General features: G+C 53.3%; 82 protein-coding genes, 2 tRNA genes and 1 other RNA gene. 30 read left to right on the top strand and 55 right to left on the bottom strand.

What is annotated here, in order from left to right:
- Positions 1-284 precede the first annotated feature (284 nt).
- Positions 285-1847: a heparan-alpha-glucosaminide N-acetyltransferase domain-containing protein gene (locus HMPREF0577_RS05045; RefSeq protein ID WP_004012643.1), complete on the top strand. Its 1563-nt coding sequence runs from the start codon at positions 285-287 to the stop codon at positions 1845-1847.
- Between the two features lie 187 nt (positions 1848-2034).
- On the opposite strand, the gene HMPREF0577_RS05050 is transcribed toward HMPREF0577_RS05045, so the two are convergent.
- Complete coding sequence (locus tag HMPREF0577_RS05050; protein ID WP_004012644.1) at positions 2035-3315, bottom strand: AGE family epimerase/isomerase; 1281 nt, start codon at positions 3313-3315, stop codon at positions 2035-2037.
- 286 nt (positions 3316-3601) lie between these two features.
- Here HMPREF0577_RS05050 and trpB point away from each other — a divergent pair, with 286 nt between their 5' ends.
- Positions 3602-4831, top strand: a complete 1230-nt coding sequence (gene trpB / locus HMPREF0577_RS05055; protein WP_004012645.1) for a tryptophan synthase subunit beta — start codon at positions 3602-3604, stop codon at positions 4829-4831.
- Here trpB and HMPREF0577_RS11375 read toward each other — a convergent pair.
- The 4 genes from HMPREF0577_RS11375 to gatC all read right to left on the bottom strand — a co-directional run bounded on the left by HMPREF0577_RS11375 (position 4804) and on the right by gatC (position 9098).
- A complete protein-coding gene (locus HMPREF0577_RS11375) occupies positions 4804-4971 on the bottom strand; it encodes a hypothetical protein (protein WP_155812127.1) in 168 nt (55 codons plus the stop codon). The two genes, trpB and HMPREF0577_RS11375, sit on opposite strands and share 28 nt — an antisense overlap.
- Before the next feature lie 788 nt (positions 4972-5759).
- Positions 5760-7259 carry an Asp-tRNA(Asn)/Glu-tRNA(Gln) amidotransferase subunit GatB gene (gene gatB / locus HMPREF0577_RS05065; protein WP_004012649.1) on the bottom strand — a complete coding sequence of 500 codons (1500 nt, stop codon included), beginning with the start codon at positions 7257-7259 and terminating at the stop codon, positions 5760-5762.
- Positions 7256-8797: an Asp-tRNA(Asn)/Glu-tRNA(Gln) amidotransferase subunit GatA gene (gatA, locus tag HMPREF0577_RS05070; RefSeq protein WP_004012650.1), complete on the bottom strand. Its 1542-nt coding sequence runs from the start codon at positions 8795-8797 to the stop codon at positions 7256-7258. The genes gatB and gatA overlap by 4 nt, the downstream gene beginning before the upstream one ends.
- A 4-nt stretch (positions 8798-8801) precedes the next feature.
- Positions 8802-9098 (bottom strand): Asp-tRNA(Asn)/Glu-tRNA(Gln) amidotransferase subunit GatC, encoded by a 297-nt coding sequence (gene gatC / locus HMPREF0577_RS05075; RefSeq protein ID WP_004012651.1) that lies wholly within the window; start codon positions 9096-9098, stop codon positions 8802-8804.
- A 237-nt stretch (positions 9099-9335) separates the two neighbouring features.
- Between gatC and HMPREF0577_RS05080 the strand changes: the two genes are divergently transcribed.
- Positions 9336-10622: a phospholipase D-like domain-containing protein gene (locus HMPREF0577_RS05080; RefSeq protein ID WP_004012652.1), complete on the top strand. Its 1287-nt coding sequence runs from the start codon at positions 9336-9338 to the stop codon at positions 10620-10622.
- 80 nt (positions 10623-10702) lie between these two features.
- On the opposite strand, the gene HMPREF0577_RS05085 is transcribed toward HMPREF0577_RS05080, so the two are convergent.
- Positions 10703-11893, bottom strand: coding sequence for an ROK family protein (locus HMPREF0577_RS05085; RefSeq protein ID WP_004012653.1), 1191 nt, complete (start codon positions 11891-11893; stop codon positions 10703-10705).
- Between the two features lie 67 nt (positions 11894-11960).
- Here HMPREF0577_RS05085 and xylA point away from each other — a divergent pair, with 67 nt between their 5' ends.
- The 4 genes from xylA to nhaC all read left to right on the top strand — a co-directional run bounded on the left by xylA (position 11961) and on the right by nhaC (position 17443).
- Positions 11961-13139: a xylose isomerase gene (gene xylA, locus HMPREF0577_RS05090; RefSeq protein WP_004012654.1), complete on the top strand. Its 1179-nt coding sequence runs from the start codon at positions 11961-11963 to the stop codon at positions 13137-13139.
- Between the two features lie 128 nt (positions 13140-13267).
- A complete protein-coding gene (gene xylB, locus HMPREF0577_RS05095) occupies positions 13268-14647 on the top strand; it encodes a xylulokinase (protein ID WP_004012655.1) in 1380 nt (459 codons plus the stop codon).
- A 31-nt stretch (positions 14648-14678) separates the two neighbouring features.
- Complete coding sequence (locus HMPREF0577_RS10925) at positions 14679-15923, top strand: MalY/PatB family protein (RefSeq protein ID WP_231282732.1); 1245 nt, start codon at positions 14679-14681, stop codon at positions 15921-15923.
- Positions 15924-15925: 2 nt separating this feature from the next.
- Positions 15926-17443 carry a Na+/H+ antiporter NhaC gene (gene nhaC, locus HMPREF0577_RS05100; RefSeq protein WP_004014521.1) on the top strand — a complete coding sequence of 506 codons (1518 nt, stop codon included), beginning with the start codon at positions 15926-15928 and terminating at the stop codon, positions 17441-17443.
- Between the two features lie 263 nt (positions 17444-17706).
- On the opposite strand, the gene HMPREF0577_RS05105 is transcribed toward nhaC, so the two are convergent.
- The 7 genes from HMPREF0577_RS05105 to HMPREF0577_RS05135 form a co-directional block, all read right to left on the bottom strand.
- Positions 17707-18753 carry an aldose epimerase family protein gene (locus HMPREF0577_RS05105; protein ID WP_004012658.1) on the bottom strand — a complete coding sequence of 349 codons (1047 nt, stop codon included), beginning with the start codon at positions 18751-18753 and terminating at the stop codon, positions 17707-17709.
- A gap of 127 nt (positions 18754-18880) precedes the next feature.
- Complete coding sequence (locus HMPREF0577_RS05110) at positions 18881-20122, bottom strand: AGE family epimerase/isomerase (protein WP_004012659.1); 1242 nt, start codon at positions 20120-20122, stop codon at positions 18881-18883.
- A gap of 14 nt (positions 20123-20136) precedes the next feature.
- Positions 20137-21336 (bottom strand): ADP-dependent glucokinase/phosphofructokinase, encoded by a 1200-nt coding sequence (locus HMPREF0577_RS05115; RefSeq protein WP_004014519.1) that lies wholly within the window; start codon positions 21334-21336, stop codon positions 20137-20139.
- Positions 21337-21349: 13 nt separating this feature from the next.
- Positions 21350-22210, bottom strand: coding sequence for a ketose-bisphosphate aldolase (locus tag HMPREF0577_RS05120; RefSeq protein ID WP_004012661.1), 861 nt, complete (start codon positions 22208-22210; stop codon positions 21350-21352).
- A 35-nt stretch (positions 22211-22245) separates the two neighbouring features.
- Entirely contained in the window at positions 22246-23091 is an 846-nt protein-coding gene (locus HMPREF0577_RS05125) for a carbohydrate ABC transporter permease (protein ID WP_004012662.1), read from the bottom strand.
- Positions 23092-23094: 3 nt separating this feature from the next.
- Positions 23095-23994, bottom strand: a complete 900-nt coding sequence (locus tag HMPREF0577_RS05130) for a carbohydrate ABC transporter permease (RefSeq protein WP_231282729.1) — start codon at positions 23992-23994, stop codon at positions 23095-23097.
- Positions 23995-24065: 71 nt separating this feature from the next.
- Entirely contained in the window at positions 24066-25355 is a 1290-nt protein-coding gene (locus tag HMPREF0577_RS05135) for an ABC transporter substrate-binding protein (RefSeq protein ID WP_004012664.1), read from the bottom strand.
- A 165-nt stretch (positions 25356-25520) separates the two neighbouring features.
- Here HMPREF0577_RS05135 and HMPREF0577_RS05140 point away from each other — a divergent pair, with 165 nt between their 5' ends.
- Complete coding sequence (locus tag HMPREF0577_RS05140) at positions 25521-26321, top strand: DeoR/GlpR family DNA-binding transcription regulator (protein WP_004012665.1); 801 nt, start codon at positions 25521-25523, stop codon at positions 26319-26321.
- An 89-nt stretch (positions 26322-26410) separates the two neighbouring features.
- Here HMPREF0577_RS05140 and ligA read toward each other — a convergent pair whose 3' ends face one another.
- Positions 26411-29164: an NAD-dependent DNA ligase LigA gene (gene ligA, locus HMPREF0577_RS05145; protein ID WP_004012666.1), complete on the bottom strand. Its 2754-nt coding sequence runs from the start codon at positions 29162-29164 to the stop codon at positions 26411-26413.
- Between the two features lie 152 nt (positions 29165-29316).
- Here ligA and HMPREF0577_RS05150 point away from each other — a divergent pair, with 152 nt between their 5' ends.
- On the top strand, positions 29317-32691 hold the full coding sequence (locus HMPREF0577_RS05150; protein WP_004012667.1) for an FtsK/SpoIIIE domain-containing protein: 3375 nt from the start codon (positions 29317-29319) through the stop codon (positions 32689-32691).
- A 136-nt stretch (positions 32692-32827) separates the two neighbouring features.
- Positions 32828-33082: a WhiB family transcriptional regulator gene (locus tag HMPREF0577_RS05155; protein ID WP_004012668.1), complete on the top strand. Its 255-nt coding sequence runs from the start codon at positions 32828-32830 to the stop codon at positions 33080-33082.
- An 82-nt stretch (positions 33083-33164) separates the two neighbouring features.
- Here HMPREF0577_RS05155 and HMPREF0577_RS05160 read toward each other — a convergent pair whose 3' ends face one another.
- Complete coding sequence (locus HMPREF0577_RS05160) at positions 33165-34625, bottom strand: sensor histidine kinase (protein WP_004012669.1); 1461 nt, start codon at positions 34623-34625, stop codon at positions 33165-33167.
- 182 nt (positions 34626-34807) lie between these two features.
- Between HMPREF0577_RS05160 and HMPREF0577_RS05165 the strand changes: the two genes are divergently transcribed.
- The 3 genes from HMPREF0577_RS05165 (at position 34808) to HMPREF0577_RS05175 (ending at position 36853) form a co-directional block, all read left to right on the top strand.
- A complete protein-coding gene (locus HMPREF0577_RS05165) occupies positions 34808-35302 on the top strand; it encodes a DUF2505 domain-containing protein (RefSeq protein WP_004012670.1) in 495 nt (164 codons plus the stop codon).
- A gap of 50 nt (positions 35303-35352) precedes the next feature.
- Entirely contained in the window at positions 35353-36153 is an 801-nt protein-coding gene (locus HMPREF0577_RS05170; RefSeq protein ID WP_004012671.1) for a thymidylate synthase, read from the top strand.
- Positions 36154-36298: 145 nt separating this feature from the next.
- Complete coding sequence (locus HMPREF0577_RS05175) at positions 36299-36853, top strand: dihydrofolate reductase (protein WP_370444836.1); 555 nt, start codon at positions 36299-36301, stop codon at positions 36851-36853.
- A 55-nt stretch (positions 36854-36908) separates the two neighbouring features.
- Here the strand turns inward: HMPREF0577_RS05175 and HMPREF0577_RS05180 are convergent, their stop codons facing one another.
- The 13 genes from HMPREF0577_RS05180 to HMPREF0577_RS05245 all read right to left on the bottom strand — a co-directional run bounded on the left by HMPREF0577_RS05180 (position 36909) and on the right by HMPREF0577_RS05245 (position 55278).
- Positions 36909-38405 (bottom strand): succinic semialdehyde dehydrogenase, encoded by a 1497-nt coding sequence (locus tag HMPREF0577_RS05180; protein WP_231282727.1) that lies wholly within the window; start codon positions 38403-38405, stop codon positions 36909-36911.
- 119 nt (positions 38406-38524) lie between these two features.
- The gene (tyrS, locus tag HMPREF0577_RS05185) at positions 38525-39787 is read right to left on the bottom strand and encodes a tyrosine--tRNA ligase (RefSeq protein ID WP_004012674.1); all 1263 of its coding nucleotides are present in this window, start codon (positions 39785-39787) and stop codon (positions 38525-38527) included.
- 42 nt (positions 39788-39829) lie between these two features.
- Positions 39830-41815: an OPT family oligopeptide transporter gene (locus HMPREF0577_RS05190; protein WP_004012675.1), complete on the bottom strand. Its 1986-nt coding sequence runs from the start codon at positions 41813-41815 to the stop codon at positions 39830-39832.
- Between the two features lie 536 nt (positions 41816-42351).
- Positions 42352-42753, bottom strand: coding sequence for a (deoxy)nucleoside triphosphate pyrophosphohydrolase (locus tag HMPREF0577_RS05200; RefSeq protein ID WP_004012677.1), 402 nt, complete (start codon positions 42751-42753; stop codon positions 42352-42354).
- A 136-nt stretch (positions 42754-42889) separates the two neighbouring features.
- Positions 42890-44293 carry an argininosuccinate lyase gene (gene argH, locus HMPREF0577_RS05205; RefSeq protein ID WP_004012678.1) on the bottom strand — a complete coding sequence of 468 codons (1404 nt, stop codon included), beginning with the start codon at positions 44291-44293 and terminating at the stop codon, positions 42890-42892.
- A gap of 365 nt (positions 44294-44658) precedes the next feature.
- Positions 44659-45894 carry an argininosuccinate synthase gene (locus HMPREF0577_RS05210; protein ID WP_004012680.1) on the bottom strand — a complete coding sequence of 412 codons (1236 nt, stop codon included), beginning with the start codon at positions 45892-45894 and terminating at the stop codon, positions 44659-44661.
- A 100-nt stretch (positions 45895-45994) separates the two neighbouring features.
- Complete coding sequence (argR, locus tag HMPREF0577_RS05215; RefSeq protein ID WP_004012681.1) at positions 45995-46492, bottom strand: arginine repressor; 498 nt, start codon at positions 46490-46492, stop codon at positions 45995-45997.
- A complete protein-coding gene (locus HMPREF0577_RS05220) occupies positions 46485-47798 on the bottom strand; it encodes an acetylornithine transaminase (protein WP_004012683.1) in 1314 nt (437 codons plus the stop codon). The genes argR and HMPREF0577_RS05220 overlap by 8 nt, the downstream gene beginning before the upstream one ends.
- 159 nt (positions 47799-47957) lie before the next feature.
- Positions 47958-48440, bottom strand: coding sequence for a NifB/NifX family molybdenum-iron cluster-binding protein (locus HMPREF0577_RS05225; RefSeq protein ID WP_004012684.1), 483 nt, complete (start codon positions 48438-48440; stop codon positions 47958-47960).
- 34 nt (positions 48441-48474) lie between these two features.
- On the bottom strand, positions 48475-49596 hold the full coding sequence (locus HMPREF0577_RS05230; RefSeq protein WP_004012685.1) for a 6-phosphofructokinase: 1122 nt from the start codon (positions 49594-49596) through the stop codon (positions 48475-48477).
- A gap of 103 nt (positions 49597-49699) precedes the next feature.
- Positions 49700-52336, bottom strand: a complete 2637-nt coding sequence (gene pheT / locus HMPREF0577_RS05235) for a phenylalanine--tRNA ligase subunit beta (RefSeq protein ID WP_004012686.1) — start codon at positions 52334-52336, stop codon at positions 49700-49702.
- Positions 52337-52338: 2 nt separating this feature from the next.
- On the bottom strand, positions 52339-53418 hold the full coding sequence (pheS, locus tag HMPREF0577_RS05240) for a phenylalanine--tRNA ligase subunit alpha (RefSeq protein WP_004012687.1): 1080 nt from the start codon (positions 53416-53418) through the stop codon (positions 52339-52341).
- Between the two features lie 195 nt (positions 53419-53613).
- Positions 53614-55278, bottom strand: coding sequence for a C69 family dipeptidase (locus HMPREF0577_RS05245; protein WP_004012688.1), 1665 nt, complete (start codon positions 55276-55278; stop codon positions 53614-53616).
- Between the two features lie 136 nt (positions 55279-55414).
- Here HMPREF0577_RS05245 and panB point away from each other — a divergent pair, with 136 nt between their 5' ends.
- From panB to ppgK, 3 genes are all read left to right on the top strand, one after another.
- Positions 55415-56233 (top strand): 3-methyl-2-oxobutanoate hydroxymethyltransferase, encoded by an 819-nt coding sequence (panB, locus tag HMPREF0577_RS05250; RefSeq protein WP_036342498.1) that lies wholly within the window; start codon positions 55415-55417, stop codon positions 56231-56233.
- A 58-nt stretch (positions 56234-56291) separates the two neighbouring features.
- Complete coding sequence (map, locus tag HMPREF0577_RS05255) at positions 56292-57203, top strand: type I methionyl aminopeptidase (RefSeq protein WP_004012690.1); 912 nt, start codon at positions 56292-56294, stop codon at positions 57201-57203.
- Positions 57204-57277: 74 nt separating this feature from the next.
- Positions 57278-58021 (top strand): polyphosphate--glucose phosphotransferase, encoded by a 744-nt coding sequence (gene ppgK / locus HMPREF0577_RS05260; RefSeq protein ID WP_004012691.1) that lies wholly within the window; start codon positions 57278-57280, stop codon positions 58019-58021.
- Positions 58022-58139: 118 nt separating this feature from the next.
- Here ppgK and rnpB read toward each other — a convergent pair.
- The 6 genes from rnpB to HMPREF0577_RS05285 form a co-directional block, all read right to left on the bottom strand.
- Positions 58140-58519: RNase P RNA component class A (gene rnpB / locus HMPREF0577_RS10570), an RNA gene on the bottom strand.
- A 19-nt stretch (positions 58520-58538) separates the two neighbouring features.
- On the bottom strand, positions 58539-59261 hold the full coding sequence (locus HMPREF0577_RS05265) for a zinc ribbon domain-containing protein (RefSeq protein WP_004012692.1): 723 nt from the start codon (positions 59259-59261) through the stop codon (positions 58539-58541).
- A gap of 21 nt (positions 59262-59282) precedes the next feature.
- Positions 59283-60146, bottom strand: a complete 864-nt coding sequence (locus HMPREF0577_RS05270; protein WP_004012693.1) for a Nif3-like dinuclear metal center hexameric protein — start codon at positions 60144-60146, stop codon at positions 59283-59285.
- 140 nt (positions 60147-60286) lie between these two features.
- Positions 60287-60643, bottom strand: coding sequence for a hypothetical protein (locus HMPREF0577_RS05275; RefSeq protein ID WP_004012694.1), 357 nt, complete (start codon positions 60641-60643; stop codon positions 60287-60289).
- Positions 60644-61035: 392 nt separating this feature from the next.
- Positions 61036-62190, bottom strand: a complete 1155-nt coding sequence (locus tag HMPREF0577_RS05280; protein WP_004012695.1) for a sensor histidine kinase — start codon at positions 62188-62190, stop codon at positions 61036-61038.
- Positions 62187-62849 carry a response regulator transcription factor gene (locus HMPREF0577_RS05285; protein WP_004012696.1) on the bottom strand — a complete coding sequence of 221 codons (663 nt, stop codon included), beginning with the start codon at positions 62847-62849 and terminating at the stop codon, positions 62187-62189. The genes HMPREF0577_RS05280 and HMPREF0577_RS05285 overlap by 4 nt, the downstream gene beginning before the upstream one ends.
- Before the next feature lie 275 nt (positions 62850-63124).
- On the opposite strand from HMPREF0577_RS05285, the gene HMPREF0577_RS05290 reads away from it, so the two are divergent.
- The 3 genes from HMPREF0577_RS05290 (at position 63125) to HMPREF0577_RS05300 (ending at position 66985) form a co-directional block, all read left to right on the top strand.
- Complete coding sequence (locus tag HMPREF0577_RS05290; RefSeq protein WP_004014509.1) at positions 63125-63529, top strand: hypothetical protein; 405 nt, start codon at positions 63125-63127, stop codon at positions 63527-63529.
- A 1314-nt stretch (positions 63530-64843) separates the two neighbouring features.
- Complete coding sequence (locus tag HMPREF0577_RS05295; protein WP_004012698.1) at positions 64844-65218, top strand: hypothetical protein; 375 nt, start codon at positions 64844-64846, stop codon at positions 65216-65218.
- A gap of 108 nt (positions 65219-65326) precedes the next feature.
- Positions 65327-66985, top strand: coding sequence for a class I adenylate-forming enzyme family protein (locus HMPREF0577_RS05300; RefSeq protein WP_004012699.1), 1659 nt, complete (start codon positions 65327-65329; stop codon positions 66983-66985).
- Positions 66986-67021: 36 nt separating this feature from the next.
- Here HMPREF0577_RS05300 and lipA read toward each other — a convergent pair whose 3' ends face one another.
- The 12 genes from lipA to HMPREF0577_RS05360 form a co-directional block, all read right to left on the bottom strand.
- On the bottom strand, positions 67022-68086 hold the full coding sequence (lipA, locus tag HMPREF0577_RS05305) for a lipoyl synthase (RefSeq protein WP_050750035.1): 1065 nt from the start codon (positions 68084-68086) through the stop codon (positions 67022-67024).
- A gap of 116 nt (positions 68087-68202) precedes the next feature.
- On the bottom strand, positions 68203-68886 hold the full coding sequence (gene lipB, locus HMPREF0577_RS05310) for a lipoyl(octanoyl) transferase LipB (protein WP_004012701.1): 684 nt from the start codon (positions 68884-68886) through the stop codon (positions 68203-68205).
- 69 nt (positions 68887-68955) lie between these two features.
- On the bottom strand, positions 68956-70458 hold the full coding sequence (locus HMPREF0577_RS05315; protein WP_004012702.1) for a sensor histidine kinase: 1503 nt from the start codon (positions 70456-70458) through the stop codon (positions 68956-68958).
- On the bottom strand, positions 70446-71108 hold the full coding sequence (locus HMPREF0577_RS05320; RefSeq protein WP_004012703.1) for a response regulator transcription factor: 663 nt from the start codon (positions 71106-71108) through the stop codon (positions 70446-70448). Before HMPREF0577_RS05320 ends, HMPREF0577_RS05315 begins: the two co-directional genes overlap by 13 nt.
- Positions 71109-71171: 63 nt before the next feature.
- Complete coding sequence (locus HMPREF0577_RS05325; protein WP_004012704.1) at positions 71172-72017, bottom strand: ABC-2 family transporter permease; 846 nt, start codon at positions 72015-72017, stop codon at positions 71172-71174.
- Positions 72014-72814 carry a lantibiotic immunity ABC transporter MutE/EpiE family permease subunit gene (locus tag HMPREF0577_RS05330; protein ID WP_004012705.1) on the bottom strand — a complete coding sequence of 267 codons (801 nt, stop codon included), beginning with the start codon at positions 72812-72814 and terminating at the stop codon, positions 72014-72016. Before HMPREF0577_RS05330 ends, HMPREF0577_RS05325 begins: the two co-directional genes overlap by 4 nt.
- Positions 72811-73596: a lantibiotic protection ABC transporter ATP-binding protein gene (locus tag HMPREF0577_RS05335; protein ID WP_004012706.1), complete on the bottom strand. Its 786-nt coding sequence runs from the start codon at positions 73594-73596 to the stop codon at positions 72811-72813. The genes HMPREF0577_RS05330 and HMPREF0577_RS05335 overlap by 4 nt, the downstream gene beginning before the upstream one ends.
- Before the next feature lie 196 nt (positions 73597-73792).
- Positions 73793-75154 (bottom strand): FtsK/SpoIIIE domain-containing protein, encoded by a 1362-nt coding sequence (locus HMPREF0577_RS05340; RefSeq protein WP_169305147.1) that lies wholly within the window; start codon positions 75152-75154, stop codon positions 73793-73795.
- 41 nt (positions 75155-75195) lie between these two features.
- Positions 75196-75552 carry a hypothetical protein gene (locus HMPREF0577_RS05345; RefSeq protein ID WP_004012708.1) on the bottom strand — a complete coding sequence of 119 codons (357 nt, stop codon included), beginning with the start codon at positions 75550-75552 and terminating at the stop codon, positions 75196-75198.
- Positions 75553-75903: 351 nt separating this feature from the next.
- Positions 75904-76953, bottom strand: coding sequence for a P-loop NTPase family protein (locus HMPREF0577_RS05350; protein ID WP_004012709.1), 1050 nt, complete (start codon positions 76951-76953; stop codon positions 75904-75906).
- A 329-nt stretch (positions 76954-77282) separates the two neighbouring features.
- Complete coding sequence (locus HMPREF0577_RS05355) at positions 77283-78488, bottom strand: tyrosine-type recombinase/integrase (RefSeq protein ID WP_004012710.1); 1206 nt, start codon at positions 78486-78488, stop codon at positions 77283-77285.
- A 98-nt stretch (positions 78489-78586) separates the two neighbouring features.
- Positions 78587-78660, bottom strand: a tRNA-Val gene (locus tag HMPREF0577_RS05360).
- A gap of 208 nt (positions 78661-78868) precedes the next feature.
- Between HMPREF0577_RS05360 and HMPREF0577_RS11985 the strand changes: the two genes are divergently transcribed.
- Entirely contained in the window at positions 78869-78997 is a 129-nt protein-coding gene (locus HMPREF0577_RS11985; protein WP_004012711.1) for a hypothetical protein, read from the top strand.
- A complete protein-coding gene (locus HMPREF0577_RS05365; protein ID WP_004012712.1) occupies positions 78987-80249 on the top strand; it encodes a YibE/F family protein in 1263 nt (420 codons plus the stop codon). The genes HMPREF0577_RS11985 and HMPREF0577_RS05365 overlap by 11 nt, the downstream gene beginning before the upstream one ends.
- A 173-nt stretch (positions 80250-80422) precedes the next feature.
- Here HMPREF0577_RS05365 and HMPREF0577_RS05370 read toward each other — a convergent pair.
- A tRNA-Met gene (locus HMPREF0577_RS05370) sits at positions 80423-80499 on the bottom strand.
- A gap of 91 nt (positions 80500-80590) precedes the next feature.
- The gene (locus HMPREF0577_RS05375) at positions 80591-83818 is read right to left on the bottom strand and encodes a UPF0182 family membrane protein (protein ID WP_004012713.1); all 3228 of its coding nucleotides are present in this window, start codon (positions 83816-83818) and stop codon (positions 80591-80593) included.
- 242 nt (positions 83819-84060) lie between these two features.
- Between HMPREF0577_RS05375 and HMPREF0577_RS05380 the strand changes: the two genes are divergently transcribed.
- Positions 84061-84768 carry a hypothetical protein gene (locus tag HMPREF0577_RS05380; protein WP_004012714.1) on the top strand — a complete coding sequence of 236 codons (708 nt, stop codon included), beginning with the start codon at positions 84061-84063 and terminating at the stop codon, positions 84766-84768.
- Between the two features lie 12 nt (positions 84769-84780).
- Here the strand turns inward: HMPREF0577_RS05380 and HMPREF0577_RS05385 are convergent, their stop codons facing one another.
- Positions 84781-86490 carry an ATP-dependent helicase gene (locus tag HMPREF0577_RS05385; RefSeq protein ID WP_004012715.1) on the bottom strand — a complete coding sequence of 570 codons (1710 nt, stop codon included), beginning with the start codon at positions 86488-86490 and terminating at the stop codon, positions 84781-84783.
- On the opposite strand from HMPREF0577_RS05385, the gene HMPREF0577_RS05390 reads away from it, so the two are divergent.
- Positions 86479-87393: a hypothetical protein gene (locus tag HMPREF0577_RS05390; RefSeq protein ID WP_004012716.1), complete on the top strand. Its 915-nt coding sequence runs from the start codon at positions 86479-86481 to the stop codon at positions 87391-87393. The genes HMPREF0577_RS05385 and HMPREF0577_RS05390 overlap by 12 nt on opposite strands.
- A gap of 5 nt (positions 87394-87398) precedes the next feature.
- On the opposite strand, the gene HMPREF0577_RS05395 is transcribed toward HMPREF0577_RS05390, so the two are convergent.
- Positions 87399-88823 (bottom strand): zinc-dependent metalloprotease, encoded by a 1425-nt coding sequence (locus tag HMPREF0577_RS05395; protein WP_004012717.1) that lies wholly within the window; start codon positions 88821-88823, stop codon positions 87399-87401.
- 18 nt (positions 88824-88841) lie between these two features.
- Between HMPREF0577_RS05395 and HMPREF0577_RS05400 the strand changes: the two genes are divergently transcribed.
- From HMPREF0577_RS05400 to HMPREF0577_RS11560, 5 genes are all read left to right on the top strand, one after another.
- A complete protein-coding gene (locus HMPREF0577_RS05400) occupies positions 88842-90074 on the top strand; it encodes a YlbL family protein (protein WP_004012718.1) in 1233 nt (410 codons plus the stop codon).
- Positions 90075-90092: 18 nt separating this feature from the next.
- Positions 90093-90851, top strand: coding sequence for a ribonuclease PH (gene rph / locus HMPREF0577_RS05405; protein ID WP_004012719.1), 759 nt, complete (start codon positions 90093-90095; stop codon positions 90849-90851).
- Entirely contained in the window at positions 90848-91558 is a 711-nt protein-coding gene (rdgB, locus tag HMPREF0577_RS05410) for an RdgB/HAM1 family non-canonical purine NTP pyrophosphatase (RefSeq protein ID WP_004012720.1), read from the top strand. Before rph ends, rdgB begins: the two co-directional genes overlap by 4 nt.
- 172 nt (positions 91559-91730) lie before the next feature.
- Entirely contained in the window at positions 91731-92000 is a 270-nt protein-coding gene (locus HMPREF0577_RS05415; protein ID WP_004012721.1) for a hypothetical protein, read from the top strand.
- Between the two features lie 37 nt (positions 92001-92037).
- Positions 92038-92202 carry a hypothetical protein gene (locus tag HMPREF0577_RS11560; protein ID WP_004012722.1) on the top strand — a complete coding sequence of 55 codons (165 nt, stop codon included), beginning with the start codon at positions 92038-92040 and terminating at the stop codon, positions 92200-92202.
- Between the two features lie 185 nt (positions 92203-92387).
- Here the strand turns inward: HMPREF0577_RS11560 and murI are convergent, their stop codons facing one another.
- Genes murI through clpS form a run of 3 tightly spaced genes read right to left on the bottom strand, consistent with a single transcriptional unit; the run spans position 92388 to position 94458 of the window.
- Positions 92388-93269: a glutamate racemase gene (gene murI, locus HMPREF0577_RS05420; protein WP_004012723.1), complete on the bottom strand. Its 882-nt coding sequence runs from the start codon at positions 93267-93269 to the stop codon at positions 92388-92390.
- Entirely contained in the window at positions 93262-94149 is an 888-nt protein-coding gene (locus HMPREF0577_RS05425) for a DUF2017 family protein (protein ID WP_004012724.1), read from the bottom strand. Before HMPREF0577_RS05425 ends, murI begins: the two co-directional genes overlap by 8 nt.
- Before the next feature lie 9 nt (positions 94150-94158).
- Positions 94159-94458: an ATP-dependent Clp protease adapter ClpS gene (gene clpS, locus HMPREF0577_RS05430; protein ID WP_004012725.1), complete on the bottom strand. Its 300-nt coding sequence runs from the start codon at positions 94456-94458 to the stop codon at positions 94159-94161.
- 124 nt (positions 94459-94582) lie between these two features.
- Here clpS and HMPREF0577_RS05435 point away from each other — a divergent pair, with 124 nt between their 5' ends.
- Both HMPREF0577_RS05435 and HMPREF0577_RS05440 read left to right on the top strand, forming a co-directional pair.
- Complete coding sequence (locus tag HMPREF0577_RS05435; protein WP_004015093.1) at positions 94583-96184, top strand: amino acid permease; 1602 nt, start codon at positions 94583-94585, stop codon at positions 96182-96184.
- A 46-nt stretch (positions 96185-96230) separates the two neighbouring features.
- Positions 96231-97574: a nicotinate phosphoribosyltransferase gene (locus HMPREF0577_RS05440; RefSeq protein WP_004012727.1), complete on the top strand. Its 1344-nt coding sequence runs from the start codon at positions 96231-96233 to the stop codon at positions 97572-97574.
- A gap of 102 nt (positions 97575-97676) precedes the next feature.
- Here HMPREF0577_RS05440 and HMPREF0577_RS05445 read toward each other — a convergent pair whose 3' ends face one another.
- Complete coding sequence (locus HMPREF0577_RS05445) at positions 97677-97973, bottom strand: DUF3039 domain-containing protein (protein WP_036342505.1); 297 nt, start codon at positions 97971-97973, stop codon at positions 97677-97679.
- Positions 97974-98173: 200 nt separating this feature from the next.
- A complete protein-coding gene (locus HMPREF0577_RS05450; protein ID WP_004012729.1) occupies positions 98174-98455 on the bottom strand; it encodes an HU family DNA-binding protein in 282 nt (93 codons plus the stop codon).
- Between the last annotated feature and the right edge of the window lie 384 nt (positions 98456-98839).

Raw genomic sequence — 98839 nt, forward strand, 5'->3', positions numbered from 1 at the left:
CACCAATCCACCCCAGTATTTTACCGAGATTTCAACAATCGGGGCGTCACTCCCCTTCGGAATAACCCAAAAGAGCGCAACAGATAAAACAATACATGACCACCCCAAGGAACGCAAATTGAAGACCCCTTGTTTGCATCCCGGGCGTGTCGCGCCTTCTGTAAACCCCAAGTTTTCCTTGAGATTTCAAGACTTTCCACAGGTATGCTGAAAAATCAGGGTATTATCACCTTATTTTCCCAAAAAGACCACGTGGATGATTGGTTGCCCTCTAAACTAATCTCATGGTTGATGAACTTCCCGAGATTCCGCTGCGCAATTCCGAAGATGCTTCGATGCCCGGAAACACACCAATAGCTTCGTCTGAAGCCCCCCTCGCCACGATGTCAGCGAGCGCCCCCACTACAGTTCCAGTTGGTAGCGCAGCCACGAAAGCTGACCCATCAGTCAGGTCCACCGGCCTCCCCACGAAACCATCATTTTTCGAACGCTTACTGGGCGGTGCGCAACGCATCCCCGCTTTCGACTTGGCGCGCGGCCTAGCCATTGTCGGCATGTTCACGGCGCATATTCTGACCTTTGACTCTAACCTACCCCAGTCTGTTATTGGCATCAGCCACGGGCGCTCTGCCGCGCTCTTTGCCTTCCTCGCCGGGATATCCCTGGGCATCATTGCCGGTCGCGAACACCCGCCGAGCGGGGTAAAACTGTTGCAAACTCGAATGCGAGTTGTCACCCGCGCCTTGGTTTTGCTGCTAATCGTAGCGCTCCTAGCCATGTACAATCTGGGCATCATCCTGATTCTGGGATTTTATGCAGCGTGGTTCCTGGCATCTCTGCCTTTCCTGGGCTGGAATGGCCGCAAACTCCTGGTTCTTGGGGGTGGGCTCGTTCTTGTAGGCACTCCATTAGCCATGGTTATCAACCAAATTCTGATTGGCATCACCCTACAAACCACCTCGCAAGTGGACTCCGCCGCTTATATATACTTGCTCTCTGGCACCTACGGGGGTGCCGGGTTTCTGGGCTATATTTTCATCGGCCTCGCCCTGACTCGCTTGGGCTTCGCTTCCGACCCGAAAAAAGCGCGGAAACTGGCAAAGAAAGTCCTCGCAGTGGGCTGCCTCCTGTTCCTGGTAGGAGCCGGGGGTGCCACCTTGGCGGATTCCATTCGCACCGGACATTTTTCTTTGGCAATATTGGGAACCAATAACATGGCTTCGGATAATCCTGGCCACAATTCCAAACCGCCAGTGGAACCCGAGCCGACACCCACCCCCACCGTGTTTCCCCCCGAAACCGGATCCTTGGCCGGGAAATCAATCCCCTCAAACTGCTACTGCGATTTTTCTAAACCCAAATCCGATACCAACGACAGTGCCAAGAAACCCAGCGGGGGAATCCTCGGCGGTACTAGGCAAGGTGACATCACGGCTTGGATGAAGTTCTTCTCTGGCCTCTCTCTCAATGATTTCGACCTGGAGTTTTGGCGTCAAGCCTTCCTCGATGCCGCTCCACACTCCAATTCACTGTTAGAGACCCTAGGCAACCTTGGTTTTTCTATGATAGTCGTTAGTCTATTCCTCTTAGGGGGGCGTCCCCTGGCGATACTACTGTTCCCACTAGCTGCGATGGGCTCGATGGCGCTAAGTATCTATACCTTGCATGTATTTTGGGTCTCGGTCACTACGCTAGGTCAGTTACCGCTGGTGCCGTCCTTCCTGGTTATGTTGATGTGTTTCGCCGTGTTATCTTGCGTGTGGCGTTTCTGGTTGGGACGCGGGCCGCTGGAACGGCTGTTACATTGGGCCTCGCACCGGGCGGCGCGGGTGACCCCGGCTTCATGAGGTGCCAGGAAATATTCCCTGTTCCCCAAAATTCGCCCCGATAGAAATCGCTAAAGTCCCGGCGGGCACCTCATGAAGCCGGAAGAAAACAGACAAACAGCAACCAAAGCCCCAACCATGGCTAACACCTCATGAACAAGCAGACATAACGAGGCACGAAAACCAAGACACCAAACGGATTAACGCCTCATGAACGGGAACGGGAACGCAACGCGACGGCAAAACCCGGCGTGACCGGCAAATCCACCAGGAACATAGCCTGACCCGCGTGATAAATATCCGCCTTACCCGGCCAAGTCAAGGCTGCTGGATGGTTGTCTCGATCCAACTCGTGCCACCAGCGCCCCGGAGCCTCTATCAAGTACTCCTGAGCATAGACACTGAGTTTCTCGCACCACTGCGCTGCCGTTTGCGCCAAGATGTCCCCCTCGGGGAACTGGGCGGCCAAGCGAGAAATCGCCAAGCTCACTCCCAAGGCCTCGCAGACCACCCAGTGCATTCGCTGTGTTGACACCGGTTTACCCTCGAAATCAGTGGTGTAGGGAAACCCCGAAGCACCGTCCACACCCCAAGCTTCCAAGGCTGTCAGGTACACCGCCCCCGCTGCTTCTGGCACCCACCCCAAACCGAAATCCAAACCCGCCGCCTGTGCGGTCGCCCGCAACTGGAGAATCAGACGTGTCCACTCGAAACTGTGCCCCGGAGTCGCCCCCCACGGCCGGAACGAATCCGTGGGATTATCCCGATTATACCCAAAATCAACCCGCCAATCCGTGGTATAGTGCTCCGGGATACGCCAGGAGTTTTCCCGCGCGGACTGGTTGATAACTTTGCCTGCAATCGACGCGGCACGGCGCAAATATTCACTGTCCCCCGTGGCATCGAAAGCCGCCAGAGCGGACTCGAAAGTATGCATATTCGCATTCGCACCCCGGTATGCCTCGCAATCCGACCAGTCCCGAGCGTAGGTATCGCGCACCCGACCGGCAGCCTCTTCCCACCAGTAACAATCCTGGATTCGGCGGGCTTCCGCCAGGAGTGCGCGCGCCCCGGGAATCCCCGCAACAGCGGCAGAACTGGCGGCGATAATCACGAAAGCGTGGGCGTAGGCTTCTTTGCGTGGGGCGCGCTCCAAGTTGGGACGCGCGCAGCCGGCATCATCCAACTCGGTTTCAATCCAGGAAAACCAGCCGGCATATTCAGGGTCACGGAAATAATCGGTGATGGCGTGAATACCGTGAGCGGCCAAGTCGCGAGAGAGTTCCGGGCGAATTCCCGCCAAGGCAAAGAGAGAAAACATGTGGGTCATGCGGCAGTTAATCCACAACTGTGCTCCATATTCTGGAAGGATTTCCCCGTCGGAGCCAAGATAACCAAACCCAGCGGGGACTTTAGATAATGCGGCGAACTCGCACAACGCTGGGAGTTCACGGGCAGCTAGGTCAGGAAGTTTCAAGAATTCGGTCATAGCTAAATTCTAGCTGTAAATAACGTCGCCTGCGGCGAGAAAACATGCGATTAGTTTGTGTCAGTATTCGAGACAATAGTCACAAACTTAGGGTTTCCCTACCGGAAGCGTGTAGGCTTAAGTCTCGGCGTGTTACGGCGCTGGTGCGTCGCAACGGCGGTGTTTATGCGGTGCTTTCGATGCTGCTCATGAGGTGCCATTCATGATGTAGCCAATCACACCTTGCACCTCATGAACCCGCAACGCCACAACCAAGCGGAGCCCCGGCTGACCCCAAGGAGGAAACATGAATAAGTACCGTGATTTCGATAACTATCTGAAGGAATACCCCGACGAACGCGGATACTTCGGAAAATACGGTGGGAACTACCTCCAAGACCCCGAGTTGGTCAAAGCCTTCGAAGAATACGCCGAGGCTTATAACACCATCGCCCAATCCGCCCAGTTCATTGCGGAACTGCGTCGGATTCGCAAGGATTTCCAAGGCCGCCCCACCCCGGTGTATCACTGCCAACGGCTGAGCCAACAGCTCGGTCGTACCCAGATTTACTTGAAACGCGAAGATTTGAACCACACCGGGGCGCATAAACTCAACCACTGCATGGGCGAGGGGCTGCTGGCCAAGTACATGGGGAAAAAGAAGCTGATTGCCGAAACCGGGGCGGGACAGCACGGCGTAGCTCTGGCCACGGCGGCCGCGTATTTCGGCTTGGAATGTGATATTTACATGGGCGAGGTAGACATCGCCAAGCAAGCCCCCAATGTGGCGCGGATGAAAGTACTGGGGGCGCGGGTAATCCCCGTCAGTTTCGGATTAAAGACCCTGAAGGAAGCAGTGGATGCGGCATTCATGGCTTTCTCAAAGGAATACCACGAGGCGATTTACTGCATCGGCACCGCCGCCGGCCCGCATCCCTTCCCCGTGATGGTGCGGGATTTCCAGGAGGTAGTCGGCACCGAGGCACGTGCCCAGTTCCTGGAGCAAACTGGGCACCTACCCGACAAAGTCGTGGCCTGCGTGGGCGGCGGGTCGAACGCCATTGGCATGTTTGTACCATTTTTGGCCGACCCGGTAGAGATTTACGGGGTGGAACCCCTGGGGCGCGGCAAAGCTTTGGGCGACCACGCCGCCACGATTACCTTTGGCGGCGAAGGCGTGATGCACGGGTTCAACTCGATTATGTTGAGCGATGCTTCGGGACAGCCCGCGCCGGTGTATTCCAATGCTTCCGGGCTGGATTATCCTTCGGTGGGTCCGGAGCATTCTTTGCTGCACGACTTGGGGCGCGTGAACTATGTCACCGTGGATGACGAACAGGCCATCGAGGCACTGTTCCTCCTATCTCGCCTGGAGGGAATTATTCCGGCCATCGAAAGTTCGCACGCCTTGGCCTATGCGATTCGCGAGGCGCGCACCGGGAAAACCGGATCAATCCTGGTGAATCTGTCGGGGCGCGGCGACAAGGACCTGGATTTCGTTATTGAACACTACGGGACAGGTGAGAAATACGTATAGGTTGCGGTTCGCTTTGGTCTGTGGGCTGCTTCGAGCTCGGCTTCATGAGGTGCCAGCCGCAATGGCGGACGGTATTCCCAGGCTCGGTTGGCCACCGCTTCATGCAACACTAACCACACTTTGTCCGAACAAATGTGCATATTTTAAAGTTCCTTTACCTGCGTATTTATACCCACCAGCAGGATTTGGTGCAAAATTTACTCCACGTACACGCTCACTATGGTAGGTTTACGGGGACTAAGAAAGAAGGTGATACTTGAGACAATATAACAAATCATTATTTCTCCTAGCTACCATGTCCACAGCGATGTTGATTTCAGGGTGCACTGGTTCTACTAACGCGACTGACACCAGTCAGGATGAGCTAAGTAACAGTAGTAAGTAATAGAAAAACAGCCGGCAATACAAGTAAGGTTTTGTCGGTGGAAGCGCTAGAGGAGTTTCTCGAAAAGAATCACGAATCGGGACTCCTTAAAGTTATAGCAAAGGGTTCATTTGCTGGTGACAGGCATCTTAACCTGGAGGCTACATCTGGTAAATCGGGAAGTTACTCGATTACTTATACCTGTAAACAAAATAAGCCATCGAATATGTCGATATGGCTAAAGGCCGATAAATCTGACCACACAAGTCAGATGCGCAGGCTTATGGAGACTGAGGGCTGTCGACCGGGGTCGATAGAAACAGTTTCGCTTCCGATAAGCGAATTTCCGCAAGCCAATCAAGTTCTCTTCATAGCAGAACCTGACACCAAAATAACGACCCTAATTCACGAGACCAAATTGGATTAAACATTCCTATAATTTGCACAAATATACAGTGGTGGTGGGCATTTTTCTAAACGAAAAATGCCCACCACCATGTAGCGATAGAAATATCGCGTGGCTTGCTCCCAAACATTGCGAAGCGCTCAAATAAGAGCAAACCCCTAAAGGCCGAGCTCCTTCATGATGAGTTCTTTGACGGCCTTGGCGTCCGCCGAGCCGCGCGTAGCCTTCATTACTGGGCCGATTAGCGCCCCGATGGCCGCCATCTTGCCGCCCTTGATTTTCTCGACCACATCGGGGTTATCCGCCAGCGCCTGTTTCACGGCAGATTCCAGCGCCCCCGTATCGGAGACCACCTCCAGGCCACGAGCCTTGACAACTTCGGCCGGGTCACCCTCGCCAGCCAAAACACCCGCGATAACCTGTTTGGCCAGCTTGTCGTTAATCTTGCCATCCGCGATAAGGGTTTCCAGTTCCGCGACCTGGGCAGAGGTGACAGGCATCTCTTCCAGATCCTTTTCCTGTTCCTTGGCCAGACGGGCAATCTCGCCCATCCACCACTTGCGCGCTCCGGCGGGTTCGGCACCGGCCGCGACCGTTTGGTCAATCAAATCCAGAGCGCCCGCATTGACAATGTCACGCATCTCGATATCGGTGAAACCCCACTCCCCCTGCAAACGCTTACGCCGCGCGGCCGGCATTTCCGGTAGGCTCGCCCGGATTTCCTCCACCCACTCGCGGGAGGGCTGCAATGGTACCAAATCGGGTTCGGGGAAGTAACGGTAGTCTTCTGCATCAGACTTTTCACGTCCCGGCGAAGTCGTGCCATCCTCGGCGTGATAGTGGCGAGTTTCCTGAACAATCTTGCCACCAGCCGCAAGAATCGCCGCCTGGCGGCGCATCTCGTAGTGCACGGTTTTTTCGATGCCACGGAAAGAGTTCACATTCTTGGTTTCGGTACGTGTCCCCAAAGGAGCATCCTTGCCGGGACGAATCGACACGTTCACATCCGCGCGCACATTACCGTGCTCCATCCGCGCCTCGGACACGCCGATAGCGCGGAAAATATCGCGCAGGGTACGCACATAGGCAGCCGCGACCTCCGGGGCACGCTTCCCGGTGCCATAAATCGGTTTCGTCACGATTTCTACCAGCGGCACGCCCGCACGGTTGTAGTCCACCAGGGAGTGATCCGCACCCTGGATGCGGCCTTCATCCCCACCGATATGGGTGTTCTTGCCGGCATCTTCCTCCATGTGAGCCCGCTCGATTTCCACGCGGAAAACCTCGCCGTCTTCTAGTTCCACATCCAGATAGCCGTCATAGCAAATCGGTTCATCGTACTGGGAAATCTGGTAGGCCTTGGCGAGATCAGGATAGAAATAGTTCTTGCGGGCAAACCGGCAGTATTCCGCGATATTACAGTTCAAAGCCAAGCCGATGCGAATAGCGTATTCCACCGCTTTATGGTTCACCACCGGCAGACTGCCAGGCAGTCCCAGAGACACCGGGGTGATATGGGTATTAGGTTCACCCCCGAAAGTATTGGGCGCATAGTCGAACATCTTGGTTTCGGTACCAAGTTCCACGTGGACTTCCATGCCCAGAACCGGGTCGAATTGTTCGCAAACCTTGTCGTAGTTCATCAACTTGTCGCTCATTTAGCGGCCTCCTTTCCTGCGGTGGTGGTCCATCTTGCGGCCGGACACGGCGGCATCGGGGTGTCACTAGTCGCCAGTTGCGCTTCTACTAAGGCGGCCGCCGCATACATGGTTTTATCCCCCCGAGCGGGAGCCAGAATCTGGATTCCCACCGGCAGGCCATCCTCCGGAGCCACCCCGCCGGGTACGGAAATCGCGGGAATTCCCGCCATATTTGCCGGAATCGTGGCCACGTCATTGAGGTACATGGCCATCGGGTCGTCCAGTTTATCGCCGAACTTGAAAGCGGTGGTGGGAGCGGTGGGCGAAATCAGCACATCACACTGTTCAAAAGCCGCCGCCAGATTGCGTTGCACCAGGGTGCGCACCTTTTGGGCGCTGCCATAGTAGGCATCGAAATACCCGGCCGAAAGCACATGGGTGCCAAGGATAATGCGGCGTTTCACTTCCGGACCAAACCCGGCTTCCCGGGTGGCTGCCATCATGGTTTCCGCCGTTACCGGACCGGATTCGGGCAGCACTCGCAAGCCGTAGCGTACCCCGTCGAAACGCGCCAAGTTCGAAGACACCTCGGCCGGCATAATCAAATAATACGCCGCCAGGGAATACTCGAAGGACGGGCAATCCACTTCCACGATGCTCGCCCCGGCAGCGCGCAGGCGTTCTACTGCTTCATCAAAACGCTGGCGCACCCCGGCCTGGAAGCCCTCACCGCTGATTTGTTTGACCACACCCACACGAAGTTTAGTGGTATTGGGATTGGCCACAACCTCGGTTACGGCCGTCGATAAATCCGGCACCGGTTCATCTAGCGAGGTCGCGTCCAGGGGATCATGACCAGCAATAATTGTGTGCAGCGCCGCCGCATCCGACACGCACCTCGTGACCGGGCCAATTTGATCCAAAGACGAAGCCATCGCGACCAAGCCATAACGGGAAACCGCGCCGTAAGTGGGTTTTGACCCCACCGTACCGGTTACTGCACCCGGCTGGCGGATAGACCCGCCCGTGTCCGACCCCAAAGCCCAGGGTGCCAGGTATGCAGCCACCGCTGCCGCCGAGCCACCCCCGGAGCCACCGGGAATACGCTCTAAATCCCACGGGTTGCGGGTCAATCCGTAAGCCGAATGCTCGGTAGAGGAACCCATGGCAAATTCGTCCATATTGGTTTTACCCAACACCGGCAGGCCAGCCTCGCGCAGTTTCAACACCACCGTCGCGTCATAGGGCGGCAGCCAGCCTTCCAGAATCTTCGAACCACAGGTCGTGGGTCTGCCCCGCGTCACCAAATTGTCTTTAATCGCAATCGGCACCCCGGCGTAGGGCGGCAGTTCCTTGCCCGCTGCCCGGTCGGCATCGACCTGGCGGGCGGTTTCCAGGGCACCGGCTTCGTCCACAAACAGGAACGCATGAATCGTTCCATCCAGATTCTTGATTCGCTCCAAGAAAATCTTTACGAGTTCCTCGCTGGTGGTTTCCCCCGCGCGCAGTTTTTCTGCCAACTCGGTGGCACTTTGTAGATACAACTCGCTGGTCATAGCTTCACTCCTCCCCCAAGATTTGCGGAACCCCAAACATGCCGGCCTCCGGGTGCGGGGCTTGCGCCAAGGTTTCGTCGTGATCCAAAGTCGGCCCCACAATATCCTCGCGCCACACATTCGTCAGGGGAATCGGATGGGAGGTCGCCGGCACATCAGGGGTGGCAACCTCGGACACCTTTGCAACCGCATCGGAGATAACCCCCAAGTCGGCCGCGATTTTTGTTATTTCATCTTCGGTGAGCGCAATCCGAGCCAGGCTCGCAACGCGCCGCACTTCTTCTGCATCAATAGTGGACATGTTTCGAGTTTAGTTCAAAGCCGGCGATAAAGATAACACTCGGCAGGGTTTTGGCGAGTTTATGGCGCACTGCCGGGTTTTGCTTGGGTGTGGTGGAGGGTTACGTGTTCATGAGGTGCCACCCAAGAAACGATTTAAGCCGACATGGCGAACCACTGAGGAATTAATGTTGCGCCCAATCAGAGAAAACTTTCTTGCCGAGACTGTTAGTCTTGTTCTATGAGCGTTCGTAGTGGCATGTTTCGTGGACTCGCGAAATTTTTCACGCGACTGGCCGACAAAGCGGTGCAAGCCCCGGAGAGGTTGCCGCGAATCCTGGGACGAGTGGCTGCAGCTTTCTTAATCTTCGAGTTCATCGCCGGGTTTATCACTTTCATGATTGATACTCTGCGCGCCTGGCGTCCCGCGCCGGTGGCGGCCTTCCCCATAACGGAACTGCCCCCGGTGGATGTCCACGGCAACGACATGAAGGTTTACACTTCCGGGGCGGAACTCTACCAGGCGATGCTGGATGAAATTCGCCAAGCCCGGCGCAACGTATTCTTCGAGACCTTCATCTGGAAAAATGACGAAATCGGACGTTTATTCAAGGATGCTCTGATTGCAGCGGCGCGCCGTGGAGTGCATGTGTTTGTGATTTGGGATGCTTTCGGGAATCTGAGTGTCCCCCCGGCATTCACGGATTTCCCCCGACTGACACATCTGCATGTGATGCGTTTCGGCTTATTCCGCTCGTTTTTTCTGTCTTTCCATTCCACCGGACGTGACCACCGTAAACTCCTGGTGGTGGACAACCGGGTGGGTTTCATCGGGGGATACAATATCGGTTCGCTCTATGCTAATCAGTGGCGCGATACGCATCTGCGGATAGAGGGTGCGGCGACTTTGGAATTGGCTAATGCGTTCACGGATTTCTGGAACACGCACCTGTCACGCCGCCTGCCGTCGCTGCCGAAATACCCCGGCCAACAGTGGTCGCGACACATCGCGGCAGCGCGTAACGAGCCGAATCGGTGGTTGTTCCCAGTGCGAGGGTTGTACATCAATGCTTTGGGGCGAGCCCAGCGCAACGTGTGGATTACCCAAGCGTATTTCATCCCGGACAAGGATATTCTGGACGAACTGACCTCGGCGGCGAACCGGGGAGTGGACGTGAAAGTCTTGATTCCCGAGATTTCCAACCACATCGCCGCCGACTGGGTAGCGCGGTCATTTTATTCACCACTGCTAGAGGCTGGGGTCGAAATTTGGTTGTATCAAAACGCGATGGTGCACGCGAAAACTGCGACTGCGGACGGGGTGTGGACCACGATTGGTACCGCGAATATTGATCGCTTGTCGATGACCGGAAACTACGAAATTAACCTGGAGGTTTACTCGCCCGATTTGGCTGCCCAAATGGAACAGGTTTTTCGCAACGACCTGGGTAATGCCCGCCAGCTTACCCTGGCGGAATGGGAAGAACGCCCTTGGTTGACACGCGTTATCGAAGGCGTGCTGCGCCCCCTCGGTTCGGTGCTGTAGTTGCTGTTTGCCGCCCGTTTCCTTTTGTCGGTTTCATGAGGTGCCATCCCCGAATCCTTGCTTTCATCCCGGATGGCGCCTCATGAAGCCAAAGCCGCAAAAGCGGCCGGATTCTTTAGCACCTGGTTTAACACCGCAAACGCGGCACCAGTCGCACGCTTTCCCGAATCTAAACGAATCGGAATAATATTGAAAGACGACAAATCCCCCCACAAAACCCGAGTCCGCAGCTCTTCCATGGTTGGCTTTACCAGGTAATCCGCCAGTCTCCCCAGATGTCCACCGAAAACAATCGTAGAAATATCCAGCAAGTTCATAGCCGCACTAATAGCAACCCCCAAAGAAATCACCGCTTTACGGACAGTCTGCTCGCAGCGTTTATCCCCCAATTTCAGCTTGGAAAGCAGTTCCTCAATACTGGCAACTTGAGCGGCGGCACACATGGCGCGCTGTCCGGCGTATACTTCCAAACACCCAGTAGATCCGCACGCGCACGGCGCCCCAACCGCATCAACACAGACATGCCCTAGCTCCCCGGCCCAACCGTGTTTACCGGTTCTGACCACGCCTTCGGTAACATAGGCTGAACCAATCCCAACTTCCCCGGAAACATACAAGAAATCCTGCAGTTCAGAGGGCTGACCGGGGGAATTCTGGGACACCGTCAACGCCGCGCAATCGGCCTCGTTGAATACAGAAATCTTGCCAGAAAGCCCCGCCTGGCGCGCCAAACCCACCAAATCCACCGCAGGCCACCCCAAGTTGGGCGCCACCAATATATGCTCCGTTTGGGAATCTACCATACCTGGAACCGCGAAAGACGTACCCACCAGATTGACTTCAGCGTCCGTTTCCCCCAGGCATTCTTCAATCAACCCCATAGCCATGTCGACTGCACGCTGAGGTTCTACCCCGCGAAAATCATCGTAGATAAAGCGCTTAGCCAGCACATTTCCGGCCACGTCTATGACTTTTACCGCCAGAATAGCCACGTTAATCTCCACCCCAATGGCGGCTACTTTCCCAGAACTAGGTACCAGGAGTTTGCCCGGTCGTCCCCGCTTCCGCTGTTCCGGGGCTTCGCGTTCTTCAATCAGCCCCCAGGAAATCAGCTCATCGACCAAAGTCCCCGCTGTAGAACGAGCCGCTCCGATAGAGGCCGCGACCTGAGCGCGGTTAGGCGGAGTTTTGGATAACAGTATGGACTGCAGTGCCAGACCGATATTTATGGAACGCAAAGATTCCTGGTGAACCGTGTTTTGACGTGTCATACCTTGACAATATCGCAAAAATATGTTTTTGTTGTATGGTCGAATTATTTCTAGTAAAGGAGCTCATATGGTTCGCAACCCCACCAAAGCAGACAGATTTTCCTTCGGTATATGGACAGTTGGTTGGACAGGAACCGACCCTTTCGGCACGGATTCTCGTAGTTCGCTAGACCCTTGGGAATACGCGGATAAACTGGCGGAACTCGGCGCCTGGGGTATCACATTCCATGACAATGACGTATTCCCCTTCAATGCCAGCGAAACAGAAAGAAACCAACGAGTAAAACGGCTAAAGGATGCCGCCGACAAGGCCGGCTTGGTCATCGAAATGGTCACCACCAATACTTTCACTCACCCCGTGTTCAAAGATGGTGGATTAACCTCTAACGATCGAGCTGTGCGTCGTTTTGGACTGCGTAAAGTACTTAAAAACGTCGACTTAGCGGCCGAAATGGGCGCTACCACCTTCGTGATGTGGGGTGGTCGAGAAGGCGCGGAATACGATTCCTCGAAGGATCTCTACGCCGCCCACGCCCGATATGCGGAAGGCCTTGATACAGTGGCGGCCTATATCAAGCAGCAAGGCTACAATCTAAAGATTGGCTTGGAACCCAAGCCTAATGAACCCCGGGGAGATATTTTCCTGCCAACCATCGGCCATGCGCTCGCCCTGATTGCTACCCTGGACAACGGGGACGTTGTCGGATTGAACCCAGAGGTCGGCCACGAACAGATGGCGAACCTGAACTATACTCACGGCCTAGCTCTGGCGTTGCACTCCGGCAAACTAGTGCACATTGACCTCAATGGACAGAAAGGGTTGAAGTACGACCAGGACTTGGTGTTTGGTCACGGCGATTTACTCAGCGCTTTCTTCACTGTGGATTTGCTGGTAAACGGATTCCCGGCCTGCCCCGACGCGCCTCGATACACCGGACCGATACATTTCGATTACAAACCCAGCCGCACCGAAGGAATGCAAGGCGTGTGGGAATCCGCACAAGCCAATATGCGCAGCTATCTGGCCTTGGCAGAAAAAGCCAAAGCCTTCCGCGCCGACCCCGAGGTGCAGACACTCATGAAGGAAGCCTCGGTTTACGAACTGGGCGAACCAACTTTGGACAAAGACGAAAACATCGAGGACTTTCTGGCCAAGGATGAACCCTTCGATGTGGAAGCGAAAGCACATCGTGAATACCACTTTGTCAAGCTCTATCAGATGGCTATTGAACATCTAGTGAGCTGACGCGGTTTCGTGCGGGGGCAATAAGGTTGTCTTGCCCCCGCTCCCATTTCTTTTGAAAGATTCCTTTTATGTATTCCCGGCAACGCTCCTAAAATATTCCCCCGAATTCTCGCCCGAAAGGAATAAAAATGAGTCTGGTACTTGGCATTGATTCTTCCACGCAGTCAACGAAAGCGTTGCTGGTAGAGGCTGAAACAGGGAAGGTCGTCGCCCAGAAGCGTCATCCACACCCAGATGGCACCTCATGCAACCCGGCCGCGTGGCTGGAAGCCCTGCATAACACCTGTGACGAACTGCTGCCCCGCGCCGAGGCGGTGGCCGTGGCGGGACAGCAGCACGGCATGGTGGTGTTGGACGAAAACGACCGGGTAATCCGTGACGCATTGCTGTGGAATGACACCCGCTCGGCGGCGGCAGCTAAGGATTTAATCGCAGAACTGGGCGGTAAAACGGCTGCAGCACAGCGTACCGGCAGCGTGCATGTAGCTTCCATTACCTCTACCAAGTTGCGGTGGTTACGCGATGCGGAACCAGACAATGCGCGGCGGGTGCGTCGGGTGGTGCTGCCACATGATTATTTGTCTCACGAGCTGAATGCCGATAAGACTGTATGGTTCACGGATCGGGGGGATGCTTCCGGTACGGGGTATTTCTCGCCACGCAAAGATGCGTGGGATACGGATTTGTTGATACAAGCCTTGGGACATGAGGCGGCTGTTCCAGATTTACCCGTTTCTCCCAACCAGAACATGGGGAAAACAGAGACTGGAGCGGTGATAGCACCGGGAACCGGGGACAATATGGCAGCCGCTTTGGGCTTGGCTATGGGTGCCGGGGACGTTTCGTTGTCTGTGGGGACTTCCGGAGTGGCCGCGATGGTGTCCAGCCGCCCGACTTTTGACGCAACTGGTTCGGTGACTGGTTTTGCGGACGCGACTGGGAATTGGTTACCCTTGGCTTGCACCATCAATGCCGCGAAAATCCTGGATTTAGGGGCACGACTGTTGGGAGTTAACCACGAGGAGTTTTCCCAGTTGGCATTGGCCGCTCCCCCGGGTGCGAATGGGGTTACGTTGCTGCCTTACCTGGATGGGGAGCGCACTCCTAACCGGCCAGGTGCTTCCGGGATGTTTCGCGGTTTACGTTCCACGAGCACCCGAGAGGATTTGGCACGTGCTTTTGTAGAGGGGCTAGCCTGTTCCTTGGTTGACGCGGCCGGTTTCTTACGTGAAGCCACGGGGGAAACCGTGACCCGCTATCTGTTGATTGGTGGGGGCGCTAAGTCAAAGGCACTGCAACGGATTTTGCCCGGAGTCCTGGAATGTCCCGTGATATTACCACCGCCGGGGGAATACGTGGCTTTAGGCGCGGCAGCTCAGGCCGCCTGGGTGCTCTCCGGTTCCGAACAGCCACCCCGGTGGGAGCTTACCGGTACCGCCGTGCTGGAAGGCAAACCGTGCCCGCAAGTCCTGGATAAGTACCATCAACTAGCGGCCGATACCCATTAGCCAACTGCAATTATAACAGTAACGATGCGAAATGGCGCAGCAACCTGTAAAAACAGATTATAATACAGCTTTTCATAACAAGGAGGATATGAAAATGAGGATGTTTGATTTTGATAGAAATATCGACCGACGGGGATTTAACAGCGTAAGTTACGATTTTATAGCCCCTAAATATGGGCAAGAGGCAATCTCTCTTTCAATAGCAGAAATGGATTTTCAAACTTGTCCCGAGGTCTTAGAGGCTGTAACAAATAGCGCTAAACATGGAATATATTCTTACACAGATGTCCCAAATACATACGGAGAAGCATGTGCTAATTGGTTTAGCAATACACACAATTGGTTTTTTAACCCAGATAATGTTGTCTTCAGTCCTAGAATAATCGAACTAGTCGCAGGTATATTCAATCACGTTTTTCATAATCCTCGTTTCGCAACATTTTCACCGTTTTATGCTCCAATTGTAAACACCGCAGTTTCTTGCGGCGGCCAGTTATATACAATTCCGTTAAAAATTAATAACGATGGGTTATGGACTTACGACACCAAAGCCTTGGAGGAAGCATTTGAAGGAATAGATATATTCATATTAACAAACCCACATAACCCAACTGGTAGAGTTTGGTCTGAAGACGAATTAGCCAAAATAGCTAATTTAGCAGCACTTAACGATGTTCTAATAATATCAGACGATATCCACTGCGATATCCTTCGTGAAGGAGTGAAATGGCATCCAATTGGTATGTTGTGCTTAAGAGAAAAGATTAATAGCGCGGTAGTAAGCTGTGTATCACCTGCAAAAAGTTTCAATTTAGCAGGACTCGAAGCAGCAGCAGCTATCACCTCCGATGCGGAGCTGCGAAGGAAAATGCGAAAATCGCTACAATTATCTGGAATACACAATCCAAATTATTTTTCCATTCCTGCCGCTATATCTGCGTGGAATTCAGATGGAACGTGGATGAGAGCATTAAATAAGTATATAGACAGGAATTTAAAATTTGTTACCAATTTCCTTCAATCTAAAGCGCCATACATAAAATTTTATTTTCCCGAAGGGACATATCTGTTATGGTGCGACGCATCAAAAGTAATTTCATCCTCAATATCATATGAATATTTAGCTCAAAAGTCGCATGTGGTTATAAGCCCAGGAGATAACTTTGGAGCAGCATGGAAGGGCTATTTCAGAATAGGAGTAGCGATACCTCGCTCAAAATTGGAAGTCGCAATGATACGACTTCTCAGCCAATTACAAAATACACGAAAGGTATAGACATGTTTAGCAAGAATACAAGAAAAAAAGATGAATCAGATAAGAATAGGCAAAAAAAATCCCCTACTCTGGTAGAGGCTTTATTGCCGATACTAGCTCTTATCATTTTTATTGGAGGCGGTTACTTAGCATTTAAGTTACCCGTAGAACCGATGATACTTCTATCTGCGGTTGTAGCTTCTTTTGTAGCTTTAAGGCTTGGCTACAGTTGGGAAGAAATGATGGTGATGGTGTCGCAAAAAATGGCAAAAGCCTGGCCAGCGCTACTCATCCTTCTAATGGTAGGTTTTCTGATTGGAGCATGGATGGCAGGTGGATCAATTCCATTGATGATTTACTGGGGTTTGAAAATAATTAATCCCCAATATCTCGCTTTCATCGCACTTATAGTTACGGCTATAGTATCAACATGCACCGGAACTTCGTGGGGATCTGCGGGAACTATCGGAGTAGCATTTATGGGTGTCGCTATAGGGATGAATGCAAACCTCCCAATGGTAGCTGGTGCTGTAGTAGCAGGAGCCTATTTTGGCGATAAAATGTCTCCACTGTCCGACACAACTAATCTTGCATCTATGATTACCGGAGTGAACATTTTCACACATATTAAGAATATGCTATGGACTTCAGGCCCGGCCTTTGTACTTGCTATGGTTATTTACCTAGCGATTGGCTTAGTTACACCAACAGACGCTGAGGTTCCAGAAAAAGTGGGTACCATGTTGCAACAGCTTGAGGCCGCATTCAACCTTAATCTCATAGCAATAATTCCAATAATTGTAGTTATAGCTGGTGCTGCTATGCGCTTTCCTACTATACCTGTTATGTTCTTATCCTCAGTTCTAGCAATGGGTAATGCTTTATTTTTCCAAGGTCAGTCAATTCAAAATGTTGTTCAGTCAATAATCAACGGTTTCAAGCTTGACATGATTAGTCGACCGGCATGGTCTAAAATAGAGCCCATAGAAGATATTTCACGTCTTCTGGAACGGGGTGGCATGAACTCGATGTTAGGTACGTTACTGATTTGCTTTTGCGCTATATTATTTGCAGGTATTATGGCACTATCTGGTTCACTTGAATTTATAACTGAACGAATACTTGGAAACGTAAAGTCAAGATTTGGATTGATTGCATCAACAGTTTGCATTTGCTTAGGAACTACAGGAGTTACTTCCAATGGACAAATATCAATTATTATGCCAGGCGAAGTACTTCGCCCATCTTACATTCGACGCGGAATAGCACCAAAAGTACTCTCCAGAACTATCGAGGATTCTGTATCAGTCACAGAGTGCCTTATGCCATGGACAGCAGCAGGTGCCTACATGGCAGCGACACTTGGCATTTCTACATTTGCTTACCTTCCTTGGGCTGTATTTAACTGGTCCGGTATGGTCATAGCACTTATACTAGCAGCCACTGGTTTAGGGATAACGTATCTTACAAAGTCAGAACAACTTAAGCTCCTCAGCGCTGAGGGTTTGAATAAATCGGATATAATCACTGAAGGGAAGTAAATTTAAGATAACTTATTCACCATTATTACCCAAGAATTGCGGGTATCTAGTTTTAAGCTAGATACCCGCAATTCTTGTGAGTAAAAATATTGAATCTTTACATTTCATGTAAATATTAACACGTATGGTGTTTTGGGATGGTTGTCTCGGCGAAAACAATTGGCGTTTTTGTTAGACTAGAGTTCGCTAATCTCTTGCATAAAATGAAAATCGTGGACGTCAAATAGTTTGCGCAGTGATTGCAATGTTTCAATCGTAGCATCTCATAGCGAAGCTTCAACTTCAAAGCGCCATTCTATGCGCGCCTGCCACTGTTGCCCGGGGCGTAAGGTAATGTCAGGCCACGTTGGATGGTGCGGGGAGTCGGGATAATACTCTGGTTCTATAGCAATGGCATCTCCCTGGCGCAGCCATTGTCCACCGACTCGCTGCATAGTAGCATCCAAAGAATTCCCGGTATAAACTTGGACGGCAGGCAAATCTGACCAGATTTCTAAGGCTCGACCGCTGTCTGAGTACACCAAGCGAGCACAGCGGCGCAATCCGGAGCCACGAATGCAGAAACTGTGGTCAATGCCGTGTGCCAGCCCAATCTGAGGGTGGGAATCGCGCACTATAGACCCGAGCAATCGAGATTTCCGCAGGTCAAAGGGAGTTCCTGCCACCGAGGCGATTTCTCCCACCGGAATGGATTGCGCATCAATAGGCAGATACTGCTCGGCTTCCACTAACAACTCGTGGTTATCTATACTGCCACCACCAGCCAGATTCCAATAGACATGGTTAGTTAATGACAGTACTGTGGGCGCGGTGGTGGTGGCAGTGAGGTTCAAGCTGAGAGTGCTCCCCTCTACCCGATATATAGCCGTGACATCCACTTCCCCCGGAAAGCCTTGATCACCATCGGGACTGGTTAGGGCAAGGGTCAGCGCACCCGGGTCTTTGTGGGTTACCCGCCAGATGCGCGAACAGAATCCCCCAGATCCACCATGGAGAGTGTTGCCGTATTCATTAGTGGCCACTTGGAAATCTTGACCGTCAATCGAAAAGTGGCCGTTTTTAATACGATTAGCAACCCGACCTATAATTGCTCCGAAGTAATCATCTTTTCGATTTTCTACAGTGTCGAACCCTACCGCTACTTCACTCGATGAATCATTTCCGCAAAGACGCACACTGTTTAGTGCCGCCCCCCAATCCAGGATTTCCGCAGTCAGACCACCCTTTGCCCTTATCGTGTAAGCGTGTACCGCTTGCTCGTCCAGTCGCCCGAAGTAACGACTGGACACACATGATTCCTCAGCATTCATAGATAAAATTCTACCATCTCATAATCATTTTAAACAAAATATAACATCGCAAATTAGAAAGCACTCTAATTTTGCTAATAGTCATATCACAGGTGTCACCTCTCTAATTAACTAGATATGTGCTTTACTAACGCTCAAAGATACCTCGCACTGCTAGCGCGAATGTTGGAGAAGCGGGAAGTTTATCAATCAACATTGCTTGGAGAGTATGGTAAATATCCGGTTTCCCACTCCATGTTGAAAAGGCAGGCTTGTTTGATTCATCAAGTTCATGAACATACCTACCTGGCTGGTCGCGGCAATACGTTTCAAGAAAATTCATAGCCTCACGCTCAAGATGCTCCCATTTCAAATGGTTTACTGTATCTAATTTTTGAGCTACACATGCTGCTACTACAGCCTCACAAGCTACCCAGTACATACGGCTGTGATTTACTGGAGTTCCATCAAAATCCACAGTGTAAACATAACCAGGAGCTCCATCACGGCACCATCCGTCTCTTTTACCAGCGTCAATTAGCCGCAAGGCATTCCCTAAGACTGATTCAGATATTTCAATCCCTAAATTCCTACACGTTACAACTGTCTGCAAAGCAAGACGCCCCCATTCGAAAGAATGACCCGGCGTAGCCCCGTAAGGCCTGAATGCATCCCCAGGTTTATCTTTATTGAAGTCATATAGGGGTTCATAACTTATCGAAAAATGCTCACAAAGTCTCCAATCAGAGGCAGATGCCATCTCTCCAACAACATGCTCTACCATATGTTTAGCTCTATTAAGATATTCGAGTTTTTCTAGCGCATCAAACGCAGCTAGATAGGCTTCAACAGTGTGCATTGCAGCATTTAAACCACGATAAGGCTCACACTCAGTAAAATCACGCGTATAGGATTCTTTCACCATACACGATTGCTTGTCCCACCATCGTTCAGTACTTACTTGAAGAGCATCCTCAAGAAGTATTTCAGCTTCATTTACTCCAGCAATTACAGCAGAAGATGCCGCAAGAATAACGAAAGCATGCGAATACGCCTCCTTTCTTTCACCCCTACCACTCGCCGCACCAGTGGTAGATGAAATAGCGCTAAAATATCCACCATAGTCTACGTCATGAAAATAGTTACACAGACAGGAGATGCCATGAATAGCTAGCTCACGATATTGTGCACATTCGCTTTCTGGTAATAATTTATGAAGCATGGAGCCCAAAGCAAAGCAATGCGTCATTCTTGCCGTAATCCACAATTCAAGGTGTTTCTTGGTATCGATTCTACCCTCGTCATCTAACCACGCAAAACCGAATTTATGACGCGAGTTAACAGCAAATTTAAGTAAGTTCGAGATTTCTGATTCTCTATCTAACATCATAATACACTCCTAGGTTAAATATCTTTCTCTAACAATTCTGACAATCCCCACACCAAACCTCCACAGAAACTATCACCAAGTCCAATAGTCGTAGGATAATTGGCGTTAATATCGATACTGGGAATACCAAAAATTTGACTTGAAGCAAGTTTATCCATAAGAATTTCAGCACGATAAACATAAGGCTGTTTCTTTATATATAAATATTTATTTACATCCAAATCATCACCATATAAAAAACGGGTTGACGCTAGACAAACACCTTTAGATAGAGCCTCTTTTATTTGATTAGCCGAAATTTTAGGACTAACCCCTGATGCAGCCACCCAATTTTGGGTATGAACTACTATCACCTCATTGGGGAAAAGTCGGCTGAGCCTCGTGAACATCTCGATAATTTCTTCAGGACTGTAGAGATTTATGCTCAGATTAAGGTATTTTTGCGCTTCATCTTCATTCATCGAACGAATATCAATAATACCACTTAAAGTAGAATTAATATCATACTTGAAACTATCAACATGAAACGCAGCTTCTTCATAGACGCAAATCATATTTGGATTAGCATTTCTTGAAAGTAGAGCAATTTCGTCACATTTTTTATCTATAATTACTTTATCGCGAATACCATTAATCCCTGAAATAAGAAAAATATCCGCAGAGCGAAGCGCATCTGATAATAGTGGAGATATGGTAACTAACGCATTTGGTTCGTCATTAACATAAATTAACCTATTTGGACGCTTCGATCTGATACATCCATCCGCTAACACGATTTCTACATCAGAGGGATACTGAATAATGAGGTGAGGATCCGCATAATTGGAATTCTCACAACACATAAGTTTGATATTATCCGGAATTAGATTATTAAACACCGGATTGCTGGATACTGCATGTACAATTGAGCCAACACCCATTTTTGCAAGTGCGATTCCAGCGCGAACCGCCGTTCCGCCTAGTGTTACCTTATAAGTAAAACAATCTGCAAATTCTAATAAATTATTTTTTGAAATGACGTATTCTTCGCCGCCTATACCATGCTCCATATACCAAAGTATACTAATCACTAAATCACGTATGGAGGAAATCGATGAGGGTCGTACTAGTTCGCCAACACGTAACTTCATATCTGTAACTAGACCTTGCAAAACAGTACTATCCCAACATATTTCATAATCTACGCATCCGGTTAGTCCCAGTACGATCCTCATCGAATTGCCTTTCTTAGTAAAGATTTGCCTTGCCTGCTGAGTTAAACAAATCAATTTTTTGCGAAGCGCACTCTTTTAACGCGGCCTCACAAGGAGGTTCAATAACATTAGGTTCCCTGAGACCTCGATCCTTCAACACTTCGCGCATCTTTGTAAAGTATACAGATTTAATATCAGAACTAATATTAATTTTGTTAATACCCTTCACAACGGCTTTAGCAATTTCGCTATCTGGATTATTCGAGCCTCCATGAAGCACCAATGGAACATTTACAGTTTTCTTAATTTCATGTAATAGGTCAATTTTTAGCTCAGGTTGCAAATCTGATGGATATAAACCGTGGCGTGTACCAATTGCTACTGCAAGAGAATCTGCCCCTGTAGCTTGCAAGAAATCTTTTGCTATCTGCGGGTCAGTGTAGATTATATCATTAGTGCCATTCTCTGCAAAGCCGTCAGTTTTACCGATAGTTCCCAACTCAGCTTCGACTTGAATTCCAACAGGGTGTGCTGCCTCTACTACTTTTTTCGTCAGAGCTACGTTTTCCTCGTAAGACAATAGCGATCCATCAATCATCACCGATGTAAATCCGCATTGGATAGCATGAATAACTTGTTCATAGCTAGCTCCGTGATCCAAGTGAATCATGGTAGGAACACTAGAGCGATATGCAGCTTGAATAACAGAAGGTATAAAATTATCCCCTATATGTTTCAACTCATCAGGATGTATTGCTATTATGTGAGGTGATTGCTTTTCCTCACATACTTGAATTATTGCATTAAGCATTGAATGACTCGAAATATTGAAAGCAGGTATTGCAAAGCCTTGTTCACTCGCAACATCTAACAGTTTGGTTCCTTTTAGTAACATTTCTGTCTCCTTCTTGTCTTATGTTGTTCGACCTTTTAGCTCTTTACTGAGCCAGAGGTCATTCCACCGATAAAATACCGTTGGAAGAAAATAAATAGAATGATTACAGGTATAGAGCCAAGAACGCTCATAGCCATCATTTCATTCCAATCGTATGAGTGCTGCCCCATTAAAAGTTGAATACCAATAGGAACTGTTCTCATATCATTCGTTCGTGTTAACGTCAAAGCAAATAGATATTCATTCCATGCAATCATAAAGGTATAAATTGCAACTGACAAAATACCTGGAATAGATATAGGCACAAGAATTCTCCATAGGGCTCCAAAACTAGTACTTCCATCCACCTTTGCAGCTTCATCGAGTTCTCGCGGTAAGGTATTGAAATATCCTGTTAGCATAATTATTGCATACGGAAGCGTCAGCACCATATAAGTAAAAATAAGCCCCTGGTAAGTATTGTAAAGTTTTAATGCCACCATCAATCCAAAATAGGGGATCAATAGAGTAATCGGGGGAATTGCTTGGACTGAAATTATGAAAATATTTATAATTTTCTTTCCCGGAAACTCGTAACGACTGAATGCGTATGATGCCAAGATTGCCACTAAAAGAGTCAAGGTGGCCACCATCCCTGCAATAAAATAACTATTAGCAAAAAAACGTAGCTTTTCAGAATCCTTGAAAATGGAAATATAGGCATCGAAGGAAAAATTCTTGGTTATAATTTCAGGAGGAAATGCGAAAATTTCCGAGTTTAATTTGAATGAAGAACATATCATCCAGAATATTGGAAATCCCGCAAAAAAGGTACCCAATAGCAAACCAATAATTGCAATAAGCCTTCCAATTACGTCCTGTTGTTTACGACTTATCTTCATTTTTCACTCCGCTGCGTGTTGATGCCGTACGTAGAAAAAGGCTAGAATCATAGAAAGCGCTAGTATTATTACAGCGCTAGCTGCTGCTCCAGAAAAATCATAGTTAGAAAACGCTAACTTATATGTAAATGTAGCTAGCATTTCGGTTCGGTTCATAGGTCCTCCACCTGTTGTCATCCAAATCAAAGCGAACTGCTGTGAAGTCCATATAAGATCCAACAAAGCCATCGAAATAATAATAGGACGCAACTGGGGAACAGTTATGGCAAAAAATGATCTAATCTTCCCGGCACCATCCACAGCAACAGCCTCGTATAAATCCCTCGGTATTCCCTGCAATCCTGCAAGTAGGCTTATCATAAAAAATGGGTAACCGGCCCAAATATTAATAAACGTAACCACCCATAAAGCCACATCAGGATTGGATAGCCATTCCGGGTGACCATGAACCAAACCCAGGACATTCAATAAATAATTAATCACACCATTAGGATTTAAAAGTAACCTCCACAACACCGCAATGATTGCAACTGTTAGTAGCCACGGCAATACGAATATTGTTCTGAAGATGGCTTTAGTAATTCGTCCAAAATACTGCGTGTTCAGAAGCAAAGCAAAGCCTAATCCAATTAGCATATGAGCAATAACACTAATCACCGTAAAAAATAGCGTATTTTTTAGGGCGACATGAAATGTTGGATTTAGCAATACTTCATGATAGTTTTTGAATCCCACTAATGTCGAGTCTGGTGCTGTAATCACTCTATTCATAAAGGAATAACTGACTACTATGATTACAGGAATGAAGAGTAGGACAACCATAAAGACCAGCGTAGGCGTTAGATATGCATACGGAACTAATGTAATTTTCCGTTTGCCCCTCATTTGAGCTATTTCATCCATTGTTCTACAATCTTTCAATGAATGAGCCCTAGAAACAATCATATCAACCATCTCTAGGGCTCATACGCTCATCAGAATTTACTATTCCACTTAGACTCAACATCTTTGAGCACAGATGAAATATTAGCATTTTCAGAAAGTACTTGTTGTAAACCCTCATCAAATTCGCGCATCAGCTGTTCGGCAACGGGCAAACCAGTAAACTCGTTAGCAGGTACACCCGCATTCCAAATTTCAAACGCTTTTGCCAATATCTCATCCTTTTCAATGAAGCTTGGCTTCGCATCTTTATTCCCTGGAAACGCATTGGCAGCATCACACAATTTAGCATTAATATCTTTAGAAAGAAGAAATTCTACTAGTTTCCACGCCTGTTCTGGATGTTTTGTATTAGCTGAAATGCCTATCCCCCATGATGCGAACGGCATCCCTCGTTTACCGTCATAACCCGCTTTGGCCGGCAAAGGCGACAAATCAAATTTTAAATTTGGATTATTTTTACGGATTAGATTTACGTGCGCCAGCGAATCAATCATCATTGCCACCCGCCCATTGGTAAATTCTTCCACTTTGTCTTGCTCTTTCATGGTCAGCGCACCGGGTGCGATAACTTGATCATCCCACAGTTTTTTTATGTATGTTACAACATCTTCCACATCCTTATTTCCTTCTAGGAAAGGCTTCCCATCCTTTAGCATGGAACCTCCAGAAGCCCAAGCCCAAGGCATCACATCATTTTGAATACCGTTGGGTGCTTCCAGCGACAGAGGCAATGCCCATCCCTTTACGTTGTCGTTGGTCACTGCTTTTGCCGCCTTAGCAAATTCTTCGCGCGTCTTGGGTGCCTCCTTAATTCCCGCCTTGTCCAGAATCTCCTGGTTCACGAACATTGGATACACGAAGTTAGTAACTGGAATCGAGTAAGTCTTGTCATCCACCTTCACCTGACTTACGAGCTTACTATCATCATACGATGCTTTTTTCATGACATCTGACAAATTGGCTATAGCACCTTGCTTCGCAAAATCATTTACCCAGGCTCCGTCAAGACCGACCACATCAGACATGGTGCCTGCTGCCGCACCCGCTACAATTTGTTCACGAGTTGAAGCGTACGGACCCGATAAAAGCTTAACCTTAATCCCAGGGTTATCCTTCTCGAACTCATCCATCAGACCACGTAGAGAGTTATCAGGTAGTTCAGGCTCCCACCATTGCGCAAATTCCAGTGTGATTGCATCACCATTCCCCTGTGCAGAGGAATTTTCAGAACTGCCTGCATCGCCGCACGCAGTAAGTGTAAGCGCCAGAGCCGCAACGCTCAAAGCACCCCAAGTTTTCGCTGATTTCCTGTTCATCATCAGTTCCTCCTAATCTTCACTGATTCACATAGTCAGTTGCTGACTTATGCTTGTAAATGCATTATAACGCATGTAAGCGCGTTTTGCAAGACCCGCAGCTGCAAGTTCTTGCTGGCTCACGCCTGTTCCTTATTTTTATGGACTACGCTGGTCTAACATGTAATCATGAGTGCTGAAAATAGTGACCTTCCAGCCCGTAGACGACGAAAGTTGCTCGAGTACATAGACAAGAACGGCCAGGGTACAGTCAACGATTTGTCAGAAAACTATGGTGTCTCCGTTGACACCATACGCCGCGACCTTGACCGACTCGCCGATGAGGGTTACGTAACCCGCACCCGAGGAGGCGCGGTAAGCACGCATAGCTCCACGCCTATAGAGTCAACGCTAACAGTACGAAGTAGGCTAAACACCCGTTCCAAGAATGCCATTGGGATGCTCGCAGCTAGCCTCATCAAGAATCAAGATGTAGTTCTGATGAATGCTGGATCCACAATCCTTTCCATGGTTCCTTACCTACGAGGGAAGCATGACCTTACTATCGGGACCAATAACCTATCGGTGGCGCAGGTGCTGCCTGAAAACTGTTGTCGTGACTTATACCTGTTTGGCGGAATTGTTCGCATTCACTCGCAGGCAACAATAGGGCCTATCCGACTCCCCTCTGCTGTCAATGGCTTAGACACACGCGTTCGGGCTGATATTGCTTTCATTTCTGTAGGAGGAGTTGAAGAGACTCTAGGCTACACAACTTCGTACCTTGCGGAGGCCAATATGATGGCTGAAATGGCAGATACCGCCCGCACAGTGGTTGTGTTGGCAGATTCTTCGAAGATTGGTCGCCAGCTGTTCTGTCAAATCGGTAGCCTGTCCATGGCAGATTACTTCATAACAGAGAAGCCTCTACCCGACTCAATCGCTCATCACTGGGAAAACGCCGGAGTCACTGTTCTTACACCGTCTTGACAGTCTCACTGTATCTGCATCCTCTGCTTGTTCGTAGGCTCATATACTTAAGGCGATGTGGAGCCCTAAATTAAGATTCCTAACCGGCATCACTGCACCCGGAATCCGCGCTCCAGCAAGGCGGGGAATTCCTCGGCGGGAATAACCGGGATGCCCAGAGCCTCGGCTTTGGCCAACTTTGATCCCGCCCCGGTGCCAGCCACCACCACGCTGGTTTTCTTTGATACCGAACCGGTCGCCTTTCCACCCCGATCCTCCACCGCGAGTTGCGCAGATTCCCGCGTGAAACCGGGGATATTCCCGGTGATAACAAGCGTCAATCCCGCCAGGGTTTGTTCCGGTTCCTCCCAGGCGCTGCTCTGGTTTTGCGCGGACATTCCGGGGGCACTCCCCTTTGCAGCAGGAAAGTTTTGCCCCCAGCTCGCCTCGATGCCGCCGGGATTTGCGGGTTCATGAGGGGCTTGCCCAGATTCAACGTCACCACCAGAGACATGACCTGTCCCGAAATCTGAAAACAAGTCTGGTTGAATTCCACCCGAATCCACCCCGGGGCTGGCACCTCGTGAAGCCGAAGCCAAACCTACCCCGAAATCACGCAACCCCAGACCCAAACCGGCCTGAGTCCACGCCAAGACAATCTCTTGGTGCCACGGCACCCGAAACCAGTCCACAACCGAAGCAGCGATAACCGCCCCCACCCCCTCAACCTGCGATAAGCCCTCAACATCAGCCGCCGCTACCGCCGCCAAAGTCGGAAACCTCCGAGCCACCGCCCGGGCTGCCACCGGCCCCAAATGACGAATCGAGAGCGCCACCAACACTCGCCAAGTTTCCTTAGAACGCGCGGCCGCCAACTGGTTGAAGAATGTTTCGACGGTTTTACCCGCCACCGGCTCGCCCAGCTCCCCCGCAACCAGGCCAAAAGTCGCTGCTTCCGCCGCCGTCACCCGTTTGGGCTTCGCCCAAAAAAAACGCACTTGCTGCCAGTCACGCCCCGCAGTTCCAGGAACCTCGCGCCACACGAAAACATCGCGCAAGTCCTTGGATTTCAGGTCAAATAACCCTGCCTCTGAACGCAACACTGGCTCCTGGGTCGGGGGCAACAGCGATTCTATTGCTCCAAGCTCCAACGGTTTCCCAGCGGGGACACGAATCTCGGTGCCATCCTCTAGCATACAACTGCCTCCCGCACTCAAGGCAGCCGCGACATCTGCCCGGCCGGCCTCCGGCTGAGTCAAAGCCAAAGCACCCTCTTCGCCCAGACCCTCTATATCCAAAGCGCCACGCGCCCCCACATGAATCAAACGCTCTGTGATTTGGGCGGGGCAACCGGCCTGGTTGGGACAGCGCAAATCGATATCGCCTTCTTTTTCCTGTCCTAAGCGTGTCCCGCAAGATGGACACATTTCGGGCATTACCCACTCTGGCAATCCCCCTGGACGCAAAGACAGCACGGGGCCGAGCACCTCCGGGATGATATCCCCCGCCTTGCGCAACACCACCGTGTCCCCAGGACGCACGTCTTTACGCGCGACTTCCTTGGCGTTGTGCAAGGTGGCGCGCGACACATAGGATCCATCTACCAACACACGCTCCATCACCGCGAAAGGTGTGACCCGCCCAGTGCGCCCCACCTGGACTTCGATTCCCAACAGACGCGTGTGGACTTCTTCGGGGGGAAACTTATAGGCACAAGCCCAGCGCGGGGCACGCGCCGTGGATCCCAGTAGGACGCGCGCGGCAAGATTGTCAACTTTCAACACCACGCCATCTATCTGATGGGAAAAATCGTGACGATGCTCGGTCATGGCTGCCAACACCGCGTGTACCTGCGTCAACGTCGTTAAACCTGCCATCCGCAACCCCAAAGACTGGGGGGTGCGCCGCACCGAAGGAATCCCCCACACCTCGAGCTGCCGATAGAAATCCTCTTGGGTTGCCATGGGTGATACGCCATCCGGCCACCCCTGTACCGCGCCCAAGCCATGCGCCAGAAATGCCAAAGGACGTTTCGCAGCTTCGATGGAATCCTTTTGTTTCAGCGAACCAGTCGCAGCGTTACGGGGATTGGCAAATAGCGGCATTTTCTTCAGCGTCTTTAGCTTTTCTTTGTCTCCAGCGGCTCGAGCCGCTTCCCAGGCGGCATTATTGGCTTCCCTTTCAGCGTTCATTTGGGCGAAATCCTCTAGGGGAAGATATACCTCTCCCCTGATTTCTACCAGGTGTGGAATAACCGTGCCACCCAAGGTCTGCGGTACGGTTTTGATGGTGCGCACATTCGCGGTCACGTCTTCGCCGACGCGGCCATCCCCTCGGGTCGCCCCCGTCATGAGTTGCCCATCCACATACGTCAGGCTCATAGCCAAACCGTCGACTTTTACCTCGGCCGAAACCGTGAATGGCTTGCCTTCCAGGCCTTTTTCAACCCTTTCCCACCAAGCATCGACTTCTGCGGTCGAGAAAACATCATCAATGGATTGCATACGTTTCGCGTGAGTATGCGGAGGAAAGCCCTCTGTTGTTGCCACTGCAACCGCGTTCTCGGGAACATGTGCTGCTCCCACTGCTTCCGTTGTCGCTGCGGCCGCTCGTTTAACTCCCCCACCGCCCCCGGCTCCGCCCCCTACCGTCTGGGTGGGGGAATCCGGCGTGACCAGCGCGGGATAGCTTCCTTCTAAAAGTTGTAGGCGCACAAACAACGCGTCATAGTCCGCATCGGACAACCGGGTCACCCCGTGCTCATCAGGATTATCGTAATAATCGGCGCGAGCGGCCTCGATTTGCGCCACCAGTTCCTGGTGTTCGTTTTGTATCTGCGGGGGAATTTCGCGTTTCTTCCTCATGCATCTATCTTAATGGTGGGGCTTATCCAGCTAATCTTCTTTCACCCCTGCGTCTACCCGCACTACCGCATATCAACAGGCTCTCCCCAAAGTTTTCCACAGCCTGTGGAAACCCTTTGGGCAAATTTGCAAAAATCACTTAGCCTGAACTCATGGAAACGTTCTTAGAGCCACAAAATGCCTTGCGCACTCCCTGGATGTGGATTGTACAGTCAGGCCCCAACAGAGGTCAGGCTTTGCCAGTTACCCCAGGGATTTTCGGCCGCCTCAACGGGTTTGACGATTCGACAATTTCGCGGCGTAACCTGGAAATCCTCCCCCGTGGGAAAACGTTGCGAGCCACCCCTCTACCGGACACTACCCCTGTGTATAGCATGTGGAAAACCTTGGGATTTAAGCGCAGAATCCGCCGCAGCGCGCGCTTGAAGCCGGGGCGTAAACTAAAAATTGGGCGCACTTTACTGGCGATTCGTCCCCGTCCCACTGACCTGCGGCTGGCACCCCCACCTCCCGTGAAACCGGGCTCATTGCGTTGGATGCTGTTCATGTTCCTGCCTTTGGTGTTTATGCTTGGTCTGGGAGCGTTTATTGGCTGGAGAGTGTTGGTGATTTTCGTACTATTAGCCGGGGTGGCGTTGTGGTGGTTCATGAGGCGCTTGTCTAATATTCCCAAACCAGAACACCTGTGGCTGGCTGCGGCTACTCCGATACGGTATCCGGCTCAAAAAACCGATGCACTGCGAGTATTCACGGGAAATCGGTGGTGCCGACGTTTCCTAGATTTGCCTGCCGGCGAGAATCTGTGTCTGACCGGACCAGGTTCCCAGGGCTACGCGTATTGGCTGATAGCACAGGCTCTGGTTTTCGGGCAAGGATACCTCAGTCCAGATAACCCCGCCCCTTGGAAAGGCCAGAAACGACCGATTGCCGACAAGGCTCGCGGAACAGAGGATTTGCTGGAAATCCGGGTGATGGCACCTCATGAAACCCCCAACTGTACCCAGCGACAGGTAGCCCTCACCATCACCCCCACGCCCCCCGCCTGGGCACAAAGAATCCTAGCGGTCAAAGCGAGACACGGTCGCCTGGGGGATTCTTGGTTCACCAGCCTCAAAGCCGCCTGGGAGCGAAACCCGCAAACTTGGCAGCTCGACCCACCCACCCCCGGGGAAACCCTGCCACGACAAGTCTCGCGCGAGATTCTGGGCGACACCGATACCGCCGGCATCATCGCCCGGTGGCGGGCGGAAAAAACCGGACTGACCACGCCCCTGGGTATCACCGACACGGATGTCACCTGGAATCTTGATTTGGTTAAGGAAGGACCGCATGCCTTGGTGGCCGGCACTACCGGGGCAGGGAAGTCGGAGCTGCTAACTTCCTGGCTGTTGGGACTGGCGCTGCGGTATTCCCCGGCTGAACTGCGTTTTATTTTGATTGATTACAAGGGCGGTGCAGCTTTTGGGGAGCTACAGCGACTGGCACATGTGCACGGAATGCTCACTGATTTGCAACCAGCGTTGACTCGGCGTGCTCTGTTGTCCCTGGAGGCATTCTTACGACGTCGCGAGGCGATTTTAGCCACGGTGGGGGCACGTGACATCGACCACTACCGGGATTTGACCAGCAAACACCTAGCGCGGGTGATGATTGTGGTTGACGAGTTTCGCGCCTTGGCCACCGACCATGCCGACATGATGGAAAATCTGATTCGCTTAGCAACTCACGGACGTTCTCTGGGTTTGCACCTGGTGTTGGCCACCCAAAAGCCCGGCGGGATTGTCAACGCCCAGATTCTGGCCAATACTAACCTGCGTTTGGCCTTGCGGATGCGCACCGGCGCGGATTCCAGCGACATTCTGGGTGATGGGCGTGCCGCTCAGCTGCCGTCGATTCCCGGACGACTCTATTGGGAAGGGCAAAGCGAGGGACTGGCGCAAGCCGCATGGTGCGGAGCGGATTCCTGGGTGAGCGAGGTCACCACCCAAATCGACACCGCTTGGCAGCAAATTTGCGCGGAGATGTCCAGTCCCAGCGTGTCCCTCGATGAAGTGTCCTCGCCCAGCAACGCTGACGACAGCACCGCCGACAAATCGCTTGACAATGACGCTATTTTGCCGGATAAGACAACTTCCGAGACTACCCTGCCCGCAATCTGGTTGCCGCCTCTGCCAGCCGCGATCCCCGCCCCGCCGCGAGCTTTCGCGTTCACTGACTGGCCTCGGCTCGCCACCCAAGAATGGCGCAGTCCCGAGTGCGCAGACGGACGGGATGTGTTCGGGATTTTCGGTAATCCCGGAACCGGGCGAAGCACTGCTGTGATGACCTTGGCCACTAATGAACTGAATCGCAAACCAGACGCTACCGTGCTGGTTGTAACCCCGACACCACAGCTTTTTACAGAGCTTGCCACCCAGGCGGGTCAACGAATCATAGTGTTCTCGCCCCGGGATTTGTGGCGCCTAAATAGACTCAGACACGAACTCGTCTCGGGTGGTTTCACGGATACCTTGGTATTGCTTGACCGCGCCGATTTGGTTGCTGAAGCGTTGGAACACATCAGTCCTGGCCAGGGGGTAAAGCAGCTCGAAGCGATGCTCAGCAGCACCGGGATAGGTGAGTATCGTTTGGCTTTCACCGCCCCGCTCGCGGCCGGTCGCTCGGCGTGGGGTACGCTCGCGTCGGGGCGTTTCGTGCTCGCTCCACGCGATACGGTTGATTTGCACACGGCTGGGATAGAGCCTCTCGGTTCCAAGGTCTCACTTCATGAGGTGCTTCCCGCAATTCCTAGCCCCGGTAGAGGGGTGTGGCTGGCCGGTGGTACTTGTGTCGAAGCACAGATTGGGCTGCCGCCCGCGTTAGTCCCCTCCCCGGAGCCCGCACATCCCGATAGTTTTGACCCCGGATTTACAGATGTCCCGAGCCCGGCTTCGGTTCTACCAGTCTTGCCGACACACCTGGAACCAGGGCAAATCCCCTGTTCAGAGGGATTAGTTACCCTGGGCTGGGCTAGTGAGCGTCGCGAATGGGCGCGATTTACACCACATCGATATTGGCAAATTGAAGAGTCTAATGTAATGCGTGGGTTAGTTTCTCAAATAAAACGTGAATATCGCCGTCTAGGCTACAAAATCGTGGATTTAGAGAGTTTTGAACCTGAACAGAAGAACGAAAAAATCTTGGTTTTTGCGTCCGGAAATGAAGAAAACAGGATTAGATTGCAGAATGTCTGGGAAATGAGCAAAAAAGCCGAAAACTTTGACCTAACAATTCTGGAAATGCTATCACCAGGCACTTTTGTGCATAGTTTAGGTTCTATGGATAAAAAGTTTACCCATCAGACAACCACCATCCTAGCTTTTAACCAAAGTGTAGAATCGCGGCATCGCCTGGCGGGCAGCTTGGGTCTTGACCTAGAAACTCTCAGGAAGCTGCAGGTCACAACCGGTTATCCTACCATCTTGAAAGACGAAAATGGAATCACCCCACTACTACCACCATATGATAAAGTGAAACATCTCACGTAAAAATGTGTAATTTCCTGTTTACAACTCTTGAAAATTTGTCACGATAATGTCACCCTGGTTAAGTCGAATTTTTCTGAGTGAAGTTTTCCGAATTTCAACAAATAATCTCACTAGGTTTTAGGTAGAAGGAGCATATATGGATTGGCGCGATCAAGCAGCCTGCCTGACGGTTGACCCCGAACTTTTCTTTCCCGTAGGCAATACGGGACCGGCACTCGCCCAAATCGAGGAGGCCAAAGCAGTCTGCGCTACTTGTGCAGTTTTGGATGTCTGCCTCAAATGGGCTTTGGACAATAATCAAGATTCCGGGGTATGGGGTGGCACTTCTGAGGACGAGCGCCGCGCTTTGAAGCGGCGAAACGCCCGGCAACGCCGAGCCTCAAGCATTTAGTCTTTCGTTTTATTTCCTTTCTCAACACGAAACAGGTTTTGGCGGGTGAGCAATCTCACCCGTCAAAACCTTTAAAGCACTGCTACAAACGGGTGGCCACTAAGTGAACAACTGTCCCAACATCCGGAGCCACACGACGCTCCCACTGCACCGATCCCCCCAATTCGGTGCTGACCAAAGTCTTCACAATTTGGGTACCCAAACCGCCCCCAATGGATTCCTGGTCAGTGCCGATACCATCATCAGTTACCGTCACCACCAGCTCGTCCTCGCTACGCTTAGCATTAACCGTAACAGTGCCGGAACGCCCCTTTAACCCGTGTTCAATTGCATTGGTCACCAATTCGGAAAGCACCACCCCCAAGGCGGCGGCAGCATCGGCACCGAGCGTACCAAAACTGCCAGTAAACTTGGTTTCCACGAAGTGATCTTCGCTGGCAGCCGTAGCTACCAAGGCCAATAATTTCCCGAAAGTCTCGTCAAAAGCCACACTTTCGTCCACGGTTTGGGATAGCGACTCATGAACGGTGGCGATAATCGAAATGCGACGTTCCGCCTCCGCCAAAGCCTCCTTGACGGTATCATTGTCCGAACGTCGAGCCTGGAGTCGCAACACAGCGCTGACTGTCTGGAGGTTATTCTTGACCCGGTGGTGCACCTCGCGGATGGTGGCATCCTTAGACAACAGCTGCTTTTCACGCACCCGTTTTTCGGTAACATCGCGGGTCAACAGCAAGGCTCCAGTACGTTTTCCGTCACGTTTCAACGGCAAAGCCCGAATCGTCATCGACACGCCACGCACCTCTACCTCGGTTACCCACGAGGCGCGCCCCATCAACACCACCGCCAAGGTCTCGTCCACCGTCGACCCGGTAGCAACCAGCGGGGTGACAACCTCGGCCAAAATCTCGCCGTGCAAAGGGCGCGAAAACCCCAAGCGTTTGAAGGCCGAAATCGCGTTAGGAGAAGCATGTTCCACTCGCCCCTCGATATCCAGCAGCAAAGCCCCATCCGCCACCCGGGGATTACCATGATTAGAAACCGTCGGCGTAGTTTCATAGGGAAACTCGCCAATCGCCATCATTTCGCGTAACTGGCGAGCCACCGGCTTAAACCAGCCCTCCCCACCAATTTCGCCCACTTGGAAGGCTAGATTAGTTTCTATCGCCACTACCCCCACCGGTTTGCCTTGGAAAGGAACAGGTACCAGAATCTCGGAAACCGTGTTCATTCCCGTCCAGCGGTGCACCGGGTTTTCAACGATTTTCCCACTGATTAAGGCCTCTTCCATCAAAGGTTGGCGGGTGGAAGGCAACGAAAAGCCGATAACGTCATCAAGGTGAACAGTAGGGCCGGTAGCGGGTCGACAGTGCGCCGCGCAAGAAAACCCGTCATAGCGATTTTCCAACCACAACAGTAAATCAGCCTGGGATAAATCCGAGATAATCTGCCAATCCCCTACCAAACGGTACAGATGTTCAACCGCCGCCTCGGGTAGTGGTTTGAAAGGCGCCTCGCCTAACTCACGATTGAAGGTTGACACCCTTCTAGAATATGTGTTTCCTGGCGCACTAGGCAATTCCGGGGCACCACGCTACGAGGATGCCTTGTAAACTAAGCTGAGGCTTTACAATAAATGTCAGCTGGCTAGCGCCGATACTTCTTCAGAGGAGGCGCGAAAGCAGTCGCGAACCAGTTACCGCTTTCCAAGAGACAGGAGCATAGATGTTATTTTCCAAGACCGTAGAATGCCCCGGCTCTGTGAAATCCTTGACCGAAATGTTGAAAAATCCCCGCTATTACGCTCGACGGTGGCAAGACCTCGACCCGAAAGCCAGCGTGGATATCAATATGGGTGCCCGCCAACTGCGAGTGACCTCCGCCCTGGACATCTCCGAAACCACCGTGGCCTCCGTGTCGAACCTGGTTAATTCGGGGATTCAAGCTCGGGTCGTCGAAATCTGGGACTTGGACACCAATGGCCTGGCCACCAAAGGCTCCATCAGCGTATCCCTGGCGGGGGTACCAGCCAAGGCCAGTGCCGCTTTAAAGATTCCGGTTCATGAGGTGCCAGCCGAAAAAACGGCGATTCGTATAGAGGGCGAGGTTACCTGTACAATTCCCCTGATTGGCGCCGGATTGGAGCGTGCGGTTATCAGACGTCTTGACCAGGCTTTAACCCGAGAAATTAAGGTTATGAAAGAGTTTCTGGGCGGCTAGAAAACTAGAACTACGTTCACGCCCGGACTAACACCTCATGAAAGGAAAACATGAACGCGCCGGATCACCAATACGAAGACCTTTTGCGCGAGATACTGCGCGAGGGGGTGCCAAAAGACGACCGCACCGGCACCGGCACCCGTTCCCTGTTCGCCCGACAACTGCGCTATGACCTGAGCCAAGGATTCCCCGCCATAACTACCAAAAGCCTGTATTGGCACGGGGTGGTCGGGGAACTGCTGTGGTTCCTTCAAGGCAACACCAATGCTACGTGGCTGCAAGAAAACAACATTCACATCTGGGACGAATGGGCGGATACGGATGGCAATCTCGGGCCGGTTTATGGACACCAGTGGCGCGCTTGGCCCACCGAGGCGGGCACGGTAGACCAGATAGCCGGTCTGATTGAAACCCTGAAAACCGACCCGAGTTCGCGGCGAATGGTGGTTTCGGCCTGGAACGTATCAGATTTGCCCCGTATGGCGTTGGCTCCCTGTCATATGTTCTTCCAATGCTGGGTGGGAGCCGGGCGGCTATCCCTGCAGATATACCAGCGGTCTTGCGACATGTTCCTAGGAGTGCCCTTTAATATTGCGTCCTATGCCTTGCTGACCCACATGCTCGCCCAGCAAAGCGGACTGGAGGTCGGGGAACTGGTGTGGACGGGAGGGGATTGCCACATCTATAACAACCACGTCAACCAGGTGCAAGAGCAGCTGAGCCGCGATCCCTATCCCTTCCCCACTTTAATCTTGGATCAGGCACAGTCGATTGACGACTACACCTTTGACATGATTCGCCTGGAAAACTACCAGCACCACCCCCGAATTTCGGCACCAGTGGCAGTGTAGGCAGCGAATAATAAGGATGAAAATGTCGCAATATTCAGAAAATCGCAAGGGAACCGGGCTGGCGCCTCATGCAGCCGGGTTCCCCGGTACTTCTGATAGCTCAACTGGTAGCTTCATGCCCTTTGATGCTGATAGAATCCCTGTTGTGCAGTCTCGAGCAGGAAACGGAATAGGTACCCTGGGCGTAATTTGGGCCGAAGATTGCCACCACGTTATTGGTGCAGGTGGAGGAATGGTCTGGCGCGTTCCTGATGACCTTAGATTTTTCAAAGAAACCACTATGGGATGCCCTGTAATTATGGGTACGGGTTCTTTCAAAGCACTCGGAGAGCCACTCAAAGGTAGGCGCAACATTATCTTGACACGCCACCCATCCGCACTCGCAGACTTCACTCGCGAAGGGCTAATAGAAACTGCCTCTAACTTAGACGATGCGATAAAGTTATGCGCCGGAACCAAGGAAGTGTGGATTACCGGGGGCGGAGTAGTGTATCAGGAAGTAATGGATGCGGGAATAGCCGATTTACTGGTGGTTTCACAACTGGATTTAATAGCACCCGTACCTCCGGACGCGAAAGTCACCGTGGCTCCGGTCATTGACCCACAGCGCTGGCAACTGGATGAGTCACGCTCGGACGCAACATGGCGACCCGTATCCGGGGATGGCGCCTGGCGTGTGCAGTATTACGTGCCACGCTGAGGCACACTCGAATCCCCCACTACCAGGTTTGCGCGTGCTGTAGCTAGGCTTGCCCTTATTTGATACCCATCCGACGCAAGGCTTGTAAGGCCAGTTTCATCACTCGCGCATACTGTTCCTGAGATAAACCCAAAATCGGGGCGATAGGCACAGCGCGGGACTGTACCGCGATGGTTTTGGCCTCCATATATTTGCGGATACCCTCGATACCGTGACGCCGGCCAATCCCAGATTTCTTCCAACCGCCCATTGGGGCATCAACCGAACCCCAAGCGGCGGTGAACCCTTCGTTGACATTCACGGTACCGGCTTCGATATGTCGCGCCACCGCGAAGGCATGGGCGGGTTTTCCCCACACAGAGGCGTTCAGCCCGTACTCGGTGTCATTAGCCCGAGAAATAGCCTCTGTATCCGTGTGAAAACGATACAGGGATACCACCGGGCCAAAGGTTTCCTGGTTGTAAAGGGTCATTCCCGGCTTCACACCTTCCAGAACTGTGGGTGCGTAAGCCGTTAGCGCAATCTGCGGGAGGCGATGTGCTCCCACCAGGGGGATCGCACCTTTGTCCAGAGCGTCTTTCACCTGGGTTTCGACCACTTCCAGATGCTCGGGTGAAATCAGCACTCCCATATCAACATCCCAATCACGCGAGGTGGCAATGCGCATCTTACGGATGTGTTTCATGAGGTGCTGTTTAAATTCCGCGTAGATGGAATCATGTACGTAGAGACGCTCAATCGAAACGCATAACTGCCCCGCGTTAGAGAATGCCCCCCTGATTAGCCCTTTCACGGCAGCATCAATGTTGGCGTCATCCAGGACAATCATGGGGTTTTTCCCCCCGAGTTCCGCGCTAAGTCCAATCAAATTTTCCCCGCACTGTGCTGCGATAGACCGCCCGGTGCGAGTGGAGCCGGTAAACATCAGGTAGTCGACCTGGTTGATAAGTGGGGTTCCCAACTCGGAGCCGCGACCGGGCACAATCGTGAACAGATCCGGGTGTAATCCTGCCTTCACCATCAAGGCTTTGGCCGCAATCACCGTCAAGGGAGTGCTCGAATCCGGTTTTGCTACCACCGCGTTACCGGCCGCGATAGCTGCTAGCGCATCGGAAATTCCCATTGCTAACGGATAATTCCAGGGGGAAATCACACCCACCACGCCCTTCGGGGAATACGTCACCGTGGTTTGGGTCAGGATTGGTAGTGCCCCACGTCGTCGCTCGGCGCCAATTGCCCGTCGCAAGGTTCGTGCATAGTAGCGACAGTTAATCGCCACATCTTGGATTTCATCAAAGGCGTGGTACCGAGATTTTCCAGTTTCCCATTGAATAATGTCCAGCAAAGCCTCACTGTTTTTCCACAGTAGGTCGTGTAAACGTAGCAACCATTTTGTGCGCTGAATGGCGGGGGTTTTTGCCCAGCGTTTTTGCGCTAGACGTGCCCGCGCCACGGCACGGTTGAGGTCTTCTGGTGTTGCCTGGGGCACCCCCACGGTTTCTAGCCCCGTAAATGGGGACGTGACGTGGCGCAGGGGTGCGTCTGTCGGCAAACCTACAATTTCGTGGATATTTCTTACAAGGAGGTGAAAAACATCCGCGAACCACTCGGGTGTTATTTCCTTTCCAGCGACCCCATCAGCAGGAATATAAAGCATTTATACTCCCGCACCTAGTTTGTTCTTCCGACTCCCAGCAGGCGCTTTCCGCGACGGAACAACACCACCTTGCCAGGCAGGACATCGTCTTGGGTGACTACGCGACCTTCATCCGCGACCTTCTCGTTGTTGATATAGGCTCCGCCCGAAGCAATGGTACGTTTAGCGGCGCCAACTCCCTTTTCCAACCCGGAGGTAACCAGCAAATCCAGGATTGTGGTTTCCCCGATTTTGACTGGCGCATGGGGTAAGTCGGCAGTAGCGGCCACCAGGGTGTCTCCGTTCACCTCCCGCAAATCACCACTGCCAAACAACGCGGCCGAGGCAGCCTTTACTCGCGAGGTTTCTTCGGCTCCGTGCACCAGGGCAGTTACGGCTTCGGCCAGCGCCTTTTGGGCAGCGCGCGCGCCGGGATTCTCGGCGGTTTGACGCTCCAAATCCTCGATTTCCTCGCGACTCATGAACGTAAATACCTTTAGGAAATGAATCACATCAGCGTCTTCCACATTCAACCAGAACTGGTAGAAAGCGTAGGGGCTGAGCATCTCGGGGTCGAGCCATATCGCGCCACCCTCTGATTTGCCAAATTTGGTGCCATCAGACTTGGTAATCAGCGGGGTGGTCATCACATGGACGTCCGCGCCTTCAACCTTGCGAATCAAATCCATTCCACCCACCAGATTGCCCCACTGATCGTTACCACCCGTTTCCAGAGTGGCACCGTATTTGCGATAGAGCTGAAGGAAATCGTTGGCTTGCAGAATTTGGTAGGAAAACTCGGTGTAAGAAATTCCTTCTTCGCTCTTGAGGCGACGCGCCACCGCGTCTTTGGCCAACATAGTGCCCATCCGAAAGTGCTTACCCAAATCACGAAGCAAATCGATAGCGGACAGCGGTTCGGTCCAATCCCGGTTATTCACCATACGAGCCGGATTGGCACCGTCAAAATCCAGGAATTTGCCAATCTGAATCTTGAGCTTCTCTACCCACTCGGACACCGTTTCCTTATCTTGCAGTTGTCGCTCCGCAGTCATCCGAGGGTCACCAATCAACCCGGTAGCCCCGCCTACCAAGGCAATCGGGTGGTGCCCCGCCAACTGCAGGTGACGCATCATAATCAGCTGCACCAAGTGTCCGTGATGCAAGGAAGCCGCCGTGGGGTCGAAACCACAATAGAAGGTCACCGAACCCTCATTCAAGGCCGCGCGTAGCGCCTCTAAGTCCGTGTGCTGCTTTACCAGTCCCCGCCATTGCAGTTCGTCTATCAGGTCACTCAACGTTTTACTCCCTATATTGTTGTCGTGAAGTTGCCACCAAGTTTATGATACCGGTTCAACGGTATTGCGGCTCTTGGCCTGAACCCAGCGGTAGCTAAGTACGGTAATTCCGACGAATACCACCAGGCCTACTATCTTGGTGATGTCTTCGAAGCCATCAGGTATCACGGCAAGCGCATCGGGATTACCGGTACCACCGATGATTCCAGCATTAAGGATACCGAACAAGGAATCCCCCACTATCAGACCGGTGGCCAGCAACACCCCAAGACGCTTGGAGCGTTCCGAATCAGCTTGTCTCTGCGCCCAACGGTCATAGTACATCCCAACGAAAGCGCCAATCACAATAATCAAGGTGGTGGTGATGTTCAGGTACATGCCCATCCCCACGGCCAAAGGCGGCAGGTGGAAACGAGTGAAACGCCCCAGGATTTCGTCGATAATCACCACTACTACCCCGATAATCACACCCACGGCAAAGAGGTTCCACTTCATGTCCCCGCCAAAGATACCTTTCGCAATGGTGGACAACAGAATAGCTTGGGGAGCTTGCAAGGCAGTGTCTTCATCTACGCCTTCCATGCCGGCGAATCCGAAACTGGTCATGAGGAGCTGTAATACCGGCGGGATGATAAGAGAACCGAAGACTACGCCGATAATCAATGCCACCTGCTGACGCCACGGGGTAGCCTTGACCAGTTGACCGGTCTTCAAATCTTGGAGGTTGTCATTCGAAATCGTGGCGATACCGAAAACAATCGCCGTAGTGAACAGAGCATAGGCCGTGAGATGCATAGCCTCCGTCGCATCCTTAGACCCGCCGGTCACCAACAGAATCAACAGGGAAGCCGCGATAATCACCAGGATACCCACCCCAGAAATCGGCGAGTTAGAAGCCCCAATCAAACCGGCCATATAACCGCAAATACTGGCAATCAGCAAACCCAGCACCAACACAAACACGATACTCAAGGCAATCAATGTCCACAAGTGGTGTGAAATCTCGGAGCTTCGCAGGAAATTCCACAGCAAAAACCCGGTGGGAATCATGGAAACTAAGGTAATCAGAGCCACATATTTGAAAGGAATATCCTGTTCAGTCAAATCCAACGTCTGACCCGAAGCGCGCCGACGTGAGGAGACCAAGGATTCTTTCATGCCCCGGAAAATCGGACCGAGAATCTTGATCAAGGTCCAAATAGCCGCCACAGCCATCGCCCCGGCTCCAATCATGCGTACGTCTTGGGAAAAAACTGCACCAACAATATCGGGAATTTCCCCGCCCTCAGCCAGCTTATTCGGAGTCATTATCGGCAGTAACACCGCGTAGGATGTAAAGAATCCCACCGCCATGGCGATACCAACCATCGGTCCGACCAGGTGCCCTACCCCCAACAGAGCTAACGACAGAGAACCGCCCACCATGGTGGCACCGCCCCCCACTCGGAAGTACGCTGTTAGCGTACCGGCCATGACTTTCATTGCCGCCAATAGCGAGACCAACGCAGAGGCTACGCCGCCCCAGATAATCACCAGCAAGCCACGTTTGTTTTCCTCAACCGATCCACTTTGGTCGCCAACCTTCAAGACTTCGGCGGCAGCCACACCTTCCGGATAAGGCAGGTCAGAGCCGGTAACCAGGGCGCGACGCAGCGGAATCGAGTACATAACACCCAAAATCCCACCAATCATGCACACGGCAGTGGTTTCCCAATAGGGGAAACCACTCCAGTAGCCGACCATTACCAAACCGGGAATCACAAAGATAATCGCCGAGAGTGTCCCGGCCGCCGAGGCTATCGTTTGCACGATGTTGTTTTCCACCACGGTGTGATTTTTGAAATAATGCAGCACCGCCATAGAAATGACCGCTGCCGGAATCGAAGTAGCAAAAGTCAAGCCGACTTTCAGTCCTAGATAGGCATTCGCGGCGGTAAAAATCAAAGTTATCAACCCACCCAGGATGATACCCCGGATGGTCAATTCCCTGACGGGATGCGTGTTTTCTTTGGGAGTTCCGGTGCTCATAAGCGGTTTCTCCTAACTGGTAGTTTACTTACATTTTTTCTAGCCTCCCGTACCGCGAACACGTCGCCGTCAGAGACCTTCAACTCGAACACCCTACCACTTAATGGCGCAAATCCTTGCTTTCTTCAGCGGCTTCAACCTGCTAACACGCAAAATACGAGTGAAAAATTCCACCCAAGTTACACAGCCAAATGCTTGTCTCGGGGAACTGTGAAAAGTTAAAACACCAAGGTTAAATACAAAAAAGCGGACATCCTCGTCCGCTCCGCGTTTGCCGTCGTCCCCCTTAGCGATTAGCAAACATTTCCTCGCGCATATTCGTGGCATAAGCATTAGCCAGCACCACGTCAGCGTAGATAGCCTCCGGTTGCTCGGTTAGCTTCTTCCACATCTTCTTAATTTTCATCTCTGTCACCCCCTTTCGGGCTTGTCCTACAACTTCGCCAGGCAACGCTCTAACTGACAACCAGTTTTTTACAACCAGCCATAACTTGTCTGACATCTACAGTTTAGCGTGTCATTCACGCTGGAGCAACTCATGCACCTGCTATTCCAAAGTAATCACGAATGGCAGTGAGGATGGGATAATCCGCCGGGAGCCAACGCAAGGAACTCGGAGCCGCCAAGTCCTCCCACTGCAAGGACAAATGCGCCGCACCGGGAGCCAACACCATGTCCAATCCCAGCCGCGCCAGATAAACATACATGTCGTATCCCCCATGCGCTGGCCAAATCCCGGGCAATCGCGAACCCAGCTCCACCTCGAGGGACAGCTCCTCGCGTAACTCGCGGCGCAAAGCCTGTTCCGGGGTTTCACCAGGCTCGGTTTTTCCGCCCGGAAATTCAAAAAATCCCCGCCATTGTTCGGGATAAGAACGCTGCGCCCCCAACACCCGCGTCGGGGCATCCAGGTCATCTAGAATCGCGGCCGCGACCACTATCCGAGGTCTCCCCCGCACCGAAGCTCCCCCGCCAGATAAGCTCTCTCCAGGAACCAGCGATTCACACGAAGAAGCTCCCTCCGATTCGGATGGCACCTCATGAACCCGCGATACCCCCACAACGCACCTCACGTTAGGCACCCAGCCATTCCAAACGCACCCGCGCGGCCGAAATCTGTTCCGCGACCCGCACCGGAGCCGTACCCCCCGCGCCGCGCCGCGCCGAAACCGCGCTCGAAGCCGACAGCACGTCGCGCACCTCTGAGGTTAAAGCCGGATTCACCCCCGCAAAATCTGCATCGCTCAAATCCTCCAGGCCGCACCCCCGCGACTCGGCCAAAGCCACGCAAGCCCCAGAGACCTCGTGGGCACGTCGGAACGGCATCCCCTGTTTCACCAGCCATTCCGCCACGTCAGTCGCCAACGAGAACCCAGCCGTCGACAACGCTTCCATCCGGTCATAGTGCAGGCGCATCGTCTCGACCATGCCCGTCATGGCTGGCAGCAGCACCTCCAGGGTGTCTATCGCGTCAAACACCGGCTCCTTATCCTCTTGCAGGTCGCGGTCATAGGCCAGGGGTAAGCCCTTGAGCATCGCCAGCAGCCCCGTCAAATCCCCAATCAGGCGTCCTGCCTTGCCGCGCGCCAGTTCCGCCACATCCGGGTTCTTTTTCTGCGGCATGATACTCGACCCAGTGGAATAAGCATCATCCAAGGTCACATAGTCGAATTCGGCAGTGTTCCAGATGATGATTTCCTCAGCCAGACGCGACATATCCACTGCAATCTGGGTCAGAATATAGAGGAACTCGGCCACCCCGTCACGCGAAGCCGTGCCGTCAATCGAATTTTGGCAAACATTGGCAAACCCGAGTTCTCGCGCCACTAATTCCGGGTCGAGCCCCAGGGTGTTCCCCGCCAGTGCTCCCCCGCCATAGGGCGAGGCATCGTTGCGTTTGCGCCAATCCGCCAGGCGCTCCAAGTTGCGAATCTGGGGCCAACAATGCGCCATTAACTGGTGGGCAACCAGCACGGGTTGCGCGTGTTGCATATGGGTACGCCCGGGCATCAGGTGATTTTCGGCCGCCTCAGCTTGGTTGATGAGGGCATGTGCCAAGTTCATGAGTTGCTTGCCGAGGTGGCTGGCCGCGTCGCGCAAATACATCCTTATCAGGGTGGCAATTTGATCATTTCGAGACCGCCCCGCCCGCAGCTTTCCACCCAGTTCCTCACCCGCGTACTTGTCTTCCAACAAACCACGTTCCAAGGCGGTGTGAACATCCTCGTCCTCGGGGGAATAGGTGAAGGCACCACTGGCTACGTCTTGACGCAGGTGTTCCAAGGCGGCCGTTAACGCTAGATATTCGTTGTCAGTCAACAGTTTCGCCTCATGCAAGGCCTTGGCATGAGCCAGAGAACCTTGCAAGTCATAGTCCGCCAGCCGCCAATCGAAATGCGTGGAAACAGACAAGGCTGCCAACGCCTCGGCGGGCGCTCCCTGGAAACGCCCGCCCCACAGTGCAATCTTTTCACTCATTACCCTTAAGTTTCCCTTCTTCGCTTAGTTTAAGGTTATATTTTATCATCTCATAGGTTCAGCTGTATCAGTAATAAACTTACGCCCAGCAGGTGAAAATTTATATTTGTCAAATAGTTGTTCTTCTATTTCGGATATTGATTTATTCCACTCAATGTTAGAAGTCGTCGAAAAATCTTCTAAAATGGCTCTTTGCTTTTCAAGGCTTATCGGTAATATCAGTGTTAAACACTAGCCTGTGACCAAACAAAATTGGGGTTGCGGCGGGATGACCGCCGCAACCCCCCCTGGCACCTCATGAACCCGGAAAACGAACCGAGCAACCCGGAAAAGGAACTCGGAAAGCCAAGTCAGGAACTCACCAATTACAGGTGGGAGGCCGCCAGCTCGATGCCCTTACCGAAACGCACATCCCGCGCGGCCGCCAGCCGAGACTGCATCCCATAGATTTCAATAAAACCTCGAGCAGCCGCTTGGTTGTAGGTATCCCCCGAATCGTAGGTAGCCAACTTAAAGTCATAGAGCGAAGCCTCGGAACGGCGCCCGTCGACAACCGCACGACCCGCGTGCATCACCATGCGAATCTCGCCGGTGACATATTCCTGGGTAAAGTCCACAAAAGCATCCAAGGACTTCTTTAACGGGGAATTCCACTGCGCCTCATACACCAAATCCGACCAAGTCGGCTCCACCCGCTGACGCTTGTAACGCAACTGCAGCCGCTCCAAAGTCAGCTCCTCGAGCGCCTGGTGGGCAGTAATCAAAGCAATCGCTCCGGGCGCTTCATAGATTTCACGGGACTTAATCCCCACCAGACGGTCCTCCACCATGTCGATACGCCCGATACCCTGCGCCCCCGCCCGGCGGTTCATCTCTTGGATAACCTGCAGCGGGGTCATTTTTACGCCGTCAATCGCCACCGGAATACCTTTTTCGAAACTAATCACAACTTCGTCGGGAATGCCAGCAAAAGCCGGATCATCGGTGTAGTTGTACACGTCCTTAGTGGGAGCATTCCACAAGTCCTCCAGGAAACCGGTTTCAATCGCACGCCCCCACACGTTTTGGTCAATCGAGAAGGGATTATGTTTGGTGGTTTCAATCGGTAAGTGGTGTTCCTCGGCATAAGCAATCGACACGTCGCGTTGCAAAGACAAGTCACGAATTGGCGAAACACAATCCAAATCCGGAGCCAGTGAAGTGAAAGACACCTCGAAACGTACCTGATCATTGCCTTTACCGGTGCAACCATGCGCCATGGTGGTGGCACCGAACTGTTTCGCCGCCATCACGAGGTGCTTGGAAATCAACGGACGACTCAACGCCGAAACCAGGGGGTATTTCCCTTCGTAGAGGCCGTTGGTACGCAAAGCCGGCATACAGTAGTCATTGGCGAATTCATCCTTAGCGTCGGCTACATAGGCTTCTACCGCGCCACAATCTAGGGCACGCTGTCGGATAACCTGCAGATCTTCGCCACCCTGACCACAGTCAACGGAAACCGCGATTACTTCCACATCCAGCTTTTCCTTCATCCAGCCAATCGCCACCGAGGTATCCAAACCACCGGAATAAGCCAGTACAATGCGTTTCTTTGTCATGATTATTTCTCCTTTGTCTCTAATTACGAGGTCTCTAGGCGGGAATTCCCGCAACCCACACCGAGTTTCTTCACTCGCTGTAGAGCGCAACACTCCGGATTTAGCGGCTGGTCATGTTTTGCAAATCTGCACATAACTTTTCCGCTTCCTGTGGTGTGGCGCAAATTACCAGTACCGTGTCATCCCCGGCTACACAACCCAGCACCTCCGCCAGATTCTCTTTGTCGATGGCGGCAGCCAGTGCTGGGGCAGCAGCTGGTGGGGTACGCAGCACAATCTGATGAGTCACCGCCGTAGCGCGCACCAACAGTTGCGCACACCAGCGTTCCAGGGTTCCCGGCAATGGCAAGGGCGATTCAACCTGTTCCGGGGTAGTGCTAAGTGCATAGCGCTGGTTGCCGTCGCGATCACGCACCTTAACTGCGTGCAGCTCGTCGAGGTCGCGCGACAGTGTGGCCTGGGTCACAGCGAATCCCTCTGTTTCCAACAGTTCTCGCAGTTCTCCTTGAGAACGCACCACCCGTTCGGTCAATAACTGGGAAATCGCGGCGTGACGCGAGATTTTACTGGGCAGGCCTTTGACTGGATTCTCACTCAAGGCTCGCTCCCGGATGGTAGGGATTTTGAGTCGCATTTTGTCCTTGCGCAATCTGGTGGTCAATATTTTGAACCACCCGGTCGATAATCTCGGGCAGAGACTGGGTAAACATCCGGGTTTGCGGCGCGGAAATAATCAGCGGCGGAGCCAGACGCAAGGTAAAGGTATCTGGGGCATCAACCAGGAAGCCTTCGCGGAACAATTCAACGGCCAATGGTTTCGCCACCGGGTTTTTCAGCCCGATTCCCAACATCAAGCCGCGCCCGCGTACATCCGAAATCAGGGGGTGGTGCAGTCCCATCAGCTCCCGAGTCCAAATCTCGTTGACTTCCACGACATTGGTCAACAATTTTTCTTCCTCTATCGTGTTGATAGTGGCGAGGACGCTGGCCGCTGCCAACGGGTTTCCCCCGAAAGTAGAGGAATGCAGCCCGGGTGCCAAGGCCGTAGCGGTGGTGTCATTCAATGCCAGGCACGCCCCCACGGGGAATCCCGCACCGAGTCCTCCCCCCAAAGTTACGATGTCCGGGGTAACCCCGGCCAAGTGGTGCGCCATCCAGGTTCCGGTGCGACCCATACCACACTGAATCTCGTCGAAGACCAGCAGCGCACCGGCCTCGGCAGTTACATCACGAGCCAGGCGCAGGAAGTGTTCGGATAGCACCCGCACTCCCCCCACACCTTGGATGGGCTCGATAAACAAAGCGGCAATATTGCGACCACGTTCCCCCTCGAAGGCGCGTTCCAGCGCGGCCATCGCGTAGGGAATGAACTCGACCGCAGCCGGCAGCGGCAGAAAGGGCTCACGCAGGGCTTTCTTGGAAGCCAACGATAACGCTCCCATGCTGGCACAGCCGTGGAAGCCGTTTTCCATGGCCAGGATGCGAGTGCGCGGAGGGTCGTTGGGGTGTTCATGAGAGGCTTGCTCGGCATAGACGCGTACGATTTTGAAAGCAGTCTCTATAGATTCTGAGCCCGAGTTGGTGAAAAACACGCGCGATTCGGGGGCAGCTCCACCCGGTTCCACGATGGACAGCAGTTTCTCGGCAGCCTCTATCTGTACCGAGGAAGCCACCGCATTCCCGACGTGCCCTAGGGTTTGCGCCTGAGCGGTCAGAGCTTCCACCACATTCGGGTGGGCATGCCCCAAGGAGTTCACTCCGATTCCCCCGGCCAAGTCGAGGTATTGGTGACCATATTCGTCCCACACGAAACACCCCGCCCCGCGAGCCATCACAGTGAGCGGATGCCCACAGGCGTTCATCACCGCGTCTTCAAAGCGCTTAGTCCAGTTAGTGGCCTGCATCGATTCCCTCCCGTGCCTGGTGTCTCTCACCCCCAATTGTACATTATTATTCAAAGATTCGCATATTTATACTTTTGTTTGGATTTGAGGCCAGCACCTCATGAATCCACATTTCCAAACTCACCGTGGATGCCAGCCCGATACGGCCTTAACGAAACCTCAGCCAGCTGACTGAGCCAGCATCTCCCGGTATTCAGCGGCAGCACTGCGGGCGGCATCCTGAGCATCGCCACCCACCCCAAGGACTGGCAGGATTCCCAGTTTCAGCAAAGTACGCACCATGGGCGGACCGGCATGACCGGACACCACCACGGAAACCTGATTTTCCCGCATGAACGAAACGATTCGGCCGTGATGCGAGCCGTGTGGCCCCTGGTCGTGCCACACGTCCCAGCCCACGCCTTCGACTCGCCATTGCGAGAGTTTACCGTCCGGAGTAACGCTGGCCACGGCGATTTCTCGGGCACGCCCCAATCCTCCGCCAACTGTGGTGCCGTCGACGTTTACTGCCACCACCAGGGCTTGGGTGGGGGCGGGTGCATGAGGTGCCAATTGATTCCTTAGCCACTGTGCTTCCTCAGCGGCATTCATTAATTCTCCAGTCGCGACGTTGCGAGAACGAATATCTAGTTTCATGTCCATAGTCGTGCCTTGTATCCGTTTTGGTTGCAGTTAGCTAGTCGCCCAGTCCGGTTTCCACTTCCCGGGCGGTTTTGACCCACTCATGGTCGGTAGGTACAAACTTGACTTTACCCGCGATTTTCTCCAGGGGGACATTGACCGCATTTCCCCCTTTGGTAGCAATCATAACCCCGGTAATGCCGTCAGCCACAGCAGCTGCGCCCGCCGCCCCCAGGCGGGTTGCCAACAAACGGTCAGCGCCCACCGGGGTGCCACCACGCTGCACATAACCCAGAATGGTAACCCGGGATTCCAACCCGGTCATGGTTTCGAGTTTGCGTGCCAAATCGAAAGTAGCCTCGCGATGCGCATCGGTCAAGCGATCTTTGTTGTGTTTAGCCAGAGCTTTGGTTTCTGGGGAATCTGCATCCTTGATTAGCTGGTCGGCGATGCGAATACGCTGAGCATACTCCACGTCCATCGCGCCTTCGGCTACGGCTATAACCGAGAAGTGTTTTCCCAGTTTCTTGCGGTGTTCGATTTTCTCGACAACTTTTTCGATATTGTAAGGAATCTCGGGAATCAAAATAATGTCAGCCCCCCCAGCGATTCCGGCACCCAGCGCCAGCCACCCGGCACGGTGTCCCATGATTTCCACCAAAATAATGCGATGGTGGGAGTGAGCCGTGGAATGGAGCCGATCTACCGCCTCGGTAGCGATTTCCAGGGCGGTGGCAAAGCCAATAGAGTTATCGGTACCCCAGATGTCATTGTCAATGGTTTTCGGCAGGTGCACCACATTTATCCCGGCTTTTTGTAAGCGCAAAGCATTTTTCGCGGTTCCGCCCCCACCCAGGGTCACAATGGCATCGAGCTTGTTTTTCTCGTAGACCTTGAGGATTTTCTCGCTCATGTCTTTTTCAGATTCGCCCACCTGCATGCGATGCACCTTGTCACGAGAGGTACCCAGCACGGTACCCCCCTGAGTCAGAATCCCGGAAAGAGAAGAGGAATCCAAGGTAACAAAGCGATTTTCAGCCAAGCCCCTAATCCCGTCGAGAAACCCAATCAGTTCGATTCCATATTCACCGACAGCAGCTCGACCAAAACCGCGAATCGCTGCATTCAAACCGGGGGCATCCCCGCCCGCTGTCAAAATCCCAACTCGTTTTACCATTAATTCCCCTCACTTAGTGCTCTCCGCCCCATTCTATCCTCTGGTCAGGGAGAATATCCTGCGTTCGGCGGCAACACTGTAACAGAGTTCCAGGTCGATTCTCTCAAGCCCGCAAAGTAGCTCGACAGGTTTTTTGAACTTTCGCGATAACCCGCTGACGAATTTCACGGATATCCTGGGGGTTTAATGTGTGATCTGCCGCACGCAACCGCAATGCGAAAGCCAAGGACTTCTTGCCTTGCCCCAGTTGTTCACCTGTAAAGGAGTCGAAAAGATGCACGCTTTCCATGGCATCCCCTGCGGCCTTGGCGATGGCGTTTTGTACTTTCAAGGCCGCCACATCCGTGTCCACTACGAAGGCAAAGTCTTCTTTGGCGACAGGAAAGGTAGAGACCGCACGTAATTGGAAAGCGCCCTTAGGACGAGCTTTTTCGATGGCATCGAGGTCAATTTCAAAGGCACAGCTGCGTTCCGGCAAACCGAATTCACGACACACCTGGGGATGAAGTTCCCCGGCGTAGCCCAAAACCTTCCCGCCGGTTTCTGCCCCGACCCGGATTTGAGCCACTCGACCGGGGTGGAATGGTGCCACCGACTGGGTGGCTTTCCCGTCATTTCCGCCACACTTCACGTTGGGGGCTTCGGAGCGTACTGTCAGTCCTTGGCTGGTAGCTACCCGCATCGCTAGGGCTATCGCATCAGCCCAGTCCCAAGCACGTGCCGGTTGCCCAGGGTATGCCTCGGTAGCATTACCCGCCAACACTGCCGCAACGCGCCACGGCTGTTTCGGCATTCCGGCACGCAAAGCCTGCATTTCCTCGTCGCTAGGTCGGTGTTCCACTCCAGGAATCGCAGCGGGAACTACCCCGTGTGCCAAGGCCACCTGGTCAAGTTCGTAAATCGCGACACGCTGGTTGCCGCGCGCCACGTTTCGAGAAGCCGTGTTCAGCAGTGTATCCAGAACCGAGGTGCGCAAAGCTGGGGCATCGTCTGCTAACGGATTGGCCAGTCTCACCGTAACGCGCCGGGGGTCGTCAACCGGAAAGCCCTGGCGGTCATGTTCGTCGCCAAGGAAAGGATAGGTCATAACCTCAGTCAGACCCGCTTCCGCCAAGGTATCACTAATTTCGCGGCGGGTGCACAAGACGGCTGGCAACCCTATAGCGGCTGGCCCCACGGGCACCAAGGAAGGAATCTGGTCAAAACCGTCGAGTCGGGCGATTTCTTCCACCAGGTGCGCCGCCCCCACTAAATCTGGTCTCCATGAGGGGGGGGTGACGGTAAAAGCTTTGGCACTATCATCCCGGCAGGTTTGACATCCAATCGCTTTTAGTAGTTCTTCACAACGCTCCGCGCTGTATTCCACTCCTATCAACCTGCTGGCCGCGTCAAACCCCAAGGTAACCGAGGGCATCGGGGCACTATGGTTGACATCGGTAATTCCTTCGTCAATGACTCCCCCGCCGTATTCCACCAGCAGTTCCGCCGCGTATTGCGCTGCCACAGGGGGCAACTGGGGGTCAGTACCACGTTCGAATCGCCGCGAGGACTCGGAGGGAATTTTATGTCTCCGAGCTGCGCGAGCCACTGAAACCGCGTCAAAGTGCGCGGCCTCCAGCAACACATTAGTGGTGGCGGCAGTGATTTCAGTTTCCGCGCCACCCATTACCCCGGCGATGCCAAGTACCCGGGCGGCGTGGCCGCCCTTACAGTCAGTAACCAGTAAATCTTCGGGATACAAGCTGCGTTCCACCTCATCCAAGGTGGTGTGTTTTTCGCCGTCTCGGGCACGCCGCACCACAATTGAGCCTTTAACCTTGTCTAAGTCATAGGCATGCATGGGTTGACCGAGGTCTAGCATCACGTAGTTAGTGACATCCACTGCCAGGGAAATCGAACGCATTCCCGCGCTTTCCAGGCGTGTCACCATCCATTCAGGGGTTTTCGCCTTCGGGTTGAAGCCGCGCACCATCCGGGTGACGAAGCGGTCACAGCCCACGTTGCCACGAATCGGGGCATCATCAGTAATCTCCACCGGAAAACCGGAATTGTTAGCCTCGGCCAAGGGATTCTTAAGATTCTCCGCTAAGCCCCAATCGGTAAAGGCAGCCCCGGTAGAATGGGAGTATTCACGTCCCACCCCGCGCATCGAGAAGCAATAACCCCGGTCGGGGGTGATATTAATTTCTAGCAGCTCATGATTAAGCCCTAGCATCCCCAACAGGTCAGTACCTACCGGGGGAACCTCCATCCCACGTTCGCCCAGGTATTCCTCCAGAACAATAATCCCGTTGTAATCTTCACCCAGACCAAGTTCCCGAGCGGAACAAATCATGCCATCGGAAATATGCCCATAAGTTTTGCGGGTAGCAATCCGAAAATCACCAGGCAGAACCGCACCTGGCAGGGAAACCACTACGTGGTCACCCTCTTTAAAGTTATGCGCCCCGCAGATAATCGAGCGTGAGGCCACATCGGAGGGTTCCTTGCCTGCGCCGGGAGCGTCATTAAATTCCGCCCCCACATCCACGCGGCAATAATTCACGGTTTTGCCATTAGAAGCAGTTTCCGGTTCCATTCGCAAGACTTTCCCACAAACCAAAGGCCCGGTTACTCCGGAGGTATGGATGGTTTCCTCTTCCAAACCGACCTTCACCAAGTCTTTCGCTAGTTGCGCAGCCGTCAAACCCGCCGGAACCTCACACCAGCGCTTTAACCATTCAATCGAAACAAAAGCCATTCCTAGCACCCCTTTCCGTTTAAACCGAATTGGTTGGAAAACCTCACGTCGCCTTCCACAATGTCGTGCATGTCCTCAATTCCGTGTCGCAGCATCAGGGTACGCTCAATACCCATACCGAAGGCGAAACCTTGATAAACCGCAGTGTCTATCCCGCAAGCACGCAGCACATTGGGATTCACCATGCCGCAGCCACCCCATTCAATCCAACCTGGTCCGCCTTTCTTTTGCGGGAACCACAAATCAACTTCGGCCGAAGGCTCCGTGAAGGGAAAGAAAGACGGACGGAACCGGGTCTTGGCTTCCGAGCCGAACATGTGACGCGCCAAGTGATCCAGCGTGCCCTTCAAGTGTGCCATTGTCAGACCCCGGTCAATGGCCAGGCCTTCTACCTGGTTGAACACCGGGGAGTGGGTGGCGTCGAGTTCATCGGCACGAAACACCTTGCCAGGAACCGCCACATAAACCGGCAGCTCGCGGGTGGTCAACACCCGAGCTTGCACCGGGGAAGTATGAGTGCGCATCACCAGGTTAGCCGGATTTTCTGCACTGCCCCCGACTGAGCTTGAATCCACATAGAGTGTGTCTTGCATTTGACGCGCCGGATGGTCGGCATCAAAGTTTAAGGCATCAAAGTTAAACCATTCATGCTCAATCTGGGGACCAGTCGCAATATCCCATCCTAGGGATACAAAGAAGTCCTCGATTTCCTCTTCTATCACCATCAAGGGGTGCCGCGCCCCTACGGGTTGGCGTGAGGGAACCACACTGACATCAACCGTTTCGGCCGCCAGCCGTGCCTCGGCTGCCGCTGCTTCTAGTTCAGAAGTTTTCGCATCCAGTGCTGCCCGCACCCGCCCCTGTGCCACACCAAGATTCTTGCCAGCAGTGGCTTTATCCGCCGGGGGAATGTTCTTCATTTCACGCTTCGCCATGCTTAACGGCGATTTATCCCCGTTAAACCTGGTTCGCGCGGATTTGAGTTCCTCGGGTGTGTTCGCCGCCGCTATCGCCGCCAGTGCTGCCGCAACTTCTTGTTCCAAACCCGCCGTATCTAGCGGGGATAAAATCCCTTCAGCCATGCTTCCCTCGTTTTCTGAGCCTAAGTCTTTCGACTAAACTCTAGTCGAAAGCCAAGACTGGCGGCTAATTCACGCGCGGCGGACAACCGAAACCGTATCAGCGGAACGCTACCCAACCCGCACGATTGCACCCCTAGCTCACCAGCTCGGCGACTGTTCTAAACAGCGAATCACATCAGCAAAAAACCAGCAATTTTATGCGTCATCTTGCGAGAATGCATTGTGCATCTTCATGCTCGCGTCAAACAACACCTTGCCTAGGAGCTCGTCGGTTTCCTTTTGTAACAGTGCTGCGATTTTCTCATTGGCGGCTTCCAGTATTTCTTGTACTTGGGGATTTTCCATGTTCTTCGCAGCAGCGCGTTTATTCTTTTGAGTGGCCAACAGTTTAGCTACTTCCTTATCTGTGGCAGCCACTATCGCCCGAGCTTTAGACACGACAGATTGCTGATAGCGCTGGATATGGGGATTCGTCTCGTGAAAGTGCGCATCGACCATCACCGCCAAAATCCGATTCTGCCAATAATGTGACTCGGTGGTAACCCGATTCGTAGTACCACCCAAATACTGGGGCACGGTGCGCACATTAGCATAGAACGGCACCATTGCATTGAAAGGCATCGCCCCGAAAGCAATCCAGTTCAGCCCCATAGCCGGGGCGGGAACATCGGGACGCAGTTGCAACGCGGCCGTGAAATTCGTACGGTTAATCCCGATGGGACGGTACATGCCTCGTTTATCTGCGCCACCCAAAGACCGCGCCTGATTTTCACGAGCATAAGGGTTAAAGCTCGTCCCCTGATAATGATAGGACAGAGCATATTTCACGTCCTCCATGGTGATTTTGGACTTTGGAGATAAACACCATTCGAGGTCATCGGAATCGGGGGTGAAAGCATCTTGATCCTCGATAAAATCTTCGATTTCCGGGGTGAGATATCGCTGCAAAGCCCAGACTCGTGGCGTATTGTACACATGATCGGTATCGGAATGAGATCCGAAAGCCAAGCGTGGGTTGAAAGTATTTCGCAAGTACTCCGCCACGTCGGACAAATCGATTTCGTCATCCTGGTGTTCCGCATCATAGTCGAACGCCGCCTCCACCACTGGTACCGTGTCCTCGAAATCAGGAATTGAGTTCAAATTCAGGTGATTTTCATCGATAAATTCTCGCAAGTCCTTGGAACACAGGAAGTTCATCCCCTTACCAAAAGCATCCCTTAAATCAAAGAAAGAGATAGAGAATTGGTTGGCAATAACCGCATAGGCATCGTCGGGCAACCGCCTTGCTATCCAGTGGTGTCCCCCGATGGTTTCCAGCCACCATACTTCGTCGGCATCGGCGAATCCAATCCCGTTCATCTCGTAGGTGCCATATTTTTCCAACAGTTTCCCCAGTCGCAGCACCCCCTCACGGGCAGACTTAACATAGGGCAGCACCAAGACCACCATGTCTTCTTCACCAATTCCGCCAGGCTGTTCGGGGACATAGTCGGCCTCGCCTTCGTTGCCTTGAGCGGGCACCAGCTCCACCAGCGGATCAGCCGCCAGCACTCTTTCATTACTGGTCAGGGTTTCGGTTGCGGTCATGGATACCCGAGCTGAATTAATTCCGGCTCCTGCCCACAGACCTTTATCACCCGCTACATCGGGAAACCGGGTATAGCGCAGTCCCCCGGCAGGAAGTCCGATTTCGACGTGGGACACAACCGAGCGATAAGTGTAGGGTTCAGGTTGGGGCTCCACTACCTCAAATTTCTTGATTGAAAACGAGCCGGATCCGGCATCTTCCGTGCGCGCCATGATTGTTGAGCCGTCATTGCTGGCTTCTTTGCCTACCAGTATCGTTGTGCATCCCATTTGTCTCTCCTTAATCACTACGGTTTGATACAACCATTTTATAGTCTGGAAAGAATCAAAATAACAGTTACTTGAAGTGTGCGGTTCCGCTAGGCATAGGATAGAAGCACCAAATCCCGGACGATAAGGAGTGATAGTGACTGAACTAGGACCGAAACCCGGCCGCCCCTTCCGTGCCCAACACGTCGCACAGTATTTCCAGGCAGGCCGCCCGCTTACCATGCTCACAGCCTATGATGCGATGACCGCACGGATTATCGATGCCGCCGGTGTTGACATGATTTTGGTTGGCGATTCCTATGGAACCACCATGCTGGGAATGGACTCTACTGTCGGGGTGACCTTGGATGACATGGTTCGAGCCACGGGTGCGGTGACACGCGGGACAAAACGCGCCCTGGTGGTGGGGGATTTGCCTTTCGGTACCTATGAATCCTCACGCGCGCAAGCCGTGGATTCCGCAGTCGCCCTGGTGCGGGCGGGGGCAGCCGCCGTGAAACTTGAGGGGGGACGGCGCATGGCTGCCCAGGTGAAAGCCATTGTGGACGCCGGTATCAACGTGATGGGGCACCTAGGTTTCACTCCTCAGTCCGAAAACCAGCTCGGCGGTAAAAGAATGCAGGGACGCGGGGATGCCGCTCATGAAATCCTAGAAGACGCCCTGGCCTTGCAGGAAGCGGGAGCTTTCGCCATAGTCTTCGAGATGGTGCCGGCCTCTACCACCGCGATGGCCGCCAAAAAGCTAAACATCCCGATTATCGGCATCGGGGCAGGGCCGGCAGCAGCCGGGCAAGTCCTGGTGTGGTGCGACATGGCGGGGATGCAAGATTGGAAGCCCTCTTTCGCCCACCAATTCGGAAATGTCGGTGCCGAACTATCCCGAGCCGTCCTTGCCTATCGTGACGCAGTGGTAAACGGATCTTTCCCCGCAACGGAAAACTTCCATCAAGATTGACATGTTTTCATGAGGTGCTTACTAAGATGGAAGCATCACTCACAGAAATGGGGATACCTTGATTCACAGAATTACTAAGCAGGACAAACTAGCCAAACGCGCTCCTTTAGGGAATCTGAAACCGGGGCGGGTGTCTGCCACACTTCCGGTTCCCGCCCAGATTCCGCGCCCGGAATACATGTTTCACGACGGGCCGGAACACGTCACTGCCAGTGACACAAAAAGCCCGGAAACCGTCGAAAAGATTCGGATTGCGGGGCGAATCGCAGCCGATACAATTGTGGAGGTCAGCAAGCACATTGCCCCTGGGGTGACCACCGATGCCCTCGACCGGGTGGCACATGAGTTTATTTGTGACCACGGGGCATACCCGTCTTGTCTGGGATACATGGGGTTCCCCAAGTCGATTTGCACCTCTATCAACGAGTGTATCTGCCATGGTATTCCCGACGACCGTCCCCTGGAGGAAGGCGACATTATCAATCTTGATATCACTGCCTACAAAAACGGGGTTCATGGGGATACCTGCGCGATGTTTCCGGTGGGAGAGATTGACGAGGAATCCCGACTGTTGTGCGAGCGCACCAAGGAAGCCATGCTACGCGCCATCAAAGTGTGCAAGCCAGGGCGTTCCATTAACGTTATCGGCCGGGTGATTGAATCCTATGCGGCACGCTTCGAGTATGGGGTGGTACGCGATTTCACCGGACACGGGGTGGGCGAGGCCTTTCACTCCGGGTTGATTATCCCCCACTACGATTCCCCCATGTACAACACGGTGATGGAAGAAAACATGGTGTTCACGATTGAACCCATGCTGACCTTGGGCTCAATTGCCTGGAATCAGTGGTCGGATGACTGGACAGTTGTGACCAAAGACCGGGGTCGATCGGCTCAATATGAGCATACTATTGTAGTAACCGAGAACGGCGGGGAAATCCTCACTTTACCAAGTAGTCAGACAAGTTAGGAATAGTTTTGGTGTTTCTGGGGGTTTCCCCTAGAGTTGTTTTTGCAACTGGACAGCTTTAGGAAGGGTAGAACATGGCTACAAGCTTTGGCATAGACATTGGTGGTTCTGGGATTAAAGGAGCCTACGTAGACCTTGAGACCGGTGATTTTTTCGGGGATCGACTGAAAATCAAAACCCCCAAAAACTCCACTCCCGAGGCGGTTGCTGATGTTTGTCGTGAAATCCTAGAGACTAAAGAGGTTCCCCCCCAGATGCCGGTTGGTATTACTATTCCCGGCCCGGTGAAGAACGATGTCTTGGGTTTCATGGCAAATCTGGATCAGGCCTGGGTCGGAGTGGATATGCGGGTGTTGATGCGCAAGCACACTGGCTACACGGTACGTTGCGTAAACGATGCCGACGCGGCCGGCTACGCGGAATCTTGTTTCGGTGCAGCCAAGGATGTGCCCGGTTTGGTGATTGTCACCACCTTGGGTACAGGAATTGGGACGACCTTGATTTATAACGGCGTGTTGGTACCGAACTGTGAGCTGGGGCACCTAGAGTTGGACGGCCACGATGCCGAAACTCGGGCTTCTTCCGGGGTGAAAACTGCCGAAGGGCTGTCCTTCAAGAAATGGGCCAAGCGTTTGCAAAAATATTACTCCCACCTGGAGATGCTGTTTAGCCCGGATTTATTCGTGGTTGGCGGCGGGGTCTCGCGGGAGCACGAAAAATTCTTGCCTCTGTTGGATTTGAAAACCCCCATTATTCCCGCCCAGCTTTTCAACCAGGCCGGAATCGTCGGCGCGGCAGCACTGGCCGCCGGGGTGTAGTCTCGTAGACATTTAGCAAGAATCCAGAAACACTCTTGCAGACAAAATCAGGGTTACAGCCTCAGGTGCGCGTCAAGGTTCCAGTTTCCCGGCCGCTGATTGTCCGGGGTCTTTAGCGCGGAAAAGCCGGGCGTAAGCCGGATTCTGTAACGCGCTTTGTTGCCGCCGCGCGCTGGTAGCTATTCCTCTGGGATGCCGGTTACCCGGCACCTCTAGCAGCCTACCCGCAGGCCTTGGACGAGCCGCCCAGCCTGCTGCTTGGCCTTGCTCCGGGTGGGGTTTACCCTGCCGCTGCTGTCACCAGCAACGCGGTGAGCTCTTACCTCGCCTTTTCACCCTTACCCCTCGCGCGAATGCATGAGGGGCGGTTTGTTTTCTGTGGCACTTTCCCGCGGGTCACCCCGGGTGGCCGTTAGCCATCACCCTGCCCTGTGGAGTCCGGACTTTCCTCGAATCGTTCGCCTTTCGGCCGCGACCCGCAGCTACCTGCCCGGCTTTTCCGCGTATCTATTCTATGCTACCGGCGCACCAGAATCACTTCGTGGTCTTCGCTGACAATCACTTCGTCGGGTGCGGCTGCTTCAATCCGCGAGATTTCGGCCACCGAGAACATTAGTTGGATGCCGATGGAGCGTCCGGCGTGTACTTCTGCTACACCAATCCCGCTAGAACGCCGGCAGGCCTCGTATTCGTCGACGAGTTCTGGGGGCAAGGATTCTGCCAGGGTGTCGCGTTCGTTTTGTGCCGCGTCCAGTTTGGCTTGGATTTCTTCGGTTTCATGAGTTGCCAGCCCGGCTGCCGAGGTTTTTTCCTCGGACAGTTGGGCTTGTTTAGTTTTTAGAGCCTCCAGCTGCTCTGCAGCTTGATCCACCGCATCCATAGCTTCCAGCGCGGCATCCTCTAAGACCCCCTGTCGAGTGGCGAGCTGGGTGAGTTCTTCTTGAATCCGTTCCATTTCTTTCGGGGATGACTGTCCCGAATCGAGGCGTTGCCGCTGCATTTTCGCCCGTTCCTGTACCTTGTCAACCTCGGCCTCGGCGTTTTTCTGGGCACGGGCAAGGTCGTTTTTCTTCGAGGTCGCTAGGACAATTTCATTTTGTAGCTCTGCGGCGATTGTGGTGATTTCCTTGAGCTTCTGAGCGGCGGGCAGGGTGGCGAGTTCGTGTTTCAGACCAGCGATGGTTTTGTCGAGGTCTTGCAAATCAAGAAGCTTGGCTTGATCTTCGGGCGCAGCTTTCATTCTTCCTCCAGGGCTCTTTTGTTACAGGTCAAGACTACCGGATGTTAGGGTAGGAATGTAGGCATCCCACGGTTCAGATACAATTTTGCTGATTCTGGTTTCCACCGCAAAATTATGTTCCCCGACCCACAGTTCCAGGGCAGTAGCAAGGCGTGGCAACCACAGCCATTCGCTAGCCCAGTGTGAGGGCACCAGCAATGCCGGTGCTCCGCTTTCCTCGCGGTAATCCAGGGCAGGGTGGTGGCGCAGGTCGGCGGTGACGAAGACCTCCGCACCGGACTCGCGGGCGGCCTCCAGTAGGGACTGTCCCGAGCCCCCGGAGACGGCCACGGTTTTCACTTCGCGGTCTAAATCCCCCGCAACCAGCAGTCCGGCAGGACTGTCGGGGAGTACCTCGGCCAAGCGGTTTGCCAAGTCACCCAGAATGCAAGGTTCGGGCAAGTCTCCAACCCGGCCAATCCCCAGTTCGGGGTGATTTGGGTTTGGTTCCAAGGGTCTCCAGGTGGCAGCGGTGAGTCCCGCAGCTTCGGCCAATGCCTCCGCGACTCCCCCGGCAGCGGCATCCGCATTGGTATGCGCATTAAACAATCCCGCGTGAGAGCGGATGAGACGATGCACCACGCGGCCTTTAGCCGTGTCGGTGGACACAAAAGACGTGCCGCGCAGGAACAACGGGTGGTGAGTGATAACCAGTTGAGCCCCCCATTCCAGAGCTTCGTCCACCACGGCCTCGGTGGGGTCAACTGCCAGCAGTATCTTGGTGACCGGGTCTTGGCGGTCGCCGCAAATCAGCCCCACCCGGTCCCAATCCTCTCGCAGTTCCGGGGGGTATTGTTCATCCATCCAGTCGGCAACCTCGCCGAGTGTCAAAGTTTTCCTATTCATACCTCTAGCTTAGCAACACTTCCTAACGGCCACCCCGATACTTCACAACAACCTTCCGTAAACCAAAATAATGGTTCTCCCCGGCCTGTGAAACAAGTCGGGGAGAACCAATTGAATAAAAACTCCCTGATTTATGAATCTTAAGAGGGATTAAAATCCGACGCCTTGCTACGCTTTCTCTCATAATAGAAACACAAACTTGTTAGTATTCCTAAAACGGGAAGGGAATATATAGCCAGCTTGGGTGACGACGCAGCCATACCATAAACTCCAACAAGAATTACTAAATCACGAACACATCGCGACAGAGAAATTCCCAACGAGTTATGGTTATAAATCACTAAAGCAATGATTATGGTTATAAAGAAAGTGTGACAGGAATAAAAAATAGTAGCGTATTCCACATGAAATTTTTCATCAATCTCTACAGCTGCCGCCAAAGCCATACCAAACATTAGCACGTGCAGCGCGGCTTTGTCATACAATTCCTTTAGCACGAGTTTCTCTCCTTTGAATCTGTCGTTACAGTCCTCTTTTAGGGATTTGGCTTAAGGTTATCACCACGTTTTTGCTTCTGTCTATGCTCCATATGGCTATTTTGGATTATACTTTTGGCTACCTCTCTACCTATCCATTTGGAGTATTGACATGGAACAGGGGCTAAATACACTATATCAGTATGAAGTATGTGGGCATTTTTCTACTCATGTTGCTAAGCGCTCTTCCCAGCGGGCAGCTGGAGGCCAGTCGTCCTCCTGACCTGTCATCAAGTACCACCAGCACGGCAGGAACTACTACGGTGAGACTCCACACCCAGAATCAGCCCAGAACGTTACCTTGTAAACTGAAGTACCCACCTCAATTGCACTTCCTCTGCGAGAAGTAAGACCTATAGCGTTAGCGCAGTAATCCAACTGGTGTTGTCGGTGTTGGTGGTGACAGTACCGCCTAGAGCCTCGACCCGATGCCGGATACCGACCAGCCCCTGATTAGTACTCGGGAAACCCATGTCCTTTGGATTAATCTGGTTGGCACTATACAGATATATTCTCTCCGAGGTGGTGCGTAGCAACAGTATCACCGGGTAATTGGGATTGGCATATTTCAGGGCATTGGTCGCCATCTCGCGCAGGCAATCCCGTAAAACCAAAGTTTTTGTGTCCGACACTTCCTCTAAGTTGCCCCGGAGTTGCAGGTTAAGTTCGAAACCAGAACGCTGCAAGGTATCTGCAAACTCCTGCAAAGCATCTTCTAAATCAGCTCCAGCGATTGATGTCGGGATATCACCTCGCGAGGTGCGCACAGCTATTTTAGACACAGCGGAATCCCCTGACCACTGCTTAGATTGAAGTTGCAGTTCCTGCACCAAATCGCGCATCTCACGCAGCCCCCGGGCAGATAACTCATGAATCCGACGTAACTGCTCGTCACCCACGACTTCGGTCTTGTCCGTTCGCGGGCTGGACAGAATACTGATTTGCACCAGGGCATGGGAAACCGAATCATGCACCTTGGTCGCAAAAACCTGACTCTGCGCCGCCAACTGCAAACGGCGGTTCTCCCGCTCTACTTCGTAAAGACGACGATAACTCGCAATAGACAAGCCGACAACAATAGGAACCACATCGAAACTGGACGCATAAAGAGCCGTGAAAAATGGTTCATCTGCTAACACCATGCCCCAAGCGCTAGCAGCAATCACCAGCGTTCCAGCACTTATACCCATGACTGCTGGACTCGTGGCACACAAGTAGCCCACCGCGAACCATATGAAATCCGAGCTAAAGGAGACAGGTGCAGGAGACGCTACTAAAACCGCATATACCCCGCAGGCTATTAGTAAACCCATATGTCTGAAACGGATAGAGAGCAGCGCCGGAACCAGAACCGCTACCCACATTGTCCATTGCATCACTGTGGTATCGGCGCGAAGCAGCCTGATGAACTGCATGAGTTCTATACCCACCACCACTAGTGGATACCAGTAGCGTTTCAACCAGTGCTTTAACCAAGCCAGGCACCTAGACTGTTTCCGCTGCTTCACTGTAACAACCCCGCGCGAAACGCTTTCGCCACTATTCCGGCACGATTATCTGTACCGAGCTTGTCCATTATCGATTGCACGTGTTTCTTAACGGTGGCCACGCTGATGTCGAGCTCGCTAGCAATCTGCTTGTTCTCTAGCGCTTCGGCTACCAACCGCACTACCTGGAGTTCTCTTTCACTCAGAATTCCATGCGATTTTACGTATTCTTCGCCTTCAGCCGCGTCAGCCGCGAGTCCCGTAAGGCGTGCGACCACCACTTGAGAACACTTCGGTGAAAACACCAACTCGCCACGTAAAGCCCGGCGCAAACTCTGGGCAATCAGCCCGGCATCATCTTCTTTCATGAAGAATCCCACTGCCCCGGCTCGGAAAGCGGCCTGTACCTTGTCCAAGGTGGTCAGGGCGGAAACCACCACAATCAGCGGCGGCTCGTCTCGACGCTGAAACTCCGTAATCGTCTCGATGCCGTCCATCCCGGGCATCTGCAAATCCAGCAGCAGAATTTCTACCGGCCCAGACTTGAATGCTTCCAAGGCCGCCTCACCGGAATCCACGTCCCAAGCAATCTCTATATCCGCCTCCCGCCCCAGGGTATCCACCAGCAACCGACGCACCATGCCATCGTCATCAACCAAACCAATCCGCAAAACGCCCACCTCCTCTTGATTACCAACAATTTACCAAAAATCAACAAATAAGGGAGCTATTATTTTCAATTAGGTGCGCAGCATTACGTGGCACGCCCAAGGCGGGGCATCAAAAGTATCCGCTTCTCTCTGTCCAGGAAGATGTTGGGCTTCCATGAACCCGCTTGGGTAGGTAGGGTGGTAGCCAAAAGTATAGGTTCTACTATCCTTTTGAACCATAGACAGACACTCAAGGATGGCCTTAGACTGAAGAAAACAGCGAGTTCAGAAAAGAGATGCTTCAAATGGAGGAATCCACCAGTCCAGTCAAACTGCGGGTAGCACACGTGTTGGAGGTTTTAGCGTTTTGGGCGAGTGCCACAGCGGCGGCATTGCGGAGCTTTAATTTCCACTTTGCGATTTTCCTAGCGCTATCAGCGGCAGCAATAGCGGTTTATGGCGCTACTTATTACATCGTGTTCCGAAAATTAGATATCGAAACAAAATCGAAGCATTGTTATTTCAACAATTTCTGCCTCACTATCGTGGCTCCATTATTCGCGTTATACCCGCCCTTTGGCCGAGGAGCGTGCCTGGCCATGATTTTTGTTTCCCTGGTTATTATTTATCGATCCGTTACCCGCCCCGGGGGACATCCAGCACCCCTGTCCAAGAAATTCTGGGATCGCAAAATCTACGAAGGATTCTAAATAGCCCCTCATGATACCCTAACTTGAAACAAAACCAAGGAGGAACAAGATTATGAAGCCGGAGCTACCCCCAACAGTATCTTGGTGACCGGGTCTTGAAATCACCGCAAATTAGACTGACTCAATCCCAATCCTCTCGCAGTTCCGGGGGTAGGTTTCGCCAATCCAATCGGCAACTTTGCCAAGCATTAGCCCCTTTCCTGCCCGCACCTATAGGCTAGCAACTCACACGTATCATTCTCAACCCATGCGTAAGGCATTTCATAGCGGTACAGCGCGTTATTGTGACCTAAATATCATTTTGTGCGTCTGTAAATTTTCGTCTTTATGTGTGCTTGCTGTTGGCGTGGCGTAAACCCTGGTCTCATGTTTGGTTTTTCATGCTAGAGGTCATAATATAGTAAAACAATCAACGAAAAGGACAACATGAAATGAAAACTATTCAAAAAGACACTCTTTACTTAGGTGTTACGAACACTGTTGATAAGAAAAGAACTGTTTATACTATCAGCAATTTTTCGGCATAAAAATTACTCCAATGTTAACCTTGATTTTTCTAAGTTTAGGAATGCTTTCTCTCCTTATGAGAGCAAACCTGCTTTTACTTTATGGAAATTTTTTCCCAGCTGTAGGTGTACGCATAACCCTGTCTGATTGGATAGCGGGAGCTGATAGGCTGCAACGGTCGAAAACCCACTTTTATGGTAGATTTTTCTCTATTTTGGCCAGTATTCTAGGGGGTTGTAGCGGACTAGGCTTGGCACCGTGGCCAGTCACGCCGGGTGAAGTGCGGGTGAGGTGAATGAAAGCTTTTAGTTTGAAAGGAACCGTAAGATGGCTATCTTGGGTAAAATTGTTCCTGTGTGTCTGAGTATTGGTTCACGCCAATATCGGAAACTAGGTGTGCAACCGCTGACCCCAAATACCGGGACTAGTACTGTATTTTTCATTTGGGGGTACCGTTAGCAGCTTTCATGGGACTATGCTACCGGGGAAAGTCCTCACGCCTCACAAAGGAGCATAAAATGCGATTATTTAAGCCATTGATGTCCTAGCCGTTTTGCAGCCTTTTGTTTTGGAACAAATATGGAATCTTCGTGGAATTATTTGTTCAGATTAAATACTCCCACAAACAGAAAGTGCTTGCCCTGCGGAAAACCGATGCGGCGAGTGGCTCGTCGAGGAAACTTATCGCTGCGAGGTTCTCCCTGACGATATCCCGTCGTGGGCTAGTCCTAGCCAGGAATTGTCCAGATTCTAGATACCATCTTATGGTACTATTAACACCAAACAGAGCGAGGAAAGGATAGCATCATGAAACCTAAACTGCCAGTAAGGGAAACCTGGGGGCGACTTGCCGCTCTATTGGTCTGCTATCTGTTGATTCCCCTGCTGTGGAGGCTGTCTACCCCAGAAACAGGAATAGTGTCCGCTATCACCACCCTCTTCCTAATTTTCCCCGCAATCGTGCTGGCGCTTTCAGCCTGGGACGGGGCGAAACGAGGATTCGGAATCCTGTGGATTATTTGCCCCTTTCTGTTTTGGCTGCTACCAACCTTTATCTATATGAACGACTCCGCCTTGGCGTGGGGCGTGTTCTATACCGGACTCGCGGTACTGAGTAATTCCACCGCCGCCTTCCTGACCCGCGACACCCGCGATACCCCAACCGCAGCTGATTCGAGGTAATCAGGCTTATCCGGTGCCCAATTCCCAATCAATGAGAAGACGGCAAAGGATTTCGACCGGATTTGGAATGGCACCTCATGAACCCACGCACCAGACTAAAGTGTTAGCGTGACCTTTGAGACAATTGACTATTCGCCCTTGCGCCTCTTGCAAGAAGCCGCGTTGCGCCACCCCGGGCGGCGTTCCCTGATTTGGGTACGCCCAGACTACACCGATCTGGAGAGGTGCGAGACTTGGAACGTGGCACAAGCTTTTGCGCGCGTGGTGGCGTTAGCGGGACTGTTGCGCGATTGGGGTGTTCGGCCCGGCGCGCGTCTAGCGGTGATAGGCAAGAATTCCCCGTGGCACCTCGTGACCTATGCCGCTGCGGCCGCACTGCCGGCGGTGACAGTACCGCTGAATTGGCAATATCCCGAGGCCGAACTGGCCGGAGTGCTGGCACACTGTGAGCCGGAAGTGATTTTTATGGACACGGATAACCACGCAAAAGTCGCCGCTGCCTTGAGCGCGTCGGGGGTAGAACCCCGAAAGGTCGTGGAGTTTGGGGAATTAGCGCGGTGGTGCGCCCCATCTGTCACGTTTCCAGGCACAACCAGCATGGCTGCTCGCGTTTCCGCCGATAGCTCCCCCACCTCCGGGTCGCCCGGGTCACCTTCCGCTTTGGACTTAGCGTTGTGCATGAGGCGCCAACTGGGGTCGTTGCCGATTTGCACGGACACCACGCCCGGCGCGATTATCTATACTTCCGGCACCTCCGCTAGCCCCAAGGCTGCCCTGTTGACCTATAAAAACCTGTGGTGGGGCTGCCAAAATTTTCGCGAGGCCTTCGAATATTCCCCGGATTGTGTCGAAGCCGTGGCTGCTCCCCTGTCGCATATCGGCGGGTTCAACGGCACCACCACGGATTTGTTCACGAACGGTGGCACCGTGGTGGTGTTCGAGAAATTCAATCCTGGGCTGGTGCTGCGAGCTATCGAGCGCTTCGGGATTCAGATGATGTTCGGGGTGCCCACCATGTTTAGGCTCCTAGCCGACGCGGCCGAGACGGGGAATTACGACACCTCGAGTTTTACCCGTGCGCTGGTGGGCGGGGCGGCCTGGGATACGGAACTCGCGGCGCGGGTCATTGCCTTAGGTTGGGGGCCAATCAATATTTGGGGCATGACCGAGCAGAGTGCCTCTGGGGCGTGTCTGACCAGCGAGGTGATGACGGGGCGCGAAATCGGGGTGGGTCGGGCCTTCCCCCACATCGAGCTGCGCGTCACCGGTAAGGACGGCCGGCCGGTGCCCCCGGGCACCATCGGACAGTTAGAGTGTCGCGGGCCGAGTGTCACCGGTCAGTACTTTCGTGACCCCGAACTGAGCGCCGCTATGATAGACCCGGAAACCGGGTGGTTGAAAACCGGGGATTTAGGGGTATTTGACCAGGATGGTTTCCTGCGTCTCAGGGGAAGGCTCAGCGACACTATCAACACGGGTGGTGAGAAAGTTTTTGCCACCAAGGTGGCCGAGGCGCTCGCGGCGCTGCCCACTGTGTCCGAGGCGGCCGTAGTAGGGGTTCCTGACCCGAAGTGGGGCGAGGCTGTGGGTGCAGTGGTGGTGGCGAAAGACGCGGAAAACCCGCCCCCGCTAGCGGAGCTTCGCGAAGCGGCGCGCGCCCGATTGGCGCCTTATGAACTGCCCCGCCGCCTGGTAATTGTCCCGGCGATTCCCCTCAATTCCAACGGGAAACCCGACCGGGAACTCCTGCGCCATTGTTTCCACTAGTGCCGGATTTCGGCTAGCGCCTCGTGAAAAGGAACTCTACGCACAGACGACGGACTTTGCCGAAGCACAACGCTGTTCGCGCTGCTGCTGGCGTTGTACCACCGACTCAGCTTCTTGCCAGGCGGGCTTATCGGAGCCGTCCTCCAGGTGCGCAAACTGCGGAGGAATTAGGCGTTCATAGTGGTGCATGGCGGCTACCCAGAGTTTCCCAGCACGATAACTTGACCGCACCAGCGGCCCGGACATACAGGCCGCGAAACCCATCTCCAAAGCCAGATTCTTCAACTCCACGAACTCTTGGGGTTTCACCCAGCGTTCAATCGGCAAATAGCGCGGCGAGGGGCGCAAATACTGGGTAATAGTCAAAATATCCACCCCGGCGTTCAGCATATCGCGCATCGTAGCCTCGACTTCGTGGCGTTCCTCCCCCAGCCCCAACATCAGATTCGACTTGGTTATCAGCCCCCGGGAGCGCGCCTGGGAAATAATGTCCAAAGTACGGTGGTAGTCGAAGGCCGGGCGCACCCGATGCATGAGGCGCGGCACGGTTTCCAGGTTGTGCCCAAAAACTTGCGGTTCGGCACTAAACACTTCCCCCACGGCGCGGCGCGCCCCACGAAAGTCGTCCACCAGCAGTTCCACCCCGGTTTCGGGGCAGGCGGCGTGAATCTGTCGGGTGGCCTCGGCGTAGAGCCAAGCCGCTGCCTCGGGTTGGTCATCGCGGGTCACGCCGGTGATAGTGACATACTTTAACCCCAAGTGTGACACGGTTTGCGCCAGTCGTTCCGGCTCCCCTGGGTCGATGGGCTCGGGCTTACCGGAGGCAATATCGCAAAAACCGCAACGTCGGGTACAAATTGCCCCGCCGACCAAAAATGTCGCCTCGCGGTCTTCCCAGCATTCGTGGATGTTGGGACATCCGGCCTCGGCGCACACGGTGTGCAGTTTCGCGCCTGACATCAGCTCGCGCATCGCCAAATACTCCGAACCGCTTTTCGCGGTGATACGCAACCACTGGGGGTGTTTTTCACGCGGAGTCTGGGCGTTTCGCACCTCTAGGCGCAGTGGTTTACGGGTGCGTTCCGTCTCCAGCGTTGACATTGCCCCTCCCCTGCTTTGTAACATTTTTTATTGTGGCATAATACCCGTTTCGGGGTCGCTTTGCGAATTTTCTTGTAGGTTCCGCGCGGCTTCGGTTGGTGGTTTGGTTTACCGGCTCATGAGGTGCCAGTCGCCAAGAGCGGCTGGAGTTTCTTCGCGAGCTGTCCGGTAATCACGGCGGCGGCCTGATTCATTGCCGGATATGCACCTTCCTCAAAAAGCGAAGTCACCCCCGCGTCCGCTAGACCACAGGGAATAATTCCGGTAAACGCGTTGGAAAAGTCAGGGTTAATATTCAGCGCTAAGCCATGCAATGTTGTTGCCTGCACTACTTTTAAGCCGATTGCGCACAGTTTCCGGTCTTGCCCCACCCCGCGTTGCACGGCAGTACGCCCGGCCGCATCGCGGTAGCGCATCCACACCCCGGCACGGCCTTTAATGGTTTCCACCGGAACATCCCACGTATCGCGCACCGCGTCAACCACAGCGGCTTCTACGGCGCGAATATAGGCAATCAAATCCACCGGTTCGCGCAGTTTCACAAGCGGATAAATCACCAGCTGCCCCGGCCCGTGCCAGGTGAGAGACCCCGCCCGGTCGGTACGGATTACCGGTAGTTCTTTGTTCAGCAAATCGACTTCATGCGTGTTACGCCCCGCCGTATAGGTCGGCTCGAACTGCGCCACCAGCAGCGTGTGGTCTTGGATGCCGTCACGTACTGCCGCCCATATCTCGCGCTGCAGCTGGTCGACTTCCTCGTATTTCACCAGCCCGCGTTTCAAAAGATTCTCGATGCGCATTCTGTAATCTTACCGACTTACAGGATTTTTCTAGGGGCAATTACGCGCAATTGCACGTTTTCGCTTCTCTCAACCGACGTTCTTGTTAGGCTCAGCGGTTTCAGTCGGGTTCATGAGGGGCAGGCTAAGTTTCACGCGAGCTCCACAGATATTGCCCTGTCTATCTTCGAGGTTCGAGAGCTGTATCGTTCCCCCGTGTGCTCGCACTACCTCTGCCGCCACGGCCAGACCCAAACCAAAGTGCGCCGCGCCCCGAGTGGTACCTCGCGAAACGTCATCCCGGAAGAATCGCTCGCAGCCGCGCTGCAGCGCCAGAGCCGAAAAACCCACGCCGTCATCTTCCACGCAGATAACCAAAAACGCAGCCTCATTCAACACCGAGAATTTCAGCCTCACCTGCTGTCCACGCGAGTGCTCGCAGGCATTGTCAACCAGGTTTAATACCGCGCGTTGTAAGGCCAGGGCATCGCCTTTGAACTGGGGTTTATCCGTGCTGGTCGCTAGAAGTTTAGTTAGCACGGGGCAACGCGAAGTCTCCAGGGTGATTCCGCGAGTAGCGCTAAGGTTTTGCGCCTGGTGTTCCAGCTGTTCAAGCCACTTTCCCAACGCTATTGGCCGTATGTCTAGCCCCTGGGATTGTCCCAATGTGGTTTGTACAATCACGTTGACGAACTCGCTGATAATCAAGGCCGAGTCCCGAGCCGCCTGGAGACATTGCGCCTGTTCCGCACCGAGCTTTCCTGCCGCCGCGTCCTCGGCCAGCAACTCCATGTTACCCAACACCACTGTCAGCGGGGTCTTGAGGTCATGCGCCAGAGCGGCCAGTTGTTCCCGGATTTGCCGTTCGGTTTCTTGTTGCCTAGTCAAACTAGTGTACAGAGAATCACGCATTTGTTCCATGGCACGTAGCACCCGATCGATTTCGACAACATTGCTGGTGGACACCGTTTGGGTGAAGTCTTGCCGTCCGACGGCTCGAGCCACTTCGGTGAGTGGCCGCATCTTTTTCCCCAGCACCAAGCCGGCTCGCCAGGCGGTGACCCCCACTATGGCCGTCAAGCCGGCTACAGTGGCAATCAGATACAGGTTTTGAGGGTTAGGCAGCCCATCGCGCAGATTTTTGTTTGCCCACTGGGGCATGAGGTGATAGCTCAAAACGCATTTATTTCCTTTTGCGAGGCTAAAGGAGACAAAATTCCCCCCTGGATAGCTCACGGTTTCTGGCGTTTTACGAGGTGAAAATACCAGGTAGCGAGCGATTTTTCGCTGCACCTCGTCCATATCAGCAGCCACCAAACTGCCATTTTCATCCCACAGAGCGTATCGGTAGGCAGAGGGGATTTCCTCCGCCTTGAAGCTCTCACGAATCGCCAGACGATTCTTCACTTCTGCTAAGTGTTTCTCGGCGTAGTTGGCCGGCAAAACTGCCCCGGTGTTCAGTTGCCAAGTAAAGACACTCCAGGGCACCGCCATCGCAAACAGCGCCCCAAGCAGCACATAGAGAAAATACCGCCCTATCACCAGGGAAAGAGGAAACTTTAGCCCCACGCGTGGCAATTTCACACTTCCCATTTGTATCCCACCCCACGCTTATTCTTGATGGGGTCAATCCCGTGTTGGCGCAGTTTGCCACGCGCATTACTCAGGTGCATCAAAATGGAGGTTTCCCCCGCCGCTTCGTTCCAGCCAAATACTTCGTCGTGAATTTGCTCTTTAGAGAACACTTGCCCATGATTCAGCGCCAAAAACTCACAGATTGAATATTCCGTGGGCGTCAAGTTTACGGCCTTGTTTCCGACTAGCACCTCATGAACCCCCATATCGAAACGTACCGACCCCAAAGAGAAAACCTGAATACGGCCGCGCTGGTCACGGCGCAGATGCGCCTTAACCTTGGCGCGAAGCTCCCCCAGGCTGAAAGGCTTGCGAATATAGTCATCGGCTCCGATTTCGAGCCCTTGGATAGCATCGGATTCACCGACTTTCGCGGTGAGGAACACGATGGGGTAATCCACCCGGTTGCGGATTAGCTCCACCAGGGCAAAACCATCGAGCCCCGGCATCATTACATCGCACAGGATAAGGTCGTAGTAACGCAAATCGAGACGTAGCACCTGTTGCGGGTCGTTTACCGTCGAGACAGCCTGCCCATCACGGGACAGGGCTCGCGCCACCAAATCCGTAATCGCCACTTCGTCATCTATCACCAAGATTCGTGCCATTCCACACCTCCTTGTTTGCTGACTGTCACCATGTGCCAAGCGCCGTCCATTGTTTCGTATTCCCTAGGCGTCACTTTGGCGCGGTTCGAAACGGCGAATCCACCAGGCAGCTCCACCGTAGCAAATCACGAGACCAAAACCACAGATTCCCGTTGCCTGTTGCCACGTGGCCAAAACCACGCTAGCCATGTCCCCAGCCGCGTGCCACGCCACCGCTAATTCTATGGGTAAAGCCCCCAGCAGCGCCGGCCAGCTAGTGGGCAGAACCGAGAATACATTTAGTTCACTGGCCGTGAGTTTGCCGGTCACTAAACCGTGGGCTAAGCCGCCCATCGAAAAGAAGGCCAGCATCAGACCAACGGCACCCACCGCGATACTGGCATTTCGCCCCCATCTCAGGGCAAACACATAAAGAATCAGATACAGCGAAACACTGCCCAGACTTAGTCCCAGCCAGGTTCCTATCCAGGTGGTGGCCTCCAGGCTTTGTCTTCCTGTCAGCTGGAGGCTGCCCGCGAATACGCCCACCGCCAAGCCCAAAGCCAGCGCCCCCAGCATCCACAATGTAAATACCCTCGCCGCGAACACGCGCCACCTAGAAGCTTGCGCCACCAAGTTGGAAAACCTGGTAGCCTCGCCTTCCAGATCCGCGTCTATGCCGCAAATAATTCCCACCATCAGCGGCATCATTGCTCCCAATAGCTGCACAAAAGCATCGGCTCCCAGGGTGGGATTCCAGGCCGCGAAAGCAAAATAAGCCCCGCCACCCCCGCCAGCCACTAATGCACACGCCAGATGTAGGGGCAACAGAAAAGAATGACGCAAACGCCGCGTTTCTGCTCGCACCGCCCGCCCGAAGGTGATTCGTGGGGAAAACATCGGGAGAAGATGCGTGTCCTTGCTGCTCATCGCAACTCCTCCGAGCGCGCAAACCACCTCAACCCCAGGACGGTCAACACCGCACTCCAAACTATAGCACAGACCAGCGCCAAGACCACCTGTCCACCACCCGTGAGGCTGGCCACCAAGGCTGGGTCGGCACTGGCTGGTTCGGCACTGGGTAAAACTGGCAGGAAACTGGTGGGGACAATCACGGTGGCGATTGGTGGGAACAGTGGCCAAAATGGCACCGCAAACCAAGCAAAGCCCAGGACTAACTGGATAATCAGGGGCACGAAGACTCCCGCCAGCACTCCCAACCGTGCCGTCAGGAAAATCGCCACTGGGACTATCCAAGAACTCAAAACCGTGATAGCTAGCGCCGCTGCCAGCATCGGGAGTATCCTCGCGGATTCACCCGGCACCAACAACGCACCCAACGCATAGATAGCAAAAACAATCAGGTTGGACACCGCCGCCAAAAACCAGCAACGGCAGTGTTTCGCCAGCCACAAGCGCCACCGGGGTGTCCCCAGCGAGAGTAAGGCGCGGTGCCCGAGGCGAGAATCAAGTCTAGCCGTGACTACTGACAGCAACACTAAAGCGACTGGAAACAGCAGGGTGTACCAATAATTCCATGGGAAGAACTGCAGTCCCAGGGGAGGAATAAACATGGCTATCCCCAGGGCTAGCAGCGGAAATGGCAGCGCCAACAATACAGCCAGTCGCAGGGGTGCCCCGTGGCGTGATTTCTTGGTTTCGGCACGCAGCAGGGCAAAAAACGAGACTGGATGGGGCGCGGTAGTGCAAAGCATTTCTGGATTCACCGGATGCCCCCTTTCCGGCACACGTCCAGGAACAGGGCTTCTAGGTCCTCGCCGTCTCGCAGCGCCTGTTCATAGGCGAGTTTCCCGCCAACGATAATCCCCACGGTATCCGCCGTGCGTTGCACCTCAGTAAGGATGTGACTGGAAAGCAGCACGGTTATGCCACGCTTGGGGAAACTGCGTATTATCCCCCGCAGTTCCTCGATTCCCACCGGATCAAGACCATTAGTGGGTTCATCCAGAATCAGCAGTCGCGGATTCCCGAGCAGTGCCAGAGCGATGCCGAGGCGTTGCTTCATGCCCATCGAGAATTTTCCGCAGCGTTTCTTTCCGGTGTCAGCCAGGCTGACTATTTCCAGCACGCGCTCGATTTCGCTTTTTGGCAGCCCCAGCAGGGTGGTGCGCACTTCCAGGTTTTCTCGGGCACTCAAGTTTGGGTACAGCGGGGCTTGTTCCACCAGCGCTCCCAGATGGTAGAGGTCACGACGCTCCCAGGGATGCCCCTGGAAACGGATTTCCCCGGCCGTGGGTCGCAACATTCCGGTAATCATTTTGAGAGTCGTGGATTTACCGGCACCGTTGGGTCCCAGGAGTCCATAGATTTTCCCGGTTTCCACGTGCAGGGACACTTGGTTTACCGCCGTCTGCTGGTTTTTGCCCCGCCCGAAGCGTTTCACCAGCTCCCTGGTTTCTAAAATATAATCTGTCATCGTTTTCCCCTTCGTGGCAGTTTCTTTTGATGGTTCATGAGGCGCTAGCCGGGAATCCGGGAGGCACCTCATGAACCCAGTATGAAAGGGAAAAATAAAGAATCAGTAAAGATGACCGCTACTGTACAGGTTGTGTGCACTGTACGGGTTGCGTGCACTGTGAACCCAGAGGGACTCGAACGTGGACCCAGAGGGGGTCGAACCTTTATTGCTCTTTGTGCTGTTCAGACCCGGTTTTATTGCCTGACCAAACCCCGAAATGGGTGGTTTAATGGGTGGTTCGCATCGCCATTTCCCTCCAATTCCTGGCGGTGCTGTCCGTGATATAGTTGAACCGGCATCGGGTGTATTCGCTGCGGTCGTTCAAAACCACGGCGAGTCCCGGCATCCTTGCTGGTAGTTCGTGTGGTGAAATCGCGTCCTCTGGTATCGTGCCGAAAATCAGCTCGCTGCCAACCCGGTTCGGTTGCCGGAACGAAACCCTTAACTGGGCAATGTCCCGGATTTGCGTTGGGATTGCTTCTCCGTCGGTCTTTTGTGTGATTAATATCACTGTTATTGCCGCCGAGCGTCCCATTTTGACAAGCTCTGTGATACCCCTAATGACCTGCTGGTATGCATGTTTTTCTTCTTTGGTGAAAAAGTTGCCCTGGCTCAAAAACAATTGACATTCATCGACAATTAGTGTAAAATGCGGCATTTGTTTTCTTGGAAGGTTCCAGCCGTTCGCAACCCCGACCTGTTCGCAAAAATCCACCCGCCTGCGGCGTTCTTGGCAAAGCCAACCCGTGATGTGTGCCAACTCCGAAATGTCGACTTCTCCGGGTTTGCGGTTCAACGCCAACGGTGCCAACGCCGACCAATCCCCGCCCCCCTTGCCGTCCGCGATAAAAAGTTTCGTCTCCCCGGTCTTTGCTCCCTCGAAAAAGTAGGGGAACAACCCGCTGATAAGGCTCAATGTCTTTCCGCTGCCGCTCATGCCCGCGACAAGCATCCCTGAAACCCCCGAAAAATCTAGGTTGACGTCTTGCCCGAAATCGTCTCTTGCCAACCCCTGAATTCTTCCCGCCTCCGTGTCGGTGACTACTTCGTCCGGTGTGGTGATTTCAAACGCCTGTCTCAATGGATCTGTTCTCCAAAGAAAAACCTCCGCGAAATCTGTGCGACCCTCGTGGTCAATGGGTGTGATTGTGGCGTATTTCCGCCGGTCGAGATATTTTTTAAGGTCGGTAATCAGCCGCTCCCGGTCAAGCCCCGGAACCTTAGCTCGCAAAATGTCGCCGCTGCGGGTTCTGGTCAATGTGACTTTCCCGCCCTCGTCGTAGCCGAGCATTTCCCAAAGCCGTGCTGCTCGCCATTTCCGTGCCCATTTAAACCAATCAATTCTCCACCAGCCCAAGGCGTAACCCAAAAAGTTTATCCATTTCGGTGTTCCCCTGAGCCGGTCGATAATCGCGATAATGGCTGGAATGACAACCACGACAATTGCTGCGATAATCCCCGCGACTTTTAAATTAATGTTATCTCGGAAATAAAACAATCCCGCCGCGATAATTGTTAACTGAGTTAACGAAAAAACTGTTGATTTTAGAACTAGAATCCCCGGATTTGGGTTTGTGTTGTTTTGCATTTCATTCTCCTTCCCCATCTCCGGGGATTTCTCTTTAAAAACTATTTGGCTTGCTTTTCAGCAATATCGTCGACAATTAAACTGTATTGCACGCGGTTGCCGGTTCGTTCGCTCGTGTAGGGTGTGACCCAAATCGTGCCCTTGAATTCGTAAAACCCGCCAGGCTGCATTTGTGCATCCGGGTTCAGAATCCCGATTGTGACGTTGTTGGCTTCATGCAATTGACCGTCCCGCCCGCGAGCCAGAACTTTTGCCGGAAACCGATAAACGGTTTTATCGTTGACTTTGACGGTCTCGTCCCCGCGAGTTTTCGGTTTCAAATCCGAAATCGGTGTTAATGTCGCCAAAACCCAGCCGGTTTCGCCGTTAAACAATTGTGAATTAGTGATAATACGCATTTTGAAATTCTCCTTAAACTAGTTTGCGTTAATGTGTAAATCAAAATAAAAATCTGTCGTGCCAAATTTTGTTCTGTTCCGCCCTGTATTTGGCGGGTTGCCGCCCCGACGCCGAACGCACCCAAGGGGCGGGAGGGCAGCCTTAAGCAAGCCCCCCGTCGCTCGGTGGCGGGGTCTCCGACTCTGCGAGCAAGCCGCCCGGAAAGGGCGGTTCAAACGGGGGGTATAGTATTACCCCACGTTTGTATCTTGTATCTTTTTATTTGTTTCTTTGTGTTTAAGCCTTAAGGTGGCTGTCCTTTTGATACAAGGGTGCTCTTTTTGTATCTTTTTTTGTATCTTTTCATTGTTCTATCCAACCAGGTCAGGGAATAATGGAATTGACTTCGGATATAGCCACGGTTTCTCTCGTGTCTCCCGTAATTGTCCAGCCCATAATTCGTTTTGGTTTATCATTTCTCTATCCTCCATTAAGTAAACGTTTGTAATGCGGCTGACCAACGCCGGGCGTAACTCCTTTGGATATTTTTTGAGCAAATCGTCTAGCCTAAGGTTGCTGATTATCCAAACCACCTCCCAGCCCGCGTAATGGTTGCTGTATCGGGCATCCAATTCTGTGGCGTATATGTCTGTGACCTGTAGTAATTCCTCGATTCCAATCTGTCCGGTGAAGTCCTCGAGAATCAACACCCTCTGACCTTGGTAGTTGTCCCAAACGTGCTGGTAGCCGTTCTTTCGGTAAATGTCTCTGCGGTCGTACCCTGCTTCGTTGAGAACGTGCCATGATTTCCCTGCCCCCGGCGGTCCCCAAAGATAGTTAACCTCAATATTTTCCCTGTCCTCGGTTTGCAACCCCCTGAATTGCTCTTCTTTGATGCCGTTTTCCAGGGCTTTGATTTTCAAGAATTGCATTCCCAACTCAGGGTGGTCGTTAATGATTTGTCCCGCGGTTTTTCCGGAAATGATTTCTTGATATATTTCCTCGTTGCTTATTCGTGACTTTGTCCTCGCGTTTTTTCTGAGGTCGTCCCAATTATCTTGACCGTCCTGTCGAATTCGAATTGGACTAAGCTCCGGGTGTTCTGTGATATATTCATAATCATCGTCTTTCTTTGCGACGGCGGTGTCCAATTTCGTGACGTAGTTGATGCAATCCAAAATTGTTCCGCATCGCGGTTCCAAATGAACTTGTCCGTCGAATTTGTTTCTCAGCGTGTCAAAACGAATCGCTGCTCCTATTATGGTACCGTGTACAAAAACTTGCCAATGCAAATATTCCGTGTCGGTTTTTCCTTTTTCCAACTGTCCGATGTACTGATATTTTTTTAGCCTGTTTTCGACCTCTTTTTTGTCAAATTTGCTTGCTGGAATTGTCAACATCCAGTCTCTTGTTGCCCTCATCTGTTGTTCCTCCTGACGAACCTCTTTCTGAAAATCAAAAGTTCTTATGCCTCAATTGTAAGACCCACCCGGTAGACGAAAATTTACGAGTTTTGTAACGCCATTATCAGGGCTTTTATCTGGCGAGGGTTAACCGCGACTGCCGCTGTCGTCTTTACGGCGGGCTGGGTGCCCTTAGGGCTGTCCGGCTAAAGCGATGGCCGCTGCCGCGAGGAAGCCCGCCTAAGCCCCCTGTGTGCCCTTGTGTGCGACTTTTACCCCTGTTTGCTCCGTTGGGGTAGGCTGTTGCCCTGAAACCCCCGCAGAATCGAACGTGTGCCCTCGTGCGGCTATTTGAAGATTTCCTGCAACGCCTGGGCTGCCTTCTCCTCATTTCCGTGCGTGTAGACTTTGAGTGTGACCCGTGATTTCTCGCTATGACCCGCTAAAAGTTTTATTGACCCCTGGTCCATGTTGTGTTGCTCCAAAAGGCTTATAAAGATATGTCTCAAATAATGCGGTCTGAAATATATCCGACGACTTCCCGTAATGCCTTTTGCTTTCCAAAACGCTTCAAATCCCGGCTTCCAGATTTTGCCCAACCCACTTTGTTGAAATACTCTCCCTGTGGGTGTGAGAAATATTAAGTCCCGTGCCCATTCTGGTGTGTTGCTGTTTGCCCGGTGTTCTGCTTTCCGCCGTTGTAACGCCTCCTGCAAAACTGGATTGATTGGTACAATCCTTTCGTTGCCGGTCTTGGTCATCGTTTTGAGCCCTGGCTGTTTGACCCCGTGCTCGGCTTTCTCCAATTGCTGCTTAACTTTCAGCTTTGCCCTCCACGGCGTTTTCGACCCCAAATTCTTGAGGCAACCCCACTCAAGTCCCAGCATTTCCGATACCCGCAATCCGGTGGTTGACAAAACCAGCATTGGAAGATATAATTCGCTGTTCTGCTCTTTGAGCCACGGTAAGATTTGGTCAAGCGTCCTGGTCGCTGGCACAAATAATCGTTCGTCCCGCTGCCGGATTTCTGTTGCTGGTCGTGCCATTTGAAATTGGTCCATGATATTGTGTTCTAGCTCTCCGTGCTTCATGCATTGGTTAAAGAGCCTGGTCAATGCCCGTTTTCTGTTCCAAAGCCCGGATTTGCCGATACCTCGCCGTTCCAATTCCTCAAAAAGCCGCTCTATTTCAGCCAACTTAATCGCTTTTATGGGCGTGGTTCCGCCTAAAAACTCGGTGACGTCCCTCATGGTTGCCCGGTATTTCTCCCGCGTGACGGTCTGCAACGCCCGCCCTGCTTGCCACTCGTCAAGCCAAAAATGTACCGCCTGGTCAAGATTAATGCCGCCTGATTCTCTAGCGGGTCTTTCAGGGTCAGCCAGCCGTTTTGCTAAAAGATTCTTGTACCGCTCTCTCGCTTGTTTCTTGTCAGCCCCGGTACCCCGAATCTTATAAATTTTCCCGTTGCTGTCGCGGTGGTATGCCTGGTAAATCCACCGTTCCCCATCCCGGTATTTTTGTTTGTAGTAGCTGCCTTCGCCGTAATCACCCATGGCTCGAATCCTACCAGAAAAATGGGTGGTTTAATGGGTCGTTTTTACTCAAATTTCCGACCCTCAAATCGCTTTGACCTGCGGCTTTATCTGTTTTGTGGACCCAGAGGGACTCGAACCCCCGACATCCACGGTGTAAACGTGGCGCTCTAGCCAACTGAGCTATGAGTCCTGGCATTGGTTTCGCCGGTGCGAAAACCGCGCTATTGAGGATAACATTTCTTGCCCCGTTGGGGCTAATTGACGCGCGCTTAGTACATCCATGGACACATAAGAGGTAAAAGTAACTATCTTGACATCAAGATAAGTCTGTGACCTGGGATTTTACTCAGCCCACAATTCTAGCAAAGGGCTTATGCGTCCAAGACTATACTGAAAAGATGCCATACCTGGTGAAAGCCAGGAAAACTATTGCAGCCCCCGCCAACCAGGTACCAACGGCTCGCTCGATATCAACTCACCCCACGGTATTGGCCTTCACTGCTATACTGGCCGGTTATGGGACATAGCCACGCCGCCGTCAAGATCTCGCGAACCCAAGAAGCCTCAACCACGTCACGAACGGCGCGCCTGGTGGTCACCATAGTGTTGGCAGCGCTGACCTTGCTAACGGTAGTGGGAATGGCCTGGTTGTGGCCAGATTGGAATCACCTGGCCGCGATTCGCCACCAACCGACCAGTTTTTCCACCGCTGCGGGGGTCTCTTTTGAAAACGCCAAGATTCTGGAGGTAACACCCCGCTGCATCGACACAACCGTGGCGGATACTCCCACCCCCAGCAGTTCCCGTCAAGCGTGCCTTCGCCTGAAAGTGCACCTGGACACCGGCCCGGAAAAAGGCCAGACCGTCACGGTGGAATCGGTGGGACCGGCGGCGGAATCGAACCTCTCGCCAGGCGACATGGTTCAGGTAATGCGATCGGCCAGTGCCTCGGGTTCCGGCAACAACTACAGTTTTTCAGGGGTACACCGCACCGGTCCAATAATGTTCTTCGCGTTGCTATTTGTGGTCGTGGTAGTGGCAGTCGCCCGCTGGAAGGGCGTGTTTTCGCTGTTGGGACTGGGTTTTGCCACAGCGATCATCGGGTTTTTCATGTTGCCGGCCTTAGCCAGCGGCCGGCCGGGAATCTGGGTTGGTTTGGTGGGTGCCAACGCAATTATGTTGGTGGTGATTCACGTGGCGCACGGGGTGTCGATGCGCACTGCGGCCGCGATGCTAGGCACCCTGTGCGGCTTGATATTGTCGGCTCTGTTCGGGACAGCTGCGGTGTGGCTGGGACATTTATCGGGATATGTGGATGACATGTCTTTTGATTTGTCGGCGAATATCCCCCATCTGAACATGCGCCAATTGTTGATTGTAGCGATTATCTTGGCGGGTCTGGGGGTGTTGAATGACGTGACCATCACCCAGGCTTCCTCGGTGTGGGAGCTGCGTCTGGCCGCCCCGCACTACACCCGTTGGGAGGTGTATCGCTCCGCGATGCGGATTGGGTGTGACCACATTGCCTCGACGATTTATACGGTGGTCTTTGCTTACACGGGGGCAGCTTTGGCCACGGTAATGCTGATTGTCATGTTCTATGACCGTCCCTTCAGCGAATTGTTCGCTACCGAGAGTATCGCGGCAGAGCTACTCCAGATTCTCACTTCCGCTAGTGCTTTGATTTTGAGTTTGCCTCTGACTACGGCTATTGCGGCGCTGATGATTCGTAAAGCTAAAGTAGCCAACGCGGATGCGGTGGAAAATTCGGCTTCATGAGGTGCCATCCCGGATGGCGACCCAGAGGCGCCAATCTCACCTGCCGTATGTCAGGAGTAACGGCCTGGGGATACCGAAATCTAAAAAGGGCTATTTGCGGGTTTTTAACCCGGTATTCCGGGCAAAAAACAGCCCCCGAACCGGGTGTTTTGCCTGTTCAGGGGCTATTTGCTTGGTAGCGGGGGCAGGATTTGAACCTACGACCTCCGGGTTATGAGCCCGGCGAGCTACCGAACTGCTCCACCCCGCGTCATTGACCCATATAGGTTACCAGGAAAAGGCTTGCCCCTCAACTTGAAGTTGAGGGGCAAGCCCATGATGGAGTTTTTTCGTGTAAAACTTCAGTTTCTAACAGCTGCATTCAGCTTTGCAGCCACGGAGGAAGCGGTTGGACTGGGGTGGCTGGTCTCGCCAGCAGCAGGTTTATTTTTATCCTTGGCGGCCTTTCCCCCGGAGGCTTCACTGCCAAGGAGAGCTTCGCCGGGGACAGTATCCGCGATACCCTGCAGTTCCACGGCCTTTTGCAGCTGGGTCTTCAACTCGGCTTGCGCTTTGCCATAGGCCGCCCAATCCCCAGCTTTCATGGCCTGGTCAGCGGATTCTATCGCCGCCTTGGCACCCCGGAGGGCTTGCTGCAGTTGTTGCTCACGGGTCAACTTCGGAGCTTCGGGAGTTTTACTGTCTTTTCCTCCGGTCTGGCCACCGGTGTCACCCGCATTCTCGGAAGTCACCGCCCCGGAATCACCCCCGAACAAGTCGTCGAGGGATTCTTTCAAGGTGGGAGCGAAACCAATTTTATCCCCAAAAGAAGTCAACACGAAACGTAACAGCGGATAGGTGGTACCCGATTTACCTTGCACATAAACCGGTTGTACATAGAGCAATCCTCCCCCCACCGGCAAAGTCAGCAGATTCCCGCGTACCACCTCGGTGGACTGCTGAGACAACAGGTTCAAAGTTCGAGACACATTATCTGTGGTTTTGAACTTGTTAGAAACCTGACCCGGGCCGGGAACCGCCAAGTCTGACGGTAACGACAACAGTTTAATTTTGCCGTATTCCGGGCGCATTTTGCCTTTCTGATTGCCAGTTTCCGAGTCAACCGTCAAATAACCTGTCAACACGTTACGATCCGATTGCCCATAAGGGATATAGGTCGAGTACAGCGAGAACTCGGTGGATTTCTGGCCAGGCGCCTGCATCGTCAGATAGTACGGCGGTTGCAACGCAGAAAGCACCGTGGTTGATCCCTCGTGCGTTGGATCATCGGGTAGCTTCCAGAAATCCGAACCGGAATAGAAAGAGCGCGAATCGGTGGTGTGATAACGCGCGATTAAGTTGCGCTGCACTTTGAACATATCCTCGGGGTAGCGGAAGTGCGCCATCAAATCCCCCGGTACCTCGCTCAGCGGTTTGAGTTGGCCGGGGAATACTTTCGACCAGGAATTCACCACCGGGTCTTTAGCATCCCACTGGTACAGGGTTACCGAACCGTCATAGGCATCCACTACAGCCTTCACCGAGTTACGCACGTAGTTCACCGCTGCAGGAGTCCCGATACTGAACTGAGAAGTGCGGGAATCCATAATCGAATTCGTGAAATCTACATGCGCGGAATATGGATATGAATCCGAGGTGGTGTAGCCGTCTACAATCCATACCACGCGTTTGGGGGTTTTCGGATCCCCGTCCATATCCACCACTGCCGGATAGGCTTTGGAATCCAAGGTCAGATAGGGCGCCACCTTGGATACGCGCACCTCTGGGGATCTATGGAACAGGATTTGCGAAGCCGGGTTTACCTGCTGGGAAAAGAAAATCTCTGAGGATTGGAACTTAATGGCATACATCAGTCGTTCCCACAGACTTCCCACGCTCGGTCCCCCATTACCGGTAAATGTGTTATTCACACCCTTATCTTTGGAAGTATCAGAGGGGTAGTCGAATTCCTGTTTCCCGCCGCCCTTGGGAGAACCCACAATAGAATATTCTGGTGAGTACTGGCCAAAATAGATTCGAGGCTCATATTCACCGAGCTCCCCAGTGGAAGGAATCCCGTGTTCCCAAAAGGCTGGGGATCCATCCGAGTTTACCTTGGAGCCATAAGCGGTTACCACCCCAAAACCATGGGTGAAAACAGTGTGCTGATTCACCCAAGATTTCTGGGAATCCCCTAGCTGGTTGGGATCTAATTCTCGAACCGCAATCACGGTGTCTTGAGCCTTGCCGTTAATCTTGTAACGATCCACCGACAGATTCGACGCGAACCGATAGTACTGACGGTTTTGCTCTAATTGTCCGAAGGTGCGGGAAACAACCGAGGGATCCAACAGGCGAATAGAGGCCGTGGATTCACTGTCTTGACGCAGTTGTCCCGCCGTAGCTTCGGTTTTAGCCTTATAGGTCTCTTCTTTAACATCACTAATTCCAAAGGCATCCCGCGTAGCTTTGATGTTGTTGGAAATATAGGGCGCTTCCAGTTCCTGAGCCGAAGGGTCAACTTGGAAGCGTTGGATTAAGTAGGGATAGAGTCCCCCCACCAGCACCGAGGAGAGCACCATCACGCCCAATCCCGTGGCGGGAATAACCCAGGATTTACGGAAACCGCCCACCACGAAAAGTACCGCGATGACCAGGGAAATCCCTACCAAGATGTTCTTGGCCGGCAACACCGCATGGATATCCGTATAGGAAGCTCCCGAAAACTTGTCGTGGGTGCCCAGCAGCAGTTCGAAGCGTTGTAGATAGTAGCGCAAGGCATAAATTGCCGCCAGAATAGCCAGCAGAATCGAAATGTGAATCCGGGTACGGCTGGGAATCTCGGACATGGACGATGAAACATTCCCCTGCAAATAGTATCTGGCCAAGGTAAACAAACCCGCCATAACGAAGATATTAAAGATCAACGTGACCAACTGAGAATACACCGGCAAAGAAAACACAAAAAACGACGCATCCATCCCGAAAACCGGATCCTTAGTTCCAAAATCACTGCGCTGCCACCAGGCGGCAAAGTTCTGCCACTGGCTAGGCAGGGCTACGGACACAAAGAGTCCCCCCAAGATAGGAGCCAGGATGATAATCAGTTTGCGTCGCGGTTCCAGGGCGTCACGCAGGGAAGTCACTCCTGGGCGGGCTTCACGGCGCATGTCTCGGCGCAGTTCTTCTTCGAAGGCTTGGGAATCACTGGGTTCAAATGTTTTTTCAAACTCGAGCTTTAAATCCTCAATTTTCTCGGCTTCATCCTCAGTTTTGGCGGTTGCGCTGCTTTGGTCTCGCTGCGCCTTCCGTTTGGCTTCGTCCATCTTTTTTTCCGCATTGCGACGATTGGCTACTTTGGCGCGCTGCGACGCATAGGGGCTGGCTTTACTGGCAATCGCGAGATTAACCCAGGTAACCACGGCAGCCAACAGTGTCGCCACCAACACCAGGCCGATACGCCACCCCCAAGTGGTCAAAACTACCGAGAATCGCCCCAGCTGTTCGAACCACGCGAACTCCGCCCAAACTCGGGCAATGAATCCCAACAGAGGGATAATCAACGCTAAAATCCCCAGTACAATCCCCAAAGTTTTCCCACTTCCAGGGCGTTGACCACCAATTTTGCTGTGCGGCGGTTTGGAGACTCCACCCCCGCCTCGACCGTTGCCACGTCCTGGCGGGCCGCTAAAAAAAGAATCGAATACTGTTCGGTTGGAAGTGTTAGACCCCACCATTCACCTCTTTTTCTTGGTAGCTACAACGGTCACCATCTTTTCATATCTGGGCGCGTGGTTCCATTCCGGACGCATTTTTTGGGATAATAAACACTATGAGTGAATCCTTTGATCCCCTGTCCGCCGTGCCAAACAATTCTCTGCTGGGGATGTCCTTTACCCCGGATTCTGCAACTGACGAACCTCAAGCTGAGGCCTCCGAAGTGCCTATCCCTGAGGATATCCCCCAAATTATCCGCGTCACCTGGGAGCTTGACTCACAGATTCCACCCTTTGAAAATCGCCTGGAGGGTATGGTGTTTACTTTGCACCGCCTAGCGCAGCTGCCGGAAATTACCCAGGCCAACTTAGAATCCGAGGAACTTGACGCTTTGCGCCAGATTATTGACGAGAATCCCGATGCCTTGGTGGCTTTACCCTTTACCCTGCCCGATGATGGAGACGATTTCCTCCAGCAGCTCCCGCGCTTGGTGTGGAGCGAAAACATAGAAGGTGTCGCGGTGGTTTATGAAACGGATGCCATGTTGACTGCGGCCGAAATGCAAGCCGCACCTCATGAAGCCGAAGAACGGCAACACTACCTCGAAACTATCAAACAGGATCGAGAAAAATCCCGTTTCGTGGTGGCAGCCACCCGCGAGGAATCCTGGTCGGTGGTACATCCCAAGTTCGAATCCGACCCCGAGCATATCGAACAAGGCCCCGCTCTGGTTTTGGATTTATTACAGCTAATTACCAATGGGCGCGACGACAACACTGACGATGCCGGCGATACTAGCGCTGCCGGCGGGGACGATACCTAAGCCCGCCGAATCCTAAGCCCGGTGTCGTGCCGTCCCCGTCACATCCAGTTGGGGGCGCGCCCAGAAGGGTGCCAAGAACCGACAGGCTTCCCGCTCCCCGCTGGCTCCAGGGCGTTTTCCCTTGGCATAGCTAATTGTCAAGAGGCTGCGCGCCCGGGTGATTCCCACATATGTCAGCCGCCGTTCCTCTTCGATTTGGGCATCCGTGGTGGACAGATTGATTGGTAACAGGCCTTCGCTCGCCCCCACCAGGAAAACGGCTTCCCATTCCAAGCCCTTCGCGGAGTGCAATGAAGCCAGGGTAATTGCTTCGCGCGGGATTGAATCTTTCGAAGCGCCGTCCGCTTCAAAACCACTCTTTACCTGGTCTTTTACCACATAAGGCAGACCCATCCGAGCCAGCTCCGTCCCAAATAATCCTGCTTGGGAATTTGTGCGGAACAGTATGGCGATGTCCTTGGGGTTTGTGCCCTGTTTCATGAGGTGCCAGGAACGTTTAGCCACTGTGCTAGCTTCCGTCTGGTCATCTTCGGCGATAAACCACTGGACATCCGGGCCGTCTTCCCGTTGGGAAACTAGCTGTACTGTGCCCCCCAAAGGCCGTCCTGCCGCATCTTTAGCGTCAGCGAGCACTTGATTCGCCAATCCAACTACCTGAGGGGTGGAACGATAGTCACGGGTCAATTCCACCACCTTTGCCTCGGGATATCCCCTGGTGAAGTCGGTGAGGAAACTGGGGGTGGCGCCCGCAAAAGAATAAATAGTTTGGGCGGCATCCCCTACTACTGCCAGGTCGCGACGATGCCCCAACCAACGCAGCAGCAAGTAGTTTTGCAGGGGGGAAACGTCTTGGTATTCGTCGACCACAAAATACTGGTAACGGGCTTGCACCGCTCGTAACACGTCTTCGCGTTCATCGAGCATTCCCGCGCAAACCAACAGGATATCCTCGAAATCCAGGGCTTGCGCCTCAGCTTTGACTTCTTCGTAGGCCGCAGCTAAATCCGCGATGCGCTCTGGGTTCAGATTCGCCACGCCCATCCGGCCGGCCGCACGGGCTGCCTCCACGTATTCGTCGGGTGCTAACAGGGACACTTTGGCCCATTCAATCTCGCCGGCCAAATCACGCACCTGAGCGCGGGATGGATCCAAGCCCAGCCTAGCGGCGGCGGCAGTCACCAGTGAGGCCTTGCCGCTCATGACTCGTAGAATCTCCCCTCCCACCACCTGGGGCCAAAAGAAACGCGCCTGGGCGAGCGCGGCCGAGTGAAACGTGCGAGTTTCGACCCCCGGCACCCCGAGCCCAGTCAAACGCTCGCGCATTTCTCCGGCGGCCTTTTGGGTAAAAGACAAAGCCAGGATATTTTCGGCTGCCACTGCCCCGGTTCGTACCCCGTAGGCAATCCGGTAGGTTATTGCCCGGGTTTTCCCGGTTCCCGCCCCGGCCAAAACGCATAACGCCCCGTGCTGGTGTGTCGCGACTTCTCGCTGCGAGGGGTCGAGCTGTTCTAGCAGCATCTCAGGTTGGTCATTACGCGGTGTCTCCAACAGTTTCTTTCCTTTTGTGGGGTGTTTTATCGGGGTGAGTGTCTTTATCCTAAACGATAGCTCCATCCAGTCAAGAAGTTTTCCACAGGCTGTGGAAACCGACTTGTCAGGAATCCAATTCAGGGTGAACATGGACTCATAAACTACTAGCAAAGGAGAATCATGCGACTTCATGACGGTTTACACGTAGCCAGTTTTCCCGATGGAAAAACGGAAATCTGTGCAGGCATGGACACCTTGTTCAGTTTTCCGGCGTTGCCAGACAAACAGGTACGCTTGCTAAAGTCTTTGGTTTCGGGGATTTCCCGGTCAGATTTTTTCTGCCGAGCCAAAGATATGGGAGTGACTCGCAGCCAGGGCGAGCAACTTTTGGGTCAGCTGCAAGGTGCCGAGCTGATTTCTTTGCGTGCCTCACGTCATCCCCATGGCCCAGACGACTCCGCCTGGCGACGTATCGGGGGGGATGCGATGCGACGCAATTATCGGCACCGCTCGCGGCTGCGGGTAACCCTCAACCAACGAAATCCTTGGAGCCAGATGCTTTCTGAACAGCTTCACGCTGCTGGCATAGGGCAGGTTCGTTTCACCCCGAAGCTGACTCACAGTGATTTGGCGATTTTTCTAAGCTGGGGTTTCCCCAATCCCCTGGATCTTTCTGCGGCGATGCATCATAATCAGCCGTATTTGCCGATAGTAGCGGGTAATGACTATGTGGAGGTTGGTCCTTTAGTAAAGCCGGGTTTCACGCCTTGCGCCAATTGTGTTTCGAATGCGCGTGCGACCTTGGTTTCCCAGTTGCAAGAACGCGTTGCGAGCCTCTCCGGGGTGGATTTTCCGCGGATTGAAACGACTTTAGCCGCAATGGGTAGCTCTGTTGGTATCGCCACCGCCCTAGCTTTTCTTGACCGTCGTGCTATTTTCCCTGGTCGAGTGACCCGGATTGACGTGGATGGGGATATCGAGGTTATGACCTATGAAGCACATGCGAATTGTGGCTGTACGGGTTTACCTCCCGAATTGGAGTTTCCTCCGGAACCGTCGTTTTCTCGGCAGCTGGGTGAAGGGTCGATTTCATGAGGTGCTTACTGCAAACTGTCGCCCTCCGAGTCCGCTCCCGGTTTCAATCCCTTAGCATAACCCAGGGTGCCATCAAGCAGTGCTTCCAGGGACGATTCCAACTCATCAGGGGGTTCTTCGCCGCTGAGTCGTGCCACAAAACCATCCACATCATCGAAATCGCTTTCTTCGGGCAGGATATCGGGGTGATCCCACAGCCGTTCGGCTCCGGCTTCACCCAGTTTCGCCACTAATTTTGTCCACAAGGCGCTGGCTTCCCGCAACCGTTTGGGACGCAGTTCCATACCGATAAGCGCTGCAAAGGTTTTTTCAGCCGGCCCACCGTTGGCGCGCCGCCGATTCATCATCTCGCGCAGCGGAGCGAGTTCCGGCAGCACCCCAGCCAGGCACCGGGTAGTAACGGTATCTACCCAACCTTCCATCACGGCCAAAATCATTTCGAGGCTTTGTTTGGCGGCAGTTTGTTTTCCGGTGGTTTGTGGGGTTAAGAATCCTTTACCCAACAGCTCATCGACAGAATGCAAATCGGTGGGATTAATTGAGTTCAAGGCTTCGTCCATAGCTTGTAAGTCGAAGGTGATGTCTTTGGCAAAGTCGGTAATAGCCTTGGTCACGAATACTCTTAGCCATGGCACCGCGTGGAAGAGTCTTATATAGGCAGCTTCACGAGTCGCTAGGAAATCCAGCACCGGTTGGGAATCGAGGCTACTGTCAGCGGCGAATTTCTCGATGTTTTCAAGAACCAAGGCGGCTTGGTCGGGTTTACCTACTGGCAAACCGATATCGCAAGCCCCAAAAGATTCGGTTGCGAGTGAAGCCCAGGCCTGGCCGAATTGCAAGCCAAACAGATTGGCTGCTAGTGACTTTAACAATCCATCCACCTGCAAGGACTCGGCATTGCCGTCTTTAGAAAACAATCCGAGCAAGTTACGCAGTTCGGCGGAACCATTAGAGATTTCGATACGTAAATCCCCATCCCCCAGGTGATTCTTTAGTGCCGCAGTCATAGCGGCAGCGGTAGATTCCGCTACCGGTGTTACCAAGACTTTCCATACTTCAGCCGAGGCTTCCAGCCATTTTGTCTCATTCCAAGCCTCGTAATCTGCCTGCGGCGGGCTCAGAGTTGTGACCGGGTCGAGCCGTAAATTCGCTTGAGATAGGCCTTCTCGCACTCGAATAGCCTCGGCATGTGTGACCGCACGTGGTTGGGTGCCGATTCTGCCCAGCGCAGTCATTCGAGCGAGTTCCCAGTTCACAGCCTCGCCAGAGTTAGACAACAGGGTTTGTAGTGGGAAAGCAAAAACGCCTTCTCCGCCTTCGAAGAGCGAGAATGGTTCGCCTTGACGGATTTTGTCCTCCATTTCTCGGGCTTTCTTTTCACCAAAGATTCGGCGCAGCATTTCCTGCCAGTCAGAACTATCGTCTTTCATGAGACTATAGTAACCGTGATGAACAAATTTTCACGGAACGGACTGTGCTTTTGGCGACAAGGATTGGAAGAAGTCGTCGTTAACAAGGAATTATGCGCACACAACCCCGACCCAGAAGCTCGGACGCAAAGCGATCCGACTTCCCCGTCAGTTTCCAGAAGCCAGACTCAGCATCGTTCTCGGGGGCTTAGCCAGTGGACGCTTTCCCTGGCGTTAATCCTGGTTGGCTTGTATTTCTTGCTATTTTTCCGCTATCCCGTGGTGATTAACTCTCCCGGACCGACATTTGACGTGCTGGGTAAAACCCGAGACGGGGTGCCGCTGATTGAGATTAAGGGTGCCAAGACCTACCCGGAGGGCAACGGGCAACTACGCATGACCACCGTGTCTTCCCTGGGCGGGCCGGGATCCATGGTGAATGGCTTGGACATTATTATGTCTATCTTAAACCCCGGTTCCGAGATTATCCCCGAAGAATCTATCTATCCACGACAACTAACCAGTAAACAGATTAAAACCATTGGTTTGCAACAGATGGATCAATCCCAACTGGCCGCCGAGTCAGTGGCTTTGAGCTCGCTGGGATACCAAGTTAACATCACTTGGACTGCGGCCGAGGTCCCCAAGAAATCCCCGGCCTACGGGTCACTGAAATCTGGGGATACCCTGGTCAGTATCGCGGCACCGAACCACCCGGCAATGCCGATAAAGACGATTGAGGAACTGCATAAATTCCTAAGAGAGCTCCCACCCGGAACCCAGTTGAAGCTGGAGGTGACTCGCAAAGGAAATCCCGTATCCTTACAGTTCCCTTCAATGGCAGCCGCTACCGGGAAAGGCTCACAACTCGGGGTGTTGCTAAATTCCTCTATCGATGTGCCACTTGATATCAAATTCCATCTCAAGGACGTGGGCGGACCAAGCGCGGGAACCATGTTTGCTTTGGGGATTGTGGAACAGCTAACGGAACAGAGAATTACCAGTCGCCATAACGTGGCCGGAACCGGCACCATTAATTTGGCCGGTAAAGTCGGTCCTATCAGCGGCATTCCCCAGAAAATGGCGGGTGCTAAACAGGATGGAGCCGAGTTTTTTCTGGCTCCCAGCGAAAATTGCGCGGACACCGTGGGACATGTCCCGCAAGGCCTGAAAGTTACTCCTATCACTACTTTCAACGATGCGCTGCGCGCCCTGGAGTTAATCCGACAAGACCGAGGTAAAGATTTACCCACTTGCCCGCAATCCAAGTAAAGATATTAAGCTAAGAACATGAGAAAAGACGGCAGAAGAATCGACCAGCTTCGGAACATGGCTTTTCACCTCGATTGGGTGAGCACCCCCGAGGGAGCAGTCTTGATAGAGGCGGGCAATACTCGAGTCTTGTGTTGCGCCAGTCTCAGTGAGGGAGTACCCCGATGGCGCAAAGACACCGGTTTGGGCTGGGTTACAGCCGAGTATTCCATGCTGCCCCGAGCGACCGCAACCCGTTCCACCCGCGAATCTGTAAAGGGGAAACTGGGGGGACGCACCCAAGAAATTTCGCGCCTTATCGGCCGGTCATTGCGCGCTGGGGTGGACTACACCGCACTGGGGGAAAACACCATCGAGATTGACTGCGACGTTTTGCAAGCTGATGGCGGCACCCGCACGGCGGCTATTACTGGAGCGTGGATTGCCCTGCATCGCGCTATCGAGGAGGGCAAAACCAGTGGTTTCATTCCTGGCGAGCCTCTAAAAGACTCGGTGTGCGCCATTAGCGTGGGGATTATCGACGGCGAGGCTCGCCTAGATTTGCCCTACGAAGAGGATGTTCGCGCCGAAACAGACATGAACGTGGTAATGACTGGGACTGGTAAGCTGATAGAAGTTCAAGGCACTGCCGAGGGCGAGCCCTTCAGCCGCGAGGATTTGTCGAAGCTGTTGGATTTGGCTCAAGGGGGCTGCGCAGATTTGACGCGCGCCCAGAGCGCGGCCACGAAGGCCGCGAAAGGTGCCACCCTAACTTTGATTGATGGAGTTTTAGCATGAGCAGCCACGCAAGCACCGCCGCCAAAGCCCCAAAAAAGGCGAAGCCTATTGCTGTTCCTGATACGGCTCAGGTGGTGATGGCCACGGGTAATGCCCACAAGGTCAAGGAAGTTGCCGAGATTCTGCGTCCCTTGGTGCCGTCTTTGCAACCGGACGGGATTGTTGCCTCTGGCGAGTTGGGTATCCCCAGTCCAATCGAAAACGGGACTTCCTTTTCGGCTAATGCCCTGATTAAAGCCCGCGCCTTAGCCGAGTATGTAAAGTTGCCGATACTGGCAGATGATTCGGGTTTGACAGTAGAGATTTTGGGCGGTGCTCCAGGAATTTTCTCGGCTCGCTGGGCCGGGGCTCACGGTGATGACCAGGCTAATCTGCAGTTGCTTTTAAATCAGCTCTCTGATGTACCTGACCCTCATCGCGGCGCGGCATTCGTATGCGTGGCAGTTTTGTTGCTGCCCAGCGGTAAAACTTATCTTGGCAACGGGGTTATGGGCGGGCGACTCACCACCAAACCCCGTGGAAAGAACGGCTTCGGCTACGACCCAATTTTCATACCTGATGCACAAATCGGGGAAGATAAACGCACAAACGCCCAGCTTTCCGCCAAGGATAAAAACGCAATCTCCCATCGCGCCAGCGCCTTTCGCCAGATCGCTCCCCAGCTGGAGGCTATCTTGGAACGAACCCCGCGCAACACCCTGTTCTAACCCGTTTTGGTAAAGTATTAATTATCACACTAATTATCGACTTTCCTACCCGACATTTCTCTCCAAACACTGGACTTACATCAGGTTTTAATGGCACAATGGTTCCAAGAGACGTGGAACGTCTCCCGGCTTCGGTAAAGAACCTAGCCGCACTTAGTTTCAGGAGGAAATCATGCTTGCTGTCGATGTAGCCGGGGCACTTAACCCGGCGCTAACTAACCAGGCTTTTACCCGTCCGGCTCCCGAGCCAAACGGGAGAGCTGAAAAACCGGAACCCGTCTCAAACACCACCAAAACCGAGGCGGCCGCTACTGGTTCACAAAGCGCACTGAGCGCTAATGTGGCAGAGTTTAAACCTGTGGTCGGGTCTTCGCAACCTACCCAACAGAATCTGCCCAATACCTACAAGTCCTCGAGTTCTAATCTCGACGTACTGCTATAAGTCTCCTCGATTTTTACGCTCACAGAAAGGCACAAACATGAATCCTATTTCCGGCGCAGCTCCCGTCATGGACGCTCAGACTATGAAGGAACTCATGGGGGTCGCGGTTGCGGCTCAAACCCGACAGGCAACTAAGACTGCGATTGCAGCAGCCGTACTGAAGGTTTCCAACCCTTCAACCGGTCTCGACGTGTGGGCTTAGGACGCCTTTCCTAAAGCACTATTTATCCTGAGCTTAAAACTCGACGCTGCGCCAATTGGTTTCAACTATTGGCGCAGCGTTTTCGGGTTAAACCTCCCCCTTCGCTCCCGGCCTCCGGTTTTACCGGACTTCCCACCGCATCGGTTTCATGAGGTGCCACCCCGCATAAAAGCGGATTCCCCCAGCTAAGCCTGGTTCACAACCCCTACTTCCGGACCGAGGAAACGCCGCGCTAAACGAGTAAAAACCTCGGTGTTCCCGGTGGCCAGAAACTGGTAGCGATTACTTTGTTTCAAGGCCACCGGCGAATCCGATTCCACAACAGCACCAGACTCGCCGCCATTTAGAGCCGAAAAGTTAATCTCTCCGGTGGCATCATCTTCATTTAGCCAGTCGTTTTCCAACAAGGTACGGTACACATCACGCGCGGTTTCCTCGGAAGAAGAAACCAAGGTTACCTCCGATCCCATCACATAGTTAATAACCCCGGTCAGTAAAGGATAGTGGGTACATCCTAAAACTAGGGTGTCTACTCCGCCAGCTTTGACCGGTTCCAAATATTCCCGAGCTTTCGCCAATAACTCCGAGCCGGAAGTGATACCACGCTCCACGAATTCCACGAAAGCCGGGCAGGCCTGAGCAGTGACTTCCACCTGTTGATAAGCACCCAAAGCTCGCTGGTAAGTTCCCGTAGCGATAGTGGTGCTGGTGGCGATAACTCCAATTTTCCCGTTATGCGTAGCAGAAACTGCGCGGTGTACCGCCGGGCTGATGACCTCTAGAACAGGAATCCCCAAACGATCATAGCGGGCTCGGGCATCAAACAACACCGCCGCCGAGGCCGTGTTACAAGCAATTACCAGTATCTTCACGCCGTGTTCAACCAGCTTATCCATCACGTTCAAAGCCAGGTGTTTCACGGTTTCCACCGGTTTAGTGCCATAGGGGCTATTAGCGGTGTCCCCGATGTATACCACGGACTCCCCCGGCAACTGGTCAATAATGGCTCGCGCCACGGTCAAACCGCCCAACCCGGAGTCAAAAATCCCTATGGGTGCATTATTCACGCCAAGTCTCCCCCGTTTCCAATCCGGGTTGCTCAACGGCATACATCAAGGTATCCAACCACCACGATAGGGCGTTGTACACACTAGCCAAGGTGATTTCATAGGCCGTATACACCCCGCTTTGCGAATCCGACTCCGCCATCAACTGAACTTCCTCGGCTCGCATCTCGTCCTCGATTCCCAGCGACCATCCCAAAGCCAAACGTACATCGTTGATGGCCGTCACCCAGGTTTTCAAAGCCTCAGGCTTCACCACAATCGGGGCGTGGTGTTCCGCAGCCCAGTACAGCCTGGCCGCCACAGTGCGCATCGCGGTGGTCTTCTTAGCGGCTAAATCCGGGGTAGTAAGAGCTCGCAATTCGGCGGCTTCCTCCAGGTCTTGACTCATGGGTCTTAAAATGGCAGCAATATAAGGATTGGCTGGGGCAGGACGGGTCGCCAGGGGGTCAAAGTCCAGTTCGGCCAGGCGCTGATTGTCCGTCATCCCTGTCGCATTGGACTCCTTTGAGACTCGCCGGGATTTCGAGTCTGGCTCAGAATCCGGGCTGGCACCTCGTGAATCCGAGTCCAAAGAGGCACCCGAGGCACCCCGGTCAGGGTCACCCGACGCGCAGTCAGGGGCGGATTCATGAGGTGCCAGTTCTTCTCGCGAGGCAATCCCCGAAACGGTGTCTACCCCCAACAAGTTTTCAAACATGAGCGGAAAATCCTTAGGCGCTCCCGCATCCAAATCCACCCCCATCATGTCCAAAACAGTGCGTTTTTCTTCGGCTTCCATAGCATTGGACAACTCCGAGAAAATCCCGGCCAACAAGCTAGCTTCATGATCCTCTAGATGCGAAGACCACCCGCTGGTCGGTAAGGCGTGAAATGCGTGCATCTTACCCCCCTAGTCGGCTTCCTGTTCCAAAGTAGCCCACAGACCGTAACCACTCATCGCCAAAACATCGGCTTCCATCTGTTCCCGACTCCCGGCTGATACCACCGCGCGTCCCTGGTAGTGAACCTCTTTCATTAAAGTTTGCGCGCGGTCATGGGAATACCCAAAATACGTCTTGAACACCCAAGTCACATAGGACATCAGGTTAACCGCATCATTCCACACCACCGTGTTCCACTGGCCAGGCAGCACCCGGTCGAGCTCCGCAACGGAACTCGGGGTGTACTCGGTGCCGGGAATTGGATTCACAATTACAGGTTAAGGGTTTAAAGCGCATCTTGCAGGTTGAATCGCGGAAAAATGCCGCAGGTTTTGGTTAAGCCCAGTTCTGTCCCTAGACTACTTAAGTACTTAAACCCTAAAAGGAATTGCTATGTCTAAAGAATTAAACCCAATGCCCACTATCGAAACCGCAACCGGGGCGGGAGGGAACACCCAAACCATGACGATGCCCCAACACAATGTGAAGTTGAAACGCGGCATGCGCCAACGCCACCTGTCGATGATTGCTATCGGTGGATCTATCGGGACGGGACTGTTTGTGGCCAGCGGTGCCACCATCAACCAAGCCGGCCCCGGCGGGGCTTTACTAGCCTATGCCCTGATTGGCATTATGGTGTTCTTTTTGATGCAATCCCTGGGGGAAATGGCAACCTACCTGCCGATTGCCGGATCTTTCGGGGAATATGCCCGCCGTTTCGTCTCGCCTTCCTTCGGTTTCGCAATGGGGTGGAATTACTGGTACAACTGGGCGATTACGGTAGCAGCGGAACTGTCGGCCTCGGCCTTGGTGATGAAGTATTGGCTGCCCGAGACCCCCGGCTGGATTTGGTCGGGGTTATTCTTGACGATTTTGTTCGTAATCAACGCCCTGTCCGCCCGAGCCTATGGCGAAGGTGAGTTTTGGTTTGCGTTAATCAAGGTCATAACCGTGGTGGTATTCCTGGTGGTGGGTATCGCCATGATTCTGGGGATTTTGGGCGGACAGCACGCCAGTTTCGAGAATTGGACTACCGGGGATGCGCCTTTCGTCAACGGTGGAATGGGGATTTTGGCAGTGTTCATGATTGCCGGTTTCTCTTTCCAAGGCACGGAGATGGTAGGGGTCGCGGCGGGCGAAGCCGAAAACCCCGAACACAGCGTTCCCAAGGCCATAAACACTGTTTTCTGGCGGATTCTGCTGTTCTATATCCTGGCGATTGCGGTTATCGCCTTTTTGATTCCCTACACGGATTCACGCCTATTGAACCCCGACGAATCCATCGCCTTGTCCCCCTTCACCTTGGTGTTTGAAAAAGCCGGGGTTTTGGCGGCCGCGAGCGTCATGAACGCCGTGATTTTGACTTCGGTGCTTTCGGCGGGGAACTCCGGGCTTTACGCTTCGACCCGGATGCTGTATTCCTTGGCTTTACAGCATCAGGCGCCACGATTTTTTTCCTACACCACTAGGCGCGGGGTACCGATGAATGCCCTGATTGCCACCACTATTATCGGTTTCTTTGCCTTCTTGAGCTCCCTGATTGGCGACGGCGCAGCCTATACCTGGCTGGTGAATGCCTCGGGTTTGGCCGGATTCATTACCTGGGTGGGGATTGCCTGGTCACACTACAAGTTCCGCAAAGCCTTCCTGGCACAAGGACACCGGGTCGAAGACCTCCCCTTCAAAGCCTCCCTGTATCCCTTGGGGCCACTAATTGCCCTGTTCATGTGCGTATTTGTGATTGTCGGTCAGAACTACGAAGCCTTATTGGGGCGCGGGGATTTCTTGTCACTGTTGTCGTCATACCTGGGTCTGCCGCTGTTTCTTGGACTATGGATAGGACACAAGTTAGTTACGCGGGCACGCCCGGTGGCACCTCATGAAGCCGACTTTACCCGACCCACCGACTTCCAAAGCGCCGTCCTGGCCGGCTCTGTCCAAGATGTCAAGGCCCTGAAAGCGGCACGGAAAGCCAGTAAACAAGCCGATAAATAGCCAGACACAGTTCCGGGGGGCAAGGCAGGCGCGTATAGTGGTAGCTATGCATCAAGAAAAACATCTTTCCACAGCCCTGTTGACCGATATGTATGAACTGACCATGGTGGATTCCGCCCTGGAACACGCAATGGGGTCACGCCAATGCGTATTTGAGGTGTTCACGAGGCGCTTCCCACCATCCCGACGTTTCATGGTGATGGCGGGCGTGGCACGGATTCTAGAAGGACTGCAACGCTTCCATTTCAGCGAAGACCAGCTACGCTACCTGGCAGATAACCGGGTCGTCGGAGCGAAGACCGTGCGATTCTTGGAGAATTATCACTTTTCGGGAGATATTTTCGGCTATCCCGAAGGCGAGGTATTCATGGTGAACTCGCCGATTCTGACCGTGCGCGGATCTTTTGCCGAGGCCTGCCTGTTAGAGACGTATTTGCTGAGCGTGTTGAATTTTGACTGCGCGATTGCCTCGGCGGCCTCCCGGATGACGATTGCAGCACACGGGCGGCCGTGTCTGGACATGGGAGCGCGACGTACTCATGAGCGGGCGGCCGTGTCGGCAGCACGCGCCGCTCAGATTGGCGGATTCGTGGGTACTTCCGACTTGGAAGCCGGGATTCGCTACGGGGTGCGGGCAATAGGCACCGCCGCGCATGCGTTTACGCTGTTATTTGATTCGGAACAAGAGGCTTTCGAAGCACAGGTGAACTCGATGGGACCAGGAACCACCCTGTTGGTGGATACTTATGATGTCGAAACCGCCGTAAAAACCGCCGTAGAAACCGCGCGGGCGGCTGGCGGGGAACTAGGCGCGGTACGTCTGGATTCCGGCGACCTGGTGGCGGGGGCATTCCGGGTGCGCCAGCTCTTGGACGAACTGGGAGCAACCACCACCAAGATAACCGTCACAAATGACCTGGATGAATACGCTCTGGCCGCGCTGGGAGCCGCGCCGGTGGATTCCTACGGGGTCGGCACCAAACTGGTGACCGGATCAGGGGTTCCCACCGCTGCTTTAGTGTACAAACTGGTGGCGCGAGAGGATTCATCTGGAGTAATGCAGCCCGTCGCGAAACATTCCAAGGACAAATCCACCCACGGCGGCCTGAAATGGGCCGGAAGGGTACTGGAAAGCCAAACCGCGCAAAGCGAGCTGTTGGTAACCGGTTTGAGCCGCGAGAAAGCCCGGGATTACTTTGCAGAACACGGGGCGCGGGCTTTACAAGAATCTTTTGTGTCCTGTGGGGATGTTGATTTGTCCTGGACGGGTGCAGCGGCGTTGGAACGTGCCCAGCAACGCCACGAGGATTCCCGCAATGAACTGCCGTATCAGGCGTGGCGCCTGTCCGAAGGCGAGGTCGCGATTCCAACGAAGCTGGTGCAGTTGTAGTTTTCGGGAGCCCCGGATATCCCAGTGTCGAACCTGGGCTTTTACCATACCTTCATGCTATTATGTTGGTGGGGAATTATTACCGAAGCTGTCCCAAATATGCTAGTTCCCAGCGAATGGCCAACCGGGATTATCGGAACCCCCGCCGTGCATAGAGTTCATAATTTCCTTGCACACGGGGCAAATCGGGAAATTCTTGGGGTCGCGCATCGGCACCCAAACTTTCCCACACAACGCCACCACTGCCTGGCCAGTAACAGCCGAAGCCGTAATCCGGTCTTTGCGCACATAGTGGGCATAGCGTTCATTATCCCCCGGGTTCTTTTTCAGTTCGGTTTCGGTGCGTTCCAAAACCGCTGTTCCCCCCATGGGTTGCTTTTCCGTTGCTGATTCGCTCATATCCCCCATTATAGCCGTTAGAGGATGGCACCTCATGAACGGGAAAGCTCCGCACTCCAGCGAGCTGAACCGTAAACTGCGTCACCAAAGGCGACCGGGGCGAAGCACCGTCCCAGCGATTCGGGCGCCAGGAACCCTTGTGGGTGTAAGAAACCGGCCGACTCACACACGGAGGCGGCCGGTCAATGCTGGGAAGCAGACTACTGGGTAACAGCCTTCTTCAAAGTGGAACCAGCAGAAATCTTGACACCGAATCCAGCGGGAATCTTGATTTCTTCGCCGGTACGCGGATTGCGACCAGTACGAGCGGCGCGAGAGACGCGTTCCACGTTCATCAAGCCGGTAACCTTGACGGTTTCGCCCTTCTTCAGGGACTCAATCAAGATGTCCTGGAAAGCGGAAAGCGCGGCGTCGGCCTCGGTCTTGGACAGTGCGGCACGCTTGGCGATTTCAGCAACAAGTTCAGTACGATTCACGGACATTGGTTTCCTTTCGGATAGTTGAATCTAGGGTTCCACCCTGTGTGGAACCATCTCTATGAGACTACGCAAATTTAGCCCATTTGTCTCGTTTTTAGCAAAAAATTCGCGAATTTCCCGCGTGTTTTTTGGGAACAGCGTCACTTCTGTAACATTTTGGGGCGGTTTTCGGGTAATTTTGGGGTTTCCGTGGCGCTCGGAACACTGATTTCGTCTGTACTGCTTTGATAGCCTGACAGAGGGTGTGGCGGAATTCCCGACCAAGGATATCCTGCCCGAGAAACTGGCTTTATTTATCCGACAAGCCCTATGCCTCCGACATCCCCCCGTGAAACCGGCGTCACAGCCGCAGTGAAGTCACCCCTCAATGCCGTCAAACTAATAATG

Source organism: Mobiluncus mulieris ATCC 35243, assembly GCF_000160615.1.
In the GTDB taxonomy this organism is placed as follows: Bacteria; Actinomycetota; Actinomycetes; order Actinomycetales; family Actinomycetaceae; genus Mobiluncus; species Mobiluncus mulieris.

Bases quoted from the DNA above. Each gene is read 5' to 3' on its own strand.
- HMPREF0577_RS05150 (WP_004012667.1), top strand. From the start codon at position 29,317: ATGGAAACGTTCTTAGAGCCACAAAATGCCTTGCGCACTCCCTGGATG.
- ligA (WP_004012666.1), bottom strand. From the start codon at position 29,164: ATGAGGAAGAAACGCGAAATTCCCCCGCAGATACAAAACGAACACCAG.
- HMPREF0577_RS05135 (WP_004012664.1), bottom strand. From the start codon at position 25,355: ATGATGAACAGGAAATCAGCGAAAACTTGGGGTGCTTTGAGCGTTGCG.
- ppgK (WP_004012691.1), top strand. From the start codon at position 57,278: ATGGCTACAAGCTTTGGCATAGACATTGGTGGTTCTGGGATTAAAGGA.
- HMPREF0577_RS05140 (WP_004012665.1), top strand. From the start codon at position 25,521: ATGAGTGCTGAAAATAGTGACCTTCCAGCCCGTAGACGACGAAAGTTG.
- HMPREF0577_RS05450 (WP_004012729.1), bottom strand. From the start codon at position 98,455: ATGTCCGTGAATCGTACTGAACTTGTTGCTGAAATCGCCAAGCGTGCC.
- HMPREF0577_RS05245 (WP_004012688.1), bottom strand. From the start codon at position 55,278: ATGGGATGCACAACGATACTGGTAGGCAAAGAAGCCAGCAATGACGGC.
- HMPREF0577_RS05435 (WP_004015093.1), top strand. From the start codon at position 94,583: ATGTCTAAAGAATTAAACCCAATGCCCACTATCGAAACCGCAACCGGG.
- HMPREF0577_RS05265 (WP_004012692.1), bottom strand. From the start codon at position 59,261: ATGAAAGCTGCGCCCGAAGATCAAGCCAAGCTTCTTGATTTGCAAGAC.
- HMPREF0577_RS10925 (WP_231282732.1), top strand. From the start codon at position 14,679: ATGGCGCAGCAACCTGTAAAAACAGATTATAATACAGCTTTTCATAAC.
- HMPREF0577_RS05395 (WP_004012717.1), bottom strand. From the start codon at position 88,823: ATGAAAGACGATAGTTCTGACTGGCAGGAAATGCTGCGCCGAATCTTT.
- HMPREF0577_RS05335 (WP_004012706.1), bottom strand. From the start codon at position 73,596: ATGAGGTGCCTCCCGGATTCCCGGCTAGCGCCTCATGAACCATCAAAA.
- HMPREF0577_RS05295 (WP_004012698.1), top strand. From the start codon at position 64,844: ATGAAACCTAAACTGCCAGTAAGGGAAACCTGGGGGCGACTTGCCGCT.
- HMPREF0577_RS05045 (WP_004012643.1), top strand. From the start codon at position 285: ATGGTTGATGAACTTCCCGAGATTCCGCTGCGCAATTCCGAAGATGCT.
- HMPREF0577_RS05400 (WP_004012718.1), top strand. From the start codon at position 88,842: ATGAACAAATTTTCACGGAACGGACTGTGCTTTTGGCGACAAGGATTG.
- HMPREF0577_RS05315 (WP_004012702.1), bottom strand. From the start codon at position 70,458: ATGGGAAGTGTGAAATTGCCACGCGTGGGGCTAAAGTTTCCTCTTTCC.
- HMPREF0577_RS05230 (WP_004012685.1), bottom strand. From the start codon at position 49,596: ATGGTAAAACGAGTTGGGATTTTGACAGCGGGCGGGGATGCCCCCGGT.
- HMPREF0577_RS05350 (WP_004012709.1), bottom strand. From the start codon at position 76,953: ATGAGGGCAACAAGAGACTGGATGTTGACAATTCCAGCAAGCAAATTT.
- HMPREF0577_RS05415 (WP_004012721.1), top strand. From the start codon at position 91,731: ATGCTTGCTGTCGATGTAGCCGGGGCACTTAACCCGGCGCTAACTAAC.
- pheT (WP_004012686.1), bottom strand. From the start codon at position 52,336: ATGGCTTTTGTTTCGATTGAATGGTTAAAGCGCTGGTGTGAGGTTCCG.
- HMPREF0577_RS05105 (WP_004012658.1), bottom strand. From the start codon at position 18,753: ATGAATGCTGAGGAATCATGTGTGTCCAGTCGTTACTTCGGGCGACTG.
- gatA (WP_004012650.1), bottom strand. From the start codon at position 8,797: ATGACCAGCGAGTTGTATCTACAAAGTGCCACCGAGTTGGCAGAAAAA.
- HMPREF0577_RS05380 (WP_004012714.1), top strand. From the start codon at position 84,061: ATGAGTGAATCCTTTGATCCCCTGTCCGCCGTGCCAAACAATTCTCTG.
- HMPREF0577_RS05130 (WP_231282729.1), bottom strand. From the start codon at position 23,994: ATGGATGAAATAGCTCAAATGAGGGGCAAACGGAAAATTACATTAGTT.
- HMPREF0577_RS05425 (WP_004012724.1), bottom strand. From the start codon at position 94,149: ATGCACGCATTTCACGCCTTACCGACCAGCGGGTGGTCTTCGCATCTA.
- lipB (WP_004012701.1), bottom strand. From the start codon at position 68,886: ATGCGCATCGAGAATCTTTTGAAACGCGGGCTGGTGAAATACGAGGAA.
- HMPREF0577_RS05125 (WP_004012662.1), bottom strand. From the start codon at position 23,091: ATGAAGATAAGTCGTAAACAACAGGACGTAATTGGAAGGCTTATTGCA.
- argH (WP_004012678.1), bottom strand. From the start codon at position 44,293: ATGAGTGAAAAGATTGCACTGTGGGGCGGGCGTTTCCAGGGAGCGCCC.
- HMPREF0577_RS05445 (WP_036342505.1), bottom strand. From the start codon at position 97,973: ATGAGCGAATCAGCAACGGAAAAGCAACCCATGGGGGGAACAGCGGTT.
- HMPREF0577_RS05440 (WP_004012727.1), top strand. From the start codon at position 96,231: ATGCATCAAGAAAAACATCTTTCCACAGCCCTGTTGACCGATATGTAT.
- HMPREF0577_RS05325 (WP_004012704.1), bottom strand. From the start codon at position 72,017: ATGAGCAGCAAGGACACGCATCTTCTCCCGATGTTTTCCCCACGAATC.
- HMPREF0577_RS11985 (WP_004012711.1), top strand. From the start codon at position 78,869: ATGCCATACCTGGTGAAAGCCAGGAAAACTATTGCAGCCCCCGCCAAC.
- HMPREF0577_RS05085 (WP_004012653.1), bottom strand. From the start codon at position 11,893: ATGACACGTCAAAACACGGTTCACCAGGAATCTTTGCGTTCCATAAAT.
- HMPREF0577_RS05390 (WP_004012716.1), top strand. From the start codon at position 86,479: ATGCGACTTCATGACGGTTTACACGTAGCCAGTTTTCCCGATGGAAAA.
- HMPREF0577_RS05165 (WP_004012670.1), top strand. From the start codon at position 34,808: ATGTTATTTTCCAAGACCGTAGAATGCCCCGGCTCTGTGAAATCCTTG.
- HMPREF0577_RS05115 (WP_004014519.1), bottom strand. From the start codon at position 21,336: ATGAGGATCGTACTGGGACTAACCGGATGCGTAGATTATGAAATATGT.
- gatB (WP_004012649.1), bottom strand. From the start codon at position 7,259: ATGAGCGACAAGTTGATGAACTACGACAAGGTTTGCGAACAATTCGAC.
- HMPREF0577_RS05385 (WP_004012715.1), bottom strand. From the start codon at position 86,490: ATGAAGTCGCATGATTCTCCTTTGCTAGTAGTTTATGAGTCCATGTTC.
- HMPREF0577_RS05220 (WP_004012683.1), bottom strand. From the start codon at position 47,798: ATGCAGGCCACTAACTGGACTAAGCGCTTTGAAGACGCGGTGATGAAC.
- HMPREF0577_RS05365 (WP_004012712.1), top strand. From the start codon at position 78,987: ATGGGACATAGCCACGCCGCCGTCAAGATCTCGCGAACCCAAGAAGCC.
- HMPREF0577_RS05270 (WP_004012693.1), bottom strand. From the start codon at position 60,146: ATGAATAGGAAAACTTTGACACTCGGCGAGGTTGCCGACTGGATGGAT.
- HMPREF0577_RS05210 (WP_004012680.1), bottom strand. From the start codon at position 45,894: ATGACAAAGAAACGCATTGTACTGGCTTATTCCGGTGGTTTGGATACC.
- HMPREF0577_RS05225 (WP_004012684.1), bottom strand. From the start codon at position 48,440: ATGGACATGAAACTAGATATTCGTTCTCGCAACGTCGCGACTGGAGAA.
- HMPREF0577_RS05345 (WP_004012708.1), bottom strand. From the start codon at position 75,552: ATGCGTATTATCACTAATTCACAATTGTTTAACGGCGAAACCGGCTGG.
- HMPREF0577_RS05340 (WP_169305147.1), bottom strand. From the start codon at position 75,154: ATGCAAAACAACACAAACCCAAATCCGGGGATTCTAGTTCTAAAATCA.
- HMPREF0577_RS11560 (WP_004012722.1), top strand. From the start codon at position 92,038: ATGAATCCTATTTCCGGCGCAGCTCCCGTCATGGACGCTCAGACTATG.
- HMPREF0577_RS11375 (WP_155812127.1), bottom strand. From the start codon at position 4,971: ATGCACATTTGTTCGGACAAAGTGTGGTTAGTGTTGCATGAAGCGGTG.
- HMPREF0577_RS05120 (WP_004012661.1), bottom strand. From the start codon at position 22,210: ATGTTACTAAAAGGAACCAAACTGTTAGATGTTGCGAGTGAACAAGGC.
- HMPREF0577_RS05170 (WP_004012671.1), top strand. From the start codon at position 35,353: ATGAACGCGCCGGATCACCAATACGAAGACCTTTTGCGCGAGATACTG.
- HMPREF0577_RS05110 (WP_004012659.1), bottom strand. From the start codon at position 20,122: ATGATGTTAGATAGAGAATCAGAAATCTCGAACTTACTTAAATTTGCT.
- rph (WP_004012719.1), top strand. From the start codon at position 90,093: ATGAGAAAAGACGGCAGAAGAATCGACCAGCTTCGGAACATGGCTTTT.
- lipA (WP_050750035.1), bottom strand. From the start codon at position 68,086: ATGTCAACGCTGGAGACGGAACGCACCCGTAAACCACTGCGCCTAGAG.
- nhaC (WP_004014521.1), top strand. From the start codon at position 15,926: ATGTTTAGCAAGAATACAAGAAAAAAAGATGAATCAGATAAGAATAGG.
- HMPREF0577_RS05050 (WP_004012644.1), bottom strand. From the start codon at position 3,315: ATGACCGAATTCTTGAAACTTCCTGACCTAGCTGCCCGTGAACTCCCA.
- HMPREF0577_RS05080 (WP_004012652.1), top strand. From the start codon at position 9,336: ATGTTTCGTGGACTCGCGAAATTTTTCACGCGACTGGCCGACAAAGCG.
- trpB (WP_004012645.1), top strand. From the start codon at position 3,602: ATGAATAAGTACCGTGATTTCGATAACTATCTGAAGGAATACCCCGAC.
- HMPREF0577_RS05190 (WP_004012675.1), bottom strand. From the start codon at position 41,815: ATGAGCACCGGAACTCCCAAAGAAAACACGCATCCCGTCAGGGAATTG.
- xylA (WP_004012654.1), top strand. From the start codon at position 11,961: ATGGTTCGCAACCCCACCAAAGCAGACAGATTTTCCTTCGGTATATGG.
- gatC (WP_004012651.1), bottom strand. From the start codon at position 9,098: ATGTCCACTATTGATGCAGAAGAAGTGCGGCGCGTTGCGAGCCTGGCT.
- rdgB (WP_004012720.1), top strand. From the start codon at position 90,848: ATGAGCAGCCACGCAAGCACCGCCGCCAAAGCCCCAAAAAAGGCGAAG.
- HMPREF0577_RS05320 (WP_004012703.1), bottom strand. From the start codon at position 71,108: ATGGCACGAATCTTGGTGATAGATGACGAAGTGGCGATTACGGATTTG.
- HMPREF0577_RS05290 (WP_004014509.1), top strand. From the start codon at position 63,125: ATGGAGGAATCCACCAGTCCAGTCAAACTGCGGGTAGCACACGTGTTG.
- HMPREF0577_RS05155 (WP_004012668.1), top strand. From the start codon at position 32,828: ATGGATTGGCGCGATCAAGCAGCCTGCCTGACGGTTGACCCCGAACTT.
- xylB (WP_004012655.1), top strand. From the start codon at position 13,268: ATGAGTCTGGTACTTGGCATTGATTCTTCCACGCAGTCAACGAAAGCG.
- pheS (WP_004012687.1), bottom strand. From the start codon at position 53,418: ATGGCTGAAGGGATTTTATCCCCGCTAGATACGGCGGGTTTGGAACAA.
- HMPREF0577_RS05355 (WP_004012710.1), bottom strand. From the start codon at position 78,488: ATGGGTGATTACGGCGAAGGCAGCTACTACAAACAAAAATACCGGGAT.